Annotated in this window: 105 protein-coding genes, 1 other RNA gene and 1 other annotated feature (2 of these 107 only partly in view); of the genes, 95 read left to right on the top strand and 11 right to left on the bottom strand. The window is 46.9% G+C overall.

Annotated elements, in window-relative coordinates; translation table 11 throughout:
- The 15 genes from spoVAC to NLX82_RS04525 all read left to right on the top strand — a co-directional run.
- A protein-coding gene (gene spoVAC / locus NLX82_RS04595) for a stage V sporulation protein AC (protein ID WP_023989538.1) crosses the window boundary here: on the top strand, positions 1-439 show its 3' portion. 68 nt of this gene lie to the left of the window's left edge; 439 of the gene's 507 nt are visible here — the last part of the coding sequence; its start codon lies beyond the left edge, outside the window; it ends in the stop codon at positions 437-439.
- A complete protein-coding gene (gene spoVAD / locus NLX82_RS04590) occupies positions 436-1,458 on the top strand; it encodes a stage V sporulation protein AD (protein WP_254347514.1) in 1,023 nt (340 codons plus the stop codon). Before spoVAC ends, spoVAD begins: the two co-directional genes overlap by 4 nt.
- Complete coding sequence (gene spoVAE / locus NLX82_RS04585) at positions 1,455-1,811, top strand: stage V sporulation protein AE (protein ID WP_013311204.1); 357 nt, start codon at positions 1,455-1,457, stop codon at positions 1,809-1,811. The genes spoVAD and spoVAE overlap by 4 nt, the downstream gene beginning before the upstream one ends.
- A gap of 213 nt (positions 1,812-2,024) precedes the next feature.
- Entirely contained in the window at positions 2,025-2,984 is a 960-nt protein-coding gene (locus NLX82_RS04580; RefSeq protein WP_028540432.1) for an AAA family ATPase, read from the top strand.
- Positions 2,985-2,987: 3 nt separating this feature from the next.
- The gene (locus NLX82_RS04575; protein WP_023989535.1) at positions 2,988-4,235 is read left to right on the top strand and encodes a DUF58 domain-containing protein; all 1,248 of its coding nucleotides are present in this window, start codon (positions 2,988-2,990) and stop codon (positions 4,233-4,235) included.
- Positions 4,232-6,478, top strand: a complete 2,247-nt coding sequence (locus NLX82_RS04570) for a transglutaminase TgpA family protein (RefSeq protein WP_053325803.1) — start codon at positions 4,232-4,234, stop codon at positions 6,476-6,478. The genes NLX82_RS04575 and NLX82_RS04570 overlap by 4 nt, the downstream gene beginning before the upstream one ends.
- A 146-nt stretch (positions 6,479-6,624) precedes the next feature.
- Positions 6,625-7,155: a YqeG family HAD IIIA-type phosphatase gene (locus NLX82_RS04565; protein ID WP_013311200.1), complete on the top strand. Its 531-nt coding sequence runs from the start codon at positions 6,625-6,627 to the stop codon at positions 7,153-7,155.
- The gene (gene yqeH / locus NLX82_RS04560; RefSeq protein WP_028540435.1) at positions 7,148-8,275 is read left to right on the top strand and encodes a ribosome biogenesis GTPase YqeH; all 1,128 of its coding nucleotides are present in this window, start codon (positions 7,148-7,150) and stop codon (positions 8,273-8,275) included. The genes NLX82_RS04565 and yqeH overlap by 8 nt, the downstream gene beginning before the upstream one ends.
- 105 nt (positions 8,276-8,380) lie before the next feature.
- Positions 8,381-9,250, top strand: a complete 870-nt coding sequence (gene aroE / locus NLX82_RS04555; RefSeq protein WP_075154475.1) for a shikimate dehydrogenase — start codon at positions 8,381-8,383, stop codon at positions 9,248-9,250.
- Positions 9,251-9,318: 68 nt separating this feature from the next.
- Positions 9,319-9,615, top strand: coding sequence for a ribosome assembly RNA-binding protein YhbY (gene yhbY / locus NLX82_RS04550; protein ID WP_013311197.1), 297 nt, complete (start codon positions 9,319-9,321; stop codon positions 9,613-9,615).
- Between the two features lie 17 nt (positions 9,616-9,632).
- On the top strand, positions 9,633-10,223 hold the full coding sequence (gene nadD, locus NLX82_RS04545) for a nicotinate-nucleotide adenylyltransferase (RefSeq protein WP_023989531.1): 591 nt from the start codon (positions 9,633-9,635) through the stop codon (positions 10,221-10,223).
- Entirely contained in the window at positions 10,207-10,803 is a 597-nt protein-coding gene (gene yqeK, locus NLX82_RS04540; protein ID WP_069080371.1) for a bis(5'-nucleosyl)-tetraphosphatase (symmetrical) YqeK, read from the top strand. The genes nadD and yqeK overlap by 17 nt, the downstream gene beginning before the upstream one ends.
- Positions 10,800-11,147, top strand: coding sequence for a ribosome silencing factor (gene rsfS / locus NLX82_RS04535; protein WP_013311194.1), 348 nt, complete (start codon positions 10,800-10,802; stop codon positions 11,145-11,147). The genes yqeK and rsfS overlap by 4 nt, the downstream gene beginning before the upstream one ends.
- On the top strand, positions 11,144-12,052 hold the full coding sequence (locus tag NLX82_RS04530) for a CvfB family protein (RefSeq protein ID WP_053325801.1): 909 nt from the start codon (positions 11,144-11,146) through the stop codon (positions 12,050-12,052). The genes rsfS and NLX82_RS04530 overlap by 4 nt, the downstream gene beginning before the upstream one ends.
- 3 nt (positions 12,053-12,055) lie before the next feature.
- Complete coding sequence (locus NLX82_RS04525) at positions 12,056-12,829, top strand: class I SAM-dependent DNA methyltransferase (RefSeq protein ID WP_023989528.1); 774 nt, start codon at positions 12,056-12,058, stop codon at positions 12,827-12,829.
- Between the two features lie 72 nt (positions 12,830-12,901).
- On the opposite strand, the gene NLX82_RS04520 is transcribed toward NLX82_RS04525, so the two are convergent.
- A complete protein-coding gene (locus NLX82_RS04520) occupies positions 12,902-13,291 on the bottom strand; it encodes a tautomerase family protein (protein WP_028540439.1) in 390 nt (129 codons plus the stop codon).
- Between the two features lie 184 nt (positions 13,292-13,475).
- Positions 13,476-13,733, top strand: a binding site (T-box leader).
- 61 nt (positions 13,734-13,794) lie between these two features.
- Between NLX82_RS04520 and leuS the strand changes: the two genes are divergently transcribed.
- Entirely contained in the window at positions 13,795-16,233 is a 2,439-nt protein-coding gene (leuS, locus tag NLX82_RS04515) for a leucine--tRNA ligase (protein ID WP_023989526.1), read from the top strand.
- On the opposite strand, the gene comER is transcribed toward leuS, so the two are convergent.
- Positions 16,214-17,059, bottom strand: a complete 846-nt coding sequence (comER, locus tag NLX82_RS04510; protein WP_254347513.1) for a late competence protein ComER — start codon at positions 17,057-17,059, stop codon at positions 16,214-16,216. The genes leuS and comER overlap by 20 nt on opposite strands.
- A gap of 295 nt (positions 17,060-17,354) precedes the next feature.
- On the opposite strand from comER, the gene NLX82_RS04505 reads away from it, so the two are divergent.
- The 8 genes from NLX82_RS04505 (at position 17,355) to holA (ending at position 26,049) form a co-directional block, all read left to right on the top strand.
- Positions 17,355-18,002 (top strand): ComEA family DNA-binding protein, encoded by a 648-nt coding sequence (locus NLX82_RS04505; RefSeq protein ID WP_023989524.1) that lies wholly within the window; start codon positions 17,355-17,357, stop codon positions 18,000-18,002.
- Between the two features lie 88 nt (positions 18,003-18,090).
- Positions 18,091-18,609, top strand: a complete 519-nt coding sequence (locus tag NLX82_RS04500) for a deoxycytidylate deaminase (protein ID WP_023989523.1) — start codon at positions 18,091-18,093, stop codon at positions 18,607-18,609.
- Positions 18,610-18,788: 179 nt separating this feature from the next.
- Positions 18,789-18,941 (top strand): hypothetical protein, encoded by a 153-nt coding sequence (locus tag NLX82_RS27695; RefSeq protein ID WP_226887754.1) that lies wholly within the window; start codon positions 18,789-18,791, stop codon positions 18,939-18,941.
- Positions 18,871-21,408 carry a DNA internalization-related competence protein ComEC/Rec2 gene (locus tag NLX82_RS04490; RefSeq protein ID WP_254347639.1) on the top strand — a complete coding sequence of 846 codons (2,538 nt, stop codon included), beginning with the start codon at positions 18,871-18,873 and terminating at the stop codon, positions 21,406-21,408. Before NLX82_RS27695 ends, NLX82_RS04490 begins: the two co-directional genes overlap by 71 nt.
- A gap of 169 nt (positions 21,409-21,577) precedes the next feature.
- Entirely contained in the window at positions 21,578-22,567 is a 990-nt protein-coding gene (locus NLX82_RS04485; RefSeq protein WP_081391258.1) for an iron-hydroxamate ABC transporter substrate-binding protein, read from the top strand.
- A gap of 228 nt (positions 22,568-22,795) precedes the next feature.
- Complete coding sequence (locus tag NLX82_RS04480; protein ID WP_023989520.1) at positions 22,796-23,344, top strand: RNA polymerase sigma factor; 549 nt, start codon at positions 22,796-22,798, stop codon at positions 23,342-23,344.
- Entirely contained in the window at positions 23,341-24,804 is a 1,464-nt protein-coding gene (locus NLX82_RS04475; protein WP_254347512.1) for an anti-sigma factor family protein, read from the top strand. Before NLX82_RS04480 ends, NLX82_RS04475 begins: the two co-directional genes overlap by 4 nt.
- 213 nt (positions 24,805-25,017) lie before the next feature.
- Positions 25,018-26,049, top strand: a complete 1,032-nt coding sequence (holA, locus tag NLX82_RS04470) for a DNA polymerase III subunit delta (protein WP_013311182.1) — start codon at positions 25,018-25,020, stop codon at positions 26,047-26,049.
- Positions 26,050-26,189: 140 nt separating this feature from the next.
- On the opposite strand, the gene rpsT is transcribed toward holA, so the two are convergent.
- The gene (rpsT, locus tag NLX82_RS04465; protein WP_013311181.1) at positions 26,190-26,462 is read right to left on the bottom strand and encodes a 30S ribosomal protein S20; all 273 of its coding nucleotides are present in this window, start codon (positions 26,460-26,462) and stop codon (positions 26,190-26,192) included.
- A 198-nt stretch (positions 26,463-26,660) separates the two neighbouring features.
- Here rpsT and gpr point away from each other — a divergent pair, with 198 nt between their 5' ends.
- The 6 genes from gpr to NLX82_RS04435 all read left to right on the top strand — a co-directional run bounded on the left by gpr (position 26,661) and on the right by NLX82_RS04435 (position 33,802).
- Entirely contained in the window at positions 26,661-27,662 is a 1,002-nt protein-coding gene (gene gpr, locus NLX82_RS04460) for a GPR endopeptidase (protein ID WP_023989518.1), read from the top strand.
- A 223-nt stretch (positions 27,663-27,885) separates the two neighbouring features.
- Positions 27,886-29,145, top strand: coding sequence for a stage II sporulation protein P (locus NLX82_RS04455; protein ID WP_104497085.1), 1,260 nt, complete (start codon positions 27,886-27,888; stop codon positions 29,143-29,145).
- A gap of 27 nt (positions 29,146-29,172) precedes the next feature.
- Positions 29,173-29,685, top strand: coding sequence for a hypothetical protein (locus NLX82_RS04450; RefSeq protein WP_028540445.1), 513 nt, complete (start codon positions 29,173-29,175; stop codon positions 29,683-29,685).
- A 71-nt stretch (positions 29,686-29,756) separates the two neighbouring features.
- Positions 29,757-31,571, top strand: a complete 1,815-nt coding sequence (gene lepA / locus NLX82_RS04445; RefSeq protein WP_023989515.1) for a translation elongation factor 4 — start codon at positions 29,757-29,759, stop codon at positions 31,569-31,571.
- A gap of 409 nt (positions 31,572-31,980) precedes the next feature.
- On the top strand, positions 31,981-33,168 hold the full coding sequence (gene hemW, locus NLX82_RS04440; protein ID WP_025723343.1) for a radical SAM family heme chaperone HemW: 1,188 nt from the start codon (positions 31,981-31,983) through the stop codon (positions 33,166-33,168).
- Between the two features lie 157 nt (positions 33,169-33,325).
- Positions 33,326-33,802, top strand: coding sequence for an N-acetyltransferase (locus NLX82_RS04435; RefSeq protein WP_013311174.1), 477 nt, complete (start codon positions 33,326-33,328; stop codon positions 33,800-33,802).
- Positions 33,803-33,884: 82 nt separating this feature from the next.
- On the opposite strand, the gene NLX82_RS04430 is transcribed toward NLX82_RS04435, so the two are convergent.
- On the bottom strand, positions 33,885-34,451 hold the full coding sequence (locus tag NLX82_RS04430; RefSeq protein WP_254347511.1) for a hypothetical protein: 567 nt from the start codon (positions 34,449-34,451) through the stop codon (positions 33,885-33,887).
- Between the two features lie 330 nt (positions 34,452-34,781).
- Here NLX82_RS04430 and hrcA point away from each other — a divergent pair, with 330 nt between their 5' ends.
- From hrcA to NLX82_RS04380, 10 genes are all read left to right on the top strand, one after another.
- On the top strand, positions 34,782-35,813 hold the full coding sequence (gene hrcA, locus NLX82_RS04425) for a heat-inducible transcriptional repressor HrcA (RefSeq protein ID WP_013372178.1): 1,032 nt from the start codon (positions 34,782-34,784) through the stop codon (positions 35,811-35,813).
- A 121-nt stretch (positions 35,814-35,934) separates the two neighbouring features.
- Positions 35,935-36,507, top strand: a complete 573-nt coding sequence (grpE, locus tag NLX82_RS04420) for a nucleotide exchange factor GrpE (protein WP_013311172.1) — start codon at positions 35,935-35,937, stop codon at positions 36,505-36,507.
- 87 nt (positions 36,508-36,594) lie between these two features.
- On the top strand, positions 36,595-38,439 hold the full coding sequence (gene dnaK / locus NLX82_RS04415) for a molecular chaperone DnaK (RefSeq protein ID WP_023989512.1): 1,845 nt from the start codon (positions 36,595-36,597) through the stop codon (positions 38,437-38,439).
- 247 nt (positions 38,440-38,686) lie between these two features.
- Positions 38,687-39,817, top strand: a complete 1,131-nt coding sequence (gene dnaJ / locus NLX82_RS04410; RefSeq protein ID WP_023989511.1) for a molecular chaperone DnaJ — start codon at positions 38,687-38,689, stop codon at positions 39,815-39,817.
- A 155-nt stretch (positions 39,818-39,972) separates the two neighbouring features.
- Complete coding sequence (dcuS, locus tag NLX82_RS04405) at positions 39,973-41,628, top strand: DcuS/MalK family sensor histidine kinase (RefSeq protein WP_071558461.1); 1,656 nt, start codon at positions 39,973-39,975, stop codon at positions 41,626-41,628.
- Complete coding sequence (dcuR, locus tag NLX82_RS04400; protein WP_023989509.1) at positions 41,621-42,328, top strand: two-component system response regulator DcuR; 708 nt, start codon at positions 41,621-41,623, stop codon at positions 42,326-42,328. Before dcuS ends, dcuR begins: the two co-directional genes overlap by 8 nt.
- A gap of 121 nt (positions 42,329-42,449) precedes the next feature.
- On the top strand, positions 42,450-43,796 hold the full coding sequence (locus tag NLX82_RS04395) for a 2-hydroxycarboxylate transporter family protein (RefSeq protein ID WP_023989508.1): 1,347 nt from the start codon (positions 42,450-42,452) through the stop codon (positions 43,794-43,796).
- Positions 43,797-43,859: 63 nt separating this feature from the next.
- Positions 43,860-45,056, top strand: coding sequence for an NAD(P)-dependent malic enzyme (locus NLX82_RS04390; RefSeq protein ID WP_254347510.1), 1,197 nt, complete (start codon positions 43,860-43,862; stop codon positions 45,054-45,056).
- Between the two features lie 179 nt (positions 45,057-45,235).
- The gene (locus NLX82_RS04385; RefSeq protein WP_013311164.1) at positions 45,236-45,610 is read left to right on the top strand and encodes a hypothetical protein; all 375 of its coding nucleotides are present in this window, start codon (positions 45,236-45,238) and stop codon (positions 45,608-45,610) included.
- 24 nt (positions 45,611-45,634) lie between these two features.
- Positions 45,635-45,820 (top strand): YfhD family protein, encoded by a 186-nt coding sequence (locus tag NLX82_RS04380; RefSeq protein WP_023989507.1) that lies wholly within the window; start codon positions 45,635-45,637, stop codon positions 45,818-45,820.
- Between the two features lie 85 nt (positions 45,821-45,905).
- Here the strand turns inward: NLX82_RS04380 and NLX82_RS04375 are convergent, their stop codons facing one another.
- A complete protein-coding gene (locus NLX82_RS04375) occupies positions 45,906-46,325 on the bottom strand; it encodes a hypothetical protein (RefSeq protein WP_023989506.1) in 420 nt (139 codons plus the stop codon).
- Between the two features lie 195 nt (positions 46,326-46,520).
- On the opposite strand from NLX82_RS04375, the gene prmA reads away from it, so the two are divergent.
- From prmA to NLX82_RS04350, 5 genes are all read left to right on the top strand, one after another.
- Positions 46,521-47,486, top strand: coding sequence for a 50S ribosomal protein L11 methyltransferase (prmA, locus tag NLX82_RS04370; protein WP_023989505.1), 966 nt, complete (start codon positions 46,521-46,523; stop codon positions 47,484-47,486).
- A gap of 2 nt (positions 47,487-47,488) precedes the next feature.
- Positions 47,489-48,181 carry a site-2 protease family protein gene (locus NLX82_RS04365; RefSeq protein WP_023989504.1) on the top strand — a complete coding sequence of 231 codons (693 nt, stop codon included), beginning with the start codon at positions 47,489-47,491 and terminating at the stop codon, positions 48,179-48,181.
- Positions 48,182-48,369: 188 nt separating this feature from the next.
- Positions 48,370-49,134, top strand: a complete 765-nt coding sequence (locus NLX82_RS04360; protein ID WP_071558463.1) for a 16S rRNA (uracil(1498)-N(3))-methyltransferase — start codon at positions 48,370-48,372, stop codon at positions 49,132-49,134.
- 1 nt (position 49,135) lies between these two features.
- The gene (mtaB, locus tag NLX82_RS04355; RefSeq protein WP_023989502.1) at positions 49,136-50,479 is read left to right on the top strand and encodes a tRNA (N(6)-L-threonylcarbamoyladenosine(37)-C(2))-methylthiotransferase MtaB; all 1,344 of its coding nucleotides are present in this window, start codon (positions 49,136-49,138) and stop codon (positions 50,477-50,479) included.
- 104 nt (positions 50,480-50,583) lie between these two features.
- On the top strand, positions 50,584-51,018 hold the full coding sequence (locus NLX82_RS04350; protein WP_013311157.1) for an NUDIX hydrolase: 435 nt from the start codon (positions 50,584-50,586) through the stop codon (positions 51,016-51,018).
- Here NLX82_RS04350 and NLX82_RS04345 read toward each other — a convergent pair.
- Positions 51,008-52,030 carry a Na/Pi cotransporter family protein gene (locus tag NLX82_RS04345; protein WP_069080379.1) on the bottom strand — a complete coding sequence of 341 codons (1,023 nt, stop codon included), beginning with the start codon at positions 52,028-52,030 and terminating at the stop codon, positions 51,008-51,010. The genes NLX82_RS04350 and NLX82_RS04345 overlap by 11 nt on opposite strands.
- Positions 52,031-52,173: 143 nt before the next feature.
- Here NLX82_RS04345 and NLX82_RS04340 point away from each other — a divergent pair, with 143 nt between their 5' ends.
- The 21 genes from NLX82_RS04340 to era all read left to right on the top strand — a co-directional run bounded on the left by NLX82_RS04340 (position 52,174) and on the right by era (position 81,839).
- The gene (locus NLX82_RS04340) at positions 52,174-53,553 is read left to right on the top strand and encodes a class I SAM-dependent rRNA methyltransferase (protein WP_028540449.1); all 1,380 of its coding nucleotides are present in this window, start codon (positions 52,174-52,176) and stop codon (positions 53,551-53,553) included.
- Between the two features lie 237 nt (positions 53,554-53,790).
- A complete protein-coding gene (gene addB, locus NLX82_RS04335) occupies positions 53,791-57,357 on the top strand; it encodes a helicase-exonuclease AddAB subunit AddB (RefSeq protein ID WP_071558464.1) in 3,567 nt (1,188 codons plus the stop codon).
- Positions 57,354-61,373, top strand: coding sequence for a helicase-exonuclease AddAB subunit AddA (addA, locus tag NLX82_RS04330; RefSeq protein WP_028540451.1), 4,020 nt, complete (start codon positions 57,354-57,356; stop codon positions 61,371-61,373). Before addB ends, addA begins: the two co-directional genes overlap by 4 nt.
- Before the next feature lie 28 nt (positions 61,374-61,401).
- A complete protein-coding gene (locus NLX82_RS04325; protein WP_028540452.1) occupies positions 61,402-62,586 on the top strand; it encodes an exonuclease SbcCD subunit D in 1,185 nt (394 codons plus the stop codon).
- Positions 62,583-65,978: an AAA family ATPase gene (locus NLX82_RS04320; RefSeq protein WP_071558465.1), complete on the top strand. Its 3,396-nt coding sequence runs from the start codon at positions 62,583-62,585 to the stop codon at positions 65,976-65,978. Before NLX82_RS04325 ends, NLX82_RS04320 begins: the two co-directional genes overlap by 4 nt.
- A gap of 262 nt (positions 65,979-66,240) precedes the next feature.
- A complete protein-coding gene (locus NLX82_RS04315) occupies positions 66,241-66,633 on the top strand; it encodes a hypothetical protein (RefSeq protein WP_254347509.1) in 393 nt (130 codons plus the stop codon).
- Positions 66,634-66,961: 328 nt separating this feature from the next.
- Positions 66,962-68,305: an aminotransferase-like domain-containing protein gene (locus NLX82_RS04310; RefSeq protein ID WP_028540455.1), complete on the top strand. Its 1,344-nt coding sequence runs from the start codon at positions 66,962-66,964 to the stop codon at positions 68,303-68,305.
- Positions 68,306-68,467: 162 nt separating this feature from the next.
- Positions 68,468-68,827, top strand: coding sequence for a histidine triad nucleotide-binding protein (locus NLX82_RS04305; protein ID WP_025722131.1), 360 nt, complete (start codon positions 68,468-68,470; stop codon positions 68,825-68,827).
- 171 nt (positions 68,828-68,998) lie between these two features.
- The gene (gene rpsU / locus NLX82_RS04300; protein WP_005547957.1) at positions 68,999-69,172 is read left to right on the top strand and encodes a 30S ribosomal protein S21; all 174 of its coding nucleotides are present in this window, start codon (positions 68,999-69,001) and stop codon (positions 69,170-69,172) included.
- Between the two features lie 16 nt (positions 69,173-69,188).
- Positions 69,189-69,632, top strand: a complete 444-nt coding sequence (locus NLX82_RS04295) for a GatB/YqeY domain-containing protein (protein WP_013311146.1) — start codon at positions 69,189-69,191, stop codon at positions 69,630-69,632.
- Between the two features lie 280 nt (positions 69,633-69,912).
- Positions 69,913-71,280 (top strand): NfeD family protein, encoded by a 1,368-nt coding sequence (locus tag NLX82_RS04290; protein WP_071558467.1) that lies wholly within the window; start codon positions 69,913-69,915, stop codon positions 71,278-71,280.
- A gap of 37 nt (positions 71,281-71,317) precedes the next feature.
- Positions 71,318-72,325, top strand: coding sequence for a flotillin-like protein FloA (gene floA / locus NLX82_RS04285; protein WP_043922497.1), 1,008 nt, complete (start codon positions 71,318-71,320; stop codon positions 72,323-72,325).
- A gap of 44 nt (positions 72,326-72,369) precedes the next feature.
- Positions 72,370-72,948, top strand: a complete 579-nt coding sequence (locus NLX82_RS04280) for a hypothetical protein (RefSeq protein ID WP_028540457.1) — start codon at positions 72,370-72,372, stop codon at positions 72,946-72,948.
- 419 nt (positions 72,949-73,367) lie between these two features.
- Positions 73,368-74,777, top strand: a complete 1,410-nt coding sequence (bcaP, locus tag NLX82_RS04275; protein WP_028540458.1) for a branched-chain amino acid transporter BcaP — start codon at positions 73,368-73,370, stop codon at positions 74,775-74,777.
- Between the two features lie 379 nt (positions 74,778-75,156).
- Positions 75,157-75,450, top strand: a complete 294-nt coding sequence (yqfC, locus tag NLX82_RS04270; RefSeq protein ID WP_023989488.1) for a sporulation protein YqfC — start codon at positions 75,157-75,159, stop codon at positions 75,448-75,450.
- On the top strand, positions 75,447-76,640 hold the full coding sequence (yqfD, locus tag NLX82_RS04265; RefSeq protein ID WP_028540459.1) for a sporulation protein YqfD: 1,194 nt from the start codon (positions 75,447-75,449) through the stop codon (positions 76,638-76,640). The genes yqfC and yqfD overlap by 4 nt, the downstream gene beginning before the upstream one ends.
- A gap of 6 nt (positions 76,641-76,646) precedes the next feature.
- A complete protein-coding gene (locus NLX82_RS04260; RefSeq protein WP_013311138.1) occupies positions 76,647-77,618 on the top strand; it encodes a PhoH family protein in 972 nt (323 codons plus the stop codon).
- Positions 77,619-77,713: 95 nt separating this feature from the next.
- Positions 77,714-79,960, top strand: coding sequence for an HD family phosphohydrolase (locus NLX82_RS04255; RefSeq protein WP_028540460.1), 2,247 nt, complete (start codon positions 77,714-77,716; stop codon positions 79,958-79,960).
- Positions 79,961-80,015: 55 nt separating this feature from the next.
- The gene (gene ybeY, locus NLX82_RS04250; protein WP_023989485.1) at positions 80,016-80,513 is read left to right on the top strand and encodes an rRNA maturation RNase YbeY; all 498 of its coding nucleotides are present in this window, start codon (positions 80,016-80,018) and stop codon (positions 80,511-80,513) included.
- Entirely contained in the window at positions 80,513-80,887 is a 375-nt protein-coding gene (locus NLX82_RS04245; protein ID WP_023989484.1) for a diacylglycerol kinase family protein, read from the top strand. The genes ybeY and NLX82_RS04245 overlap by 1 nt, the downstream gene beginning before the upstream one ends.
- 49 nt (positions 80,888-80,936) lie before the next feature.
- On the top strand, positions 80,937-81,839 hold the full coding sequence (gene era, locus NLX82_RS04240; RefSeq protein ID WP_013311134.1) for a GTPase Era: 903 nt from the start codon (positions 80,937-80,939) through the stop codon (positions 81,837-81,839).
- A 174-nt stretch (positions 81,840-82,013) separates the two neighbouring features.
- Here era and NLX82_RS04235 read toward each other — a convergent pair whose 3' ends face one another.
- Complete coding sequence (locus NLX82_RS04235; RefSeq protein ID WP_023989483.1) at positions 82,014-82,160, bottom strand: hypothetical protein; 147 nt, start codon at positions 82,158-82,160, stop codon at positions 82,014-82,016.
- A gap of 75 nt (positions 82,161-82,235) precedes the next feature.
- Here NLX82_RS04235 and NLX82_RS04230 point away from each other — a divergent pair, with 75 nt between their 5' ends.
- The 12 genes from NLX82_RS04230 (at position 82,236) to rnpB (ending at position 93,443) form a co-directional block, all read left to right on the top strand.
- Positions 82,236-82,373: a YqzL family protein gene (locus tag NLX82_RS04230; protein ID WP_013372137.1), complete on the top strand. Its 138-nt coding sequence runs from the start codon at positions 82,236-82,238 to the stop codon at positions 82,371-82,373.
- A gap of 42 nt (positions 82,374-82,415) precedes the next feature.
- On the top strand, positions 82,416-83,168 hold the full coding sequence (gene recO / locus NLX82_RS04225; RefSeq protein WP_023989481.1) for a DNA repair protein RecO: 753 nt from the start codon (positions 82,416-82,418) through the stop codon (positions 83,166-83,168).
- A 136-nt stretch (positions 83,169-83,304) separates the two neighbouring features.
- Positions 83,305-83,451, top strand: a complete 147-nt coding sequence (locus NLX82_RS04220) for a hypothetical protein (protein ID WP_155613687.1) — start codon at positions 83,305-83,307, stop codon at positions 83,449-83,451.
- A 117-nt stretch (positions 83,452-83,568) separates the two neighbouring features.
- Positions 83,569-84,456 (top strand): glycine--tRNA ligase subunit alpha, encoded by an 888-nt coding sequence (gene glyQ / locus NLX82_RS04215; RefSeq protein WP_023989480.1) that lies wholly within the window; start codon positions 83,569-83,571, stop codon positions 84,454-84,456.
- The gene (glyS, locus tag NLX82_RS04210) at positions 84,449-86,524 is read left to right on the top strand and encodes a glycine--tRNA ligase subunit beta (RefSeq protein ID WP_071558468.1); all 2,076 of its coding nucleotides are present in this window, start codon (positions 84,449-84,451) and stop codon (positions 86,522-86,524) included. The genes glyQ and glyS overlap by 8 nt, the downstream gene beginning before the upstream one ends.
- A gap of 121 nt (positions 86,525-86,645) precedes the next feature.
- Entirely contained in the window at positions 86,646-87,122 is a 477-nt protein-coding gene (locus tag NLX82_RS04205) for a YaiI/YqxD family protein (protein ID WP_013311130.1), read from the top strand.
- Positions 87,115-88,989 carry a DNA primase gene (dnaG, locus tag NLX82_RS04200; protein WP_025722118.1) on the top strand — a complete coding sequence of 625 codons (1,875 nt, stop codon included), beginning with the start codon at positions 87,115-87,117 and terminating at the stop codon, positions 88,987-88,989. The genes NLX82_RS04205 and dnaG overlap by 8 nt, the downstream gene beginning before the upstream one ends.
- 43 nt (positions 88,990-89,032) lie before the next feature.
- Complete coding sequence (rpoD, locus tag NLX82_RS04195) at positions 89,033-90,166, top strand: RNA polymerase sigma factor RpoD (RefSeq protein WP_007431230.1); 1,134 nt, start codon at positions 89,033-89,035, stop codon at positions 90,164-90,166.
- 87 nt (positions 90,167-90,253) lie between these two features.
- A complete protein-coding gene (locus NLX82_RS04190; RefSeq protein WP_069080385.1) occupies positions 90,254-91,093 on the top strand; it encodes a hypothetical protein in 840 nt (279 codons plus the stop codon).
- The gene (locus NLX82_RS04185; protein WP_053325780.1) at positions 91,090-91,851 is read left to right on the top strand and encodes a tRNA (adenine(22)-N(1))-methyltransferase; all 762 of its coding nucleotides are present in this window, start codon (positions 91,090-91,092) and stop codon (positions 91,849-91,851) included. The genes NLX82_RS04190 and NLX82_RS04185 overlap by 4 nt, the downstream gene beginning before the upstream one ends.
- Entirely contained in the window at positions 91,827-92,942 is a 1,116-nt protein-coding gene (locus tag NLX82_RS04180; RefSeq protein WP_068942365.1) for a Nif3-like dinuclear metal center hexameric protein, read from the top strand. The genes NLX82_RS04185 and NLX82_RS04180 overlap by 25 nt, the downstream gene beginning before the upstream one ends.
- Positions 92,943-93,044: 102 nt before the next feature.
- Positions 93,045-93,443, top strand: an RNA gene (rnpB, locus tag NLX82_RS04175) — RNase P RNA component class A.
- A 419-nt stretch (positions 93,444-93,862) separates the two neighbouring features.
- On the opposite strand, the gene NLX82_RS04170 is transcribed toward rnpB, so the two are convergent.
- Positions 93,863-95,080 (bottom strand): aminotransferase-like domain-containing protein, encoded by a 1,218-nt coding sequence (locus NLX82_RS04170; RefSeq protein ID WP_023989474.1) that lies wholly within the window; start codon positions 95,078-95,080, stop codon positions 93,863-93,865.
- A gap of 116 nt (positions 95,081-95,196) precedes the next feature.
- On the opposite strand from NLX82_RS04170, the gene pdxR reads away from it, so the two are divergent.
- Positions 95,197-96,672 carry a MocR-like pyridoxine biosynthesis transcription factor PdxR gene (gene pdxR, locus NLX82_RS04165; RefSeq protein WP_068942363.1) on the top strand — a complete coding sequence of 492 codons (1,476 nt, stop codon included), beginning with the start codon at positions 95,197-95,199 and terminating at the stop codon, positions 96,670-96,672.
- Between the two features lie 88 nt (positions 96,673-96,760).
- A complete protein-coding gene (locus NLX82_RS04160) occupies positions 96,761-96,991 on the top strand; it encodes a hypothetical protein (protein ID WP_071558470.1) in 231 nt (76 codons plus the stop codon).
- A gap of 57 nt (positions 96,992-97,048) precedes the next feature.
- Here NLX82_RS04160 and NLX82_RS04155 read toward each other — a convergent pair whose 3' ends face one another.
- On the bottom strand, positions 97,049-98,929 hold the full coding sequence (locus tag NLX82_RS04155; protein ID WP_209942897.1) for a S8 family peptidase: 1,881 nt from the start codon (positions 98,927-98,929) through the stop codon (positions 97,049-97,051).
- A 186-nt stretch (positions 98,930-99,115) separates the two neighbouring features.
- Here NLX82_RS04155 and NLX82_RS04150 point away from each other — a divergent pair, with 186 nt between their 5' ends.
- From NLX82_RS04150 to thiI, 6 genes are all read left to right on the top strand, one after another.
- Positions 99,116-99,622 (top strand): YpuI family protein, encoded by a 507-nt coding sequence (locus tag NLX82_RS04150; RefSeq protein ID WP_023989471.1) that lies wholly within the window; start codon positions 99,116-99,118, stop codon positions 99,620-99,622.
- Positions 99,623-99,804: 182 nt separating this feature from the next.
- The gene (locus NLX82_RS04145; protein WP_013311120.1) at positions 99,805-100,032 is read left to right on the top strand and encodes a DUF1540 domain-containing protein; all 228 of its coding nucleotides are present in this window, start codon (positions 99,805-99,807) and stop codon (positions 100,030-100,032) included.
- A 44-nt stretch (positions 100,033-100,076) separates the two neighbouring features.
- Complete coding sequence (locus NLX82_RS04140) at positions 100,077-100,469, top strand: hypothetical protein (protein WP_254347508.1); 393 nt, start codon at positions 100,077-100,079, stop codon at positions 100,467-100,469.
- Between the two features lie 222 nt (positions 100,470-100,691).
- Positions 100,692-101,384, top strand: coding sequence for a lytic transglycosylase domain-containing protein (locus NLX82_RS04135; protein WP_254347507.1), 693 nt, complete (start codon positions 100,692-100,694; stop codon positions 101,382-101,384).
- A gap of 157 nt (positions 101,385-101,541) precedes the next feature.
- Complete coding sequence (locus tag NLX82_RS04130; protein WP_254347506.1) at positions 101,542-102,690, top strand: cysteine desulfurase family protein; 1,149 nt, start codon at positions 101,542-101,544, stop codon at positions 102,688-102,690.
- A 1-nt stretch (position 102,691) separates the two neighbouring features.
- Positions 102,692-103,918 carry a tRNA uracil 4-sulfurtransferase ThiI gene (gene thiI / locus NLX82_RS04125; RefSeq protein WP_068942357.1) on the top strand — a complete coding sequence of 409 codons (1,227 nt, stop codon included), beginning with the start codon at positions 102,692-102,694 and terminating at the stop codon, positions 103,916-103,918.
- 72 nt (positions 103,919-103,990) lie between these two features.
- Here the strand turns inward: thiI and NLX82_RS04120 are convergent, their stop codons facing one another.
- A complete protein-coding gene (locus tag NLX82_RS04120) occupies positions 103,991-104,686 on the bottom strand; it encodes a TerC family protein (protein ID WP_025722107.1) in 696 nt (231 codons plus the stop codon).
- A 217-nt stretch (positions 104,687-104,903) separates the two neighbouring features.
- Between NLX82_RS04120 and NLX82_RS04115 the strand changes: the two genes are divergently transcribed.
- The 5 genes from NLX82_RS04115 (at position 104,904) to NLX82_RS04095 (ending at position 111,099) form a co-directional block, all read left to right on the top strand.
- Complete coding sequence (locus tag NLX82_RS04115; protein ID WP_023989465.1) at positions 104,904-105,563, top strand: TerC family protein; 660 nt, start codon at positions 104,904-104,906, stop codon at positions 105,561-105,563.
- Between the two features lie 94 nt (positions 105,564-105,657).
- A complete protein-coding gene (locus NLX82_RS04110; protein ID WP_028540472.1) occupies positions 105,658-106,149 on the top strand; it encodes a LiaF transmembrane domain-containing protein in 492 nt (163 codons plus the stop codon).
- A gap of 290 nt (positions 106,150-106,439) precedes the next feature.
- Positions 106,440-108,281: a translational GTPase TypA gene (gene typA / locus NLX82_RS04105; RefSeq protein ID WP_013311112.1), complete on the top strand. Its 1,842-nt coding sequence runs from the start codon at positions 106,440-106,442 to the stop codon at positions 108,279-108,281.
- A gap of 125 nt (positions 108,282-108,406) precedes the next feature.
- Positions 108,407-109,468, top strand: a complete 1,062-nt coding sequence (locus tag NLX82_RS04100) for an LCP family protein (protein ID WP_023989463.1) — start codon at positions 108,407-108,409, stop codon at positions 109,466-109,468.
- A gap of 299 nt (positions 109,469-109,767) precedes the next feature.
- Positions 109,768-111,099 carry a PhoH family protein gene (locus NLX82_RS04095; protein ID WP_023989462.1) on the top strand — a complete coding sequence of 444 codons (1,332 nt, stop codon included), beginning with the start codon at positions 109,768-109,770 and terminating at the stop codon, positions 111,097-111,099.
- 100 nt (positions 111,100-111,199) lie between these two features.
- On the opposite strand, the gene NLX82_RS04090 is transcribed toward NLX82_RS04095, so the two are convergent.
- Positions 111,200-112,285 (bottom strand): hypothetical protein, encoded by a 1,086-nt coding sequence (locus NLX82_RS04090; RefSeq protein ID WP_254347505.1) that lies wholly within the window; start codon positions 112,283-112,285, stop codon positions 111,200-111,202.
- A 297-nt stretch (positions 112,286-112,582) separates the two neighbouring features.
- On the opposite strand from NLX82_RS04090, the gene NLX82_RS04085 reads away from it, so the two are divergent.
- The 4 genes from NLX82_RS04085 to NLX82_RS04070 form a co-directional block, all read left to right on the top strand.
- Positions 112,583-113,233 (top strand): RsfA family transcriptional regulator, encoded by a 651-nt coding sequence (locus NLX82_RS04085; RefSeq protein WP_013311108.1) that lies wholly within the window; start codon positions 112,583-112,585, stop codon positions 113,231-113,233.
- A gap of 126 nt (positions 113,234-113,359) precedes the next feature.
- A complete protein-coding gene (locus NLX82_RS04080; RefSeq protein WP_254347504.1) occupies positions 113,360-114,319 on the top strand; it encodes a ketopantoate reductase family protein in 960 nt (319 codons plus the stop codon).
- A gap of 4 nt (positions 114,320-114,323) precedes the next feature.
- Positions 114,324-114,713, top strand: a complete 390-nt coding sequence (locus NLX82_RS04075) for a DUF3397 domain-containing protein (protein ID WP_013311106.1) — start codon at positions 114,324-114,326, stop codon at positions 114,711-114,713.
- Between the two features lie 153 nt (positions 114,714-114,866).
- Positions 114,867-115,343, top strand: partial view of a peptide ABC transporter substrate-binding protein gene (locus NLX82_RS04070; RefSeq protein WP_254347503.1) — the start only. The gene runs 1,224 nt beyond the window's last position; only the first 477 of its 1,701 coding nucleotides appear in the window; it begins with the start codon at positions 114,867-114,869; its stop codon lies beyond the right edge, outside the window.

Raw genomic sequence — 115,343 nt, 5'->3', positions numbered from 1 at the left:
CTATCAGAATATTTCACAAAAGCATGAACCCTCGAGAAAAGTATTTGCCAATTGTGTGCGCGCTTTTCTGGTTGGAGGCGGGATCTGTGTGATTGGACAGGCGATTCAAGAGGCTTTTATGGCAGGAATGCACATATCAGCCAAGGAGGCCGCCCCGCCAACCTCATCCATGATGATCTTGCTGGCGGTCATATTAACCTGTATCGGGGTTTACGATAAGGTTGCCCAATGGGCGGGCGCGGGAACCGCTGTGCCAATTACAGGCTTTGCTAACTCCATGTGTTCGGCTGCATTGGAATATCGTTCTGAGGGACTGGTGCTCGGAGTGGGCGCGAATATGTTCAAGCTGGCAGGCTCAGTTATCGTATTCGGGGTGGTGGCCGCATTTATCGTAGGCGTTATATATGCCATCCTTGGTGTGGGAGGCAATCACTTATGAGAAGACAGGGAGGACAAACCTGGAAGTTTGAATCAAGACCGCGCATCATTGGAAGTGCCACCGTTGTGGGCCCGGATGAAGGAGAGGGACCGTTATCCACAGATTTTGATTATATTTATGACAATATAGAAATCAACGAGAAAACGTGGGAAAAAGCGGAACGTAGATTGATTGAGCATTCTACAGAGCTGGCGCTAATTAATGCCAATTTGAACAAAGAAGAAGTGCAGTTTTTTATTAGTGGTGATCTGATGAATCAGATTATCAGTAGCTCCTTCTCGGCTAGCAAGCTGGCCATTCCCTATTTGGGTGTTTTTGGAGCCTGCTCAACATCAATGGAAAGCTTAGCCTTAGCCGCACTTATTGTGGACTCAGAGGCCGGTGACTACGTGATGGCGGGTACGACCAGCCATAACTGTACTGTAGAAAAACAATTCCGCTATCCTAATGAATACGGATCACAGAAGCCCCCTACGGCTCAGTATACTGTTACCGGCTCAGGCGCCGCAATTGTAGGACATGCCAAGTCAGGGACGGTGGTGGATTGTGCTACCATTGGACGTGTAATGGACATGGGTATTAAAGATCCCTTTAATATGGGGGGAGCCATGGCTCCCGCGGCTGCGGATACGTTGTTGTCTCATTTTCGAGATACTGGCCGTGACCCTGGTTACTATGATCTCATTGTAATGGGCGATTTAGCCTCAGTGGGGCTACCGATTGCCAAGGAGCTGCTCAAAAAAGATGGATTCGATATGAATCAGACGGAATTTAATGATTGTGGTTTACTGATTTACGATATTAATAAGCAAAAGAAAGTCATTGCAGGAGGCAGTGGTTGTGGCTGCTCGGCTGTTGTAACCTACGGGCATTTGTTGAAGCGGATCGAAAAAGGAGAGCTGCAAAAGGTACTGGTCGTGGCGACCGGAGCGTTATTATCTCCTTTGACTACACAGCAGGGTGAAAGCATTCCTTGTGTTGCACATGCTGTAGCTTTTGAAGCGGGAGGAACGGTATGATATTTCTATGGGCTTTTTTAGTGGGTGGTGCCATTTGTGTCGTGGGCCAGTTGATGATGGATGTGTTCAAAATGACGCCGGCACATACGATGAGTACGTTGGTAGTTGCAGGTGCAATTGCTGATGCTGTTGGGATATACGATCCGCTTATTAAATTTGCAGGGGCGGGTGCGACCATTCCAATTACCAGTTTTGGTAACTCACTTGTACACGGCGCATTAACCGAATTGGAGAAGGACGGATGGTTGGGTGTCATTACAGGGATCTTTAGTCTGACAAGTGCAGGAATTTCCTCTGCGATTATTTTCTCTTTTCTGGCATGCTTGTTTGTTCGTCCAAAAGGAAGCATATAAAAGCAGCGTACTTTAGAAATGACATAAAAATAAATGATTATATACATGTGCCCTTCGGATCTAATGACCGAAGGGTTTTTAATTGTTCTGCACATGAAAGATCGAAAGAAGGATGGAGTTTGAATAATACGGGCAGGGGGTTAAGTGTACTCTGTGCCCGCCTTCATGTACAATAATAGGAAACATGTTGCTATCTAGGAGGTTTACAGAGCTATGCCCGTACGTCAAGAATCTGTGCAGATTGTATCTGCAATCCGTTCTAATCTGGAATCATGTATATTAGGTAAATCCTTTGAAATAAAATTACTGCTTACGGCTATGCTGGCGGGTGGACACATTCTGATCGAGGACGTTCCGGGTACGGGGAAAACGCAAATGATCAAGGCGCTTGCCAAATCCATGCGCGGTGATTACCGCCGTGTTCAATGTAATCCTGATATTCTCCCGAGTGATATTACAGGGGTATCCATATTTCATCCACGGGACGAGCGTTTTTATTTCCGTCCGGGTCCTGTGATGACTAATATTTTGCTGGCGGACGAAATTAACCGAGCGACGACGAAAACCCAGTCGGCTCTGCTGGAGGTTATGGAGGAACGCAGTGTGACAGTGGATGGGGACACTCATATGTTGCCTCATCCTTTTATGCTGTGTGCGACACAAAATCCGATTGATTTTGAAGGCACTTATATGCTGCCGGAAGCACAGTTAGATCGTTTTATGCTCAAAATCAGCTTGGGTTATCCTGACATGGAGACGGAGCGAAACATGCTGCTTCATCATCAGGCAGGCCAGCCAGCAGACCGTCTGGAGGCTGTAGCTCATATGGAGCAGGTTGCTGACATCCAGCAGGAAATTAGAGGAATTTATATGGACGAAGCAGTGACGTCCTATTTACTTGATATCGTGCGTGCGACAAGAGAACATCCATCCGTGCTGCTGGGAGCTAGCCCCCGGGCGGCGCTTGCTTTTGTAATGGCTGCGAAGGCATACGCTTTTCTGGACAACCGTGACTATGTGCTGCCTGATGATGTGAAGGCGCTGGCACCTTATGTGCTAACGCATCGTTTGTTGCTGCGTCCCGAGGCGCGTCTGGACAGTTCCAATGCCCAGTCCGTGCTCCAAGCTGTCCTTCGGCAGGTTCATGTACCCGTACGAATGGAGCGTCCTTAGGGAATGAATATGGTCAAAAGGAAGCGCAGGCTTCCCCGGCTGTCAGGCCGCATCTGGCTTCTGGTGGTCATATGGGTGGTGTGCCTGCTATATTTGTTGTTTCAGGGCGGCAAGACGTCGGTCATGCTGTTGTCTATGGTTACGCTGTTAATCGTTTATTTATGGATCGTTGGTCTGAGTGGAGTTCGCCGTGTGCAAGGCTCCCGGCAGCTTTCGCAAGGCTCGGAGTTTGGAGAACTGCTGCATGCGGGAGATCAGGTGCATGTAAAGCTGAGCCTCAGCATTCCTGGTTTTCTTCCGTTACCCTATGTCATTGTCCGTGAGGTCCTCAAGCGGCATACAGGTGAATCCTGGTCGTTTGAGGACAGTGTCATTCCTAGTCTAAAAGGGGGCGGTCAGCTTACATTTCAGACTCCCGCTTTAGAGCGAGGAAGCTACCACTTTGAGGAAACTGAATGTGTGAGTGAGGACATCTTCGGTCTGTTGGAGCACAAAGGCAGCTTGAACGCACGCGGTGAATTTCGGGTGCTGCCCCGAACGGTATTCATTCCGTATTGGCAGATGAATGACCGTCGCTCAAGGATGTCTGGACCGCAGACCGTTCAAACTCGAACGCGGCGTGAGACGACACAAATTAACGGTGTACGGGACTATGTATATGGAGATCGGTTTTCGCGCATCCATTGGAATGCGACGGCTCGTACAGGTAGCTGGAAATCCAAGGAATTCGAGCATGAGACCGTTCCAAAAACGATGCTTGTGCTGGACGTACACATGAAGCATTATGTAAACGCCGAACAGTTTGAGCTAGCTGTATCCTCTACCGCTTCATTGCTGGAATATGGTGGACGGGAGCGAATGGGGGTTGGATTGTGCACAGCTGGAGAAAAAGGCACTGTCTTTCAGCCAAGTGAGCAGACAATGGAACGACAACGAATGATGCATCACTTGGTAGACATACACACAACTTCACAAGGTAGCTTGAAATCCGCTGTAGAAAGCAGTGTGCGCCAGTTTCCGCAAGGCTGTTATTTTATACTGATTAGTCCGCTGAATGATTATCAGGCGATGGAGCTTCTTCGTTGGGCCGATACCCGAGGGATGACTCCGTGCCATGTCTATATCGGAGAAGGTTCTGCTGAGGGAGAAGCTGAAGAATGGATGAGCATGCTTCGTGCAAGGGGAATCAAGGGCTACGATGTTGAGAGCCTTGAAGAGCTCCCGGCTGTAATGGGGGGAGGGACACTATGAAGAGCTGGTTACAATCGTTAAAGGGTTCCTGGGCCCCCGCTTTTACATTTTTATGGATTATTATTATTGCCATGCAATGGGTTTCTTTTGCTTCCGAATTATGGCTGGAAGAGACGAGAGCACTTGTACTGATGACCATTACAATGCTGGCTCTGGTGAAGATTGTACTACCATTTCGTCCTTGGATTGAATTTATTGTTAAGGCGGCGGCGCTGTTTTTTATTTTGTATCGGACATTGGTGTCTTACTCCATCATTATCCCCTTCGGAGGGGTAGCCAATCGCCTGGACCAATTTATATCCAATATGTCTCCTTATATTTGGTTTTCCCTCATCGCTTGGCTAGTTATTGAAATGGTGCCGCTCATCGTTACAACGAAACAGCGGATTCTTGTTTTTGTGGGTATTAATATCGCCGCGCTGGCAGTGCTTGATTCCTTTACGCCAACTGTGTTGTGGGAGGAGGTTGCCTGGATCGTCTTTGCTGGTATGGGTTGGCTAGTGACACAGCATCTGCAGTATTTTCGGCAGCATTATCCTCAAGGGTGGAAGCATATTCGACGCTATCCATATAAAATAGCAGCCAATATTGCGGTCATTTTTGCGCTCATTATTATGGCTGGTGTCAATATGCCCGAGGTACAGCCAGCTTTGACGGATCCCTATACAGCGTGGACCCAGAGAAATAGCTCAACCACCGCCGGGATTAGCAATGGATCTGGGGCACTGAATCAGCGGATGAACACCGCATCAGGGTATAGTCGCCAGGATAATCGGTTGGGTGGAGGTTTTAATTTTGATTATTCTCCTGTCATGACCATCACGACCACTCAACGAAGCTATTGGCGGGGGGAAACGAAACGAACCTACTCCGGTACAGGCTGGAGTGACGGGGGAAACGATGATCAAACGCTAAATGATGTGCCGATGACCGCAGAGCTTGAAAACACACAAGAAACGCGGCATTCGACTGAGCAGGTCGTTCAGACCATTACGATGCAAAATGACCAGAGCTATCCTGTTCTGTTTGGCGCCTATTCGGTGCAGCGTGTTCAATCGGTGGACAGAGATTCACGGGCAGAGGGGTTACGTTGGAACCCGGAACAGGCGGAACTGCTTTGGAATCCATCCTCCCGAAGAACTGCTTATCCTAAAACGTATACTCTGGTATCACATGTCCCTGTGATCCCTGAGAAAGAGCTACGCACAAAAACTTTTAATGAGTTGTACAGAAAAAACAAACAGGAAGCCTATCTACAAATTCCAGATGAGTTACCACGGCGGGTTCGTGATTTGGCTCAGAACGTAACGTCAACGGCGAAAACGCCATATGAAAAAGTCGGATTACTACAGCAGTATTTGCAGCAAAATTATGCATATACGAACAATCCGGACCTCTCACGGAAAAGAAGCAGAGATTTTGTGGATGCCTTTCTGTTTGAGATTCGGGAGGGCTATTGCGATTATTATTCCACCTCATTAGTCATGATGGCTCGCTCTGTTGGGGTTCCAGCCCGTTGGGTTAAAGGGTATGCACCTGGTCAGCAGACGTTTTCAGATGATGCAACAACGGGCGAAGGTGACGAAAATATGTCCTCTTACTCCGTGACAAATGCGGATGCTCATTCCTGGGCGGAAGTATATTTAGGTGAATACGGTTGGGTTCCTGTAGAAGCTACGCCTGGCTTTGATATGCCGCTGCTTACGGAACAGGAGGATTCAAAGACTCCAGAAGCCCCAGAGGTTAAAGATCAGCCTGAACCAGAACAGCCTGAGCAGAACCCGCAGACTGATCCGGAGGAAGGTTCAAAGATTCATCCTGTAATTATAGGTTCTGCTGCTGCAATTCTGCTGCTGTGGGCTGCTTATATCGTCTGGCGTAATCGGGCAGACATTCACTTTTATCTGCTGCGTTTACGCAGAGGTAAGCCGCTGACCCCGGATGAAAAGGTGGTCGTCGAAACTGAGCACTGGTTAAGGTACATGCGAAGAAAGGGATTTGTCCGCGCCAGTCACGAGACGCTGAGGGAATCAGTTGATAGATGGTCGCTAGAAGTACCGGAACAAGCTTCTATTTTACATCAGTTGCTTGGACGATTTGAACAAGCGCGTTATAGTCCCTCATCCGTAACCGCAGAAGATTGGCATATGGTTCGCCAGCAAGCCTCTCTGTTACACAAAGAAGGATGGATAAAACGATGGGCTGGACGAAAAGCTGCGACGGATCAGAAGGATCAAGACTAGTCTATTTTTGATTTGGTTCAATTTGCCGTCTATTTTAATCTTTAGCTATATATTTAGTGAAAAAGCTGTCCGTTTGTTGCGGATAGCTTTTTACTAAGCCATAGTAATATGGTATAGTTTGTCGTATGAAACTGAGGTGACCGACGTTGTTTGAAATGCTGATGCCCAAATTACGGGTGAATACCGTCTTTGATATTGATCTTGAAGGCTTGTATGCTCAAGGATATCGCGGCATTATTACGGATCTGGATAACACGCTGGTCGGCGCAAAAGCGCCGAATGCGACTCCCGAGCTGGTGGCCTGGTTTGAGAAGGTCAAACAGGCGGGTTTTAAGCTTGTCATCGTGTCTAACAACAATATGGACCGTGTATCCGTGTTTGCTACGCCTTTGGACATTGAATTTATACATGCCGCACGGAAGCCTTCCAACTCGTCTTTTCGTAGAGCCATCCGTATGATGGGGCTGACTCCGGAAGAGACTATTATGGTCGGAGACCAAATGTTGACGGACGTATTGGGAGGTAACCGATTGGGATTGCATACGGTGTTGGTGCTACCGATATCCATTCATGATGAAGGAGTCATGACCCGATTTAATCGGAGGTTGGAGCGAATCGCGCTCACAAGGTTACGTAAGAAAGGCTTATGGCTTGAGGAGGAAAAGAAGAATGACTGAAAGACCTGACGGCGGCACTGCCGTCAAATGTAGTGGTTGCGGTATCACCGTGCAGACCACTAGCCCGGAGCTTCCGGGATATATTCCTGAAAAATTGCTTACTCGCGAACCTGTCATATGTCAGCGTTGCTTCCGGATCAAAAACTATAATGAGACGTCTTCAGTGACGGTGAATCAAGATGAGTTCTTGAAGCTGCTCAGCCAGATTGGGGACAAGGATGCGCTCGTCATCCACATTGTAGATATTTTTGATTTTGAAGGTAGCTTGATTTCCGGTCTGCAACGCTTTGTAGGCTCCAATCCGGTTATACTGGCTGTGAACAAGACCGATTTGCTGCCTAAGGTAACGAATTGGAACAAGGTGCGTAACTGGGTACAAAAGCAAGCGAAGGAGCAAGGACTACGCACAGAAGAAATCGTACTGTGCTCTGCTAAAAAAAATCAGGGCTTTGACCGTCTGTTGGATGTGGTATCTGAGCTCCGTGGTAACCGTGATGTATATGTAGTCGGAGCGACAAATGTGGGTAAATCGACGCTTATTAACCGCTTGATTCGTGATTATAGCGATATGGAGCAGGAACTCACAACGTCCCGTTACCCGGGGACTACACTCGATATGGTGAATATTCCGCTCGACGACGGCAAGCACATTATTGATACTCCGGGTATTGTATACCCTTGGCGATTCAGTGAGATTGTCTCCCGTCAGGACTTGAGTGCTATTATGCCGGACAAGCCGCTGAAGCCTGCTGCGTATCAGCTTGATGCCGGACAAACATTGTTTTTCGGCGGTATGGCCCGATTTGATTTTGTGGAGGGTCAGCACCAATCATTTACCTGCTATATTAACGGTGGTCTTAAAATACATCGCACGAAGCTGGAGCGGGCTGATCAGTTGTTCGCTGATCATGCCGGGGAATTGTTATCTCCGCCAACACGCGATCAATTGGCAGAAATGCCGGAATGGACAAGACATGAGTTCCGCGTTCCACGCAAATCTCCATCGGACATCTACATTTCCGGTTTGGGATGGATCAGAGTGAATAGCGAGAACGGAGCTCTGGTTGCGGTTCATGCTCCTCGGGGAGTCCGTGTGCTTTTGCGGCCTGCGTTGATATAACGTTGCTGTAACCATGTTATAGGGCGGCAAGGAACAGGTACTGGTTCCTGCCGCCATTCATGTATTTGTGCGGCCTAATATTTTGCAATATGGGGGAGAGCAACGATGAACAGCGGGGAGTCTGAAGCGACCGAACAAGGTCTTGTACTATTGGGCGTATTGGGTGATCCGATCAAGCACTCCAAATCGCCTCTTATGCATAAAATAGCTTTACAGGCAGCGGGGATTGAAGGAGATTTTGTACCTCTTCATGTCAAACCGGATCAGCTGGAAGATGCCATGAAGGGGATTCGCGCTATGCATTTCCGCGGAGTCAATGTGACGATTCCCCATAAAGTCGAGGTTATGAAATATCTGGATGAGATTGATGAAGGGGCCAGACTCATTGGCGCTGTCAATACGATAGTGAACGACAATGGACGGCTCAAGGGCTATAACACGGACGGAATTGGCTACGTACGTTCCCTCAAAGAAGAGACTTCTGTCGATTTGAAGGGCGCAAGAATTGCTGTTCTTGGAGCCGGAGGGGCTGCTCGTGGCGTAATTCATGCTCTATTGGAGGAGCAACCGGAATCGGTTATTATTTTGAACCGAACACGTGACAAAGCTGAGCAACTGGCATTAGAGTGGACGACGGAGGCGATCCCAGTGAGGGGTTATTCTAACGAGGATGCCAAGAGCGTGCTCGCCACAGTGAATGTGTTGATTAACACAACCTCGGTGGGAATGTCCCCTTTATCGGATGAACTTCCACTGGAAACGAGCTTGATTCCGGAGGGAATCATTGTGAGTGATTTGATCTACAATCCGCTGGAAACGAGACTTTTACGGGAAAGCCGTGAACAGCGCGGCTGCACTGTACATGGGGGCTTGGGCATGTTCGTGTACCAGGGGGCTGTGGCTTTTGAGTATTTTACAGGGGTTGTCCCTGCTGTAGAGCAAATGAGAGCGGCTGTGCTGAGTAGCCTGTCGTAAGTAAGATTGTACATTAAAATTATGGAAATGCTGCATTGCATATGTGGCGACGAAGGGGTTAAATATACATGTTAACAGGTAAACAAAAAAGATATTTGCGTTCAATGGCGCATCATTTGGACCCGGTTTTTCAAGTAGGCAAAAACGGTACGAATGAGCATCTTATGCGTCACATCAACGATGCGATTGAAAAGCGTGAGCTGATGAAAGTGCAAATTTTGAACAACTGTTTGGACGACAAACATGAAATTGCGGAAGAACTGGCCGCGGAGACAGGTTCTGAGCTTGTTCAGATCATCGGGAGCACTATTATTTTGTACAAAGAATCCCGTGATCATAAGGAAATCGAGTTGCCTAGAGGATAACACGCGGGGAGAAAATTATGAAAATCGGTATTATGGGTGGTACATTTGACCCAATTCATATTGGACATCTGCTGGCTGGAGAAGCGGCAAGAGATGCCTATGATCTGGATCAAGTATGGTTTATGCCTTCTCATATTCCTCCGCACAAGCATCAGGCGGGGGCGAGCGGTAAGGAGCGTCTGGAGATGACGAGTGAAGCGGTAGCGGGTCATCCTGCTTTTGAAGTGCTGGATATTGAAGTGCTTCGCGGGGGAGTATCCTATACCATTGACACGATCAAGGAGCTTCAGGAGTTGCACTCTGCTGTGGATTTTTATTTTATTATTGGTGCGGATATGGTGAACTACTTGCCTCATTGGCAGGGAATTGAGGAACTGGCGCAGCGAATTTATTTTATTGGTGTTCGGCGCCCAGGGTTCCAGCTTGCGTTGGATGAGTTGCCGCATTATTTGCAGGACAAGGTACTGCTGGCGGATATGCCAGTGGTGGACATTTCGTCGACGGATATTCGAGAGCGTGCTGCGGAAGGGCGTACCATCCGTTATCTTGTGCCTGATCGTGTGCATGACTATATTACAAGGGGCGGTTTGTATGAAGTACAGCCGTGAGCAATTAATGGAAGCCGTATCTGGTCAAATGCCTGAAAAGCGCTGGAAGCACACACTAGGTGTTATGCATACCTCAGTTGAGCTTGCGCAGCGATATGGAGCAGATCCGGATAAGGCCGAACTGGCGGCTATTTTGCATGATGTAGCGAAATATTGGCCTGTCCAGCAGATGGAAGAGGTGATTCGCAGTCATCCCGAATGTGATCAGGAGCTTTTGGAACATGACAAGCAGCTCTGGCATTCAGAGGTAGGATACTGCGTTGCAGCAAGAGATTACGGAGTGGATGATCCGGAAATAAGGAATGCGATCCGCTGGCATACGTCAGGACGCGTAGATATGAGCCTGCTGGATAAAGTCGTGTGTCTCGCTGATTACATCGAACCGGGACGGGATTTTCCGGGGGTTGAGCATATCCGTAAACAGGCAAAGAAAAGCTTGGAGCAGGGCCTTATCGCTGGATTTGACTCCACGATTACATTGCTGCTGGAAAAGAAAAAGGTTATTTTTCCACTGACAGTCTTGTCGCGCAATGACTTGATTCAACAACTAAAACAGAGAAAAACGGAGGTTCATGAATGACCCTAACTAATGAGCAATTAATGCAAACAGCGGTTGATGCTGCAAATGATAAAAAGGCAATGAATATTGTCGCACTGGATTTGCGGGGAATATCACTAGTAGCTGATTATTTTGTCATCTGCCACGGTAATTCGGATACACAGGTACAGGCGATTGCAACAGAAATTCGCAAACGCGCTCATGATGAAGGTGTAACCATCAAAGGAATCGAAGGAATGGATTCCGCCCGTTGGGTTCTAATGGATTTGGGGGATGTCGTAGTGCATGTCTTCCATCGCGACGAGCGCGAATACTATAACATTGAACGACTCTGGTCGGATGCTAAGGTTGTGGAAAAGGTATGAGTTTGATCGCCGGTACTTATGTCACCATTATGGTGGATCGTGAGGTATCTCCTTTCGGTTACTTTCTCACTGTTGGTGAGCAGGATGTGCTGCTGCATTATACGGAGCTGACACGTGAAATCGAAGTTGGTGAACGGTTGGAGGTATTTATTTTTCACGATACAGAGGACCGCTTGGCCGCAACTATGAAAAAGCCGTTCTTGTCGTTGGGCGAAATGGCAAAGCTTGAAGTGGCTGATGTGCATCCGCGTTTGGGTTGTTTCCTGGAGATGGGATTGGGTCGTCAGCTTTTGCTGCCGATTCGTGAGTTGCCAGAAAACCGAGATTTGCATCCTCGGGTGGGCGACTACGTGTATGCCATTATGGAGCATGACAAGCAAGGCAGATTGCGAGCTAAGCTGGCAGGGGAACAGGAGCTGGCTCCGTTGTGCTTCCACGCCCCTGATTCGTGGCTGAATACGTGGGTGCAGGCGACTGTGTACAAGCCGCTTCAGATGGGCACATTCGTCCTGGTGGACGGAGGTGTGCTTGGTTTTGGCGCGATTGGAATGATTCATTCCTCGGAGCGTAACCGGATGCTTCGCTTGGGCGAAGAGGTCAAGGTACGGGTCACGCTTGTTCGGGAAGACGGTCGGGTCAATCTGGCGATGTCACCACGCAAGGAAGTAGGCCGTGATGAGGATGCGGAGCGGTTGATTGCTTTTCTGAAAGAGCGTCCGGGCGGCGGCATGCCTTATTCCGACGCAACACCGCCGGATATTATCAAGCAACGGTTTGGTATCAGTAAATCCGCCTTCAAGCGTGCGATGGGCAAGCTGATGAAGGAAGGACTGGTTACACAAAAGGAAAACTGGACCTACCTGGTGGAGAATATACCTGAACCGAAGGACGGGAATGGGGAATAAAAAATGGCTTCTTACCGGAAGTTTGCCTATGTGTATGATGAGCTGATGCAGGACATGCCGTACCCGGACTGGTTGCGCTTTGCACGGCAGGCTTGGGATCAGTACGGTATGCCTCATACGGTGGCCGAGCTGGGCTGCGGAACGGGTTCAATTACGATCCCCCTGGTTAACTCGGGCTTCGAGGTGGCTGGAATCGACTTATCCTCTGACATGCTGGCAGTAGCCCGTCGCAAAATGGAAACCACTCCACAGGGACAGCGATTGTTTCGTGAGGGAAGCGTTCGCTGGATACAGCAGGATATGAGAGAATGGATTTTACCCGAGCCTGTGGATTCTGTAATTTCTTTTTGCGATTGTCTGAATTACTTGTTGGAGGAAGAAGATATAATTTCTACTTTTCGCAGAACGCATGCTGGTCTAAAGCCTGGCGGAACCTTCTTGTTCGATGTACATCATCCTCAGACGTTTTTACGTTATGATGAAGAGCAGCCTTTCGTACTGGATGAACGCTCTATCTCGTATATCTGGACATGTGCGTTGGACACTCCCCGTTGTGAAATTGAGCATCATCTTAGTATCTTTGCGAAAGCAGAACAAGAAGGACGCGATCTATACCAGCGTTTCGAGGAAATACATGTTCAACGTGCCTATGACCCAGACTGGATGAAGGCAGAATTGTCCAAAGCGGGTTTTCGTGATGTGAAGGTATATGCGGATTTTGAATGGGTAGAAGCAGAAGATGACGCGGCGAGACTGTTTTATGTTGCTGTAAAATAGCAAGGCTTCATTTAGCGAGTATGGGAAAAGAAAGACGCTTTTCATGATGACATGAAGGGCGTCTTTTTGCACTCATATATTCACTTTATAGCTCAGCTGAAGCTCATCACCCGGTACACCCCGAATGCCCCAGTTCTGTTTGGGTGTTTCAAATATAGTAATCTCAAGATCCTGTGGAGAAATACCCAAAAGATCGTTAATTCTTTGGAATAACAGGTTAATGAGTTGCTTCTTAGCTTCTGTCGTTCTGCCTTCAAAGATACTGATTTCAATAATGGTGTACGCCTCAGAGCGACCATCGGCATATATAAAGTCTTCCTGATCCATAGGAAAAAAACGTTGAAACCTCTTGTCAGGAGGATATTTGAACGCATCCACCACAGCAGAATGAATCACCTCTGAAAGTTGCTTTTTGATTGGATTTAGAGTTTCTTTTATTCCGTAAATTTTAATCTGTGCCATTTCTCAGCTCACCTTTCTTATCTCAACTCATCTCAACTTGAAGCGATTTAATTCGAAATCATTATAAAACATTCGTATGCATGTGTCATGAACAATTAGTATGAAGAGGGTCTTTAACACCAAAGGTAGTCCTTATTTGACTTTTTTCGCGGTTTTCAATATAATAGTGCCATTATTAACGGTTAAACAATCGCTGATGAGGAATAGTAGCTTTGTCTGGACATGTAGAGAGCTGGCGGGTGGTGCAAGCCGGTTGACAGTGCAAAGTGAACTCGCCTCGGAGATATGCGTCCAACGCAGGAACGCCCTATACAGGTGCTTGTATCCTGTTATTAACCCGCATCGGATCACCTCCGTTATCAGGTGCAAAGGGAGTAGAACGCGAAGAACGCTTTCTGCTAACTAGGGTGGTACCACGGGAATATAACCTCTCGTCCCTAGCGCTGACACGCTACGGGATGCAGAGGTTTTTTTGTTGCATACCGTTTGAGGAGGAAAAGACAATGACAGACACACAGCCGAAGCACGGCTATCAACCGCAAAGTATTGAACCAAAATGGCAGAAATATTGGGATGAGAACAAGACGTTCCGTACCGGGGAAGAGCCGGGCAAACCGAAGTTTTATGCTTTGGATATGTTTCCGTACCCATCTGGAGCCGGCCTACATGTAGGCCACCCAGAGGGCTACACAGCTACGGATATTGTTTCACGATATAAAAGAATGCGCGGCTACAACGTACTGCATCCGATGGGTTGGGACGCCTTCGGTCTGCCTGCCGAGCAGCATGCGCTGGATACAGGGGAGCACCCACGCGAAATTACGGTGAAAAATGTAAATAACTTCCGCCGTCAAATCAAATCGCTCGGCTTCTCCTACGACTGGGATCGTGAAATCAGCACGACGGATCCTGATTATTACAAATGGACACAGTGGATCTTCATCCAGCTGTACAAGCGCGGCCTTGCATATGTAGCTGAAGTACCTGTGAACTGGTGCCCGGCGCTGGGAACGGTGCTAGCGAATGAAGAAGTTATTGACGGTAAGAGTGAGCGTGGCGGTCATCCGGTCGTCCGTAAACCAATGCGTCAATGGATGCTGAAAATTACGGAATACGCGGATCGTCTGCTGGAGGATCTGGAGGAACTGGATTGGTCTGAGAGTATTAAGGATATGCAGCGGAACTGGATCGGTAAGTCTACCGGGGCAGAGGTTCGTTTTCCAATTGAAGGCTATGACGAGCAACTCACAGTATTTACAACCCGTCCAGATACACTGTTCGGCGCAAGCTACTGTGTGCTGGCACCAGAGCAGGAATTGGTGGATATTATCACTACGCCTGAGCAAAAGGATGCTGTGCAACAGTACCGTGAACAAGCTGCTCGTAAAAGCGATCTGGAGCGTACGGATCTGGCCAAGGATAAAACAGGCGTATTCACAGGAGCTTATGCAGTGAACCCGGTGAACGGCGAAAAGCTGCCGATCTGGATTGCTGACTATGTACTTGCAGGCTACGGAACTGGAGCGATTATGGCTGTACCTGCTCACGATGCGCGTGACTGGGAATTTGCCAAGCAATTCGGATTGAATATCATTGAGGTTGTCCAAGGTGGAGATGTGGCTAATGAGCCATATACTGAGGATGGACCGCACGTCAATTCCGGCCCGCTGAATGGACTTACCAACGAGGAAGCGATTCCGAAGATGATTGAATGGCTGGAAGCCGAGGGCAAAGGACACGGCAAAGTCACCTATCGCCTGCGTGACTGGCTGTTCAGCCGTCAACGCTATTGGGGCGAGCCGATTCCGGTAATTCATCTGGAGGATGGAACGATCAAAACGGTTCCTGAGGACCAACTTCCGCTCGTACTGCCGGAGATGGACAATATCAAGCCTTCAGGTACAGGTGAATCCCCGCTGGCGAACGCAACAGATTGGATCGAAACCATTGATCCTGAGACAGGTATGAAAGCACGCCGCGAGACAAATACAATGCCGCAATGGGCAGGCAGTTGCTGGTATTACCTGCGCTTTATTGATCCGAAAAATGACAAAGAGCTTGTATCCAAAGAGAAACAACGTGAATGGATGCCTGTTGATTTGTATATTGGCGGAGCGGAACATGCGGTTCTTCACTTGCTGTATGCCCGTTTCTGGCATAAGGTACTGTATGATATCGGCGTAGTGGAAACGAAAGAGCCTTTTTATAAGCTGGTCAACCAGGGTATGATTTTGGGCAATAACAATGAAAAAATGAGTAAATCACGCGGTAATGTCATTAATCCTGATGATATTGTCAATACGTTTGGCGCCGATACGCTGCGTATTTATGAGATGTTTATGGGGCCGCTGGAAGCGACCAAGCCATGGAATGAGAATGGGGTAGAGGGAGCACATCGTTTTCTGTCCCGCGTATGGCGCCTGTTTGTTTCCGAGGATGGTAGCCTGAACGATAAAATTACAAATGACGGCGGTAGCGATGAGTTCAATCGTACTTGGCACAAAACGCTGAAAAAAGTAACCGAAGATCTGGATGCACTGCGCTTCAATACAGCGATCAGCCAGCTGATGATCTTCACCAACGATGCATACAAAGCAGACCTTCTGCCGCGTGCAGCAATGGAAAACTTCGTGCAAATGCTGTCGCCGCTTGCACCCCATCTGGCCGAGGAATTGTGGCAGCTGCTGGGGCACAATGATAGCATTACCTACGCGGCCTGGCCTGCTTATGATGAAGCATGGACGGTGGACGCCGAAGTGGAAATTGTTGTGCAAGTGAATGGTAAAATTGTGCAGCGTGCAACGATTGCCAAGGATCTTGATGCTAAAGCGATGGAAGCATTCGCTGTGTCGTTGGACAATGTTCAGCAGGCACTGGCCGGCAAAACGATCCGCAAGGTAATTGCTGTACCAGGTAAGCTGGTTAATATTGTTGCCGGTTAATTGGCTTTAAGCCGAAGGAGACATCCACCTTTTGCATGTCTTCTTCATACTTGTTGTGCGTGGCCTGTATCAGCTCGGGAAAGACACTATGCAGGCTGATGTCCAACAGTGCGAGAGCTTCGGCAGTAATACCTCCGGGAACCGCTACTCTGGCCTGTAACTCGGCTGGTGTCATCCCGCCTTCCGTGAGCAGCTTTCCAGTGCCGATGATCATTTCACCGGCCAGGGCGCATAGCTCCGTACGGTCTATACCTGTAGCTTGAACTGCGGCTTGAATCCACTGGTCCATAAAAAAGGCCAAGAAAGCAGGACCGCAACTCGAAAAATCCGACGTGATTCGAGTATAAGATTCTTTAACCCGAATCGGCCTGCTGATGTGGGACATAAGCTCTTCCAGAAGGGTGCGGTCCTCCTCTGTAATCCGGCTTCCATGGATGCATAGTGAGGCTCCGCTGCCCACTTGGTGGGTGATACTGGGAATAATTTTGGACACTTTGGCTTTCAGTGCATGCTCCAAAATACGAATCTGCACCGGGCTTGTGATAGATACGACGATTTGCTCTTCTGTAATGACGTTGCGTATTTCATCCGTTACGGCTTTTGATTCCAGCGGCTTCACACAGATAAACAAAACATCGCTTTCCGCTGCCGTTTCACGGTTGCTTTGGGCTGCATGCAAACCTCGATAACGACGGGCTAGCTCGGTTACCTTGGAATGCGTTCGATTGCTTGCTGATATTTGCTGCGGCTTGAGTGCGTTAGAATTAATAAAAGACTCAATTAGCAGACTTCCCATGCTGCCAGTCCCGATAAATCCAACTTTCATTGTTCAACGTCCTCCTTTCATACTTTGCGGTATAGACGCTGTGCTGTCAGCTGTCATTCTTCTTAGTGTATGCGCCTGGTCTTGGCCGACATGACGAATTTTATGTCTGAGCATGTTAGATCGTGCCCGGGGTCGTACCACTTTTTTGTAAAAATGCTCACAGCGAGACCGTATGGAGGTTGTTTGCACCCTCCGGTTTAACGGGAATTGGACAGACTTGCTCTGTTTGATTGAGACGGTGTTTTCAGTCGGCTCAATTTCCCGAAATCCATGTGGAGTAGGGGACGATACGGAAATGAAACGCGTATGGACAGGAACAGCGATAACGCTTGCTGTAATCGGGAGTGGACTTATTTTATTTGCCGGAGGACAGCGCTCTGAGCCGCAAGAAGAGTGGACTTTACTTAACCATAAGGTGGAGCAGGCTGTGGCGATGGATTCAGAGCCAAATGAGTCGCAGCGCAGCAGTGACTATGCCCAGAAAAAGCCTGCTGTAAAAGAACCCTCAGACAAAGCTGAGCGCAGTAGGAATGCCGAAGCCGCTGACAATGTGAAACGTGATACTGTGCAGATTTCTACTGGTGTATCTGCTGCTGTGAGCGAAAACTCTATTGCGGGAAATTCAAGTACCGTAAAGCAGTCAGGTGTTGCGAATCCGAGCTCAGACACAGGTATTGTTAGTTCGAGTGGTGCAACGACGAGTAGGACCAATACGGTAAGTGATTCGGTTACTACACCCGTTTCCGGCGAAAAAAAGGTAAACATCAACACGGCGACTGCTGCCGAGTTAATGGAGCTACCAGGGGTTGGGGCTAAAAAAGCCGAGGCTATTTTGAACTACCGTAATCAGCATGGGGCGTTCAAACGTGTGAACGATTTGGATCATGTAAAGGGAATCGGAGCTAAAATGTTGGCGAAAATGAAGCCGTATGTCAGCTTGTAACTTATATAAGATTACAATGTACAGGCCCTGAGAACGGCGGTAGCGGATATGGTTTACGTTTTAACTTGTTTATACGGGAGAGATGGAAATGAGTGCAGATGTACGCAAGGACTGGGACACCTATTTCATGGATATCGCTTATATGGTATCCACCCGTTCGCGCTGTGCGCGGCGTCATGTTGGAGCCGTACTTGTACAAGGTAAAAAGCTCTTGGGGACGGCCTATAATGGAGCACCATCCGGGGTGCCTGACTGTTCTGAGGCAGGCTGTATGATCTCAGAGGAGTATGAGGTCGTTCAACGTGATGGGCGCGAGGAAATGGTTAAGAAGCAGCGTTGTATTCGCACTATTCATGCGGAGCAGAACCTGCTACTGTTTACTGACCGAATTGATCGTGAAGGCTCTTCAGTATATGTCACCGACCAGCCATGCTGGACGTGTGCCAATATGTTGGCGAACAGCGGTATTGTGGAGATTGTATACCACAGACCTTATCCCAAAGATGCCGACAAGGTTCGTGCTATGATGGAGGAAAAGGGAATCGCCTTTCGTATGCTGAAGACCTATCATCCACCGAAAGAAACGCTGATGGATGTAATGAATTAAAAAGTAAACGAGGAAGAACCTCTGACGAATGCTATTTTGTCAGAGGTTCTTTTTGTTTTGCTTATTTTGGACAAAAAGCAATGTTTGCTACCGGAAGGTGATTGTATTCAAGCTAAGCTTGTGTTAACTAGACCTATATTGACCCTTACTGTTTGTTGGATTACAGGAAGTGCGGGAGCATGTCTGTATTCTGGACGGATGCTTTTGTTGCTCTGGGCGGGGGTTACCCTGATCTTTCCGCTTATAGCTTTATGGATGAAAATCCCCATCCGGCATATGGTATTACTTTGGCTTGCAATCAGCGGGGGTGGATTTCATTGGTATTGGCATGATACGCATAATGTTAGCAGTATTCCCGATGCTCTCCATGTATCGTCTTCTATGGTGGAAGACATGTCTGTTCAAGCAGCAGGGCTTATCGCTTCTGAAGTACAGGTAGATGGTGATCGAACACAGTTTGAGATGAGAGTCACCTCAATCAATCACTACGGAAGTCATTCGAAAAAGGACGAGAATCGTGCACTAATTTCGGAACAGGTCATTGTTCATATCAAGTTGGCTGCCAAGCAGGAACAGCAACTTGCGGCAGCGTGGCAACGTGGAGATGCAATCCTACTGCGTGGCACCTTAAAGGCTCCTGCAAAAGCGGGGAACTTTGGTGGCTTTGATTACAGTGAATACCTGCACACACAGGAAATCCACTGGCTTTTCAAAGCCGATGGGGCAGCCTCGTTACAGAAGCAGGAGGCTTCACTGTGGAACCGCTACACTTTGTTCAGATGGAATGATCAGCTTAGGGAGCAGCTAGGGCAGAGAATGGAATCGGCATTTACATCACTTCATCACGCAGGATATATGAAAGGACTGGTACTTGGGGTAACAGATGAGTTGGACCCAGCAACGTATAACGAGTTTACGCAGCTTGGTTTAACGCATATTTTAGCAATATCGGGCATGCATGTGGCGGTATATGCAGCTACACTATTATATTTACTCAAGCTACTAAGAGTTAGCCGCGAGACATCTCTTACGGTCGTGATGATACTCATTCCGGCTTATGTCCTGCTGACAGGTGCCTCTCCCTCTGTTGTGAGGGCGGGAATTATGGCGATGATCGGCTTGTTTGCAGCCCGACGAGGTATGCTCAAAGACGGACTTAATATTCTAAGTATATCCGCGTTGCTCATGCTGATTTGGAATCCATATTATCTACTTAGCGTCAGCTTTCAGCTTTCCTTTTTGGTGACGGGTGGGTTGCTCATTTATATGCCGCTTATGAAGCCGTTTTTCGCCAAATGGCCTTTCCTAATCGGCGGTGAAGTTGCGATTACAATTACGGCACAGCTTGTTTCGTTTCCAATGACAGTATTCTACTTTAATCAATTTTCGTTGTTATCATTTGCGGCCAATTTTGTGCTTGTACCCCTTATTACATATATCGTGCTTCCATTAGGTACGGTGGCGATGGGGCTTTCCTTTTTGTGGGGGGATGGGGCTCGTATTCTTGCGTGGCCGGCAGAGCAATTGAACGATTTGACCTTTTTACTAGTGAAATGGCTGAATGTAGATGATGCTTATGTGAGTATTTGGCCGTCTTCTTCCATCCTGTGGGTCATGGCGTATTACGCAGCTCTGTACAGTGTTTTGTACTGGCTCAAAAGGTGGCTGACATCCCGCAGGCAAACGAACGACATTACCGTCTTGAATTCTACTGCCATTTCATCACCTATATATACAGGATTAGCAGCTTCTCCAGAATGGGCGGCTATATTGCATACGGCTCCTGAACCTGAGGGAGCAGGGAAATTTGCAAGTCGACAGTGGAATGGTTATCGTCATTTGGCACTGGCTCTAAGTGTTATTGCTTGGCTTGGAATATTGTATACAGGTTACCAATCTCCTGGTGAGGAAAATACGGGAATTGTTCAATATCTGGATGTGGGCCAAGGTGACAGCATTTTAATTACAACACCGGGCGGGAAACATATCTTGGTTGATGGTGGGGGTACAATGGATTTTGCGACAGGGAAAAATGCTTGGCGCAAGCGTGCAGATCCCTACGAGGTGGGTGAAGATACGATTGTACCCTTGCTAAAGCAACGAGGTGTGCATCGCCTGGACGCTGTCATTTTAACGCATGGAGATCATGATCATGCCGGAGGACTACAGGCTGTGCTTGACCAGATTCCCGTATCTACTTTGTTTTTTAACGGTACCCTGACAGATAAAACCCCATTCCGTAAGCTGTTGAACACGGCTTTAGACAAGCAGATCAAGCTGTATGGTGCACATCATAGTATGGAATGGGAACCAGACCAGGCTACGAAAATCCGCTTTCTCTATCCGTTTACACTACCGGAGAACGAATCTGAGCAGTTGCCTGTTATGAAGGAACAGAATCATTACTCTGTTGCCATGATATTGGAGATGGAGGGAGCCTCTTTTTTGTTCACAGGAGATATGGATGATGCAGCAGAGTCGTCGTTGCTCTCTGAATTAACTCGTTTTTCATCAAGTGTGAAAGATGAGGGAGCAACGGGGGCTGTAAGGAAAGCTATAGATGTCATGAAAATAGCACATCACGGCAGCAAGTACTCCACCTCGGAAGAGTGGTTATCCTACTGGCGCCCGAAAGTATCTGTTATTTCGGTCGGTGCGACCAATACTTACGGACATCCGAATGAAGCGGTATTGGAACGTTTATCGGCAGTTAATTCTGCTATATATCGAACAGATACGATGGGAGAGATACAGATTCGAGCGCAGCAAGGAAAACTGAGTGTGCGGTACCAACGCTAAATAGTTTTTTCGATCCTTTTTTATCAGTACAACAACACATTAAAATGGGTGCTCACTCTCAGGAGTGAGCTGTTTGCTTTGAATCCAATCTGCATGGACAGTAGCTGTAAGCTTTGATAGAATCATATGAGTAATGAAAATGAGAATCATTATTAATGGGAGGAATATTGTGAGTTATTTTAAATTCAGAGCATCAGCTTGTTTGTTCATCATTTCGTTAATGCTGGTATTGAACGCATGCGCTACAAGTGGGGGTGGGACTGTAACAGAAAGCGGTCAATCGACTGCTCTCAAGACCACATCAACTGGAGATGAAGCTGCCACACGTACATATGAAAGTGATAAAGGTACAATTACTCTTCCTGAGCATCCCCAGCGTGTCGTAGTGGCAGTCGATGATTATGTAGGTGATGTGCTAGCACTTGATATTACACCTGTAGGAGCTCCAGACACTGTATTTGATGCTCCATACTATAAAAAATATTTGAATGGTGTTGCAAATATCGGTGACAGTTCCGCATTGTCCCTTGAAAAGGTGATCACCCTGAAACCGGATTTGATCATTACCTATGATGAGAAAGCATATGAAAATCTGAAAAAAATAGCGCCTACAGTGTTTATTCCATATGGTAAATATCAATATAAGGACCGTCTGATGGAGCTGGGCAAAGTGTTAAACAAGGAGCAGGAAGCGAAGAATTGCCTGGCTGATTTTGCAACCAAGATTGCTGAGAAGAAACAGGCTTTGTCTGACGTCATTGATTCGGGCAAAAAAATCGCTATTTTTGAGATTACAGGAAAAGAATTATATCTATATGGAAAATCTTATGGACGTGGAGGAGCCGTACTTTATGATGAGCTGGGACTTCATGCTCCTGAGAAGGTAGAAAAGGCAGCGTTCGAGAAGGGATGGGCCAGCATTTCAATAGAGGCTTTACCGGAGATGCTGGGCGATGCCGATTATTTAATGTTGGGTATTAGAGGCGACGGAACAGACCAAGGAAAAGATATTTTATCTAAAAGTGTGTGGAATAACCTTTCTGCCGTTAAATCAGGTAAAGTATATCAATACTCAATCGACGATTTTTATTTTCAAGATCCGATTGCTCTGACTTATCAATTAGAACTCATATCTGATTTTTTGGTTTCCAAGAAGTAACAATATGATCTTGCAGCTCGATAGGCTAGCATTTAGATGTATGTAGGAGCTAGGGGAAGGTGACTACCTTCCCTTTTTCTGTTATTCTAAGGGAGGATACGCTGGGGAATCTGGGCTTTTTGGTATAATTTTTTTTGTTAAAAAAATAAAATTAGTGTCAGACGTCTATCCTGCAACAATTTGCAAAATGGATACGTCTGTAATATTGCAGGGAGAGGGGGATCCTTTGTGGTAGAGCAGGGACTCATTCGAGCCGCTCAATCGGGCGATCGCGACGCTCTCATTACCCTATTAAGAGAGATAGAACAGCATGTGTACCGTACGGCATATTACATTCTAAACAATGAGCAGGACGCCATGGATGCTTCACAAGAAGCCCTCATACGGATCTATTCCAAAATTAACTCTTATGAGGAAAAAGCGCAGTTTAAAACTTGGGTCCAACGCATTGTAACGAATATATGCATCGACAAATTCAGAAGAACGAAGCCCTCGGTTTCCATTGACGAGCACGACATGATATTCAACGATCCCCAAAACGTGGAGGTCGAGGTGTTGACCACTTACATGGCACAGGATGTTCGTGAGGCTATACAACAACTTCCGGAGCACCACCGGACGGTAATTGTCTTAAGATATTTGCAGGATTTCTCCTATAACGAGATTGCAGATTCTCTGGATTTGCCGCTAAATACGGTCAAGTCATACTTATATCGTGCAAGACAGCAATTGCAAGGGCTACTTCAGGAATATCAGAAAGGTGGTGTATCAGGATGAAGTGTGGGGAAGAGGTGATGGATTGGATGCAGCGTTATGTGGATCATGAGCTGGGCGAAGAAGAGACGTCCCAATTAATGAACCATATTGCGACTTGCCCGGACTGTGCGGAAAAATTTCTTATTCTTCAGACACTCTCTCGCGAGCTGGAGGAATTGCCTACGGTTTCCCCGGCGTTCAGCCTGGTGGATTCCATCATGCCTCAGCTTGATGCCATTGACCGCGCACGTGAAGAGCAGGGAAGTGCGCTTCAGGAAATGCAGCCTGTGGCTGTAAAACCTGGACCAGTGCCTAGACAAAGTACCCAGCCTACACCTTGGTGGAACCGAATGGCTGGACGCGCTGCCATGGGCGTGGCTGCCGCTGCTGTTGTACTGGGGATTGTAGTGTTTAACTTCGAGCCTAAAACAGTGCAGGATGCGGAAGGCATGCTTACAACCCAGACGCCCGAAGTGACGAATCCGCAGAATCAGACGGAAATTCTTCCAGGTACAGCCAATGGCAGTGGAGGCCGTGATGCAGCCATTGGTTCGGATTCTACACAGCAGCCGTCAGAGCAGGGGCAAGGAACGGATGCATCTCAGCTACCTGCGGATAAAGATCCTGACCTGAGCAAACAAGGTGCAACCAATGCAAACGATGAAAAGAACTCTTCCAAACGGGATGCTGGGAAACGTGACGATCAGCGAGCTGGGGAGGGAGATTCGACGAAGTCTGCACCAGCTGAACATTCTTCTCATCAGGATGAAGGGCAGGGACAGCTACGTACGGATCGTCAGGTGACAAAGGAAAATCCGTCTGCTGGAGATGCTCCTAAATCTGAGGACAAACAGTTAAGTCAGGAAAAATCTGATCGATCCACGATTGCTCCTGCTGAACAGGTGGAACCGAAAATGGAAAAAGCACCCCTAGCGGGTACGGGTACCGCTCAGGACGATAATAATGGTAACACAAGTACGAATGATTCTTCTTCGTCGCTTAGTCAGGATTTGAAGGTACAGGATCGAATTGCGTCAAATGAAACGTCGAAAGAAACGACTTCCAAAAGTATCACAAAGGATTCGGGCAATGCCTTGGGAACGGATAGCAGCAATGCAGCTTCTAATGATCAGCAATCATCCGTGTCGCAAGACCCGGTTCGTAAAGAAGGATTTGTATCTAATTCACTGGTCTCTCCGGACAACAATAATGCTTCCAGCTATAGTGCCCAATCTGCCTCTACAGATCAGCTCAACTCGCCAGATGGTAGCTATGCGGTGGCTATTGAGGGCAAAAAGCTGAAAGTGTATAAGCTTTCTGATAACGGTGTAGACCGAACAACACTGGAAGTCCGTACTCTAAAAGGTGCCTGGGTCAAAGGAAGCTGGTCAGAAGACAGCCAGACCTTTATGTATGAGACGGAGCAGGATGGGACAGCAAGTAAATATACGTACACCGTCCCGCGCAGCACTGGAAAATAGTTTCCGTAAGTTGGCACACTTTTAAAAACTGAGAATATACTATATGAACCGACGTCGTATCCCGACGGCCGAAAGTTTCTAGAGCTTTCTGCTGCCGTGTTGATATAGATGGTGGTGAAGGGATCCTGTCTATAGGCAGGGTCCCTTCGTTTGTATCATGACTTGCCTTCCGGTCGGATGTCGGGTACGATCAGTGGGTGGGGGGAACGGAAAATGGATGTAAAAACAGCCTCTAAGGCTATTCGCAAAGGCGACATTTCGCCAGTGTATTTGCTATACGGCAGTGAAAAATATCAAATGAAGCAGTTTGTTGAGATGCTTAAAGAGAAAGTGGTGGAAGAGGAGCATCGTGACTTCGCCATCATTCCTTATGATTTAACCGAAACGCCAATTGAGGTGGTCGTGGAGGAGGCGGAAACAGCGCCTTTTCTGGTGCCAAAGAAGCTGATTATTGTACGGGATACCAGTGTATTTGCAGCAGGCAAAGATAGCGGTAAGATAGAGCACCGGCTTGAGACGCTGTTGACTTATATGGATAACCCGACTGACTATAGCGTCATCGTTTTTACGGTTCAGGCTGAAAAGTTGGATGAACGGAAAAAGATTGTCAAAAAGCTGAAAAGTGATGCTTCGGTTATTGCTTTTGCTCCAATGGGTGGAGATGATCTTATAGCTTGGATCCATAAGCGTGCAGGAGAAAGAGAAGTGCAATTGGCTGCAGGAGCTGCTGAAAGCCTCATTCAATTCACAGGTACCGGGCTGCAATCCTTGGCTGCCGAGATAGACAAGCTCTGCTTGTACGCAGGAGCACAGGGAACGATCTCATCCGCTGATATAGAATCCCTGGTGCCTCGTAACACAGAGCAAAACGTATTTGCGATGGTTGAGGATCTGGCTAATTTGCGGCTGGATAAGGCGCTTAGTATTTTTTATGAGTTGCTTAAGCAAAAAGAGGAACCGATCAAGATTGCCGCTTTGATCACGCGACAGTTCCGTATTATGTTGCAGGTCAAAGAGCTGGCAGGTCAAAGCTATTCCCAGCAACAAATTGCCAGTCAGCTTAGTTTGCATCCTTATGGGGTGAAAGTTGCAGGGGACCAAGCGCGGAGGTTCCGCCCTGAGCAGCTGCGTCAGCTTCTCTACGAATTGGGCGAGTTGGATTATCATATGAAAACAGGTGTCGTTGACAAGGTACTGGGACTGGAGCTATTTTTGATGAAAATGGGTGCGGGGGCTTCAATCTAATCTCCCATGTGCTGTTGTAGAGTCAGCTCATGTAGCGTGGAAAGCTGACTCTATAAATTAATAAAAGTTATAAACTAAAAAAACCTGATCAGCCAAGGCTGGTCAGGTTTTTTTCATTAACGTATGAAAGTAGCTCTTGCTTACGCTTGAGCTGTAAGAGCGTTAAGTTTTTTCGCCAAGCGGGATTTCTTGCGAGCAGCTGCATTTTTGTGGATCAGACCTTTAGTTACAGCCTTGTCCAGCTTTTGGGAAGCTACTTTGAAAGCAGCAGCAGCAGTTTCAGCTTCGTTACCTACCAACGCTGTATCGGCAGCTTTTACTGCTGTACGAAGCGCGGATTTTTGGGAAGCGTTCAACGCACGGCGTTTGTCGCTAGTTTTAACGCGTTTGATAGCGGATTTGATGTTTGGCATTACATTCACCTCCTGTAAAGGCATTACTTATGAACACAAACGTTTCACAACTTAAAATATTTTAGCATGCCACACCTCAAATTGCAATAAGAAAACATTCTGAGGCGATGCGAATTACAGGATGAAAATGGATGTGCATAAACCTGTTGGGTGTCTCGCACACTATAGTCAAAGATGGTATCCAAGGAGGCTTAAAAGATGGATCTGGATTTGCAGAAGTATGCGGTACGCACGGATTTGGCATTAGAGGCAAGAGAACTGGCCGAACGGGATCAGCCTGTACCTCTGTCGGGCATAAGTGAGAACGTGGAGGAAGATAACGGAATCAAAATCACACGGCTGGACGTACTGAATGAAGAAGGAGCCAACCGTATTGGGCGGGTACAAGGGCATTACGTCACATTGGAAGTACCCGGCTTGCGTGAAGGCGACACGGGGCTCCAGCAACGTGTAGCTATTGCATTTGCAAAAGAAATGGAACATTTTATACAAAAAATAGGGATCTCTAATACGGCAAAGGTACTGGTGGTAGGTCTGGGCAACTGGAACGTCACTCCCGATTCGTTGGGTCCGCTTGTCGTTGAAAATTTGATGGTGACTCGTCAATTTTTTGAACTGACACCTGATCAAATCAACCCGGGCTATCGAGATGTGAGCGCAATTGCACCGGGTGTCCTGGGTATTACGGGGATCGAGTCCAGTGAAATCGTTCAAGGCATCGTGGATCGCACAAAGCCAGAACTGATTATTGCCATTGACGCTCTGGCGTCACGTTCACTGGAGCGCGTCAATACGACCATTCAGGTGGCCGATATCGGGATACATCCAGGTTCAGGTATTGGCAACAAGCGGCGCGGTATCACCAAGGATATTATGGGTGTTCCGTGTATCGCTATCGGCGTTCCGACGGTATGCTACGCTTCTACCATTGTCAATAACGTAATCGAACTGATGAAAACACATTTTACCAAAGAAAAGGCTTCTACAAAAGCAATCCTGGGGATGTTGGACGATATTTCAGAACCTGAGAGACTTGGGCTGGTGAGAGAGGTACTGCAGCCGCTGGGGCATGATCTGATTGTGACTCCTAAAGAGATCGATGAATTTATTGAAGATATCGCGAACATCATTGCTACTGGATTGAACGCTGCTCTGCACGAAGCTGTTGATCCTGGCAATGTCGCCGCCTATACGCATTAATCAAGGGTTGGTAAAATCGTATTTCATACCAAAAGTCTCTATTTAACAGGAATCTAATCTCTTTCAAAAAGGGAGGTGATAAACCTGTGGTAGAGATTTTTTGTGTTCTAGCAATTGTTCTCCGTTCATAGAGTTGAAGTATAAGAGATTTCCGCAGCAGATAGGAACCCTATGTTCCGAATATAAAGCGGGTTTCGACGGGACGAAGGAGGACAAGGCTCACATGAAAAAAATTCAGACCTGGAACGTCGGAAGATGGAGAAGAAAAGGTATCGAAATTTTGGCGATGGGACATACGCTTGTGCTGCTGATCATGGGCTCGGCGCTTTTATTTGTCGTTTTGGGGCTAGGGGGATTGGCAGAAAATCGTCTACAAACATCTCCTGTTTCTTCGATGAAAGGATTGGCAGGTTCGGTGTCTAGCGGTTTTTTTGCGGATATGCTAGGTATGGAAGTACCTCATTTGGCACAAAAGAAGCAGCAATCTTCATTGTCGGGTGAACAATGGTCGCCTTTTGTTTTTCAGATGCTTACAGGTATTAATCCGCAGGATCCCAAAAGTCTCATTTCTCGTGAGATTCCTGGCATGTCTGCGGGAGCGCCTGTCTTGCTGCGCAAGGGTTCGGGGAACACAAAGGTAGAGGGTCCTACGGATTATCAGCCCGATCAGGGAACGACGGATGCCCCTGGTGGCTCAGATGCATCTGAGAACCCACCGACTACTACGCCGGATATTCCGACAACACCGCAAACAGATCCGGCACGTGAGGATCATCCAGGTGATACGGCCAAAGGGGACAAGCGTATATTAATCTACCATTCTCATCCCAGAGAAGCATATAACCCACTACTCAGCAAAACCAGTCCCAACCCCAATTCAGGTTCTAAATCAGCCAATGTGTCAAGGGTAGGAGACTTCGTAAAAAAGAGGCTGGAAAAGCAAGGGATATCCACACTGCATGTAAACAAGGATTATGCCACTACAGTTCAAAATTATAACTGGAACTATTCCTATAAATATTCACGCGAAACAGTTAAGGAAGCTTTGGCTGGAAATAAAGGTTTAACTTATCTGCTTGATATTCATCGAGATTCTCAACGTCACGGAAAAACAACAGCAACCATTAATGGACTCTCTTATGCCAAGGTGTATTTTATTATTGGGCATGACAACAAAAATTGGCGCGAAAATGAAGCTTTTGCTGCTCGTATTCATGAAAAGCTGGAAAAATCGTATCATGGCGTATCACGTGGTGTATGGGGGAAAGATGGTGGCAAAGGCAACAACGGTGAATACAATCAAAGCTTATCTTCGCATAGCATCTTAATTGAAATAGGGGGTATTGACAACACCGAGGAGGAGTTGAAACGCACCTCAGACGTTTTGGCGGACATGATCGGCGAAGTGTATTGGGAAGATCAGAAAGCTCAGAAAGCGGGCACTAACGTATCGGATACAAAAAAGAGCAACAGCGGCAATTAAATGAGGTAGCGGTAAGGGGGAAAGGTAATGTCTGGACATTTTCGTAAGAAAGCACTTGGATTTGTATTGCTCATGGGGGCAGGTATTCTACTGGGTATGCAACTGGCAGGATCTGGCCTGCGTTCAGTGTATGGACCGGAATGGAACGGGGATACGATTCAATCGGCAAATCAACAGAAAGTCGGATATGAACAGACGGTTATTGAGGATACACCCGCAGCTAACGCTCGTGCATATAGCGGTACGTATAGCACAAGTGGAAATGTTAAGGTTGAGCCGAAAACGGGAGCGGGTATAAATGAAGCTAGTGGAAGGGAAGAAAATGAGGAGCAGACGGAACTCGGGGCATCCAGGTGGTATTCGACGACTGCGCAGCATGTCAATACTCAGGACCTGGAGACACCGCGTGAACTGTTATCCGTCAAGGGACAACAAGCTTCGGTGGATACCATGGCGGACAAAACGGCTGGGCTGCTGCAAAACCTATCAAGACAGGGGATTCGATGGGTTGTGTCTGTTTTTGACGGAGTGACAGAATAGAAATATTGCTGACCCCCTATACAACTGCTATAATAAGCTGATTGACACTAGGCATTGTGTGGGGGTAAGGCATGACTGACATATTGGCAAGACAACGTAAAATTCGGAACTTTAGTATCATTGCACATATAGACCACGGTAAATCCACGCTGGCTGACCGGATTTTGGAATACACCGGTGCACTCACATCCCGTGAAATGCAGGAGCAAGTGCTTGATCAGATGGATCTGGAACGGGAGCGCGGGATTACAATCAAGCTCCAGGCAGTGCGACTCACTTATAAGGCCGATGACGGCGAAGAGTACATTTTGAATCTGATTGATACACCGGGACACGTCGATTTTACGTATGAGGTTTCCCGAAGCTTGGCGGCCTGTGAAGGGGCCTTGCTAGTTGTAGACGCGGCACAGGGTATTGAAGCACAGACATTGGCTAACGTATATTTGGCGTTGGACAACAATCTGGAAATTCTGCCGGTGCTTAACAAAATTGATTTGCCAAGTGCCGATCCTGAACGGGTAAAGCAGGAAATCGAGGATGTTATCGGCTTGGATACGAGCGAGACTGTCCACGCATCGGCCAAAGCTGGAATCGGTATCAAGGAAATTTTGGAACAGGTGGTCAGAAGCGTACCTGCTCCGCAAGGGAATCCGAATAATCCGCTGAAGGCGCTTATTTTCGATTCGCATTATGATCCATATAAAGGCGTTATTGTGTATGTCCGCGTCGTAGATGGTAGCATCAAGGCAGGTTCCAAAATTAAAATGATGGCGACCGATAAAACGTTTGAGGTTATCGAGGTAGGAGCCTTCATGCCACGTATGAGCATCGTGGACGAGCTGAACATCGGTGATGTTGGTTTTATCGTTGCTGGTATCAAGCATGTGGGTGATACGCGTGTCGGGGATACGGTGACAGATGCAAAAAATCCAACATTAGAACCGATGCCAGGCTATCGGAAAATTAATCCGATGGTATATTGCGGTCTGTATCCAATCGAAACATCGGAGTATAACGATCTGCGTGAGGCGCTTGAAAAGCTACAACTGAACGATGCTTCGCTTAGTTTTGAGCCGGAAACATCAAGCGCGTTGGGTTTTGGCTTCCGTTGTGGATTCCTTGGTTTGCTTCATATGGACGTTATTCAGGAACGGATTGAACGTGAATTTAACATTCCACTGATTACAACGGCACCAAGCGTTATTTACCGCATAAAGTTGACGAATGGGGAAACGATCCAGATCGACAATCCATCGAATTATCCGGAAATCGGACGGATTGAACATGTGGAAGAGCCCTATGTAAGAGCAGGTATTATCGTCCCTAATGATTACGTAGGTACGGTGATGGAGCTTTGTCAAACCAAACGTGGTGAGTACGTAAATATGGAATACTTGGATACGACACGGGTAACCATTACGTATCAAATTCCGCTGTCTGAAATCGTATATGATTTCTTCGATCAGCTTAAATCAAGTACCAAAGGTTATGCTTCCTTTGATTATGAGATTTCAGGCTATCGCCAGTCCAACCTGGTGAAAATGGATATCTTGTTGAATGGCGAGCAGGTCGATGCGCTGTCGTTCATCGTGCATAGAGATCGGGCTTATCATCGCGGACGTATTATCTGTGAGAAGCTGCGCGAGCTAATCCCGCGTCAAATGTTCGAGGTGCCAATCCAGGCATCTGTGGGAACAAAGGTCGTGGCGCGTGAAACCGTTAAGGCGATGCGTAAAAACGTCTTGGCCAAATGCTACGGCGGCGATATTTCCCGTAAACGGAAGCTGCTTGAAAAGCAAAAAGAGGGCAAGAAGCGTATGAAGCAGGTCGGTAACGTAGAAGTACCACAGGAAGCATTTATGGCGGTACTGAAAATAGATGAGTAAAGCTGCTTGAAGTATTCGTCCATTCTTTCATGGGGCATTTGCCGTGCATGGAGAATGGACGTTATTTATTTGAGCAAGCTATCCAGAGATGGAGTATTTGTTATCTCAGTTGCAAAAATAGTATAACAACAGTATCTTTAGCGTATTTTTAAAGATACTTTACTCTTACTGCAACACCTACATCACAAAAAATGACCGATGGTGGTGGGCAGCAGCAGAGTGGATGGAATCGTTCTGAAGAAGCGTTAGCGTTCGCCTTTATCCCCGGATTTTACCCTATTAAGTTTATTTACAAAGAAAAAATCCGGGGGTAACAGCGATCGGAAGAATGATCCATCCACGGAGCGTTCTCCCCCCTCTTCGCCATTTTTTTCAATCACCACACACTGAATTGACAAGGAGGATCGGTATGACCGCATCCATACAAAAACATGAACATTCATCCGCGCCTCAAGCGGTTTACCTGCATATACCTTTTTGCACGAATAAATGCTTTTACTGTGATTTCAACTCTTATGTGCTCAAGGATCAACCTGTTATGGAATATCTGTATGCACTGGAACGGGAGATGGAACATACAGTCAAGCTTCACCCGCCAGGAGAGATTAAAACCATTTTTGTCGGGGGCGGAACACCAACTACCCTAAACCCGAAAGAAATGGAATATTTCCTGAAGAGCGTCCGAACCTATTTCCCAAATTGGGCGGAAGATATTGAGTTTTCCATGGAAGCCAATCCAGGCACCACTGATTTTGAAAAACTCTCTGTGATGAAAGAAGGCGGCGTCAATCGACTCAGCTTTGGTGTACAGGCTTTTCAGAATGAGCTACTCACAGGCATAGGTCGTATTCACAGTACAGATGACGTATATCGCAGTTTGGAAAACGCCCGTAAGGTTGGCTTGGACAACCTGTCGATTGACCTGATGTTCGGTTTGCCGAACCAAACGGTGGAGATGCTGCATGAAAGCGTCAGTAGAGCGCTAGAGCTGGAGCTTCCTCATTACTCTATCTACAGCTTGAAGGTTGAAGAAAACACACTCTTCCATACGCTGTACCAGAAAAATCAGCTGCCACTTCCACATGAGGATGACGAACTGGAAATGTATTTACTCCTCATGCGTCGCATGAAAGAAGCGGGGTATGAGCAGTATGAGATTAGTAATTTCGCAAAACCAGGCTTGGGGAGCAAGCACAACATGACCTATTGGCGAAATGAGGACTATTACGGTCTCGGCGCTGGGGCACATGGATATGTTGGCAGAGAGCGTCATATGAACATTAAAGGCATTAACCCTTATGTGGAGGCTAGTCGTAATGGTTTACCACGTCTGGATAGCTTTGAGGTGCCGGCGGCGGAAGCCATGGAGGATTTTCTTATGGTCGGTTTGAGAATGCTAGAGGGCGTATCCAAGTCCCGCTTTGAAGCTCAATTCGGTCAGGCATTGGAGGATACGTTTACTGCTCCTCTCGGGAAAATGCTCAATGCGGGGTTAATCGAATCAATTGAGGACGGTTATCGTTTGAGTGAACGCGGCATTTTATTCGGAAATGATGTATTTGCAGAGTTCATCGGTTCAATCACGGTAAATTCATAAGTCGTAGGCTTCAATACAGTACGTTTCAACTTCGTAAGCTGGGACAATCATTTTATAACAACATTCTGTCAAAGCAGGGTAAATGGAGTATTGCGATTCTATGCGCGATGTTGTATATTTATTCATTATATGCGGCAAGCGGCAGGAGGAGAGCAAGATGGCTTCAGTGTGTAAAGATGTATTGTGCAGAAGTGCGGTTCCTGAGGATGTGGAGCCTTTATATCAAATGATTAGCGGCTATGCAGAGCGGGGGATTATGCTGCCACGTTCGAGGGAAGTGCTTACGCGCCAACTGGAGCTATTTATTGTTGCAGAGGTGGACGGCGAAGTTGTTGGTTGTGGTTCTTTATGCAAATTGGGCGCTGATCTGGTAGAGATTCGCTCCCTTGGCATCTCTGAGGGACATAAAGGTATGGGTATTGGCTCCAAGCTCGTGGAGGGCCTTATTATAGAAGCACGGCGGCAACGTATTCCTAAAATTATGGCATTGACCTACGAGGTCTCCTTTTTTATAAAAAACGGTTTTGATGTAGTAAGTAAAGAGATTTTCCCTGAAAAGGTATGGACCGACTGCATTCACTGTAGTAAACAAAACAATTGTGATGAAATCGCAGTGTTGAAAGTACTGAACTGACCTGTCAATAATGAGGTCAGTTCTTTTTTCATCAGGCCATAATCGTGCGTTTGTTATACAGCCTACATTGTTTAATCCTGGTTCATTTCTCATATGCTTTGAGCAACCACCAAATGAATTGATGATGAGGCTCCAGTTCGGAAGGTATTCCATTAAGACTTCTTATGGGATGGTTCTTATGATAATCAGTATCATTATAAAAGTATGCAGTGCCGTCTAATGGAACTCGGTGTTTATATTTATACAAGGCTACAACATATCTTTCAGACGCTCCGGTTCTGTTTGGACTATATGTATATCCTTCCCAATCGCCTAGTGTTAAATCATCGTAATGTTGTATAGCCGATATACTGTATTTTATTTGCTTGGGAATACTTGGACTGAATTCTTGAGGGTAAAATAAAATGGTATTCCACATGCTTAAAAGTATTGTAGGAATCAAGACCAAGGCATAACATAGGGGTCTTAATTTACGAATTAAATGGATGACTGAAATAATAAGGGCTGCATTGAGGATGAAAACTAATGGCAAAGCAGCTATTCTTCCTAGCCCTGTATACGGAAACAACTTGATTAAAATGTGAAACATACAAATTGTAGGTAAAAGTGCGATCGATGCGTATAAAGGGTTGCGGCGATTAGTTCTCAAATTTAATTCCTCCTCAAGCACAAAGAAGATGTAACGGTATAAAGACATAGTCTCGAACGAATTTTCTGTTTTTTGAATCTCTATACATAAATACGGTATTAATACGATGAATAATGAGATTTTTCGCAAAAAAGTGTAAACGGTTTGCATTTGCTGCAGTAAACTAAACTGTTGTAATAAATCTTGTTTATTGAAAATACTGATCTGACTTGACAATGATCAGGTCGGTTTGGTATTTTTGTATTATCGGTTAGCACTCATCGCGAACGAGTGCTAATGATTCCATTTAACAATCATGCTATTATGGATAAACAACAAGGGGGGATTCGCTTGTTAACCGAACGTCAGAGGCTCATTCTGAATGCGATTATTGATGACTACATTCGTTCGGCTGAGCCAGTGGGTTCCCGCAGCATATCCAAAAGGCAGGATGTCGGATTCAGCCCGGCCACGATCCGTAATGAAATGTCGGATTTGGAGGAACAGGGCTATCTGGAGCAACCCCATACTTCTGCGGGACGCATCCCGTCTCATAAAGGCTATCGTTATTATGTGGACCATTTGGTGCCACTGAATACACTGAAGCCTATGGAAATGCGGGAACTGAAAGCCTTTTACGCCGAAAAGCTGAATGTAATGGAGCAAGTGATCCAGCATGCGTCAGGCATTTTGTCCCATATGACCAATTATACTTCCATCCTGCTTGGGCCGGAGGTTTTTCATACTTCATTGCGTCATTTTCAGCTGCTGCCGCTCAACGAAACGACGGCTGTGGCGATAATCGTGACCAATACCGGTCAGGTGGAGAATAAAACGGTAGATATTCCACCGGGAATTTCGATTTCCGAGATGGAGAAGGTTGTGAATTTACTGAACAGCAAGCTGGTCGGTGTGCCGATTTATCAGCTTAAATCGCGCCTTTACACCGCACTTGGTCAGGAGATGGAGAAGCATGTGTCTCATTTTGAGGACGCTATGAAGGTGCTGGATAAAGCACTGGATAATGAATCGGATCAGCGCTTGTATTTGAGCGGTGCGACGAACATGCTCAATCAACCTGAATTTAAAGATGTAGAAAAGGTTAAACATATTCTCGATCTGCTGGAGGAAACACCAACGCTGCTTAAACTAATGACACCTGTTGCCGGGGCACCTGAAATTCAAGTCCGCATCGGCACTGAAAATGATCATGAGGCGTTTGCCAATTGCAGCCTGATTACTGCTACGTATGCAGTAGACGGAGAAGCGTTGGGCACTATAGGCATACTGGGTCCGACACGGATGGAATATGCGAGAGTTATTAATATTTTGGGTATCCTGTCTAAGGATTTGACCGCAATGCTAACGCAACGGTTTAAATAGAACAAGACCGCATAGGTTGCGGTACTACATGTTCCGCGCCGGGATACGGTTTGTATCCTGCGCGGGTGCATTGTTGCGTGTTTTTGTAAAGGTAGTTATGACTTGAAGGAGGTGAAACATTTTGAAGGAAGAACAAGCGTTCCAAGAAGAAAAACAACAAAATGTAAGCACAGAGGAAGCCGCCGAAACGAGCCAGCAGGAAGAGCCGGTTAATGAAGCGGCAGCACTGGAAGACCAAGAAAGCGAAACAGAGCTGACTAAGCTTCGCGCACAGGCGGAAGAGCATCAACAGCGGTTTTTACGCGCTCAGGCGGATTTTGATAATTTTCGCCGTCGTACGCTGAAAGAAAAAGAAGACCTTGCCAAATATGCATCTATGAAGCTGGTTACCGAGTTGGTGCCTGTTTTGGATAACTTCGAGCGTGCGCTGGCAACAGCACCGCAAGGAGCGGAGTCTGAGTCATTCAGCAAAGGCGTGGAAATGATTTTCCGCCAGTTTGAGAGTGTGCTTCAGGCAGAGGGTGTAACGGCCATGAATTCGGTGGGACAACCGTTTAATCCGGATTTCCATCAGGCTATTATGCAGGTGGAGAGCGAAGAGCATGAGGAAGGCATCGTCGTTGAAGAGGTACAAAAAGGATACATGCTGAAGGACAAGGTGCTTCGTCCAGCGATGGTAAAAGTGAGCATGTAGCTTTTTCAATATACATTAGAAATACATCATTTTGATTCAACCATTCTGGCCTGCGGGCCTCGTATATACAGAAGGAGGAATTGTCCGATGAGCAAAGTAATCGGTATTGACTTAGGTACAACCAACTCTTGTGTGGCTGTTATGGAGGGCGGCGAAGCGGTCGTTATTCCAAATCCGGAAGGCGCACGCACAACCCCTTCCGTTGTTGGTTTCAAAAAAGATGGAGAACGTACTGTAGGGGAAACGGCAAAACGCCAAGCAATTACGAACCCGGATCGTACAATTATGTCCATCAAGCGTCACATGGGTACAAACCATAAAGAAAGCATTGACGGCAAGGAATATTCCGCACAGGAAATTTCCGCTATGATTTTGCAAAAGCTGAAATCCGATGCTGAAGCTTACCTGGGACAAACGGTTACTCAAGCTGTTATTACTGTTCCAGCTTACTTCAATGACGGTCAACGTCAAGCAACCAAGGATGCAGGTAAAATTGCTGGTCTGGAAGTTCTGCGGATTGTCAACGAGCCAACAGCAGCTGCATTGGCATACGGTATGGAAAAATCCGAAGACCAAACGATCCTCGTGTATGACTTGGGTGGCGGTACATTTGACGTATCCATTCTGGAACTGGGCGACGGTTTCTTCGAAGTTAAAGCAACAAGCGGCGATAACAAGCTGGGTGGCGATGACTTTGACCAAGTGATTATTGATTACCTCGTAAATGAGTTCAAAAAAGATCAAGGCATCGACCTGAGCAAAGATAAAGCTGCTGTACAACGTCTGAAAGATGCAGCGGAAAAAGCGAAAAAAGAACTGTCCGGCGTACTGACAACGACGATTTCTTTGCCGTTTATCACAGTAGCTGATGGCGTTCCACAGCATTTGGAGTTGAACCTGACTCGTGCGAAATTTGAAGAATTGTCTGAAGGTCTGGTAGAACGTACATTAGGACCTACTCGTCAAGCAATGAAAGATGCAGGCATGAGTGCCAGCGATATCGACAAAATCGTTCTGGTCGGCGGTTCCACACGTATTCCGGCTGTACAAGAAGCAATCAAAAAGCTGACAGGTAAAGAGCCACACAAAGGCGTAAACCCTGATGAAGTGGTAGCTTTGGGCGCGGCAGTTCAAGCGGGTGTACTGACTGGTGATGTGAAAGACGTCGTTCTCCTTGACGTAACTCCACTGTCCCTCGGTATTGAAACCGCAGGTGGCGTGTTTACTAAAATGATTGATCGTAACACGACGATCCCTACGAGCAAATCGCAGGTATTCTCGACATATGCCGACAATCAGCCTAGCGTAGAAATTCACGTGTTGCAAGGTGAACGTGAAATGGCAGCAGGCAACAAAACACTGGGTCGTTTCCAATTGGGAGATATCCCTCCAGCACCACGTGGTGTACCACAAATCGAAGTTACCTTTGATCTGGATGCGAACGGTATCGTGAACGTATCCGCTACAGATAAAGGCACAGGCAAAAGCCAAAAAATTACGATCACATCTTCCAGCGGCTTGAGCGACGAGGAAGTAGAACGTATGATGAAGGATGCCGAGTTGCATGCGGAAGAAGATAAAAAACGCAAAGATTTGGTAGAAGCGAAAAATGCTGCGGATCAACTGATCTACTCTGTAGACAAAACGATTAAAGATCTGGGCGAAAAAGCGGATGCAGGCGAAGTCGAAAAAGCAAATGCAGCTAAAGAAAATCTGCAAAAAACGCTGGAAACCGACAACCTGGAAGACATCAAAAAAGCTACTGAAGAACTGACTGAAATCGTTCAGCAATTGTCTGTGAAGCTATATGAGCAAGCTGCTCAAGAAGCACAGGCTCAACAAGCTCAAGATGGCGCAGCAGACAGCAAAGGCCGCGACAATGTGGTTGACGCGGACTATGAAGTTGTTGACGAAGACCAGAAGAAAGACTAAGCTACGGATCGGGTAGTGGTAGCTTTACGGTACACCGATGCGTTATGATATACTGAATAGTAATTGCAGCGTAGCTGCCTTGATAAATAACAATTAGCCGAAGGGTAACAGTTATTTCCAAGATAAATAAGCATATTACGGGTTGTACTGCCTTGAAATGATGGGAAGGTCAAAGCCGGGTCATCCCGTGCCTTTGGCTTTCCTTTTATATGTAGTGCAGACACGTTGTAGGCATGGGGGTGGAACATTGGCTGATAAGCGTGATTATTATGAGGTGCTAGGCGTCGCGAAGGGCGCTTCGGATGAAGAAGTCAAAAAGGCTTACCGTAAGCTTGCGCGTCAGTATCATCCGGACGTGAACAAGGCTGCGGACGCGGAAACTAAATTTAAAGAAGTGAAAGAAGCTTACGATGTTCTCAGCGATGGTCAGAAGCGGGCAAGATACGATCAGTATGGTCATGTAGACCCGAACCAGGGCATGGGAGGCGGCTTCGGTGGTGGCGCCGACTTCGGTGGCGGGTTTGGCGATATTTTTGATATGTTCTTTGGTGGCGGCGGCAATGGTCGACGTGATCCGAATGCACCGCAGCGTGGGAACGATCTTCAATATACGATGACGATTGAATTCAAGGAAGCGGTGTTCGGTAAAGAAACCGACATTCATATTGAACGTACGGAAACATGTGATACGTGTCACGGTACGGGAGCCAAAGCGGGTACTCAACCACAAACCTGCTCCGTCTGCCACGGCAGCGGACAGGAAGAAGTGGTGCAGAATACACCGTTTGGTCGCATGGTTAATCGACGCGCCTGCTCCAATTGCGGCGGTTCCGGTAAAATCATTAAAGAAAAATGTACGACTTGTAGCGGTTCGGGTCGGGTACGCAAGCAACGTAAAATTCATATCCGCATTCCAGCGGGTGTAGATGACGGCGCGCAAATGCGTATTAACGGTGAAGGCGAAGGCGGTGTCAACGGAGGACCGGCAGGTGACTTGTACGTCGTGTTCCGTGTGAAATCGCACGACTTCTTTGAGCGTGAGGGAGACGATATCTACTGTGAAATTCCGCTGACGTTCTCACAGGCAGCATTGGGAGATGAAGTCGAGATCCCAACGTTGACCGAGAAAGTGAAGCTGAAAGTTCCAGCAGGTACGCAAACAGGTACTTACTTCCGTCTTAAAGGAAAAGGTGTGCCAAAACTGCGTGGCGTAGGTCAGGGTGACCAGCATATTAAGGTCGTTGTGGTAACGCCTAGTAAGCTGAGTGAAGAACAAAAGGATTTGCTGCGTCAATTCTCTTCGCTTAGCGGAGAGCAGACACATGAGAATGAGCAGTCTTTTTTTGACCGTGTGAAGCGCGCCTTCCGAGGCGACTAAGCCCAATTAGGAATCGCGGAGCTTCAACCATGAATCAAAGGAAACTATTCCGCAATTGCGGGATAGTTCCTTTTTTTATACTCACGTAAACACATACATAACCATTTTTGTATAGGCATGTTGAACTGTTGAGACTTAATATCAAGTAGAAAGGGGTGAGTTCCATCGGAAATGTACAGCTCAAGCTACGTCGGGGTAAACCGCTATTAAAGCTCAGAGGCCTAATTACACTGCTAGTATGTCTAGTTATGGCACTTGTGCTTCTGCCTGTAACCCTGTTATTTGCTGAGAGAGTGGAACATGAAACTGAGAAGGGACTGGAAGAAAAGGCAATGTCCATCGCGCGTACACTCGCCCATACGCCGCTTATTGTCGAGCAATTGCAAGGGACGGGTTCGTCTCCTTCTATGCAGGAGTATGTGAAGAGGGTTTCAGCAGCAAATCACATCCAGTTTATCGTGGCTATGGATATGAAGGGAATTCGTAAAACGCACCCGGATGCTAGGATGATCGGCAAAGCCTTTGTCGGCGGAGACGAGTATACTGCACTTCATGGCCATGAGAGCGTGTCCGTTGCGAAGGGAACATTGGGCTTGTCCATGCGAGCCTTTTCCCCCGTGTTCAGTTTAACGGGGAAACAGGTAGGGGCGATTGTTGTTGGTATATCCATGCAAGATGTACAGATGGCTCAGGAAGGCAACAACCGTCTTATTGCTATCGCCATTGGCACTGGAATGTTGATTGGTACTGGAGGTGCGGTTGTGCTGGCTCGTAAAATCAAAAATATGCTAGTCGGACTGGAGCCGCCGGAAATCGCACGCTTGCTGGAGGAACGCAGCGCTATGTTGCAATCCATCAAGGAAGGGGTTATTGCAGTAGATGAATTCGGTCGCGTCATGCTGATGAATGCAGAAGCGATACGTCTGCTTAGGCAAGCGGGGATTGAAGATTTCTCATTCTCCGGACAGGAGATTACCGTTTATTTATCCGCTTTTCGATTGCAAGAGGTCTTGGAAGCGAGTACTCCACAGATGGATGAGGAAATGGAGCTGGGTGGAATAACCTTGCTGACCACCAGTGTTCCGATACGGGTCAAAGGGGAAATTGTGGGAGCAATTGTAACCTTTCGGGATAAAACGGAGATGAACCAGCTTGCGGAACGTTTGACAGGAGTGTCCCTGTACACGGAAGCACTACGTGCGCAGGCTCATGAATTTATGAACAAGCTGCATGTCATTATGGGGATGGTACACTTGCGAATGTACGATAAACTGGAGCATTACATTATGGATGCCGTCGAGCATCATCAAGTGGAGATTGGCTCCATCACCCGGCAGATCAGGGACCCAGTTATGGCAGGGTTTGTGTTGGGGAAATTAAGCCGGGCCAGAGAAGTAGGGGTGAATTTTGAACTGACTCCAGGTAGTTACTTGCCCGAATCCAGTCAAACTCAGACGACGCATGAACTGATTACTATTCTTGGCAATCTGTTTGATAATGCGGTGGAGGCGATGGAATCTTTGGAGCACAAACGGATTACCCTTTCACTTTATTTTGAGGAAAGCCAGAAGAACGGCTATCTGACCTGTATCATGTGCGATAATGGTCCGGGTATACCGGAAGGGCTTGTGAAGGCTATATTTGAAAAAGGTTTTTCGACCAAGGGAGAGTCACGAGGGATGGGTCTTTATCTGGTGACGCAAAGCGTGAAAAGATTACAGGGAAGTATAAAGTTGATCCCAGCCGAGCAAGGGTGCTGTTTTCAGATTACGATTCCATACATTATAGCGGGGAATGATGAACATGATTAATGTCCTGATTGTAGAAGATGATCCGATGGTTGCGGAATTTAACCGCAAATATATGGAGCAGGTGGAAGGTTTTCGATGTGGGGGTTGGGCTTCTTCTGTGGAAGAGGCTAAGAAATATATAGCTGAACAAGCCATTGATTTGATATTGCTAGATGTGTATATGCAGGAAAGCAATGGCCTCGATTTACTGTCATTCATACGGGAGACAGGTGTAAATATAGATGTCATTGTCATCTCGGCTGCAAGTGACATGAACAGTGTCAAAAAAGCGATGAACTTCGGCGCGGTGGATTACTTGATTAAGCCGTTCCACTTTAACCGTTTTTTGGAGGCCCTCACGGGGTACCGAGAGCACATTAGCATCGTGCGTGAGCGCAGCCTACTTTCGCAGGAAGAACTGGACCGACTGATTTATCATAAAAGCTTGACTAAAGAATTGGCACGTTTGCCCAAAGGCATAACTAAATCCACGCTGGCTATGATATGGAATTGTATCCAGCAGCATAATAAGGTGCTATTTTCCACCGAGGATATTGCGGAAAGTGCAGGAATATCCAGGGTGTCTATGCGCAAGTACCTGGCTTTTATGACAGAGATTGAGGCTCTTTCCATGGAAACCATATACGGTACCATAGGGCGTCCTGTTTACCAATACCGAATATTGCCACAGTCAGAAGGCATCATGAATAGTTTTATTTAAATCTTCTTTCTGATTACTTTAATTACAAAAGTGAATGATTAGTTTTAAAACCAAATAAAGCGTTTTCCAAGGTGTAGAATGGAAACATGATCATCATTCTTCACTTTATGGAGGGAGATTTATGGAAAATGCTACGAATCAGCCTGTCATTCAAAAGGGGCAAAGATGGAGTAAAAATTTTGTAGATGGCATCAGAATGCTGGGTAGGGTAAAGGTGGGGGTTATTCCTCTTCCACTCTATGCCGTGATCGCGCTAATTGTTTATGCAGCTGCAATTACTGAAAGACTTCCGAACGATCTGTTGGGCGGGTTTGCCGTCATCATGATTTTAGGTATACTTCTCAGTGATTTAGGGGCCAAACTTCCGTTGCTTAAGCATATTGGCGGGCCGGCCATTTTATCTCTTATGGTTCCATCGTTAATGGTATTTTGGAATATGTTCAGTCCATCTGCGATGGGTGCTGTACACACGCTTATGAAAACCTCGAATTTTCTTTACTTCTACATCGCATGTCTAGTAACGGGAAGTATTCTTGGCATGGATCGGAAAATGCTGATGAACGGAATTGTCAAAATTTTTGCCCCCATTATTATAGGATCTATTGCAGCTGTTGCCGTGGGGATGGTGGTGGGGATGGCTTTTGGCTATAGCGCCTATCATACATTTTTTTTCATCATCATTCCGATTATCTCCGGTGGGATTGGGGAAGGCATTTTACCGTTGTCCATTTCGTATGGATTGGTGCTGGGCAAGGATTCCGCAGTATTCGTATCCCAGTTTATCCCGGCTGCAATTATCGGGAACATTGTTGCAATCATAGGTGCTGGTGTTCTGAAGAGATTAGCAGAGAAAAATCCGAAAACTTCAGGTAACGGGAGATTATTAAAACTGGAGAAAGATGCAGATAAGTTAGCTCCGGCAAGTTTGGAGCAATCGATTTCTTTTCCATTGATGGGAGGAGGTCTGCTGTTAGCTTGCACTTTCTTTATTGTGGGTAAGTTGCTGGAACCGTATCTCCATATTCCAGGTCCGATCCTCATGATTCTGGCGGCGGCATTAATTAAGTGTATTCAGATCATGCCGAACACATTGGAGCAGGGAGCTTTTCACTTGTACAAATGTATAACGGCAAGTCTGACGTGGCCCTTGATGGTGGGATTGGGAATTTTGTATGTACCTTTGGATAGTGTAGTTGGGATTTTAACGGTTCCTTATGCCATCACCTGCGCATCTGTTGTAGTTGCATTGATTGTTACCGGATACTTCACAGGAAAATGGATTCACATGTATCCCGTAGAAGCTGCTTTGGTGACTAGCTGTCGCGGTGGATTAGGGGGCACGGGAGATGTAGCCATTCTGTCTGCGTCCAATCGGATGGAACTGATGCCTTTTGCGCAAATTGCAACACGTATTGGAGGGGCAGGCACGGTCATTTTAGCAACTTTGTTACTCCAATTATGGAGCTGATGAGTTTTATACACAGGACTGAGATTCATATCCAAATAGAGACATGGAAGGACGGAGAAAAATATGAGCAGTTTAATAGATGAAATTAGAGAATTACACGAAGGTGGCAAAATGGAGACCTTACCAAAGAAGCCAATTGAAACGATGGAGGGGCTGTCCAAAGTTTATACGCCGGGTGTAGCTGAAATCTGTATGGAAATCGCCAATGACCCAGCCAAAGCGTATCAATTAACGATCAAAAAGAATACAGTAGCAGTCGTATCAGACGGAACTGCGGTACTTGGATTAGGAGATATCGGACCGGAGGCGGCTATGCCTGTGATGGAGGGTAAAGCAGTGTTGTTCAAACAATTTGCAGGTGTTGACGCCTTCCCAATCTGTCTCAACACGAAGGACGCTGATGAAATTGTTCAAATTGTCAAAATGATTGCTCCTGCCTTTGGCGGCATTAATTTGGAAGATATATCTTCGCCACGCTGTTTTGAAATCGAGAGACGGTTGAAGCAGGAACTGGACATTCCAGTATTTCATGATGATCAGCATGGTACGGCAGTCGTTGTATTAGCGGGTCTGGTCAATGCATTAAAGGTATGTGGCAAAAAAATGGAGGATGTCAAAGTTGTATTTGCAGGGATCGGTGCGGCGGGTATGGCCTGCTCCCGTATGCTGCTTAAGGCAGGTGTACGCAATCTGATTGGCGTTGATCGACAGGGAGCTATTCATCGTGACGTGGAGTACAGTAACCCGCATTGGACAGAGTATGCGAACATGACTAATCCGCACAATTTAAGTGGAAGTTTATCCGATGTGATTGTGGGAGCTGATGTATTCATCGGTGTGTCAGGCCCGAATATACTGACTGTGGAGGATATACAGAGCATGGCAACTGATCCTATTGTGTTCGCCATGGCGAATCCGAAGCCGGAAATTGATCCGGCTGTAGCCGCACCTCATGTACGTGTGCTTGCTACTGGCCGCTCCGATTTTCCAAATCAAATTAACAATGTGCTGTGCTTCCCGGGAATTTTCCGGGGTGCTCTAGATTGCCATGCTACGACGATTAATGAGGAAATGAAACTGGCTGCCGGACTTGCCATCGCTGATGCGATCTGTCCTGAGGAGCTAAGTGAAACTTATATCATACCGAATGTTTTTAATCCGAAGGTGGTTCAAAAGGTACGGGATGCTGTCATTCGTGCTGCATGGGAGACAGGAGTGGCCAAGTCAGGTGAAGCTCCGGCTGCTACTTTACACCCGTAAAAGTTATATTCTTCACAAACTATGGTTCACAGTCTTGGCCTGCTGTTCTCGATACCGCCTGATCCGTCTAGCCTTCGTAGGGAATATAAAATCGCGCCAATGAGCAGGATATAACAAAGCGTAACGCTCTATGCTCTTGAAGAGCAGTTGCGCTCAATACTACACAGGGAGATTTTGAGATGGGCGAAAAAAATATTTTGGCGTATTTCAAAAGTCCTGAGGAAGCACAGGGAGCCGCTAGAAAACTGGAAGCTCTCCGGGTAGCCGATGTGTCGATAGACCGATTTAGCCGGTATCCGCGGCAGTCTACTGGCAACGCCGGATTGCCTGTATTTTCAGGACAGATTAGCAGCTTGTCCTCACTGACACAGGGCGTGGACTTTACAGATGCAACTCCAGCAATACTGGCTGCAGCTGATCCGTCCGCCAGTGGCATGAGTGATGGAGGACAGGGCGGACCGACGGGCCGTGATATTTTGTTGACTGCTGTGGTGGATGAATCCATTCATCATCAGGCGATGTCCATCGTGGAACAAGCGGGTGGAATGCTGTGAAAAGTTTGGAAGGAGTAGTGACCGATGTCCAAAAACAAACGGTTTGATAAAGTGCTGACCAAAACGGAGAAAATCAAACGCATGCAATCTGCTAAAAATGAAGATGTAGAGTTCTCGGCAGATCAGGCAGATGCTGAGGATCTAGAAGCGATCCGGCGTAGCGAAGTAGCTGACCGTCGTCAGCAGCGTATCATAATCGACAATGAGTAGAATTTAATAAGACGGGTTATCTCCATTAATAAGGATGATTTGTGGGATAGCCCGTCTTATTTGTGTTCTTTCCTTTTTCTATTCATTATCCGCTGTATGCTGTTGCACTAAAAACAAGAGGACCGGCGACGAAAGCAGTAGTCGCAGGCGTTTGATTTTCAATAATCAGTTGGTAGTTTTGTACGCCCAGAGGCGCAACGTCTACCGTTTCGACATTAAGAATAATATTGTTATCGAAGACATTGGATTCCAGTCCGTAATAAATTTCCTTGCCGGCTCTCCAAATCCGTACAAGCACTCTAATGTTGCCGGCACCGACAAAGCGTAGTCCAATCGAGGCTTTTAACTCTACTCGGTTGTTGACAGCTCCAGAAATAGCAGGATCAATAAATACAGACGTCGTAGCAATTCCAAGTCCGGCTGGAGAAATCGGAACAGGAAGATTTATACCATTAGTGATAGGTGTAATAACACTGGCATTATAATCTAACACCGTCTTTGCCATACTAAATCACTCCTTTTCTAGTATATTGTATTGTATGTACTAGAGTTAAGGGTGCTTGGACTAAAAGAGTGGACAATATATACAAGCTCTACAAAAAATATTTTGAACTTCGATAATATTAGCTTTTTTGAACTCCTGTGCATGTATATAGTACAATGTAATGTATGCATGTGAAATGAGGAGGAAATGAAAACCATGTTGTGGAATGAAATTACAATACATACAACCGAAGAAGCCATCGAAATGATTTCGAATTTTCTGCACGAAGCAGGTGCAGGAGGGGTTTCCATTGAAGAATCCGGTTCGCTCAACAAGCCGCGGGATACGTCCTATGGACAGTGGTATGATCGGCCTTTGAACGACATACCTGAAGGACAAGCGATCATCAAAGGCTATTTTGCCGAAGAAGTGGATATGGATCGTATTCGTTCGCAGATTGAGCCGCGCGTCGAAGAATTGAGAACTTTCGATATTGATCCGGGTGAGGTTCAGTATGAGCTGAAAACAGTTGATGAGGATGACTGGGCAAATGCTTGGAAGCAATATTTCAAGCCTTTGCGTGTGTCGGACCGTCTGACGATTAAACCCACTTGGGAAGACTATGAGCCTGCGAGTGAAGAGGAAAAAATCATTGAGCTGGACCCTGGTATGGCCTTTGGGACCGGAACGCATCCTACGACATCCCTTTGTCTGAGAACGCTGGAGTCTGTGATTAAGGGTGGAGAAGAAGTTATTGATGTCGGCACGGGTTCCGGTATTTTGGCCATTGGAGCTGTAAAGCTGGGAGCGAAGCATGTACTTGCCTTGGATTTGGACCCGGTGGCAGTATCCAGTGCGCGGGAAAATACGCGTTTGAACGGACTGGAGGAACGCATCACCATTAAAGAAAGTGATTTGCTATCTGTGCTTAATGCAAGCGATCCAACGCTGGGTATCCAGTTACCGGTCAAGCTAGTGGTAGCTAATATATTGGCAGAGATTATTCTGCTGTTCATTGATGATGTATATAAAGCCCTGGAACCAGGTGGTATTTATATTGCTTCAGGGATTTGGAAGAACAAAGAAGAGGTTGTCGAAACTGCTTTGAAAGCAGCTGGCTTTGAGATTGCCGAAATAAGCCGGGATGAAGATTGGCTGGCGTTTGTGGCGAGAAAGAGGTAAGTATGGATTTTCTACAAAATATCTTTCGTGTAAATTTAAATGTTCTTCCCTTTTATTTACTGGCTGTGATCATATCGTTCACGGTTCATGAGTTTGCACATGCGTATTATGCCAATAAATTTGGTGACCCTACGGCCAAGTTACTTGGGCGCGTGACTTTAAATCCGGCAGTGCATATTGACCTGCTGGGTACGCTGCTGCTGTTGATCGGAGGCTTTGGCTGGGCCAAGCCAGTTCCGGTTAATCGTGACAATTTTAGCCGTCCGCGCCTCATGGGCATTATCGTATCGGCTGCGGGTCCGCTGAGCAATCTGCTGCTTGCATTTGTTACTACTTTGATCTATGCCGTGCTCCTTCATTTTCAAGTATTGCCGGGGATGGAGAACCAACGGGTAGCTCAAGCAATCTATTTGTTTATCAATGCTCTGATCAATTTAAATCTATTTTTGTTTATCTTTAATTTGATCCCACTGCCTCCACTGGATGGATACCGGATTGTGGAAGATGTGGCCCCCACTCCTGTACGCCGTAAACTTCAGCAATTTGAACAGTGGTCGATCTTTATTTTTCTGCTTATCCTGGTCATTCCGCAGGTTCGAGCTGTAACAATTGAACCTCTTTACACGCTGGCCCAGATGATTTATATACAGTTTTTGCAGTTCTCTTTTTATATCACTGGATTGTTTGGAGCCTAAGGGCTCCTTTTTTTACGAGAATAGGTAGGTATAACCTGAATGGAAGAGGGAACAGACTGGTCATACAGGCGCAAAAGATGATATGATGTTGCTTGGTGATTTATTCGGATTTTGTACGGAACGTTAGTGGATAACAGTTATTTTTAGAATGAGGATTTTGCAAAATCCAGGAATAGGTGTGAGAGAGAATGCAGCGTTATTTTATTCCGGCAGAGCAATTTCTAGAAGATCACGTGATTGTTGCGGGTGAGGACGCGCGACATATCGCTAAAGTCATGCGGGGCCGTAGTGGTGACAAAATTATAGTTAGTGACGGGATATCTAGGGAAGCGCTGGTTGCATTGGATACGATTGAGCAGGATCATGTTACGGCGACGATTATTGAGCCGCTGAAGATGACCTCTGAATCGCATGTGCAGGTCACTATCGCTCAGAGTCTTCCTAAAGGAGACAAGATGGAGACGGTGATGCAAAAATGTACAGAAATCGGAGCAACCGGGTTTGTACCGTTTTTGTCCGAGCGTACGGTCGTGCAGTATGATGCCAAAAAAGAAGGCAAGCGACTGGAGCGTTGGCGCAAGATTGTGAAGGAAGCGGCTGAACAAAGCCACCGTAACCGGATTCCAGAAATTAGCGCGCCCATGACGTGGAAAGAACTTCTGGCTTCTTTTGCTGGGTATGATTTGATATGTTATTGTTATGAAAAAGAGCAGGGTAAACAGCTACGGGATGTAATCCAGCCTTTGGCAGGACAATGGGCGTCGACGGACATGCCGCGAGTTCTGCTGGTGGTAGGCCCGGAAGGCGGCTTTACTGAAGCGGAAAGCCTGGAGGCCGAGCAGGCCGGGGCACAGTCTACAGGACTGGGAAGACGTATTTTGCGTGCGGAGACCGCAGGAATGGCTGCATTGGCATGCATTTTATATGAGACAGGAGAAATGGGAGGGGTTTAATATGCCGTCAGTGGCATTTTACACATTGGGCTGTAAGGTAAACTTTTATGATACAGAAGCGATCTGGCAGCTGTTTAAAAATGAAGGTTATGAACAGGTGGACTTTGATGAGCAGACTGCTGATGTCTATCTTATCAATACATGTACCGTTACGAATACCGGTGATAAAAAGAGTCGTCAGATCATTCGCCGCGCGATTCGCCGGAATCCAGATGCCATTGTGGCAGTGACGGGCTGTTACGCCCAAACTTCTCCTGCCGAAATTATGGATATTCCTGGCGTAGATCTCGTTATCGGGACTCAGGATCGGGACAAAATCATTCCGTTCGTGCAGGAAATTCAAGAAACGCGTCAACCGGTGAACGCCGTGCGCAATATTATGAAAACGCGTGTATTTGAGGAAATGGATGTGCCTGATTTTGCTAATCATACTCGGGCCTTTTTGAAAATTCAGGATGGGTGCAATAACTTCTGTACCTTCTGCATCATTCCGTGGTCGCGGGGTCTATCCCGTAGTCGTGATGCTGCGAGTATTATTGCACAGGCGCGTCAACTGGTACACGCAGGCTACAAGGAAATTGTACTCACAGGTATCCACACTGGGGGTTATGGTGACGACATGGATAATTATGACCTATCTGATCTGTTGTGGGATCTGGAGAAGGTGGAAGGGCTGGAGCGTATCCGTATCAGTTCGATTGAAGCCAGCCAGATTGATGAAAAAATGCTTGATGTACTGAACCGTTCCACCAAGCTGGTTCGTCATTTTCACATACCGCTTCAGGCGGGGGACGACACCGTGTTGAAACGGATGCGTCGCAAGTACACGACAGAAGAGTTTTATAACAAAATGCTTATGATTCGCAAGGCAATGCCAGATGTAGCGATTACTACGGATGTGATTGTCGGCTTCCCTGGGGAGACGGATGAAATGTTCCGCAATGGCTATGAGCTGATGAAAAAAATCGATTTTTCAGAAATGCACGTGTTCCCGTACTCCAAGCGCAGTGGAACTCCTGCGGCGCGTATGGAGGATCAGGTGGACGAAGACGTGAAAAATGCACGAGTGCATGAGCTGATACAACTGTCAGAGCAAATGCAACTGGCGTATGCTGAGAAGTTTGTAGGTCAGGTGCTGGAGGTCATTCCGGAAGTTGCGCCGAAAGGGACCGAAGATAGCGGCATACTCCATGGATATAGTGACAATTATATCCAACTGGCGTTTGAAGGTACTGAGGATCTGGTTGGCAAGGTATGCCGCGTGAAGCTGACGAAGGCAGGTATTAATGAAAGTGAGGGCCAATTGGTCCGCGTACTAGAGAATGGGCTGCAAACAGCTCTGTAAGAACAAAAAAAGCCTGAACAGGCAATAGAGATGGCAGACAAGGATTTCGCCTTTCCTTACAGAGAGGACGGAATCCTTGTTGCGCAAGGAAGGGAGATTACAGGATGGCAGCAAAAAAGGAAATTTCCGCAGGCGGCGTTGTGTTTCGCAAACAGGGGGAGCAGCTTGAAATTCAGCTCATTACTGACCGATATGGTAAGGTATCCTTGGCTAAAGGGAAAATGGAGTTGGGAGAAACAATCGAACAGACGGCTTTACGTGAAATTCGCGAGGAAACAGGGTTGAACGGGCGGATTATCCAGCATGTAGATATGATTGCTTATACGTATCAGCATCCAGAATTTGGGGAAGTAGATAAAGAAGTACACTATTATCTCGTAGAGGCACTGGATGGGGATTTACAGGCACAGATCGAAGAAATTAAAGGAGTTGCGTGGCATACGCCTGAGGAAGCATGGCGTCTCCAGCGCCAGGGTGGATATGACAATAATGATGTCATTTTAAGCAAGGCGCTGTCCATGCTAGGAATTAACGTTTGATTCTGTCGGGAGATATACGATCCTCTAAACGCGTCCACACAGGTAGATAGCAGAGAGGCAAAACCAGCAGAGAGCTAATAACGTTAAACAGAGTTTGGGCATGGGCTACCTTGGCTCCGGGCTCGGTAGATATCCAGGCAGCGGCCATCTCCAGACTAGGGATCAACGGCATAAAGAGCAAGGCTCCGCCTACGTTCAGCAGCACGTGGGACCAGGCCACAAATTTGCCGGACACGCTGCCGCCAACAGCGGCAATCAGGGCGGTTACGCAGGTGCCTACATTGGAGCCGATGACGATGGCGATCCCCACATCGGCTGGCAAGGCTCCCGCAGCGGCAAGGCTAATCGCCATGCCAATGACGGCTGCGCTACTGTGAACCAGCGCGGTCAGACAGGCTCCAGCAGCGAAGGCCCACCACATGTTGGCCGCAGCGTGATCAAGAAACCAGCGGAATAGTCCGGCCTGCTCAATCCAGGGGCCGACTGTTTGCATTACGCGGATACCTGCCAGAATCAGCGAAAATCCAGCAAAGACGAGGCTGATATATTGTACAGCCTGCGGACGGCTAAGCCCATTGGAGCCGGGTGAAGCTCCAGCGGACGCATACTGGCGACTGGGGACAGCTTCACCCCACAGGACGGCAGTGCTCCAGCATAGCAGTGAGCCGCAGAGCAGCGGAACAGCCAGCATGCCAAGCTGGAGCCCCATCAGCTCAGTGGTCAGGCAGGTGCCGATATTGGTGCCGAGAATGATGCCGAGCGTGCGGCCGTAGGTCAACAGCCCGGCGTTGACCAGTCCGATCGTCAGCACCGTTACGGCGGTGCTGCTTTGCAGCAGGGCCGTAATGCCTGAGCTGAACAGCATGCCCCGCCAAGGTGAAACTGTGGCGCGGTTCAGCCAGCGGGTGAGGAAGGGACCGGCCAAATGCCGGAGGGCTGCTTCCATCAGCTTCATCCCGCCCAAAAAAATAAACAGCCCGCCGCACAGTGGGAGTATAACATGTATAAACACGGGCATAGCCCCCTTTTCTAGGTGAAAATACTTATGTAACAGCCTATGATCTGTCGGGGACAGCCATGACAAGCATGGCTGAGCTCTTTTTTACGGAACGATATTAAGGACTTTGAGTAATCCAAGAATGGGAGTGAAGGATTTTGCCTTCAGTAATATTAGAACGCAGCCGTAAAAAAAGGCTGGAGCACGCACACCCTTGGGTGTTTAAAAACGAAATAGCCAAGATCGAAGGGGACCCAGAGGCAGGCGATTTGGTCAGTATCGTTAACCATCAGGGGCGTTATTTGGCGACAGGTTACTATAATCCAGCTTCACAAATTACAGTGCGTGTGATGTCCTACGAGCCGCTGGAAGCAATGGATCAAAACTTTTTTGCCCAACGCTTTCGCAAATGTCTGGAGCACCGCGAACGTTTTGTGACCGGGGGAAACGCTTATCGGTTGGTGTACGGCGAGGCTGATTTTTTGCCTGGACTGATTGTAGATCGATTTGGTGATGTGTTAGTCGTGCAGTTGTTAACGCTTGGCATGGATCGGCGCAGGGAAGAAATCAGGGATGCGCTCGTTGAAGTAGTGGGTCCTGTTGGTATATATGAGCGAAGTGATGTATCCATCCGTGAGCTGGAAGGATTGGAACAAACGAAGGGTCCTTTGTACGGTGATTGTCCGCGTCATGTGGTAGTGACGGAAAATGGCCTGCAAATCAAGGTTGATATTGTAGAGGGCCAGAAGACGGGTTATTTCTTTGACCAGCGTGAAAATCGTGCGGCCATAGCACCGTTGATGACAGGTTGGGGAGCACGTAGTGGAATTACGCTACAAGAAGTAGCTGCAGACTCAGGGGATGCGGGCACAACGGTCATGAAGCCAGTGAATAAAAGTGGTAAGGTTGTTGAATTCCCATTCTGGGATGGCGCAACCGTATTGGAATGTTTTTCGCACACGGGAAGCTTTACGCTCAATGCATGTAAACATGGTGCTAAAAAAGTAACTTGTCTTGATATTTCTGAGCATGCGATTGAAAGTGCGCGGGATAATGTCAAGCTGAACGGTTTTGAGGAACGCGTCGAGTTTGTCGTCGACGATGCTTTTCAATATTTGCGCAATCAAGTGAAAGGTGTAGAGGAACGCAATGCACGAGCCGGGGGCAAAGGAGATACATCCAAGCCGCTGACAGCAGGTGGCGGACGCACCTTTGACGTGGTCATTCTTGATCCGCCAGCCTTTGCCAAAACGAAGAACGCTGTCAAAGGAGCTACACGTGGATATAAAGATATCAACCTGCACGGGATGAAGCTGGTCAATGAGGGCGGCTATCTGGTGACTGCGAGCTGCTCGTTCCATATGCGGCCAGAGTTGTTTTTAGATACCATTAAGGAAGCGGCGGCAGATGCCGGCAAAATCCTTCGTCTGGTAGACTGGAGAGCGGCTGGTAAAGACCATCCTCAAATTTTGGGTGTGGAGGAAGGCCATTACTTGAAATTCGCCATCTTTGAGGTGCGCAGCCGGACACAGCTGTAGGTTTCATACAAGGTCAAAGTCAATCGCCTTTTTGGTGATTAAATAGGTAAAATAGACTCGTTTAGGTATAAATCAGTCCTGTAGAGAAGGCATGCACCAAGCCAATCTGCGGGACTGATTTGTTTTTTTAGAGGGAGGAAGAATTGCTACAACATGGCAAACGTACGTTCTTTTCTCCCTTGCCTGATATGCTATACTGTTTAATAGAATGTTGTTCGTTGGAAAGGAGGCCGCATCATGTCGGTTCGCTTGTTGATTGGCCGCTCTGGGAGTGGTAAAAGTACGTTAATCCGCAATGAAATGACGTCTATGTTACGCGAGGAGCCGCTAGGTAAGCCTATGCTGTTACTTGTACCGGAGCAATCGTCATTTGCTTCTGAGCATGCGTTACTTACAGAAGCCGGAAACGGTATTCAGGGGTCGGTGCGCGCCCAAGTGATGGGATTTCATCGTCTTGCCTATTTAGTTATGCAGGAAACCGGGGGTTCAGCACTGGTGCCTGTAACGGAAGAAGGCAAGAAGATGCTTTTATATAAAATTATTCGTCGTCGCAAGGATGAACTGAGTTTGTTTAAGGATTCGGGAGACCAGCTCGGCTTTGTGGATCGGTTGAATACATTGTTTACGGAGCTAAAGCAGTATGGAAATGATACTCGGTCTGTACCGGAGCAACTGGAGCGAATGAACGCTGCTGGAGAGTCAACTCCGATTTTGCGCGGCAAGCTCAAAGATATCAGTCTAATCTATGAGGATTTTGAACGAGAGCTGACGCTTAAATATATTGACGGTGAAGATACGCTGCGCATGCTGGCAGAACAGATTGCTGAGTCTTCCCTTGTGCGTGGGGCAGATATTTGGATGGATGGCTACCGCAGGTTTACACCACATGAATACAAGGTGGTGGAGCAGCTTATGCTGCACGCTTCTTCGTTGACGGTGGCGCTGACTTGCAACCGCAGCTACGAGAGCGGACAGCTTCCGCATGAGCTGGATTTGTTTCATCCCTCAGCGGCTACGTATGTAAAGCTCAAAGGAATGGCAGACGAGCTGATGATAGAGACGCAGACACAATTACTGCGCCCTGATCCGCTGCCGAGATTTAAGGAGCGTCCGGCGTTGGCGTATTTGGAGGCTAACTTTGAACATCGTACAGGGTTACGGAATCAGGAACAATGGATGCGGCTGCAGCAGCTACGAGAGCAGTGGACAGAAGAACAGCCGGAAGGCATAAAACTGTACACTGCGGCTAATCGCCGTGCAGAGCTGGAAGGGGCTGTACGCGAAATGCGTCGTCTGGCCCGAGATGAGGGCGCTCGTTATCGGGAGATGGCCCTGTTTGTACGTCATATTGAAGATTATGAGCCATGGGTGGAACCGATATTCAAACAATATGAGGTTCCAGTATTTCTGGATCAGCGGAGAAGTGTTTTGCATCATCCCTTAGTGGAATTGATTCGGGCTTCGCTGGATATCGTGCAGCGTCGTTGGCGATATGAGGATGTATTCCGTGCGGTCAAAACAGACCTTCTCCTGCCGCTGGATGGTCGGGTAAGTCGTGAGGAGATGGACCGTTTGGAAAACTATGTACTAGCCTGCGGAATACAAGGCAGCCGTTGGACAGACGGTCGCCCGTGGCAGGCTGTGCCCAGCTTGTCACTGGAGCTGGAGGAGCAGGAACGGAGCCGTCAACGGGATGAAACGTTGGATTTGATGGAACTGTGCCGGGATGTGATCGTGACGCCTTTACGTGCGTTTGAGAAACGTGTCGGCAAGGCACGAACTGCACTTGAGAAGTGTGAAGCGGTATATCTGTTACTGGAGGATGCAGAAATCGGCCACAAGCTGGACGCCTTCATTCATCAGGCAGAGGAAGCAGGAAAACCTGAGCAGGCGAAGGAGCATCGTCAAGTATGGGATGCGGTGCTTGAACTACTGGATCAAATTGTCGAAATGATGGGTGATGAGAGGCTGGATACCTCTTTGTTTGCGGGTGTGCTGGAAACGGGATTGGCTGAGTTCCGTATGGGACTTGTTCCGCCAGCTCTGGATCAGGTTCTAGTCGGAAACACGGACCGTACACGTGTGTCCGGTATTCAACATGCCTTTGTACTAGGTATGAACGAAGGTGTGATGCCGGCTGTGTTCCATGAGGACGGTGTGCTGAATGAGCAGGAGCGTACGGCATTAAACGAACGAGGCGTAGAGCTGGCGCCGGATATGACAAGACGTCTGTTGGACGAACGTTTTCTCGCTTATACGGCCCTTACTTCAGCCGGTAAAAGCCTGTGGATGAGCTATGCAGTGACTGATGAAGAAGGGAAGTCGTTGCTGCCGTCTGAGTTAGTACGACATGTGCGGCACCTGTTTCCTAGTCTGGACGAGCGTCCACTGGCTGGATACCCTTTGCCTGGGGATGCTTGGACGACGCAATGGGAGTATGCTTCTCATCCGTCCGAGGCTTTACCGCAGCTCATTGCGCAATTACGGCATTGGCGGCGTGGCAGTGACATTTTATCCCCTTGGTGGGAGGTATATAACTGGTACGCAAGCCAGCAAGGGCGTGAGAAGGACAAGCTGCGTCAGCTGTTGACCTCACTTTTTTACGAGAACCATGCCGAAATGCAGAAGGAAACGAGCCGCCGTCTGTACGGCAGCAAGCTGCGTACCAGCGTATCTCGTATGGAACGTTTTGTGGCATGTCCATTTTCGCACTTTGCCTCTCACGGTCTTCGTTTGAAGGAACGTCAAATGTATCGCCTGAAGGCCCCGGATATCGGACAATTATTTCATGCAGCGCTTGGAGAGATGGCGATCAATTTGCGTAAACGCAATGTCAGCTGGGGCAGTCTCAGCACGGAGGAATGCCGCCAAGAGGCGGAAAGTACAGTGGAGCGTTTGGCTCCTCGTCTGCAAGGCGAGATTTTAATGAGCTCCAAGCGGTATGGCTACATTTTGCGTAAATTGAAAGACATCGTGAGCCGTGCCTCGTTGATTTTAGGTGAACATGCGCGAAGAGGTAGCTTTGAGCCGATTGGGCTGGAGTTAGACTTTGGGCCGGGTCAGCAGCTTCCTCCGTTAAGCTTCCGGTTAGATAACGGCGTTGTAATGGAAATTGTCGGACGGATTGACCGTGTAGATGTGGCAGAGGGAGAAAAGGGGTTACTTTTGCGTGTCATCGATTACAAATCTAGCCAAAAGGATCTCAAGCTGCATGAAGTGTACTATGGCCTGTCCTTGCAGATGCTCACCTACCTGGATGTGCTGCTGAATGCGGCGGAGGAATGGTTGGGCGAGACAGCTTATCCAGCGGGTACACTGTATTTTCACGTCCACAATCCGATGTTGCAGTCGCCTAACGGTCTTAGCGCAGAACAGGCCCGTCAGGAGCTTTTAAAACGTTTTAAGATGAAGGGATTATTGCTCGCGGATCGGGATGTAGTTGGGCAAATGGATACAGCATTGGACAAGGGATATTCCTCTATTTTACCTGTTGCGGTGAAAGCAGACGGCAGTTTTTATAGCAGTGCTTCGGTTGCTTCGCCGGAACAGTGGGACAGCCTGCTAGCTTCGGTACGTCATAATATCCGGACGATTGGCACACGGATGACAGAGGGCGATGTGGCCATTGAACCTTATCGTATCCAGCAAGAGACGGCTTGTACCTTCTGTTCTTTTAAGCCTGTTTGTCAATTTGACGACAGTCTGGACGGTAGTGGCTACAATCAATGGGGTAAACCCGGTAAGGATCAGATCTGGAATCTGCTGGGTCATACACAGGAAGGGAAAGGAGGAATGGACCAATGATAGGCACGTCAAACACTAAAGGCATGCCGAAGCCGGAAGGCAGTATGTGGAGTGATGACCAGTGGCGTGCAATTTCGGAATCTGGTAATAACATGCTGGTCGCGGCAGCGGCAGGGTCTGGTAAAACAGCGGTGCTCGTAGAGCGTATTATTCGTAAAATCGTCGATCCCCAGCTCGGCTTCAGTGTGGATCGGTTACTGGTAGCGACCTTTACGAAGGCTGCCGCCGCCGAAATGCGTCAACGGATACGCGAAGCGTTGGAACGTGTACTGGAGCAGGAACCGGAAAGTGAGCATGTACGCCGCCAGCTATCGTTGCTGAATCGGGCCTCGATTACGACGCTTCACTCATTTTGTATGGAGGTCATCCGCAGGCATTATCAGGCCATTCCCCTTGATCCCGGTTTTCGGATTATGAATGAGCATGAGACAGAATTGCTGCGTCAGGAGCTTCTAGAAGAACTGTTTGAGGAGAAATATGAGGCTCATGATGAAGGCAGTACATTCCGCAGACTGGTCGACTGGTTCAGTGGAGAACGCACCGATGATGCAATGTACGTGCTTGTTCAGCGGCTGTATGATTTTTCTCAAAGTCATCCTTGGCCAGAACATTGGCTGCGGGAGACAGCGGCAGCATTTCGTGTACAGGATGTAGCCGCTTTGGGAGAGACTCCCTGGGTTCGCAGTATTTTGGCGGATGCTGCACTTTCATTGCGTGGAGCAGCGAGCTTGCTGGAACAGGCGCATGAAACAGCTATGCAGCCTGGCGGTCCTGCACCTTATGCCGTGACGCTGCAAGAGGATGCGGCGATGGTGAAGGGATTGTTACAGGAGCTGGAGACACAGCCGTGGGCATCTCTATATGATCATTTTCAGACAGCTTCCTTCGGTAAGCTCAAGCCCGTCAAAAAAGATCAGACCGAGCCTGCATTGCAGGAACGGGTTAAAACGCTGCGTGAAGCAGCCAAAAAAATGATTACAGATATGAAGGCTTCCCTGTTTGGCAGGAGAGCAGAAGCCTATTGGGAGGAGCTGCACGCCGCGGCTCCGCTGATGGACGAATTGATAGAAACCGTGATTGTATTCGGGGAACGATTTCAACATCACAAGCAGTCAAAAGGGCTGGTGGACTTCGGGGATTTGGAACATTACTGTCTGAAAATATTACGACATCCCGATTCTACTCCGTACAAGCTACTACCTTCCGACGCTGCGCTCGAATACAAGGCGCAATTCGACGAGGTGCTGCTGGATGAGTATCAGGATACGAATACCGTACAGGAAGATATCGTCAGGCTGGTATCACGGGAGGAACCGGGTAACCGTTTTATGGTGGGCGACGTGAAACAGAGTATTTATCGGTTTCGGCTGGCGGAGCCGGGTCTGTTTTTGAATAAGTATCAACGGTACGGCATGCAGGAGCAGGAAGATGGCTTATTAATTGATCTGGCGCGTAATTTCCGCAGTCGGGAGGAAGTTGTCGATGCGGTCAATTTGGTGTTCCGCCAGATTATGAGTGTGGATGTGGCGGAAATTGAGTACGATGAACGAGCGTGGCTGGTACACGGCGCATCCTATCCCGACCAGTCGGATCAAGACGCCGCATCTGTATACGCACCTGAGCTGTTGTTAGTTGATAAGGGTGGACATGGTCTTTCCGAGGCTTCGGAGCTGTCCGAAACGGGGGACGAATCTGCTTTACAGGAAAGTGAGCTGGCTGAGCTTGTGGAGTTAGAAACGGCACAGTTAGAGGCTCGTGCGATCGCGCAACGGATTAAAGAACTGACCGGAGACACTGGACAACCACTGTTGATTTACGACAGAGGATTAAAAGCGATGCGTCCGGCAGTCTACGGTGATATCGTCATTTTGCTTCGTTCCGCAAGCGTGTGGGCCCCCCTAATTGTGGAGGAACTGCGGCTTGAGGGCATTCCGGCCTCCGGGGAGCAGACGACAGGCTTTTTTAAAGCAACGGAAGTTGAGGTAATGTTGTCTCTACTGCATATTATTGATAATCCGCAGCAGGACATCCCGCTTGCATCCGTGCTTCGTTCGCCGATTGTCGGCTTGACCGAAGATGAACTGGCACAAATTCGGTTGGAGAAGCCGGATGGATTGTTTTATGGCGCATTACTGGCGGCGGCTGAGGCTGACCTACTGGAAGAAAGCGAAGAAGGGATTTCAGCTGACATCATGGAGTTGGATATTTTCCCAGAGGACTCTTTATCTTCATCTGACTTTGGTAATAGAAATGACGGGAATACGTTGTCTGCCCGACTACGTTCATTTTTGCGTAATTTGGAAGCCTGGCGGCATGAAGCCAGACAAGGCAGCTTAAGTGCATTGATTTGGAATGTGCTGGAGGAAACAGGATATCTGGATTGGGTCGGTGGACTGCCTGGCGGCTCACAGCGCCAAAGCAATTTGCGGGCGCTATATGACCGAGCGAGACAGTATGAGACTTCTACGTCCAACCGAGGATTGTTCCGATTTCTGACCTTCATTTCCCGTCTACGGGAGCGAGGCGGTGATTTAGGATCAATTAGCGGAGGGACTGAACCCGATCAGGCTGTCCGCATTATGACCATTCATAAAAGTAAAGGACTTGAATTCCCTATCGTGTTTATTGCCGGGACAGCAAAAATGTTCAATCAACAGGATCTCAATGCGCCGTTTCTTATGCACAAGGAGTTGGGGTTTGGTCCTAAATATGTGGAGGAACAAAATCGTGTCAGCTACCCTACGCTGCCTAATTTAGCGATCCGCCGACGCTCACAGCTGGAGCTATTGGCTGAGGAAATGCGGGTGTTATACGTGGCGCTTACACGTCCGCGCGAAAAGCTGATTATGACCGGAACCGTGAAGGATCTCGCTTCGCGCGCAGCGGGTTGGGCACGTGCCAAAGAACATACGGAAATTGTCTTACCAGACTATATGCTGGCGGCAGGCCGCAGCTATCTGGACTGGGTAGGTCCCGCTTTGATTCGGCATCCTTCTGCTACTTTGTTGAGGGAAGCCGCAGGTGATCAGGATGGGTACTATCACAGGCTGGAACATATGCCGGGAACAGACTGGTTATTTAAAATCGTGGCCTCGGAAACACTTTCCGGCTCTCGTGTGAACTCAGATCATGAGGAAGAGGTGTCGGGAGAAGAGCGCCAAAAGAAGACAGAAGCACTGAGAAATGCGGAGCTAATCGACTTGAACGAAGAGAGTGAAACGGATATTGAAGCTGCTCTTTCCTGGATTTATCCGTATGAACGGGCTGGCAAGACGGCAGCCAATACATCGGTTACTGAGATGAAAAGATGGCTGGAAATGCAGGAGATGGGTTCGGACGATTGGCTGAATCTATCTACCTCCCTACTAGCAGAGTTACCGGAGGATCGGGAGGATTCTCACACTGGGGGAAGTCAATTACACTTGCGCAGACCTAAGTTTATGGGGAATCAGCGTCTGACTCCAACGGAACGAGGAACAGTCTATCATACGTTGATGCTGCATTTGCCACTAGATGGGGGGATGAGCGCCGAAGTTATTGAGGAAACCAAGGCTCGTTTGCTCAATCAGCGTATGTTACTGGATGTTCATGCAGAGGCGCTAGATACGGATAAAATATTACGCTTTTTCACTAGTGAGCTGGGTAGCAGAATGCTGGGAGCATCCCATGTTCAAAGAGAGCTTCCGTTTACTTATACCATGCGGGCAACCGATTACTGGAACCACAGCTTACCATCGATGTCACCAGGACAAGAAACAGATTCGGAAGGTAGACAGGACGGCGATAAGGTGCTGATGAACGGGATTATTGACTGTCTATTTGAAACTCCTGAAGGACTCGTACTGGTAGATTATAAAACAGATCGGATATCTGAATATCGTACACTGTCCCATTTAACAGACCAATATCGATTTCAATTGGAGCTGTATGCCCGTGTGATCGAAGAGATTACAGGCAAAAAGGTTGCTGAGAAGTGGCTGTATTTTTTAGAAGCTGGAGAGAGTGTACGGCTGTAGTTATATAGATAGGGAGAGGAGGAATAGCATGCGGATTTTGCATACAGGTGATTGGCATTTGGGCCGCACGTTGGAAGGACGCAGCCGTTTAAAGGAGCAGGAGGCGTTTTTGGAAGAATTGGCGAAAATGGCTGACGATCAGCAGGCCGATTTGATTATGATGGCTGGAGACGTATACGACTCAGTCAATCCATCGGCCGCAGCCGAGCAATTGTTTTATGAAACGTCTGCCCGTCTTACGGCTGGAGGAAGACCACTAGTCGTCATTGCGGGCAATCATGATCAGCCGGAAAGGGTATCCTCGGTCACACCGCTGGTGAGCGGGCGCGGAATTACATTGCTGGGACTGCCCCATGGGGAAGCGGTACGCGTTCATACACCGCGAACGGGTGAAATGGCATGCATTGCAGCCTTGCCATATCCCTCCGAGTCTCGTCTGAACGAGCTATTGTCTGAAGACGGAGATGAAACAGTATTGCGCGAGGCATACAGCCGCCGTGTGGGCTTGCTGATGTCACAGCTGGGTACAGCATTTCGGCCTGACACCGTTAATTTGTCGATGAGCCATATTTATGTGCTCGGCGGGCTGGAATCGGACTCGGAACGTCCGATTCAGGTCGGGGGGGCGTATACCGTAGATCCGTCTGCTTTGAGCATTGGGGCACAGTATACGGCTCTAGGACATTTGCATCGTCCCCAATATGTGAAGGGAGACGGGCTGATGCGTTACAGTGGCTCGCCGCTGGCTTATAGCTTTTCCGAAGCCGGACAAGCCAAATCGGTTACGTTAATTGACGTGGTTGCTGGCAAGCCTGCTCAGGTCGAGGAACTGTATATTACCAGTGGACGCCCATTAGTGAGGTGGCGTGCACGGGGAGGTCTGGAGGAAGTATATCGCTGGCTGGACGAAGGACTGGATGCCGATGCCTTTATTGATCTGGAAATTACGCTGGATGAAGCGATGTCGATGGGAGATATTCAGCGGCTGCGCAAAAGCCGTGAAGGCATCATTCATATTCGCCCAATGTATCCAGAAATGGCTGCCGCACAGCTGGAGCACCAACGATCAGAACTGCCAGTGCATGAGTTGTTCCGGGCATTCTATCAGCGGCAGACAGGTGGAGCAAAGCCGGATGACGGATTAGTGCAGTTGTTTCTGGAACTGGTGGAACAGGATGATGCAAGAGAGCACGCTGAGGAGGATGACGCATGAAACCAATCCTTCTAAAACTGGCGGGGTTGCAAAGCTACCGGGAGTCACAGGAAATTCGCTTTGACGATTTGACCGAAACTGGACTGTTTGGAATTTTTGGCCCAACGGGTAGTGGAAAATCAACGCTGCTGGATGCCATTACGTTGGCTATGTACGGTAAAGTGGAGCGGGCAGTGAATGGTACACAAGGCATTATGAATCATGCTGAGGATACGTTGTCTGTTGCATTTACGTTTGAATTAATGTCAGCTCAAGGGCCTCGTCGTTACCGTGTAGAACGACGTTTCAAACGTGCTGGAGGCGTATCGGTTAATAATACGCTTAGCCGTTTTATTGCGTTAACAGAGGATGGCGAGGAAGTGCTTGCTGATAAGGTGCAGGATGTGACGCGCTGTGTAGAGGAGTATATCGGCCTGAAAATGGACGATTTTACACGAGCTGTTGTATTGCCGCAGGGAAAGTTTGCGGAATTCTTGTCCTTAAAAGGCAGTGAACGTAGACAGATGCTACAGCGTTTATTCCATCTGGAGAAGTACGGAGATCAACTTGCACAGAAGCTAAGCCGTCGTGTGAAAGATAACGATAGCGCACTGAAAGCGTTAGAGGCGGAGCAGCAAGGGCTGGGGGATGCGAGTGCTGAAGCGCTTGAACATGTAGAGTTGCGTCTCAAAGAGGCGATTGCCAATGCAGAAGCTTCGCGTCGCGAGCTAGAGCGTGTCTCACGTGAATCGGAGGCGCTAAACAAAACCCGTGAGCTGGTCATCGAGCTCAGCCAAAGATCGAACGAGCTGGAGCAGTTGGCAGCACAGGAGCCGGGCATTGCTTTGCTGGAGCGCAAGCTTCGACAAGCAACTGCAGCCGAGGCATTGCTGCCTGCGCTGACGGATTGGAAGGAAGCCATTGCTGAAGCGGAAAAACGGCAAAAGACTGCCGAAGAAATGGAAGTCCTGGCCGCTACCGCGCAGGAGGCTGCGCTTGTGTCTGCGCAAGCAGATGAGCAGGCCCGGCAAGCACTCAGTGCCGAAGAACCGAAGCTATTGCTTCGGATCGACCAACTAGAGCAGGCGCTTCAACTGGAGCGTGATACGGAAGCGTTGCGGACCGAACGGGAACGTCTGGCGGCCGAGCTTGTGCAAAGCGAACAAACCCTTGCTGAACATGCAGAAGGACTCGCAAAGGAACAAGAGCTACAGACGCGAGGCTTGAAGCGACAGCAAGAGCTTCAACAGGAGCTAAAGCAAAATGAAGTGCGGGCAGATGAGCGGCGTATGCTGCAAGAGGCTGTGCAACGGCTGCAACAGCTGGAAGTCGCGAATGAGCAATTGCGTGAAGCTGAACTGGAGTACACCGCTCAGGAGAATCGGCTTGTGCAAGCTGACGAACGTTTACAGCTGACGGACCAGGAGACACAGGAGACAGAGGCACGGCGTTCTGCCCTTGCTGCACAGGCAGCTGATGGCATTGAGGCATTGCTGACGTTGGAGGCAGAGATCACCGTCGATATGTCGTCACTGGCCTCCGAGGAAGAGCAACTGCGCCACGAGCTCCGTGCCGAGGAGCTGGGCCGTCTTGCTCAGCATCTCGCTGCCGAGTTGCGCGAAGGCGAGCCGTGCGCAGTGTGCGGCTCGTTGCATCACCCCGCGCCTGCCGTCGTCGCGGCGCATAGCGCGGATGCCGCTGCGCCAGATGAGCTGCACCGCCTGCGGCTTGGTTTGCAGGAGCTGCGCCTCACACTGCGCCAGCAGCTGCACGAGCAGCGCAGCTTGCTGGCACTGCCCGCCACCGCAGACAGCGGCGCTGCCGCCACAGGCGAGCCTTTCACGCCTGCGGCAGCGCCAGCAGAGCCGCGCGGTGCCGCCGCTTGGGCGGAGAGCTGCACGGCGCTGGAGCGTGCTGCGGCAGAGCTAGCCGCACGTGCGCATATGCTGCCTGCCGAGGCACAGGCGCTGCGCGAGGCAGACGCCGCCGGACAGCAGCGGCGTATCCGTGCTGCCGCCGAGCAGGAGGCAGCAGCTGCAGCGCTGACGCAGGCACGCAGCAAGCGCGAGGCATGCACCACGCGCAGCGAGGGGCTGCGCGCCGAATGGGCGGCGCAGCTGCCGGATGTCGCTCCGGGCGAAGCCGCGGAGCGTTACCGCGCCATGCAGGAGCGCGACGGGCGTGCGGAAGAGCTGCGGTCCCGGCTGGAGACGAGTGTGACCTTCCTCGAAGGAAAGGCGGCGCGTGTTCAACAGATACAGCAGAGTATCATCGAGGAGGATAAAATCATTATTGCCCGCCGTACAGGGCTCCAAAGCAAAGATGATTCGCTTCGTGAAAAGCTAGCACAGCTCCGAAAGTGGGTTGGAGATGGCCAAGCGGCTTCATTGCTGGAAGAAGCGACCTCGCGACTGTTGGGACTTAAAAACGGAGCCGAAGCCGCGGCACGCCGCCGTACCGAAGCGGAAGAACGCAAGCAGCAAGCCGTTCATGCTTCACTGATTGCCCGGCAGGCCTCCGACTCGGCAGAAGAAAGACGTCAGATGGCAGAGTCCCGTTGGGGCAGCCGTCTGGAAGCATCCTCCTTCGCTACGGAAGCAGAGGTCATGGAATGCTGCCTGGGACCGGAAGAAGCCGCACGCTATGAGCGTGAAGTGAGTTTGCATCGAGAATGGGAAAAAGAGCTGTCTTCCCGCTTAAAACATGTCAAAGAGCAGCTGAATGGAGCAACGGTATCAGAGGAACAGTGGGAAACGGCCACTGCACAGCTACGTGATTGCCGTGCACGCGATGAAGAGGCGCTTCAGAATCGCGCCAAGGCTGAGCGTGATTTAGAGGACTTGCAGCATCGGCACGTCCGCTGGATGGAGCTGGAGTCCAATCGTATACATTTGCGTAGCGAAGCGGAAAAAATGTCCAAGCTCCAGTCTGTTTTTCGCGGCAATGCCTTTGTTGAATATATTGCCGAGGAGCAGCTCATGCAGGTCAGTCAGTCGGCTTCACGCCGCCTGCGTTTTCTGACCAAGCAGCGTTACGCGCTAGAGGTAGATTCCAGCGGTGGATTTGTCATTAGTGACGATGCCAACGGTGGGGTCAAACGTCCGGTATCGACCTTGTCCGGTGGCGAAACGTTCCTGACCTCCTTGTCGCTTGCGCTTGCGCTGTCGGCTCAAATTCAATTGCGGGGCCAATACCCTCTGCAATTTTTCTTTCTGGATGAAGGCTTTGGAACGTTGGACCCTGAGCTGCTTGACACAGTGATCACCTCACTGGAAAAGCTGCACCACGATCAATTGTCTGTTGGTGTGATTAGTCATGTGCCTGAACTACGGGCCCGTCTTCCGCGCAAGCTAGTTGTTCTGCCAGCAGAGCAGGCTGGAGGCGGCTCACGTGTGGTTATGGAAACTTTTTGAAGCAATGTGATACAGGTCACAGATACAGTTTCAAACTATTGTTATAATACAGCCAAGCCGACAAGTTAATCATACAGCACCCCGGCGGACGTATGCTGCGGAAGAAATCTTCCCATCATACGTCCGTTCAGAGGGGCTCTGCCAAGAGCTCCCGGGGTGCTTCTTTTTTTTTGCAAGCCGGAATTCGCCCAATTTGATGTAGCAAATAGCCCGTTTTTGAATAACATACGGTATACATGCAAGAGCCTAGGAGGAAACAACCATGGAAAAAAGCATGACAACCGAAAAAGTTACAGCACCGGAACAGACGGATGCTAAAACACTATGTCAAAAGCATATGCATCGTTATGTATGCGTATGGGTGAAGGACGGGACAATGTATGACGGCATTGTAGAGCATGTGGATGATGAAAAGATATACTTAGCCGTTCCTATGGGTGGAGACGAGATGGAGAATGTCAATGTTAATCTCCCATATCCGCCTAATAATTGTGGCTGCGGCTCCCGTGCTTATGGTGGCTATGCGTCTTATCCTCCGTACCCGTATCCAGCACCCGCTTATGCATATGGGTTCCCATACGGACGCCGTCGCTTTAATCGTTTGATTCTGCCACTTGCAGCGTTGACAGCAATTAGCTTGCTGCCTTATTACTAATCCTATTTTCTTAGTCGTCAGACATAGTGAATTCCTGCTCTCTCCCGCCTACAGTTCTTGTGCAGTACAAGTGACTTTAAGGCGCATCCATACATTATCACCATGCAAGGCTGCTTCTTCCATTATGAAGAAACAGCCTCTTTTTCACGTAAAACATCCCGAATATGATCCAATGATTGAAACTGTATTAGTACAGTTCAATGAAATGAGGTATCCTGTTTATTCATAAACCATGGTAACATCTAGCGTGTAAAGAAACATAAGACGGAATAAGCATGTAATGAAATGAGCATGTAATGAGTATGTAAAGAGCAGGTGGGAGGATATTGTGAAAAAATACGTTTCAATTTTATTGGATATAGAACTTAAAATTCGCGAGGGACAATATAAATCAGGTTACAAGTTGCCGTCGGTCCGTGAGGCTTCTGAATTATACAGGTGCAGCAAAAGCACGATTCTGCGGGCATATGCTGAACTTGAAAAGAAACACGCCATCTATTCCATACCGCAAAGTGGATACTATGTAGTGGAAAATTCGGGCGATTTACACCATAGCCATATTCAAGACTCCGTTGATTTTGCTTCGGCCTCCCCGGATTTGAATGTATTCCCTTATCTGGATTTCCAACATTGTTTGAATCAGGCTATTGACACCTACAAATATCATCTGTTCACTTATGGCGATTCGCAAGGGCTGGAAACACTGCGTCATACGTTGGTTTCCCATTTGGCTGATACTCAGGTGTTTGCAAAAATGGATCGGATTATCGTTACTTCGGGTGTTCAGCAGGCATTGGAGATACTCGCTAAAATGCCGTTTCCCAATGGCAAAGAAAAGGTTTTGGTCGAGCAGCCAAGTTACGATATATATTTGCGTTTTCTGGAGGAAGAGAACATTCCCGTCAGTACCATCGTCCGGACAGCGGAAGGTATGGATTTTCAGGAATTGGAGAATCAATTTAAGAACGAGAGCATCAAGTTTTTTTATACCATGTCAAGATATCATAATCCATTAGGAGTCTCTTACAACACAGAGGAGCGAAAAGCGATAGCTGCCTTAGCCGCCAAATATGATGTGTACATCGTAGAAGATGACTATATGGCAGATTTGGGGGCCGATCATCTTTTTGATCCCATTTATGCATACGACCAGACGGACCATGTTATTTATTTGAAAAGCTTCTCGAAAATCATTTTCCCCGGCTTGCGATTAGGAGTTGCGGTATTGCCAGAAGTCCTATTGAAGACGTTTAACACTTATAAAAGATATGTCGACACATCTATTTTGTCTCAGGCGGCGCTTGATATTTATATTAAAAATGGAATGTATGAACGCCACAAGCACACGATATATAAACTGTATTCGGAGCGCGTTCGTGCTCTTAACAAGGCTGTGGAACGATACAATCAGGCCGGATACGTTCAGACTTCAGCTGTAACTTCAGGAGTTTATATGCAGTTTAAACTGCCTCGGACGGTGAATTTGGAACGCTTGGTACAGTGTCTTTCCGCGAGGAACATCCAGGTTGTAGCTGGCAAAGGCTTTTATTTATCAGGCTATAGGGAACAAGAGAAATTTTTGCGCATAAGTATTTCGCGCGCACAGTTGGATCAAATTGATGCAGGGGTGAAAGCTATTATAGAGGAAGTTAGTAAGGGAAACTGGTATTAAGACCCTTTTTCCGTTATGATACATAAAGAAACATAAGTATAACCAAACATGGCTGTATATGTTTCTATTCAGTGTGGGAAATACATAACTTTGAATGCCGAGAGCAAGGGCTGTTTTTGTCTATTTGCTTATGATCGGCTCACTGCCAAAGGAGGGTTTTGAATGGACGATCTGTTTTTGAAAATTGTGGATGGAACCATCCCCAGTAAGAAGGTGTTGGAAACCGACAATGTGCTCGCATTTCATGACATCCAGCCTGCGGCGCCAGTACACGTGCTCATTATTCCAAAAAAATATATTCCTTCGATGAACGCTGTGACAGAGGAGGATCTTCCTCTTATCGCGGAGATTCATCGTGTTGCGGTTGAGGTTGCGAAAAAGTTAGGAATTGCCGAGTCTGGCTATCGGTTGATTAACAACTGTGGCCCAGATAGTGGACAAGCGGTGGGGCATCTGCATTATCACTTACTGGGCGGCGCCAAATTGGGTGCCTTGACAGGTATTTCGGACTCACATTCTTAAAAAATGACAGAGCTTGTCTTTTCAGTAATACGGATGTGAATGGAGAAAAATGGCCCTTTATGTATTCATTTTTTCTTATAGGTTGACACCTGGTTTCCGTTTCACCTATAATAAAATTTGATGAACCGTGTTATTGCTCTTGGACGGTCTGGTCGGAGGGAGGGAAAACTGGTGTCTGAAACTAAAGTTCGCAAAAACGAGACAATTGATGCTGCACTTCGTCGCTTTAAACGCTCCATTGCTAAGGATGGCGTATTGGCTGAGGTGAAGAAACGCAAGCATTATGAAAAGCCAAGCGTAAAGCGCAAGAAAAAGTCCGAGGCTGCTCGTAAGAGAAAGTTCTAGGAGGATCTAAGCAATCATGAATTTGAGCGAACGATTGAACGAAGATATGAAGCAAGCAATGAAGAGTAAGGACAAGTTCAAACTCTCCACCATTCGAATGGTTCGTTCTACGATTAAAAATCTTGAAATAGATTTGAAACGGGATTTGGACGACAACGAAGTGCTTGATATTCTGAGTCGTGAGATCAAACAGCGAAAAGATGCCCTCCATGAATTTGAAAAAGCCGGTCGTGATGAACTTGCGACAAGCACTAAAGCAGAAATAGAGATCATCGCTCAGTACCTTCCCGAACAACTTTCTGAGGAAGAAATTAAAGTTATTGTACAGCAGACCATCCAGGAAACCGGTGCTTCTTCGAAAGCCGAGATGGGGAAAGTAATGACGGCCTTGATGCCTAAGGTAAAAGGCCGCGCTGACGGTAAGCTCGTGAACCAAGCGGTTCAGCAATTTCTGCAATAAACCTGCGACAAACAGGAAAACACAACACCCTCTGTTTACAGAGGGTGTTATTTCTATATATGCGATGCCTACCATAGAATGTAATGGTGAGAAGATTCTTATATGTAAGCGCTATCGTTAATTGTATGAAACGTGATGTCCGTTGGGTGCGTAAAGTATCTGACAGCCGTCAGGATTAGCAATATACCCAATAATTTCACATTAAATCCTGAAAACTGTATAGTTTGTCTAACAAAGTTTGGTATGCTGTAACATAGAAAGGTCGAAAGGGGGGAGAGAAATGCATAGAGAACATCACCACTCCAGTCGCAAATTGATCTTTTTAACGTTGTGGATTATGGTATCCGTTTTGCTGTTACCCTTAGTTCATTCTGAATCAGCGGCGGCCCAAACTAAAGGTGGAGCTGTGTTTGTTATACCAGTTGATCAGGAAATTGAGCAAGGTCTAGGCAAATTTATGGAACGTGGATTTGCAGAAGCAGCAGATTCCAAAGCAGGTCTGATTTTACTGGATATTAACACTCCCGGTGGACGGGTAGATACAGCGGAGAAGCTGGGTAAACTGATTAAAGACAGTCCAATTCCGACCGTAGCCTATATAAGGGGCGAAGCGGCCTCAGCGGGTAGCTATATTGCGTTGAGCGCAAACAAGATTGTTATGAAACCGGGGAGTATTATCGGAGCAGCAGCGTTAGTAGACGGTAGGGGGCAGGCTATCACAGATCCAAAAACGGTAGCTTGGTGGAAGAGTAGCATGGCATCTGCCGCAGAAGCTGGCGGACGTAATCCGGATATTGCCAGAGGTATGGTTGACTCCAAAACGACCGTATCTATTCCAGAGATGAACTTTAATAAGGAAAATGGTCAGATCATTTCTTTAACCAGTGAGGAAGCGCTGAAGTTGGGTTATGCGGATCACATCGCGTCTTCCGAACAAGAAGTTATCCAGTGGATGGGTTACAGCACGGATGATGTAATTCATGTGGAGCGAACATGGGCTGAAAAAGCAGCCGAGATATTGACCAACCCAATTGTGCAGACGTTACTTTTATTTATCGGTATCGCGGGTGTCGTTATTGAGCTGCTCGTACCCGGTTTTGGTGTACCGGGAATTTTGGGCATACTCGGATTTGGTTTGTATTTTTTCGGCAATTATATCGCTGGTTTTGCAGGTTCGGAGACGTGGTTGTTGTTTATTATCGGTCTGGCTCTGCTTATACTTGAAATGTTCATCCCAAGCTTTGGTATTTTGGGCATTTTGGGTTCAGTCAGCCTTGTCGCCGGAGTTGTTCGGGCAGCATACAACATGCAGCATGCGTTTATATCTTTGGGCATTGCCTTTGCAGCTGCGGTTGCTGTTGTGGCGATTATCGCAGTTGTATTCAAGGACCGAGGGATATGGAACCGTTTTATACTTAAAGAAAGTTTAACGGCTGAACAAGGCTTTTCTTCAGTTGTGAACCGGGAAATGCTATTAGGTCAACGGGGTGTCAGTCTGACACCACTTCGTCCAGCCGGAACGGTGCTGATTGCTGATGAGCGAGTCGATGTTGTAACGAACGGCGAGTTTATTGCTACAGATATGCCGATTATAGTATCCAAAGTAGAAGGTGGGCGAATTGTGGTCAAGGCTGACACTAGCGTCTAAACAAGTAAATAACAAAGAATTAGATTAATGGAGGATGATGCGAGTGTTCGAATCGGGTATTGTCAGCGTTTTGCTGATTGCCGTTGTAGTGATTATTGTATTGAGCGTATTTTTCAGTTTCTTCCCGGTGATGCTGTGGATTTCAGCATTGGCATCGGGTGTGCGTATTGGCATCATTACGCTGGTAGCTATGCGGTTACGGCGCGTCACGCCAAGCCGAATTGTCAATCCGCTCATTAAGGCAACCAAGGCGGGTCTGGGATTGAACATCAACCAGCTGGAAAGCCATTTTCTCGCAGGAGGGAATGTAGACCGAGTGATCAATGCGTTGATTGCTGCCCAGCGTGCTAACATTCCGCTTGAATTTGAACGTGCGGCTGCGATTGACCTGGCAGGACGGGATGTTCTGCAAGCGGTCCAAATGAGCGTTAATCCGCGTGTTATTGAGACACCTACTGTTGCAGCGGTCGCCAAGGATGGTATCGAAGTGAAGGTTAAAGCTCGTGTTACCGTGCGTGCCAACATTGATCGACTCGTCGGGGGTGCCGGAGAAGAAACGATTATTGCACGGGTCGGTGAAGGTATCGTTACAACCGTAGGTTCCAGTAATTCGCATAAGGACGTGCTGGAGAATCCGGATTCAATTTCGAGAACTGTATTGTCCAAAGGTTTGGATGCTGGGACAGCATTTGAAATCCTGTCCATTGATATTGCGGACGTTGATGTAGGTAAAAACATCGGTGCTTTTCTGCAAACAGAGCAGGCGGAAGCCGACAAACGTATTGCGCAGGCAAAAGCAGAAGAGCGGCGTGCGATGGCTGTAGCGCAGGAACAGGAAATGAAGGCACGTGTCGTAGAAATGAGAGCACGCGTGGTGGAATCCGAATCCGAAGTGCCGCTGGCAATGGCTGAAGCACTGCGTGGCGGGAAACTTGGCGTCATGGACTATATGAATTTGAAAAATATTGAGGCGGATACGCAAATGCGTGGCTCCTTAGGCAAACCGAATGAGAACTCGGGGAATGATAACAAGAACCGGGATTAATAACGGGACATAGCCGATGAATTACGGCAGCTAGGTGGTGAGTAATGAACTTTATCAGCTGGATCTTTGAGCATTTGTATATCCTGATCGTGATTGGCTTTGCTTTGGTGTCCTTTTTGGGGAAAAGCATCCAAGGCACAGGGCGGAAATCTCCGCCACGAAAAGGTATGCCCACCTTTGGTGGTGATCATGGTTCTCGTGGGCCCTCGACGTCATCCAGACCCTTCACAACGGAACATGGACAAGAGCAGCGCCAACAGGATGTTACTGGGGAGTTGCAACGTCAATTTCCTAATGAACGACGGGTGGTTATGGAAGCTCGTCGTATAGAAGAAGTGGGCGATCGGTCAGAAACGGAAGAACGGATGGACCGGGATTCATTAGATAACGGTTCGACTCTAGAGGATCGGATCCGTGCTATGGAAGAAGAACGCAGATTGGTTTTAGCCCGTCTCGATCGTATATCCAACGCGAGGGAGTCAGGGGAAATTACAGATGCGCCAGAGATAGCTTCGCAAGACCGTAATACGGTGGATACGGCTGATCTGCGTAGAGGTGTGATTTGGGCAGAAATATTAGGTCCTCCGCGTTCCAAGCGCTATATGGGTGGAGGAAGACGTTAAAATGATAGTGGATCCGTCACGGCTTTGGCTGTGGCGGATCTTTTTTTGTGAGCTTTAGGAATACATAAGCATGCTCAGAATAAAAAATGAATTAACGACAAATGCTCTAATTACCTGACAACGAATGTGATAATCCCTTGTGCGCCCTAGGTTTCTCACATTTGTTGTCATCTAAAATGGTGGCATTTTGTCTAATTTAGGGTCTCGTTTATGAAAATATATTCGTGAAAAATGATCAAATGTAACAATATGAATGGAGCTTTCCAAAAGCAGTTTTCATTTTTTCTTTTTTATATATAATGTTCTCAATGATAGATACTTATGAAATTTACTCCAAATTTAGCTAAAATTTGATTTATATCGAGGTGATAAAACAAGATTATAAAAATGGAAAATTAATTTCTAGGAGGATGGGATAGATGGGAAATAGCTTGTTCAGAAAGAAGAGCATTGATCAGTTGATTGCCGCTACGCGGGGGGAAAAAGCACTCAAAAGGGAACTGGGTGCGTTTGATTTAACGATGCTTGGGATTGGAGCCATTATCGGAACGGGGATATTTGTGTTGACAGGTACGGGAGCAGTTACGGCTGGTCCAGGCTTGGTACTTTCTTTTGTGATTGCGGGACTCGCCTGTTTATTCGCGGCATTGGCTTATGCGGAGTTTGCATCCACCGTTCCAGTATCCGGTTCTGTTTACACTTTTACATATGCTACGATGGGGGAGCTATTGGCCTTTATTATTGGATGGGATTTAATTTTGGAATACATGCTGGCAGCCAGCGCCGTTTCCGCAGGTTGGTCGGGTTACTTTGTATCATTTTTGAATGGAATTGGCCTTCACATTCCGCTTGAATTCACTGCCGCACCGGGGACTTTAAAAGACCAAACTACTTATTTTAATCTCCCAGCTTTTTTAATTTTGATGGGTATCACGTTCTTGCTTTATTTTGGGATAAAAGAATCAAAACGGATAAACAACTTCATGGTAATTGTAAAGATTATTGTTATTTTATTATTTATCATCGTTGCTTTTAAATATGTGAAGCCAGATAATTGGACACCATTTATGCCGTTTGGGTTCAGTGGGGTGTTTGGAGCCGCAGCACTTGTGTTTTTTGCTTTTATTGGTTTTGATGCTGTTTCATCAGCGGCTGAAGAAACCAAAAATCCCGCTCGTGATCTACCGCGAGGCATTATTTTCTCACTCGTTATTTGTACGTTTTTGTATGTTATTGTTAGCGCGATTATGACAGGTATTGTGCCGTTTATGCAATTTGAAGGTATCTCTCACCCAGTGTCATTGGTATTGCAGGTTGCGGGCCAGAACTGGGTTGCAGGTATTGTAGATATAGGAGCCATCTTAGGGATGACAACGGTCATGCTGGTTATGCTCTATGGTCAAACTCGTATTATGTTTGCCATGTCACGTGACGGTTTAGTCCCTAAAATATTATCCAAGGTTCATTCCAAATATAAAACTCCCTACATTAACACGTTGTTTTTTGGTACTTTATCTGCATTAATGGGTGGGCTGATCCCGCTGGATGAGTTAGCTAGTTTGGTGAACATTGGAACCTTGTCAGCATTTATTCTGATTTCGGTCGCCGTCATCGTTATGAGAAAAACACAACCTGATTTGCCCAGGGCCTTCCGATGTCCTGGAGTTCCGTATATTCCGATCCTGGCTATCGTTTCATGTGGGGTGCTCATTCTTAATCTGAATGGCCAGACATTTATTCGCTTTATTATTTGGCTTGTCATTGGTATGGCTGTTTACTTCTTATACTCTAGAAAAAACTCTCTTTTGAATCGAAATACCGAAAAATAACTGTGTCATCTGATGAAAATAAAAAAAAGACAACCTTGTTTTCGATATGAAAATGAGGCTGTCTTTTTTGTTGTAAATTTTGAAAGGACACATCTTTTTCCTCTGCAATATAGCAGCTGCTGCGAATTGTAAGTTTAGCCTCATAAATGCGGGGACTGGATCATAAAATGTACAGTACAGATATCTGTGGCGCTGGTGTAATGGCGTTCACTGATAATAAGAATATAAGATGAAAAGCCAGCAGCGTAGCTGCCATGAAACATCTATGGGTACCGAATGGCAATAACAGAAGATGAAAAAATAGCAGCGTGCTGTCATCAAAACAACATTAGCCGTTGGATAACAGATGTTTTGATGACAGGAAAGGAGATTTCGCCGTATGAGCCGGATGAGCCGCAAACTGCGAAAGTGGGCCAGCGAGACGCTGGAGCTTCCGCAGGACATTCTATTTGACCTGCCGCGGTTAACCCTCATCGGCAGCCGCCAGCTTTATGTGGAGAATCACCGGGGCGTGGTGGATTTCACACCGAATCAGCTCGTACTTGCACTTGAGAAAGGCAGGCTGAGGGTGTCCGGCCATGATTTAGTCATTACGTCTATTCTGCCAGAGCAGGTAAGTGTGGAGGGACATATAACAGATATCCAAATGGAAGGAACGGAGGAAGGCTCGTGAAACATCCTGCTTTAGCAATGCTGCGTGGCACGGTTACCCTTGCTGTCAAGGGCGAAAGTGTGGAAGCTTTCATTAATTTACTCACCGATCACCATATACCTGTTTGGAACGTGCGGCCGATGGGTACTAGACATGCAGAAATGAACCTTCTGCTGCCGCACGTCTTCCTCCTACGCCCGCTTTTGAGAAGGACAGGCTGTAAAATGCATGTTCTGAAGCGGCAAGGGCTTCCCTTTACTGTTATACGGCTTGCCAAACGTAAATTTTTTATGGCTGGATTGGCTTTGTTCTGGATAGGTCTCCTGCTGATGTCTTCGCTTATCTGGGACATTGAAGTGAAGGGGAATGATAAGCTCTCGACGGACTCCGTTCTCAAAGCCGCCCGACAGGAGGGGCTGTATCCGTTTCAATGGAGCTTTCGTCTTTCCAGTCAAGACAAGCTTTCCCGTGCGCTCATGCAGAAGCTTCCAGAGGCATCCTGGATCGGTGTGGAAAAGCAGGGTACTTTGGTAACGATTCAGGTTGTTGAAGCTTCACAGCCTACCCCTGCGCCGCTCTACAGCCCACGTCATATCATCAGTAAGGCAGACGCGGTAGTCACTGAGATTTTTGCCGAGCAGGGTCGTCCTGTCGTGCATAAAAATACACGTGTCAAAAAAGGAGCCATCCTCATCTCGGGAACGCTTGGAGATGAGGAGAATCAGCAGCAGGTCGTAGCCAAAGGAGAGGTTAAGGGTCTTGTATGGCATGAATACGAAATTAGCAGTCCTACGGTGCAACGCAGCAGCACGTATACAGGTAACAGTCACGACCGCTTGTATCTGGTGTTAGGCAATCGTGCGATACAATTGTGGGGATATGGGAAAATACCTTATTCTACACATAAAACAACAGTTGAACATGATCCGCTAACTTGGCGTTCCTTCAAACTTCCGATGGGTTGGATGACTGAAAGTGTGAGGGAGACAAAGATACAAGAGCAGAAGCTTACGGAAGCAGAAGCGAAAATGTCAGGAATAGAAGGCGCGCGAGCTGATATTTTAGCTAAATACGGCAAAGGAACGAAAATAATGAGCCAAAAAATTTTGCATGAGAAGAGAGAGAATGGTAAAGTTTATATGAAAGTGCTTTTTGAAGTGGAGCAGGATATTGCGGAAGAACTTCCGTTAGTTCATAACCAAGGAGAATGAGGCTATTTGGCAGAACAACAACGCAGCATACAAATTGCATTGAACAATGCGGGAGAAGGACAGGCGTTATTTGGCCCGCAGGATTCCTTTTTAAAATTAATCGAAGCCGCTATTCCAGCAAAAATAGCATCTCGTGAGGCAGAAGTTAATGTTTTTGGTAATGCTCACGAGGTGGAAGTGCTCGAACAATTGTTCGATGTATTACTCCAGTTAATTCGCAATGGGTATATACTGACCGAAAGGGACGTCCATTATGCGATTGAATTGGCAAAAGATTTGCGTGCTGATCAGCTGCTCGATTTGTTCAAGGGTGAAATTACGACGACGTTCCGGGGGAAACCGATTCGCGTCAAAACGATTGGACAAAAGCACTATGTAACCACGATTAAGAAACGCGATATTGTATTTGGAATTGGCCCGGCGGGTACGGGTAAAACCTATCTGGCTGTAGTGCTGGCTGTAGCTGCCCTGAAGGAAGGTTCAGTCAAGCGCATTGTACTGACTCGTCCTGCGGTCGAAGCAGGGGAGAATTTAGGTTTTTTACCAGGGGATTTGCAGGAAAAGGTTGATCCGTATTTACGCCCATTGTATGATGCCCTATACGATGTGATGGGCCCAGAGCAGACTGCAAAGGCACTGGAGCGCGGGTTAATAGAAATTGCTCCTTTGGCTTATATGCGGGGACGTACGCTGGATGATTCATTTATTATTTTGGACGAAGCGCAAAACACCACACCCGAGCAAATGAAAATGTTTTTGACTCGACTTGGTTTCGGCTCCAAAATGGTCATTACCGGCGATGTTACGCAAATTGATTTGCCTCGTGGCAAAAAATCCGGTCTGATTGAAGCGAATGCGATTTTACAAGGGATTGAAGAAATAGGCTTTGTCCAGTTTGCAGAAGAGGATGTTGTCCGTCATTCCCTAGTTCAAAAAATCATTGTTGCTTATGACCGTATTGCCGAAAATCATGGATAGCCATTCAATCACGAGTATGGTGTGTACGATCAGAAAAAGTATAAAATGAGCAGTGTAGCTGCCTTGAAAAAGATGATGGAGAGGGATTGTTTTAGATGACCTCGAAGGAATTATCTAAAGGGAAAACGTTCCAGCATAGAATGAATGGATGGAAGTATAGCGTGGCGACACGCTATCTTCTGTTTTTATTTTTGGTGGTTCTTTTTTATGTAGGCTTTGCGTCCAAGCTGCTTCCCGAGCGTTATGACATTCGGGTAAATCAACCGAGTGAAAAGGAAATTGTCGCCCCGATGCAGCTTCCTAACAGTAAGGCGACTTTGAAGGCTCAAGAGGAATCAGCTGAACGTGTGCAGCCCATGTATACCATTGTGCCAGTTCGCAACGATAACCTGATTACTGGTATTTTGGATCGAATTGAACGGCTCAATCAGGATGATCAGGTTTCCAGAGCAGATAAGATTTCGATTTATAAGGATGAGATTCCGCAACGTGCACGGGAATTTGTGCAAAATTTTGTGAATAACAGCCGTAATGCGGATGCCTACCCAGATAAGTTGCTGGATGAAGTGCTGGAAAAAACGAAAGAGCAAACGTACCGAATTCCAGAGGAGACATTCATTAAAATTCCGCGCCTTACATCTGAGGATATTGCTGAAATGCGGCCTGTTGCCCGTGAGATTGTGACAGGGTTGATGAATGATCAAATTACGGATGCCCAGACAGCCCGAGCGAAGGTAGCGGAGCGGGTTAGTACAAGCTCGCTTACTAAGCGTACTTCACGGGAGGTTGTTCAGGAACTTGCAAGGCTTGTGATTACCGCCAACAAGTTTTATGATGATACAGCTACGAAGGACGCCAAGGTACAGGCTCGTGAAGATACACCGACAGTTTACATTAAACAGGGTGAAGTACTCGTCAAGAAGGGTGAGATTATTACCCAGGAAATCTACACACTGCTTGATGAAAATGAATTGCTCAAGGATAAAATCAATTATTGGCCACAATTTGGCCTACTGATGCTGTCTATGATGCTTGCGTTGGGCCTGTTTATGTATATTCGTCAATTCCAATCACGAACACGAAACTTCAAGTATAATAATGCGCAGTTGCTCATGCTAGTATTAATCTTTGTGATTACAGTGGGGGCAATGATGTTAATTTCCATACTGCAGAACAGTGAACGTTCCTATCTCGGCTATCTGGCGCCTATCGCGCTTGGAGCTATGCTTGTAACGCTGTTGCTTGATATGTCGCTGGCTTTCGTATGTGCCGTTATATTCAGTATATTGGCTAGTGTTATTTTGAATGTCCGTCAGGGACAAATTTTTGACTTTAATTTTGGGTTTTTTGCTCTTGTGGTCTGTCTGGCGGCGATTTTCTCTACCCATCGAGCCAGCCAGCGTTCAACACTGTTCAAAGGGGCGATCATGGTATGCCTGTTCGGGGCCCTGTCTGTTTTTTCTCTGGCACTGATTGACCAAGGGAATTGGACTCAAACGACGACGCTCTATGGGGTAGCTTTTGCTTTTGCAGGCGGTCTGATAACAGCAATACTTGTTATTGGGCTAATGCCATTTTTTGAGTCTACCTTTGGTATCTTGTCGGCACTGAAGCTTGTTGAGCTGTCGAATCCCAACCATCCCTTGCTCCGCAAGCTGCTTACGGAGACACCGGGAACGTATCATCATAGTGTAATGGTGGGCAATCTGTCAGAGGCCGCAGCGGAGGCTATAGGAGCAAACGGCTTGTTGTGCCGGGTTGGTTCGTATTATCATGATATTGGTAAAACCAAGAGGCCTTCGTACTTCATTGAAAATCAAAATGGGTTGGAAAATCCACATGATACAATAGAGCCCAAGCTGAGCAAATCCATCATTATCGCCCATGCTCGTGACGGGGTGGAAATGCAATTGGATTACAAGCTACCCAAGCCAATTCGCGATATTGCCGAGCAGCACCACGGAACGACATTCTTACACTATTTTTATCACAAGGCGTTGCGTGAGGCTGAAGAGCGAGGGGTAGAGCCTGACTTCACGGAGGATGATTTCCGTTATCCGGGACCGAAGGCTCAGTCTAAAGAGTCTGCTGTGGTGGGAATTGCTGATAGTGTGGAGGCAGCAGTTCGTTCCTTACGGAAGCCGACGGTGGAACAGGTAGAATCCATGATTGAGAAAATTATTAAGAGCCGTCTTGATGATCACCAATTTAACGACTGTGAGCTGACCATGCGGGAGCTTGATATCGTGGCTCAAACCCTCAAGGAAACAGTAATGGGGATTTTCCATTCCCGTATTGAGTATCCAGAGGAAAGGCCCAAGTCTGAAAACGGAAAAGCTTAATATAACTTGTGCACGAAGCACGGTTAGAGCACTAGAATTAAAAGGAGCGGTTGGCATGGGCCTTCAATTAGCTTGGAATAATGAACAAAACGATATGGTAATTAACGAATCCTTGATTACGTTGCTGAACACCTTATTGGAGGAGGCAGGCAAAGTGGAAGGAGTCACAGACGGTGAGGTAGCCCTTACCTTCGTTAATGATGAGCAAATTCATGAGTTGAACAGGGACTATCGGGGAATTGATCGTCCCACCGACGTGTTGTCTTTTGCTATGAAGGAGACACTGGATGAAGAGCTTGAAATTATTTACGAACCGAATGAAGAAACTTCAATGAATGATGTACCGGATGTTCTGGGGGATATTATAATCTCTGTACAGACAGCGCAAGCTCAGAGCGAAGAATACGGACATTCGATTGAGCGTGAAATCGGTTTTTTGTTTGTTCACGGCTTTCTGCATCTGTTAGGCTATGATCATCAGGATGATGTGAGTGAAGCTGAAATGATGGGCAAACAGGAAGCTGTACTGGCTCAAGCGGGGTTGACAAGGTAATGAGACGTCAGCCTTGGAGAATGACCTTTCGCTATGCGGCAGAAGGCGTGATGTACGCTCTGCGTACGCAAGTAAATATGCGGATACATGTGGCCATGGCGCTCTTTGTCATTGTAGCAGGCTTAACTCTGCACATCTCCCGGCTCGACTGGTTATTCGTCTGCGTGGCTATCGCTATAGTCATTGTAGCCGAACTGTTCAACACCGCTGTTGAAGCAGCGGTGGATCTCATCTCACCTGATATTCATCCGCTGGCCAAAGCGGCTAAAGACACCGCCGCCGGAGCCGTGCTCCTGGCAGCGGTTTTTGCTGTAATTATTGGTATATTTGTGTTTTATAGGCCTATGTTAACGTTAATTAGTTCGCTGTTTTAATGGAAAAACCAAAATAAAATAGGTGCTTAATCGCGCTGGAGGAAATGAAATGGCTAAGAAACACTTTAAATCAGGCTTTGTCGCAATTGTTGGCAGACCCAATGTCGGAAAATCAACACTGATGAACCACGTCATTGGGCAGAAGATCGCCATTATGTCAGACAAGCCACAAACTACACGCAACAAAATTCACGGCGTATTTACTACAGAGGACACACAAATTGTATTTTTGGATACACCCGGGATTCATAAGCGCCAGTCAAAATTAGGGGATTACATGAATCAGACTGCTTTTAATACGTTGGGTGAAGTAGAAGCGGTACTTTTTCTTATTGACGCTGCTGAGGGTCTAGGCGGTGGCGACCGTTTTATTGCGGAACAGCTTAAACAAGTAAAAACGCCAGTTATCTTGGTGCTGAATAAAATTGATCGCATTGAGCCGGAAGCGTTGTTGCCCCTGATTGAGCAGTATCGCAAGTTGTACGACTTTGCAGAAATCATACCGATCTCGGCCAAAATGGGCAACAATGTAAACACCCTGCTGGAGCAGGTGCAAAAATACTTGCCAGAAGGTCCGCAATATTATCCGGATGATCAAATTACCGACCATCCAGAACAGTTTGTCATCTCCGAACTGGTTCGGGAAAAAATTCTGCATATGACACGTGAGGAAGTCCCCCATTCTATTGCGGTTATGATTGAAGACATGAAAGTGCAGGATAATGGGGTAGTGCATATTATGGCTGTTATTTTTGTAGAGCGTGACTCCCAGAAGGGGATCATTATCGGCAAACAGGGAGCCATGCTCAAAGAAGTGGGCAAACAGGCCCGCCAGGATATCCAAAACCTGCTAGGCTCCAAGATTTTCCTGGAACTTTGGGTTAAGGTCAAAAAAGACTGGCGCAACCAGGAACGCGTCCTTCGTGACCTTGGCTTCCATCGCGACGCTTAAAAACAGAACTTGATTCTACGTCACTTTAGTTCAAGGGTTTATTGAGGCTAAAAAAATTGATATTAAATAAATATGTATAGTTGTTGTAAGCATCATAAAAAGGCCGTCCCGATCTCTATGACTGAGATAAGTAACAGTTTTTTGGTCATTCAAAGCGCCGCGCATATGCGGCGCTTAACTCTTGCTCTTTTTACCCCTTTCTTCCAGTGATGAAATAAGGAGTGCTTTTAAAAGAGTTATTGTAACTGTGTGCACATTGTAGCGGAGCGGTGTTATAACCCTCATACAGTAGCCTTTTTCAACGTAATCCATTAATTTCATCGCATACTTCTCCCCTCTTCGCATCATCCTATTTTTGAGATGCAAACGTCATTTCCGAAGAAAGGATGAATACGATTGCGAGATTTTTCGTGGAAGTATTTTGCGATGACTGGAGATGTCGGTGCGTATCTGTTATATCGGGAGAGCGCCGTGACAAGGGAGCAAGACACGGATGAGGGAGAGTCGGACGAGCATGAAGAAGCCCGTGAATAGTACAAGCCACTGGCTTCTTCGCGAATGTTTGGGGGAAGAGGCATGCTTTACAGGGTGGAAGGAATCGTCATCCGCAGCATGGATTACGGTGAGGGGAACAAAATTATTACGCTTTGCACCGAAAGCGGAGGCAAAGCAGGCGTGCTGGTCAGAGGTGCAAAAAAGTCCAAAAGCCGTCACGCTGCTTTAACGCAGCCGTTTACGTACGGTGAATTCGTTTTTTTTCGAAACACAGGCTTAGGCACGTTGAATGCCGGTGAAATCATCCAATCCCACCATACATTACGCGAGGATATTACTAAAGCTGCTTACGCTTCTTATGCTTGTGAATTACTCGATCGGGTGTTACAGGATGAGGAAACAGGCGCGTTCTGGTTTAAGCAGCTTAAAGCATGTTTGGAGGCGCTGGAGAGTGGCAAAGATCCGCTGATCGTCATGAGTATTTATGAATTTAAAATATTGCAGGCGGCCGGATATGCTCCTCAGCTTGATGCATGTATTTCAAGTGGTCAACAATGTGCTGATGAAGATATGTTTGTCAGTCCGAGGCTGGGCGGAGTTTTGTGTCGGAGCTACAAGCATTATGATCCAGCTGCATTGAGCGTGACTCCACGTACATTGAAGTTGCTGCGCTTGTTCGCCAGAATGGATTTGAATCGGCTCGGCAACATTGACGTAAAGGACTCCACAAAGCTGGAGATCAAACATGTCATGCGTCAGTTCATGGATATGCAGTTGGAGGTCAAGCTGAAATCCCGCAATTTCTTGGATCAGCTCGACAAGTACGATATGTGAAACGCCCTATTCTCTTGACTGTATTGCTGAAAACGTGTAATATCCTACTATATCTCCTTCGGGAGCAGATGCATTGAACGAGAAAGTAGCGGGATGTATTCTCTGTAATTAGCGAGTTGGGGACGGTGTAAGCCCAGTGGGAATTCTTCGTGAACAAGGCACTCGGGAGCGTCTGAATGGACACGGAAAAGAGGATTACGATCTGATTGGTGATGTAGGATCGCAATCAAGTAGGGTGGAACCGCGGGAGTCAGCTCTCGTCCCTACGTCTGTACAGGCGTAGAGGCGGGGGCTTTTTGCTGTCTCTAGCAAGGCTTTTGGGATAAAATAGTCCTGTACATACGAGCTTATGAGAAGAAATCACCAACATTTGAGGGAATTGGAAAGGGAGCGTGTACCAATGAATTTTCAGCAGATGATTTTAACGCTGCAACAATTTTGGGCTGAACACAACTGTATTATTGTACAGCCGTATGACACGGAAAAAGGGGCAGGCACGATGAACCCGATGACGTATTTACGTTCGATCGGACCTGAGCCGTGGAACGTAGCTTATGTTGAGCCTTCTCGTCGTCCGTCAGACGGACGTTATGGTGAGAACCCGAATCGCCTGTATCAGCATCATCAGTTTCAAGTAGTTTTGAAGCCTTCACCGGATAACATTCAGGAATTGTATTTGGAGAGTTTGAGCCGTTTGGGCATTAACCCTTTGGAGCATGATATTCGTTTCGTTGAAGACAACTGGGAAGCACCAACGCTGGGAGCGTGGGGCTTAGGTTGGGAAGTATGGCTGGACGGTATGGAAATTACTCAATTCACGTATTTCCAGCAAGTGGGCGGTATTGATGCCAGTCCGGTTGCTGTAGAAATCACGTACGGTATGGAGCGTCTTGCTTCCTACATCCAGGACAAGGAGAATGTGTTCGATTTGGAGTGGGTCAATGGAATTACGTACGGTGATGTCTTCCACCAGCCTGAATTTGAGCATTCCAAGTATACGTTCGAAGTATCTGACGTCAAAATGCTCTTTACTCTTTTTAATATGTACGAAGAAGAGGCAAATAAAGCGATGGCGCAGCATCTTGTATTTCCAGCCTATGATTATGTGCTGAAATGTTCTCATGCGTTCAACTTGCTGGACGCTCGCGGAGCGATCAGTGTGACGGAACGGACTGGGTTTATTATACGAGTGCGTAATTTGGCGCGTCAGGTGGCTGCGACCTATCTGGAGGAGCGCGAGAAGCTGGGCTTCCCGCTGTTGAAGAAAGGAGGTGCGGCAAATGTCTAAGGATTTATTGTTTGAGATCGGGTTGGAAGAAGTCCCTGCACGTTTTATCCCGAATGCAATTCAGCAGTTGAAGCAGCGTATGACGGCGTGGCTTGACAGTTCGCGTATTGCTTATGGTGCTGTAGAGGTTTATGCTACACCTCGCCGTTTGGCGGTACTTGTCAAGGAAGTAGCGGAGAAGCAAGAAGATATTAACGAAGAAGTTAAAGGTCCTTCCCGCAAAATCGCACTCGACGAGGCTGGTAACTGGAGCAAGGCTGCACTAGGCTTTGCTCGCAGCCAAGGTGTTGATCCTGAACAGTTCACGTTCAAGGAGCTTGGAGGCGTGGAATATATTTACGCAACTAAGAGCAGCATAGGTGTACCAACAGCGGATGTACTGTCCGAAGGTTTATTGCACATTTTACATGCCATGACATTCCCTAAATTCATGCGCTGGGCAAGTTATGACTTTAAATTTGTTCGTCCGATCCGCTGGTTGATTGCCTTGTTTGGTAGCGATATTGTTAATTTGGAGATTGCCGGCGTGCAGTCAGGAAATGTGACAAGAGGGCATCGTTTCCTGGGACAGGATGCCGTAGTAGAAAGTCCAGCTGACTATGTTGAAGTGCTTCGCAAGCAGCATGTCATTGTGGACATTGAGGAACGTCAATCGCTTATTGTAAAGCAGATTGAAGCGCTGGCTGCCGAAAAAGATTGGACGATTGCGGTCAAGGATGATTTGCTGGAAGAAGTGCTGTATTTGGTGGAAACCCCAACAGTACTGTTCGGAGGTTTTGATCCTGCGTTCCTGAACATTCCGAAGGATGTACTCATTACTTCCATGCGCGAACATCAACGCTATTTCCCAGTGCTGGATCACACAGGAGAGCTATTGCCATACTTTGTTACGGTACGTAACGGAGGAAGTCAATCGCTGGAAGTCATTGCTAAAGGGAATGAAAAAGTATTGCGTGCGCGGCTGTCTGATGCCAAATTCTTTTATGAAGAAGATCAGAAGCTGGAAATTAAGGATGCACTCTCCAAATTGGAAAGTATCGTTTTCCACGAAGAGCTGGGAACGGTTGGAGACAAAGTGCGCCGGATTCGCCGTATTGCTGATGCTCTGGCAGAGAAGCTTCGCGTTTCCCCAGATACACAGGAATCGGTTAGTCGTGCAGCGGATATTTGTAAATTTGACCTGGTAACACAAATGGTATATGAGTTCCCGGAACTGCAAGGTGTGATGGGTGAGGATTATGCTCGTAAGGCTGGAGAGAAGGAAGAAGTGGCAAGAGCGGTGTTTGAGCATTACCAGCCGCGTTTTGCAGGAGAAACAGTTCCTTCAACGAATGCTGGAGCGATTGTAAGTATCGCAGACAAGATAGATACCATTACAGGCTGCTTCTCCATCGGTATTATTCCAACAGGTTCACAGGACCCTTACGCGCTTCGTCGCCAGGCAGCAGGTATTGTGCAGATATTGTTGGATCGCAAGCTTTCGGCTACGTTGTCTGATGTGTTCAATATCGCGCTCGATGTGCACGGCAACCTTGGAAATATGAAACGTTCCGCGGATGAAATACGTAAAGAATTACATGAGTTTTTCGGATTACGCGTGAAGAAACTATTGTCTGAGACACTTCGTTATGACGTTGTGGATGCAGTGCTTGCAGCTGGATATGACGACGTCGCTTCCGTTGTTAACCGCGGAACTGCGTTAATGACTGCCGTTCAAACAGGTGAGGTATTCAAAGCAACAGTTGAGTCCTTTAATCGTGTAGGTAATCTGGCTGCTAAAGCAGTTCATAAGTCAGTTAATACGGGTGAGTTTACGGAGCAAGGCGAAAAAACGCTTTACGAAGCATGGTATAGCGCTTATGAATCTTATAGCGTAGCTTTACAGGAAGGTGATGCGACACGGGCGTTAGCGCTTGCTTCATCCATTACCCCTGCGGTGACGGCATTCTTTGATTCCGTTATGGTTATGGCTGAGGATGATGCTGTTCGTAATAATCGTTTGGCATTGCTGGCTGCTATTGACTCAGAACTGAAGCGTTTTGCCGATTTTTCCAAGCTTGTAGTTTAAACGTCAGTTGTGGTAGTATGAACAACTTGAAAAAATGGGTATAAATATACGGAACGGTGTAAGAGTAATCTTGCAGCCGTTCCGTATTTTACTCGAATGCGGATGGAGATGGGGGATGCTCATGGAGGGAACCGGAACTTTACTGGATGTGCGGATCGTTGTTGACGGGGACGCTTGTCCTGTTAAAAGTGAAATTGCGGAGATAGCTTCCCGTTTTCATATTGAGGTTATTATGGTATCTTCATATGATCATCTCATTCAGGGCAGCAAAGGCGTAAGCATCGTTAAAGTAGACCGAAGCGACCAAAGTGCCGATCTCTATATTGCCAATCATATCCGCCGCGGCGATATTGTAACCACCAATGATTATGGTCTTGCTGCACTTGCCTTGGCAAAAGGTTGTGAAGTGATGTCTTTTCGCGGAGCTATGTATCGAAACGATTCGATAGATTTCATGCTTGACCGACGTCATACTTCTGCCAAAGAACGGAAAAAAGGACGTTATGGAAAAGGTCCTAAACCGTTTACATTAGAGGATCGTGAAGTTTTTCAACATAAACTGACAAAACTTTTACTTCGCTTGCAGGAGAATGAGTAACGGTATCGAATTATATTTACGTGCTAAAGAGATGAAGGTGGTTAATATGAGTGCCGGACAAGGTAACATACCGGACGATATCATTGAGTCGGTTTTACAACATCATGATATTGTAGATACGGTAAGCAAGTACGTGCATTTGACCAAGCAGGGGAAGTATATGAAAGGCCTCTGTCCTTTTCATTCCGAAAAAACCCCTTCATTCACCGTGACACCGGATCGTCAGATTTTTTACTGCTACGGCTGCGGCGCGGGAGGCAATGCCATCAAGTTTATGATGGAAATCGAAGGACTATCCTTTCCCGAAGCTGTCAGGACAATGGCAGAAGAAAGTCATATCCCGCTCGGCGAATGGCAGGGACGTGATTCATCGCATCAGCATCCTGAGTTGGACAGGCTGTTGCAAGCGTATGAGTTAACTTCTAAGATGTACCATTTTTTGCTTAAAAATACGGAGCACGGCAAACCAGCGATGGAGTACTTGCGTTCACGGGGATTCAGTGACAAGATCATTGATCAATTTCAAATTGGCTATGCACCCAACCGATGGGATACGATCGTTCAGTTTCTGGAGAAGCGTTCTTTTGATCCCGTGGAGATGGAAAAGGGAGGGCTTATTTCTCCCCGGCATGAGGGTGATGGATATGTGGATCGGTTCAGAGATCGTATCATGTTTCCCATTTGGAATCGCAACGGAAAAGTTATTGCCTTTGCAGGCCGTATACTTGGTGAGGGACAGCCGAAGTATTTGAATTCACCGGAGACCAAGCTATTCAACAAGAGCCGAACGCTGTACAATCTTCATCATGCTAAAACCTCAATTCGCAAGCTCCGCCAGAGTGTTCTTTTTGAAGGCTACGGTGATGTCATCTCGGCATGGGAAGCGGGCGTACAAAATGGGGTGGCCGCCATGGGCACTGCTCTAACGGAGCACCATGCTACGATGTTAAAAGGACTGTGCGATGAGGTCATTATTTGTTATGATGGTGACCGGGCAGGACAAGCTGCTGCGCTTAAAAATTTTCCGCTGTTGGAAAATGCGGGACTTCACGTGAAAGTAGCGCTGGTCAGTGACGGTATGGACCCGGATGATTTTATCCGGCAATACGGCGGCGAACGATTCCAGCGTCAAATTATTGAAAGTGCTGTTTCAACGGTGAAATTTAAGCTTATATATCTGAAAAAAAACCATATACTGCAAGAGGAAGAAGGAAGAATCGCGTATTCCCGCGAAGCATTAAATGTCATTGCACCTCTGTCATCCCCGACTGAGCGGGAAGTGTATCTGCGCGAAGTATCAGCCGAAGTCAAGGTGGATTTTGAAACCTTGAAGCAAGAATGCAATTTACTGCGTCAATCCCTGCAAAAAAAACAGAACTTTGGGGATAATAACGAAAATGGGTGGAATAATGGTAGGCATAAAAAAGGGCAGGTCTCCACACCTAATCTGTTGCCGGCTTACCATGTGGCTGAGCGCAGGCTGCTTCACTGGATGATGCAGGATTTAGAAGCTGCAGAGTATGTAGAAAAGCATCTGGGCGACGCCTTTAATATTGAGGATCATGCAGCAATTGCTGCTTATCTATATGCCTATTACGCGCAAGGGAAGTTACCAGATACAAGCCGTTTTATTTCATCTTTGCAAGACGACCGGCTGGAGAAGAACGTAAGTTCGATCATGATGATGGATGCTCCAGGCGTATGGGCACCGCACATTTTGGATGATTATATTCATCAGGTGCGAAAATTTCCATTGCAGGAGCAACTGGATTTGAAAAGGGAAGAAATGAGAGCCGCTGAGCGCTTGGGTGACTTTTTGCGCGCAGCACAAATTGCAAGTGAGATTATAGCCCTAGAGAGACAATGAACACACAGAGGTCGGATGTTTCTAGGGAGGAGGGAGTCGAAAGATGGCGAATGATCAGCATACTGAACTGGAGACGGAACTAACACTGGATCAGGTCAAAGATCAACTGATTGAGTTGGGTAAAAAAAGTTCTTCTCTGAACTACAAAGATATCATGGAAAAACTGTCGCCGTTTGATCAGGACCCCGAGCAAATGGATGAGTTTTATGAGCAACTGGGTGACTTGGGGATTGAAGTTGTGAATGACAACGACGAAGAAGTTACCAGATTGCGTCAAAATGACGACCCGGAAAACAATGATGGGGATGATTTTAATTTCGATGACGATCTGAGCCTGCCTCCCGGTATTAAAATTAATGACCCGGTCCGGATGTACTTGAAGGAAATCGGTCGTGTACCGTTGCTTTCTGCTGATGATGAGGTGGAGCTTGCCAAACGGATCAATAACGGCGATGAAGAAGCTAAGCGTCGGTTGGCAGAAGCGAACTTGCGTCTGGTTGTAAGTATTGCCAAACGTTATGTTGGTCGCGGAATGCTTTTCCTGGATCTGATTCAGGAAGGTAATATGGGTTTGATTAAGGCAGTAGAAAAATTTGATTACGAAAAAGGCTTTAAATTCAGTACGTATGCAACCTGGTGGATTCGTCAGGCCATTACGCGCGCAATAGCCGATCAGGCGAGAACAATCCGTATTCCGGTGCATATGGTGGAAACGATCAACAAGCTGATTCGCGTATCGCGTCAACTGTTGCAAGAGTTGGGGCGCGAACCTACGCCGGAGGAAGTGGCTGCCGAGATGGAGCTGAGCGTGGAAAAAGTACGGGAAATTATGAAAATTGCCCAAGAACCTGTTTCATTGGAAACACCAATTGGTGAAGAGGATGACTCACATCTGGGGGATTTCATTGAGGATCAAGAAGCATTGGCGCCTGCAGATGCGGCTGCCTATGAACTTCTGAAGGAACAGCTCGAGGATGTACTGGATACGTTAACCGAACGGGAAGAGAATGTTTTGCGTCTCCGCTTTGGTTTGGACGACGGAAGAACCAGAACCCTTGAAGAAGTGGGTAAAGTGTTCGGTGTTACACGTGAACGTATTCGTCAGATTGAGGCCAAAGCGCTGCGTAAGTTGCGCCATCCAAGCCGCAGTAAGCGACTGAAGGATTTCCTCGAATAGAAGCGTAACATTGCGGACCTTCTGCGGCTTGAAGCGCGCAGGAGGTCTTTTTTTATCTCATGGCAGCCTTGGTGGAGGGGAAGAAGCTTGGACCAGGAGAAAAAACGGGCAATACTGTTACATGAAATTGAGCATTGGCGGCGAAGTCGGCTGCTCCCTGAGCAATATTGCGATTTTTTGTCTAACCTGTATCGGGAGGACGAAGATCCGTCGCAGAGCCAGAACCGTAACAACACCGGGCTGCTTACATATCTTAGACACGGGCATGGGATCGCCTGGCTTCTTGGTTTTGTCATTATTTCCTGCATTTGTTTGATCGGTTTTTATTTTACCGCTTTTCCGTTGGCAATGCAAATATTCTCGGCAAGTGCAGTTACTGCGATTTGCTATGGAGTGGCCGCATTTTGGCGGTCTTCCGAAAAGAGTATGAGTGCGATGTTGAGCACTTTAGGCAGTGCGATTATGTTGGGTTCGGGTGTGTGGATCATTCAGCTCCATCAAGGTGAAGCTAGGGTTTGGTTTCTTTTGCTCGTAGGCCTATGCGGTGTAGTATGGTGTCTTGTGGGATTAACTTTGCGGATCAGCTTACTTCATTACTGTGGTCTTGCTGGGCTGCTTTTAGTGTACGCGGTCCTTATAGGCCGCTACTGGCCTACAGCAACTTTAGTGATGCTTGAGGCATTTTGGATTTTGCACGCAGTATTGTTGATCTGGCTAAGCTGGTGGGTACATCGCCGCTTTCCGCGTCTCGCTTTGATTTATTTCGCTATAGGCATGACACTAGCATTCATGGCTGAAGCAGACATGATTATCCTGCGCCATCAAGCGGCGGGTGATGTGGTATTTTACAGCATACTGAAGTTGGCATTTGTTGTAGGAATTTTATTTTGGACTCGAAAAAAATGGATTACGTGGGTGACGTCATGAAACTTTCTCAACGATTACAATATATTATGGAACAAATTCCTGCCGGGAGCAGACTTGCGGATATTGGCTCGGATCATGGACTACTCCCTGTGGCTGCAGTGCGTAGTGGCAGAGTACCGCAAGCCGTGGCGGGTGAGGTTAACGATGGTCCGTTACGTGCGGCTCAAAAGCAGGTGGCCGAAGCAGGTCTTACTGATCGCATTGCGGTTAGAAAGGGAGATGGCTTGGCTGTAATTAAGGCCAATGAGGTTGATGTTATTACGATAGCCGGCATGGGTGGTGCCTTGATCGCTTCCATTTTAGAGCAAGGGAAAGACAAGCTTGTTTCAGTGAAACAGCTTGTTCTACAGCCTAACGTAGGCGAGGATATCTTACGCCGTTGGCTCATCGAACATCAATGGGTACTAACAAGTGAACATATTATGGAAGAAGACGGAAAAATATATGAAATTCTGACGGCCGTACCTGATTCGATAAGCCCACTGAAACAGGATGAGCTGTATCAACCATGGAAACTTCCCGATAGTTCGCTGGTACTGACACAGGATTTGTTAATGCAACTTGGACCGCTATTGGTCAAAGCACCGAATGAAATCTTTTTTTATAAATGGAAATTGGAGATTCGCAAGCTTGAGGATGTGCTGGCACAAGTGGCACGATCAGATCAGGAATCCGCACAGCATAAGCGGGAGCAATTGCGCAAGCAAATTGAACAGCTAGAGGAGGTACTTGCATGTTTGCCAAAGGACAGACAGTGATTAGCTACATGGAGCAGCTGGCTCCGAAATACTTGGCAGTTCCGGACGATAGAATCGGGCTTCAGCTGGGTAGTCTGCAAAAGGAAATCAAAAACATATTAGTAGCCCTGGATGTTAATGATGAGGTTGTCGAAGAGGCAATCCGCATAAAAGCTGATCTCATTATTGCACATCATGCGATTATATTCCGCCCACTTAAAGCATTGAACACGGATCAGCCTGCGGGCAGATTGTATGAAAAGCTGATCAAGAATGATATTGCTGTCTACATCAGTCATACGAATCTGGATACGGCTGAGGACGGCATGAATGACTGGATGGCGGAAGCTCTGGGTATTCAAAGTGAAGGTACGCTGGAGGATGTTCACACCGAGCAATTATTCAAGCTTGTTGTTTTCGTACCCAAAACACATCATCAACGGGTACTTGATGCCGTATTAGGGGCGGGAGCTGGACATATCGGCAACTACAGCCATTGCAGCTTTAACATTGACGGCTACGGAACTTTTGTGCCGGGTGAAGGCACACAGCCGTTTTTGGGTGAGCCGGGTAAAATGGAACGTAGTGAAGAGGTTCGTATCGAGACCATTGTACCGCAGGGTGTACGAAGTAAAGTTGTTCAAGCGATGCTGAAGGCTCATCCTTATGAAGAGGTGGCTTATGACCTGTACCATATGGATTTGCAAGGCCGTAGCTTTGGTTTGGGGCGGGTCGGCAAGCTCAAGGAAACCTGCACGTTACGGGAGTTTGTCGATGTTGTAAAAAACGGTCTCAACGTCGAGCATGTACGTGTGGTGGGCGACTTAGATCGTACGATCAAAAAGGCAGCCGTGCTTGGGGGCTCTGGTAGCCGTTATGTGAACAAGTCGCTCTTTAAGGGAGCTGACGTATTAGTCACGGGGGATATTGACTATCACACGGCTCAGGATGCCCTTATGGCGGGGATTGCTATTATTGACCCTGGACATAACGCTGAAAAGATTATGAAGCCTAAAACCGTAGAATGGATGCGCAAACGCTTGGCAGAAGGTCGTTATTCAACGGAAGTACATGTATCTCAGGTAGAAACCGAGCCTTTTCAATTTTTGTAAAATCAACGCCTATGAGAAAATAAAGGGAGCTTTCTACTTTTTACAATATTTTCAGGGTTGTATCATACGCGCGTTCCCTGTATACTATGTAATGTTGTTCGGAAAGTTTGACAGACAATCGCTGGCGGCGTGAGCCGCGAGAGGAAAGTCCGGGCTCCATAGGGCAGGATGCTGGATAACGTCCAGTCAGCGCGAGTTGAAGGATAGTGCCACAGAAATGGACCGCCGATGGCCGCTTGCGGCACAGGCAAGGATGGAACCGAGGTGTAAGAGACCCCGAGGAACGCTGGTGACTTCGTTCCTGGTAAACCCCATCTGGAGCAAGACCTAATGGGACACAGCTTCTTCGCGAAGCAGCCTTAGCCCGAGGCGTGTCTAGGTTGGTCGCTGGAGCTGGATAGCAATGTTCGGCCTAGATAGATGATTGTCGCTTGTAGTGGGAGGGTAGTTCCCGTCTGTACCACGAATAGCACAGAACCCGGCTTACGGAAAACTTTCCCCACTGCAACACCTTAAAATGCATAAATTTAACTTTTGTAAATGACCTGTTTGCATGAAAGCTTTTAATCCAAATGTATTTATTGAATTAAAAAGGGTGTGTCATATTCCAACGGGAATCATGGCAGACCCTTTTTAACATACCGTATTTACGCAGAAATAGTGCCTTCTTAGAATGAAGCCCCCAGCATAATTACTGGGGGCTTTCATTTTAATTTTTACTTCCTCTACCGTAAAACCGTTCGAGGATGAGGCACGTAGTTAGCGTAGCAACGCATTTGAATCTGTAGAAGCGAGGCCTGCACCTTTGTCCCAGATTCCACTATACTATTCAAATTCCAAACGAATCAGGGGGTAACAGCGATCGTAAAATCAAATGATTCGTGAAGCGGCCTTACGTACATATCCTGCCAACTCCATCATCACACGCTTTTTACCACACTTTCCTCTGTGTACATCTTCAGTGCTCGATCCAATCGGTCAACCGCTTTAGGAAGCAGGGAAGGATCCGTATGCGTGAAGTTGATTCGCATGTGGTTGCTGCCACTTAGGTCAGCATAGAAGACTTGTCCGGGGACAAATGCGACTCCTTCCTGAATTGCGAGTTGCAGCAACCGATCAGAACGGAAGCCCTCGGGTAGGGTAACCCACATAAACATACCGCCAAGTGCATCATTCCAGGTGATTCCTTCCCATTGACGTTCTTTCATCAGCGATGTGAGACGTAGCATACGAGTGTAGTACTCGGCGGACACGGTACGAATATGTCCGTCCAAATCAAAAAAGTCCAATAACTCATTCAAAGCACGTTGATCAATACTGCTGGAGTGCAGATCGGCAGATTGTTTGGCATTGGCGACCTTAACGACAATTGCTTGATTAGCTACCAGCCAACCAGAGCGAACACCAGGAGCAACGGTTTTAGAGAATGTAGAAGTGTACATCACATGACCGTCTCCACCTAGCTGTTGATCAATTGAGAAAAGGGATGGAAAGTTAAGGTTTTCGTCAAATTTAAGACGTCCGTAAGGATCATCTTCAAAAATCAAAGTGCCGTATTTACGGCATAGTTCAACAACGCCCGTTCTGCGTTCCATACTCCAAACACTTCCTGCCGGGTTGGAGAAGGTGGGGATGACATACACGAATTTAGGCTGATGTTTTTTGATCTTGGCTTCAAGATCTTCTAATCGCATACCGTTAGAGTCTGTATCTACACTTACAATGTTGGCACCATAGGAATTAAATACCTGAAGAGCTGCCAAATAAGTAGGGGACTCCACCAATACAGTATCCTGCGGATCGAGCAACACACGCGAAACCAGATCAATGGTCTGCTGTGAGCCCGTCGTCATGATGATATTATCTCTGGTGACGGAGATGCCTTGGGATGACATGATTGCTGCAAGACGTTCCCGTAGAGGAATGTAGCCCTCGGTTAGGCCGTATTGAAGAGCGGTAGTACCGCCGAGACGAAATACCCGCTCATAGGCTTTAGCAACAGCTTCGATGGGGAAAAAGGCATCGGCCGGAAGGCCGCCTGCCAGAGATAACACATCTGTTCCCTGTGTCAGCTTTAAAATGTCCCTTACCATGGACGAGCCCTGAGTACGAGCCATACCCGAAAATTTGTGTTCCAATCCAATCATCTCCTGTGTTCTATACTGTACTATGAAATTTGTTGTATTATATCGATAATGAAGTATAACAGTAAACGTCTAAATGTAACAGTTGATTTTTGGAGGGGACGGTTCCGATGCATATTGATCTCAGCCGCAATAGCAGTGTCAAATTATATTTACAGATTGCCAAAACATTAGCAGATCGCATCCAGTCTGGATTGCTGCCTCAGGGCACAAAGCTTCCCTCTGTCCGTCATCTGTCCAGTCTGCTTGCGGTAAGTCCCGTAACTGTAAGCAAGGCGTATGCTGAGCTGGAGTCTATTCATTTGGTTACCTGTACACAGGGAAAAGGTTGCTATGTAGCGGAGCCTTCGGTAGCTGTTCAACGTGAGGGAGCGCAGGATTTGTCATGGCAAATGTCGCTGATCGATTATTTGCCGCGCGCACAGTTATGGAGAAACTTTAACCATAGCAGACAGTTTCCTTATTCTTTTCATATAGCAGCAATTCAACCGGAGCTTCTTCCTACACGCGAAATCATCGCTGATACTCAACGTCTATCCTCTGGAAATCCCGATGCAATGGCAGCATACGGGACTTTTGAAGGTGATTTAGCGCTGAGGGAAGTGTTTGCAGATCACCTGAACGAACGCGGTATATGCACAGTGGCAGAACAGCTGCTCGTGACCAGTGGTGCCCAACAGGGCATTGACTTGGTGGCACGGACCTTTGTTGGTTCTGGTGATGTTGTCTACATGGAGGCTCCTACATATACGGGGGCCATTGATGTGTTTACCAGTCGTGGTGCCAAAGTAATTATGATTCCGATGGATGAGCAGGGCATGAGGATCGATATCCTCACGCGTCTCTGTGACACTCATCCCCCAAAACTGATCTACACGATACCCACCTTTCATAATCCTACCGGAGTAACTTTAACGATGGCCAGACGCACACAATTACTGGATCTAGCTCAAAGTTATCATTGCCTCATTGTTGAGGATGATCCATTTTCCGACCTATACTATAAAACAAAGCCGCCACTCTCTATCAAGGCGCATGATCAGTCCGGACATGTGATATATATCAAAAGCTTTAGCAAAACCGTTGCTCCCGGCTGCCGTATAGCTTGTGTAGCGGCCACTGGCAGTGTAATGGATCGTTTGGTGGCTGCCAAGTCTACTACGGATTTGGGGAGCCCTCTATTAACGCAAAAAGCGCTACTGCCCTTTATCAGGAATCGACTTGATCAGCATCTTGTTTGGTTGCGGGAACAAATGCGGGATCGGTTGACAGTCGCGTTGCATACGCTCCAGCGCTATGCTCCGCCAGAGGTCAGCTGGTATGCTCCCGAAGGCGGCTTAAATGTGTGGATTAAGCTTCCACCTAATGTTGATATTCCAGAATTGGAGCGGCTGGCTGACCGAGAAGGAGTTTCCTTTTTACCTGGTGCAGTATGCTATGCAGGTGGTATGGACAGTAATCATATCCGTATTTCTTTTTCGTATGCGGACAAGGAAACACTTAAAACAGGTCTTCACAAACTGTGCCGTTTGTTGGGCGAACTGCTTGATCATTCGGTCATTGTTGAACGGAAGCCTATTTTATAAGGGATATTTGTATTAGGGGGTAAACATCCAAGCACAGCACCCGCCTTCATAATATGCTGTACTAATTCACCGAAAGGAGTTGCACATTATGAGTCATTGCCCTTACGACCCGATCGTGTGCCCGCCGATCCAATTTGTAAATCATCAATTTTTCCCACAAGTCGTGCCTGTGGTTCATCCGATTGAAATTGTTAATCAGACGCACATTGTACCTGTACCTCATCACGTATTTCCGGTGAGTATAAAGGACCCTGGAGAACCTTGCTGTCATACTCGCAGCCATGGCAAGCGTCCTGTTCGAAGCAGTTCCAAGCGTTAATAAAGCCCAAAAAAGCAGCCATGGAGCAACATGGCTGCTTTTTTCCAATAAGGAATCTTACGTTTCCAGTTTCTTTAATATTGATTTTAACTTGTCACTTAAATGCTGTGGATAGAATTGCAAAGGAACATATGGACGTTGTGCTGCTTTCAACGCTTTATACACGTCAATTTGACCATATCCGAAATATTTGTCATGCCCGGGTGTGCCCAAGTCAATTACGCTGCTTCTCATTAAATCCATAACCTCTTTGTTGGTCAGATCGGGGTTAATGGATCGAATCAGTGCAGCAAGCGCTGATACATGGGGACTGGCCATTGAAGTACCCGACAGTGCAGCATATTGGTTCCCTGGGTACGTACTGGCAATACTTGCACCTGGAGCCATGACGTCTACATAATCTCCATAGTTAGAAAAGGATGCACGGTGCATAGAAGAATCTGTAGCGGAAACGGCAAATACTTCAGGATACGCTGCTGGATAGCCAGGTCGTTCCGTATTGTCATTACCTGTAGCTGCAACTAATACGACATCTTTATCATAGGCGTATTTGATCGCATCATGCAAAAATTCAGCTTGTGCGTAATTGCCCAGACTCAAATTGATGACCTTGGCCCCATGATCAGCTGCCCATATAATACCTTCTGCAACCGAGTAAGTCGTACCGGAGCCGGATTGGTCAAGTACCTTAATCGGCATGACTTTGTTGTACCATGTCATGCCAGCGACCCCCTCACCATTATTCACGAGGGCAGAAATGATGCCAGCGACGTGCGTTCCGTGACCGACGTCATCATAAGGCTTTTCAGACGGATTTACCACGTTATGACCTGAAAGGATTTGACCTTTTAGGTCGGGGTGATCCAAATCTACTCCCGTATCTACGACAGCGACAATTACGTCCTTGCTGCCTTTGCTTAATTTCCAACCCCGGTTGGTTTCAGTAGCCGGCAGATTCCATTGATAGCGGGAAAAGAGCAAATCATTGGGGATAGAGCTGTCCGCTTTGATAGGTGTTTTCTCATTGGTTAGATACATATAGTGAGGCTCAGTATAAAGCGGGTTCCACTTTCTTGAAAAATATTGCTTTAGTTCCTTGAAGTTCATCTTATCCGAATGAAATACATAGGTATAACCAAGCTTGCGGCCTGGCGCACAGTGTAAATCTGCTGCAATTTCCTGCAACTGTCGTGAATCAGGATTGTGACGGAAGCGAACGACAATTTCGTTTTCGAAATAATGGCTTGCATTTTCGTTGTCATGGCCCGTCTTGACAGTAATATCGTGCAATGTGTCGGGATGTACGGATTCGATTTTGTAGCTGCCTTCTTTTGGATAGGGAATCAAACGTAAATTCTTCCGCTGATGCTTCTCCACGTCACGCAATACTTGCTGACTGACCAGGGCAGCAACGCCGCATGTTCCGTCAGCCGATGGTTCTGCCATGACAAAATATTTACCGCCTTCAGCCTGAAATGCAGCAGATTCGTAGGATTTATTTTGCATGACGGAACGGCGAGCCGCAGCCAAGCTGCTGTTGATTTGAGGATGACTGAGCAGACGAGTTTGTGCTTTGCTGCCCGTGTAGGTGCTCGTGTTCCCGTCGCGTGTGTGAATCCACAGTAACGTATGAAGATGACTGTGCGATTGCTGTAGCGTGCGAGTAAACTGTCTTTTCTGATCAGCAGTTTTACCATCAAGCTCCCGCATCACGTATTGAATATCCTGCCTTGCATCCATGCGTGTGAGGGTATCCGTAGCGGACAGGTCCAAAGCCAACATTCCTTTTTTGAGCTGCTTCTCTTGCTGTGGCACCATCTTGGCCGTATATTCGGGTTGCGGTGTAGGGCGATGATCACGGGAAGGCAGCATCAGTGTGATGAGAAGCACCCCGGCAGCTGCTCCTAGCAGGGGTTTTAACCATTTTCGCCGAGACATGGGACCGTCCTCCTTGAGTATTTATAAATTTATGGTTTAGCGTGAGGAGGTTGGCATGTTTTTATACCTTTCAATGCTCATTTGTGGTAGGATAAATACTGAAAATTACAGCTCTTTCGGTTAGAAGGGACTATTTTCGGGTAACCAAATTGATGAACAAGCAACAAATAAGGGGGAGCTGCCTTGATGTCAGCAGTCAACGTACAAAAATTATGTGAGTCGGCGCAGGAGAGACTGAAAACTGCCGTGAAACGGGTGGAAACATTCCTCAATGAGCATGCTCTGCCGCAACTGGCTACAGATGGCAATGAGGAGTCCGTACTTTTTTACAAAGGCTTTTTGTCGGATCTCCGTCATGTCCTTGTTTTTTCCGAAGTATCTTATGAAAAGCTGGGTGTGGCTTTACGCCGTGCCAATTTTGACGTCGATTTTGCGGAAAAGGCATTGTATAACGTTTACCATGACTGCGTGAACAGCTTTTTTTATCCCAAAAATGAATCTTACGCAGAGGATGGACGCTATGCGTATACGGGACAAGATGCTATCCGCTTCCGTAAAACGCCAGTGCCAGCCGCTCGCGAAGTGATCATGGACATCACGAAAAATTTTGAAGAATTGCGTGATGATCTGACTTACTATGAAAGTGACTATTTGACTCAGCGCCGGATGCAGACTCGACGTACTCATGCCTAAAGCATTCAACGGGGAAGATCATTTCTAATCAAAAACTAAGACAAGCAAGCCGTTTTCTACTTGCTTCCTGCCATTTTGGAGGAGGTGAAGGAAGCGGCTTTTTTCGTATGTCACCAACTGCCATATACCATGAACGCATAGGTGCAGGGTAGCGGGGGGACAATGAATCCGAGGTGATGATCATGAGCCAAGAGGCCAAGCCAATCGTTAAGTGTAGCGTAGCCAATTGCCATTATTGGGGAGAAAATAACTTGTGCAAGGCAGATTTGATCATGATTGAAGTTGATGGTCATGCCGGAAAGAAATTTAAAGAAGAATATGCGGGGGAAAGCTTCAGTTCAGAAGAACGTGATAAGGCTGCCACGTCAGCCGCAACCTGTTGCCACACTTTTAAGCCGAAGTCCGTGTGAATTTTATTACGCGATTCATTTCGCATTTGGAGGTGCAGTTTATTATGGAAGATCATGAAAACGACAAGCATCAGAATGAAGAGCATGTTAGCCGCAAACGTGTAGATTACCCCCGTCACATTCATGAACGATCTGCCAAGCGCCGTAATGATCGTGAAGAATATGCAGCAGAGGTTGCTCCCGGCTCAGTTGTGACTCGACATGAGATCAAAGGTGAAGAGCAGATTATAAACAATAGTGGTCGTATTTCTGGCTATATTGGTCTGGCTGCAGGAATTGCCTCATTGTTTATGTGGTCAATTGTGCTGGGGCCTATTGCTGCAGTTTTAGGTTTTTTTGCTTATGTGAATGGCAGCAAAACGACCGGCATTTGGTCGATTGGTCTTGGGGCGCTGGCAACATTGAGTTATTTTGCTTTTATCCCGTTCGTTCGTTGACCCTACTGGAGGAAAAAGCTCAGTTTTCTTTTGTATATCCGAGAAAAATCATCTTAGTGATATAATTACATTAAAGCTGATCTATAAAGCTCCGCTGTCTTTTCGACAGAAACGGAGCTTTTTTTCATTAAAAGGTATGGAAGTACATAGTAAAAAGTTGTATCATAGCAGTAATGACAAGCTATTTGGGATATAACAACTATAGAAAGTTGGGAACACCACATGCAAATTGATCCGCGCGTGTCCAAGTCCATGTTAGACATGCAGCTGTTAAATAATATGAGTGCTACAACCCAGACGGGTACAACGGACGCTTTTTCCGGATTACTGGAACAAGTAGGTCAGTTGGAAACAGATGGTGCTGTGACTCGAGAAAATTCAAGTGATGTTACCAGAGACGATAACGGTTTACTATGGCTTCAATTGGGACCTTCCAGGGGAACGGCTTCGTCACTGTATCCCGCTCCTTCCAGTACAGCAACAGACGGACCCACAACACCTACAGCATATGATGATTTGATTAACGAGGCTAGTCAGAAATACGGCATTCCAGTAGCGTTGATTAAAGCAGTTATTGATACGGAATCTTCATTTAATCCGTCGGTCACTTCTTCGGCCGGAGCCAAAGGGCTTATGCAGCTTATGGATGCTACGGCTCAAGGTCTGGGAGTCAGTGACCCATATGATCCTGTTCAAAATATTGATGCAGGTGTTCGTTATTTGTCTTACCAGATTAAACGGTTTAACGGACAAGAAAATATGGCGCTGGCTGCATATAATGCAGGTCCCGGGCGGGTGCAGCGGCTTGGTGTAAATAGTGATGAACAGTTAATGGCTGTACTGGACAAGCTTCCGCTGGAAACGCAAAGATATATTACCAAAATTCAAAATGCACGTGAAAAATATACGATCTAAGCCCTATAGCTTATAACGAAAAAAAGTGCGTAATTTCATTTAGATTAGGTCCGCAGATAGGATCAATATGGGGAAAGGGTGTCGCTATAATGTAGCGGCCTTTCCCTGTTTTGGTCTTTTTTTGTTGTAGCAGTTATAGGAGAGAAAGGGGAGTGTAATGAAATATTTTGATTATGCGGCGACAACTCCACCTTTTGAAGAGGTGATTACAACAGTTGCCGAGGTCATGAGACGCCACTATGGGAATCCATCTTCGATGCATCGGTATGGAGAGGATGCGGATAAGTTGCTTAAGCGTTCGCGCGAAGTATGTGCTGCGGCTTTGGGAGTGTATCCATCAGAGATTGTCTTCACATCCGGAGCAACGGAAAGCAACAATCTTGCTATTAAGGGAGCAGCTTTGCAGTATCAGACCAGAGGCAAGCATATTGTTACTGTATCGACAGAGCACCCGTCTGTGTACGAAGCTTGCAGACAACTGACAAATCTGGGCTTCGAGGTTACATTTTTACCTGTCGATGCGGAGGGGCATGTGAGCACCGAACAGGTTTGTGCCGCTGTCCGTAAAGATACGATTTTAGTCAGTATTATGCATGTCAATAATGAGACGGGAAGGGTGCAACCGTTGCATGATATCGGAGCTGTGTTGAAGAAACAGTTCCCCCGTGTGCTATTTCATATTGACGGTGTACAGGGGTTTGGAAAGCTACCGGTTGATATCCGGGGCTGGCAGGCTGATCTGTACAGCCTCTCTGCGCATAAGCTACGTGGACCCAAAGGTGCTGGATTACTATTCGTTCGGGAAGGTGTGGAGCTTTTCCCACTGCATAGTGGCGGCTCTCAGGAGCAGGGTTTTCGTGCAGGTACGGAAAATGTACCGCTGCTAGTCGGTATGTCTAAGGCGGTACGGTTGGCGGGCGAACGGCAAGTAGAGACAGCACGCCGTATGACCGAGTGGAGAGAACGGGTGGTCTCAGAAGTGAAGACAATCCGTCAACTGCGGCTGAACAGCGGGGAAGAAGCGCCGCATATTGTCCACTTTTCGTATCCGGGCATGAAGGCCGAGGTAATGCTGCATACGCTGGAGCAATTGGGTGTGGTAGTATCCACCAAATCGGCTTGCTCTTCGAAATTGGCTGAACCCAGTCGGGTGCTGCTGGCGATGGGATGCAATGAGGCGGAAGCGTCTGGCGGCATTCGTATCAGCTTCGGTGATGAGCATACGGAACAGGATATCGATGAGCTTATACTTGCACTGCGACAGGCTGTAGCCAAGCTGGAATCCCTTGAAAGGTGGAAACGTTAAAATGCACTATGATATGTTGTTACTTCGCTTCGGTGAATTTACATTAAAAGGGAAGAATCGGACTCGTTTTGAAAAGGCAGTACTGAATCACGTGAAGCTGCTACTCAAACCGTTTCCTGGTGCTTCTTTGCGGAAGGAATTTGGACGGATTTATGTGGTTCTCGGAGGAGAGCCTTATGAACAGATCATTCAAGTGTTACAAAAAGTGTTTGGCATCACGACAATAAGTCCTGTCAAAATGGCTCCTGTCGAGCTTGGTGCTATAATTGAGACCGCTGTAGCTTTGATGCGTGAGCTGAATGTGGACGAGGGAACGACATTCAAGGTAAATGCCCGCAGAGTGTGGAAGGAATTTGCTCATTCTTCACAAGAGATGAACCATTTAATTGGTTCTCCTATTTTGCGAGAGTTTCAAGCGTTGAGGGTCGATGTACATCAACCAGATATTGAGTTACGTGTGGAGGTTAGAGAGCAGGCGGCCTATATATTCAGCGATGTTATTATGGCTGTAGGGGGCTTTCCGTTAGGAACGAACGGTAAAGCTATGCTGCTGCTGTCTGGTGGAATTGACAGCCCGGTAGCAGGGTGGTCTTCCATGCGTAGAGGATTGGAAATTGAATGTGTGCATTTTTATAGCTATCCGTTTACAAGTGAGCGTGCGAAAGAAAAGGTCATTGAATTGGCAAGGGTCTTAGCAGGCTATGCGGGTCGGATTAAAATCCACCTTGTGCCGTTTACAGAGGTGCAGACGGCCTTTACGCGTACTGGACAGGATAATCTGATTATTACGCTAATGAGACGGTCTATGTTACGAATTGCAACGATGCTGGCTGAGCGTGAAGGAGCACTGGCACTCGTGACGGGCGACAGTCTGGGGCAAGTCGCTAGTCAAACGTTATCCAGCATGAATGTGATTGGCCGTTCGACAGAATTACCATTGCTGCGACCTCTCGTAATGATGGATAAGCAGGAAATCACGGAAATCGCAAAGCAAATTGGCACCTACGATCTATCCATCCTTCCATATGAGGATTGCTGCACATTGTTTGTTCCCAAATCCCCAACCACCAATCCGAATTTGTGGGTTGTTCAAAAGATTGAAGCCTCTATTCGGGATTTAAATGCCTTGATTGAACAGGCTGTGGCTGCAACGGAGACACTTGTCCTGGAGGCAGGTGGAGCTATAGAGGGGCGTAAAGAGGAAGTTATACAGGAAGATTGGTTTTAATTTAAAAAGGCAGACCCACCAGCTAATTTGGGTCTGCCTTTTTATTTTAGTTAAAACAGTTTTTGAATCATTTTAGACGGCTTTTTCTCGACTGGATACTGCTCTGCGATTTTGAAGATATCCTGTGAGCAAAATACCAGCCATAACTGCGGCAATAAACAAGATACGCAGCGCAGGGTGCTCGGTAAAATAGGGTTCCAGCTTACGTTCTTCAGTAATCATATTAGAGGCTGTATAACCAAGAACAGCCGATCCCAAATAGATAATCCAGGGAAATTTATTGATCAGTTTGATAAAAAGAGTGCTACCCCATACAACGATCGGTACGCTAATTAACAGGCCAAGCACTACAAGTAGCAAATGCTGCTGGGCCGCGCCAGCAACCGCAATCACGTTGTCCAGACCCATAGCCGCATCGGCTACAACAATCGTGCGGATAGCACCCCATAACGTTGTTCCCGCTTTGACTTCGGTATGGTCCTCCTGGTCTACGAGTAACTTATACGCGATCCAGACTAACATGACACCCCCGATGAGTAACAACCACGGTACTTGAAGCAACCAGAGTACCACAATGGTGGCTGCTATGCGAATGAGCAGGGCACCACCGGTACCGTACAGTATCGCTTTTTTTTGCGTGGCAGGAGGCAGCTTTCTGGCGGCAAGTCCAATTACAATCGCATTATCTCCTGCGAGCAGAAGATCAATAAATATCACATTAAGCAGTAGCCAAAAGAACTGAAGTCCGGACATATCAATCGTTCTCATCTCCCTGATTAAACATCCTAAAATCATTGTATGTTGTTTATTTTAATACCCGTTTTTCGGAAATACGATTCATTATATTGCTGTTTGTTATTGATTTCAAGGTCTTTACTCAACAAATTTGACATCAATTTTTAATAAATGATGACTTATTTGACAAGGCTTATAAGCATAGCCTCGTCCTATTTCGCATACAAGTAGGATGGGGGTGTTTGTACACATGGAGCATATCATTTTGCTGTTGAAAATATTAATGATTAATTTGGTATTAAGCGGTGATAATGCAGTTGTTATAGCCATGGCGAGCAAAAACTTGCCTGCAAGGCAGCGGAGTCAAGCTATATGGTGGGGGGCAGTCGGTGCAGTCCTCCTGCGCTGTGTTTTGACTTTTGTAGCTGTCATTTTGCTGGGCATACCCTTTATTCAGGCGGCAGGCGGTCTACTTCTGTTATGGATTGCGTTTAAGCTGCTTTATGAGAATGAGGATCATGTGGGAGTCAGAGCAGAAACAACCATATGGAAGGCTATACAGGTGATTCTGGTAGCGGACTTTGTGATGAGTCTAGATAACGTATTAGCTATTGCAGCCCTAGCAGATGGGGATATCGCCATTATCGTCATTGGTATTGCAATTAGCATTCCGATTGTCGTCTGGGGCAGCAACGTGATTGCGATCTGGCTTCATCGGTTCCCTGTACTTGTTTTGCTTGGATCTGCAATCCTGGCTTTTACGGCAGGAGAAATGCTACTCCGTGATCCCCGATTGGGTGTGTGGTTAGCAGGTGCGGGGGAGCTAATACATGCATGGTTACCGGGACTTTTGGCCGCAGCAGTTGTCATTGTAGGAATATATCGTCAGTTACGAGCTCGCCATATTTGAACGTAGTTTTTTTGGAAAACATCGGCTAAAATATACTTAAAAACAATCACATTAAAAGACCTAAAAACAAATTCAGCAAACAAAGGAGACCACGATGAATTCCGGAAAAGAGCGTATGATCGGAGTGGGCATTGTTGCCGTAGGACTGATTATTTTGTTGGGGAAACTGGGGACGTTCTCCTTCTTGGGACGAAACTTTTGGCCTTTGCTGTTTTTAATACCTGGAATCGTACTGCATGCAATGTACATGAAGCGTAAAGTTTCACCCTTTATGTTGCTGCCGGCAGGGATTTTGTCGGTTTATGGCTTCTTATTTTTGCTCTGCAATATTTGGGGCTGGAATTTAATGGCCTATTTATGGCCTTTGCTACTTCTAGGTGTGGCGATTGGATTATGGCAGTACGCCATTAATGATATTTCGCTTTCTCGTAATGTTTATACAGGGGGCGTGATATTGGGGTTGATATCGGTGTTTTTATTGGTCATTACCCTGCTAAGAACGGGCATCATATATGTTATTGCAGTTTTACTGATCGGAGCTGGAATCTGGTTGGTCCTAAACAACCGTGGCAAACGCAAAAGGTAAAACGACAAGCTGTGAGATTTTATGGCGGTAAATTACGGAACAGGCAATAATGTCTTGCTTTATGACATATTTCAACTATAATATAATGGATATGATAAGAGCGTCGGAGATTTCTGACGCTTATTTTAAGGTTTTCACGCGAATCGGAGAGAGAAGCTGTCTGTACAAAGCCTGAAACATATAGAAGGCTGGCAGGGAGTGGGCCTAAAGAACGATTGTTAGCCTTGAATCAGCACTGCTTCAGGATAGAGACACTATTTTGATATACGGAAAGGATATGGATACAAACCATGCATGCAAGAGAAAACATTCGCAATATTGCGATTATTGCCCACGTCGACCACGGAAAAACGACGCTTGTCGACAAGCTGCTTCAACAGTCCGGAACATTTAGAGAACACGAGGCTGTTCAGGAGCGCGCCATGGACTCCAACGATCTGGAGCGTGAACGCGGTATTACGATTTTGGCTAAAAATACAGCAATCACTTACAAAGATTACCTGATTAACATTGTAGATACACCGGGACACGCCGACTTTGGTGGCGAAGTGGAACGGATTATGAAAATGGTTGACGGTGTTTTGCTCGTCGTTGATGCTTACGAAGGTTGCATGCCGCAAACGAAATTCGTACTGCGTAAAGCGCTGGAACAAAATCTGACGCCTATCGTTGTAGTGAACAAAATTGACCGTCCGGCAGCTCGTCCGGCAGAAGTCATTGACGAAGTACTGGATCTGTTCATCGAGCTGGGTGCGAATGATGAGCAACTGGAATTCCCTGTTGTGTACGCTTCGGCGCTGAACGGAACATCCAGCATGGATGCTGAAAAGCAAGACGACAACATGCAAGCATTGTACGAAACAGTTGTAGAGCACATTCCGGCTCCAACTGAGAAAGTAGATGAGCCTCTTCAATTCCTCGTAACACTGATGGACTATAACGAATACCTTGGCCGAATTGCAGTAGGTCGTGTAAACCGCGGTATCATTAAACAGGGGCAAGCAGTCACAGTTATGCAGCGTGATGGTAGCAGTAAATCAGCGCGTATTGAGAAGCTGTTCGGCTTCCAAGGTCTGAAACGTATTGAAACTGACCAAGCGGGCGCTGGTGACATTGTGGCGATTGCGGGAATTAAAGATATCAACATCGGTGAAACCATTGCCGATCCAAATCATCCTGAAGCATTGCCTGTACTGAAGATTGATGAGCCAACGCTGCAAATGACCTTCCTGGTTAACAACAGCCCATTCGCAGGTCGCGATGGTAAGTGGGTAACATCCCGTAAATTGCGTGAGCGTCTTCTGAAAGAACTCGAAACGGATGTCAGCTTACGTGTTGATGAAACAGATAGCCCGGACGCCTTTATTGTATCCGGACGTGGTGAGTTGCATCTGGGTATCCTGATTGAAAACATGCGTCGTGAAGGTTACGAACTGCAAGTGTCCAAACCGGAAGTTATCGTCAAGGAAATTGACGGTAAGAAAATGGAGCCAATCGAACGTCTCCTCATTGATATTCCGGAAGAAAGCATGGGCGCGGTTATGGAAAGTTTGGGCTCCCGTAAAGCCGAAATGGTTAACATGATTAATAACGGCACCGGACAGGTTCGCTTGGAATTCCTGATCCCTGCACGTGGTCTGATCGGTTACACTACAAACTTCCTGACTTTGACTCGTGGTTACGGCGTAATGAACCATGCGTTTGACAGCTATGGACCATTTGTTGGCGGTCAAGTAGGTGGACGTCATCAGGGTGTTCTCGTGTCAACGGAAAACGGCAGCTCTACATTTTATGGTATGCTGGGCGTAGAAGATCGCGGTATTTTGTTCCTGGAGCCAGGTACTGAAATCTATGAGGGCATGATCGTTGGGGAGCACACACGTGATAACGACATCGTCGTTAACATTTGTAAAGAAAAACAATTGACAAACGTTCGTTCAGCAACAAAAGACGATACAGTTAAACTGAAAACACCTGTTATCTTCTCTCTGGAGCAGGCGCTCGAATATCTGAATGATGATGAGTATTGCGAAATTACGCCTAATGCCATCCGTTTGCGTAAAAAGATCTTGAACAAAGGTGAACGCGAGCGTGCGGAGAAACAACGTAAAACAGCACAAGCAAATACGTAATTGATTGGATTGGTCTTTGGCCACAGCGGCGACGCCCGGGAACGGGATGCGCCGCTGTATGTGTTTTAGGATTGTAAACTTGGAGAAAGCGATATTTCTCAAAACGCAGGAAAAGGTGTTGAAGCATGAGTAATCTTTCGAACGGATTGCCTCCCCGGACACAAAGCGGGAAAAAATCCGCCAAACCGAAAAAAACGAAAAAGAAAAAAAGCTTTTTCAGATCGTTTATGAAGTTTGTCTTGTTTTTGCTCATTATAGGTATTTTGGCAGTAGGTGGTTATACCTACTATATTTACAATCAGGTAGAGGAAGTTTTGGATACGGGGATCAACAAGGAAGTACCCAAAACACAATTGGCTGAAGCTAAGCCTTTGACTATCTTATTGCTGGGAACCGATTACCGCCCTGATCATCCGACTTATTTGTCAGACGTTATTATGGTAGCTACATTAAACCCCAATACCAAATCGTCTACCATCGTGTCTTTACCGCGCGATACGCGTCTAGAAATGGATGGATATAAACCACGCAAGTTGAATGAGTATTATCCAGTGTTTAAGGCTAGAGAGAAAGAATCTGGTGAAGTTGCTGAAGAGCAAATGAAGAAGATGATCGGCAAATATTTAAACATTGATATCGATTATGTGACGGTTATTAACTTCCAGGGCTTTAGAGATGTAGTAGATAATTTGGGTGGCGTAGATGTGACGGTTGATAAAAACATGTGTTATCGTGACCGTGCAGATGGTACCGATATTAACCTGACAGCTGGAGCCAAGCATTTGAACGGTGATCAGGCTCTTGATTTTGTTCGCTACCGCAAATCGAATTGTCGTCCAAGAACAGCTGAATCTGACGATTTTGATCGCAATCGTCGACAAAATCAGGTGCTTCATTCCCTAATTGACCAAATGCAATCCTTTAACGCTTTGACCAAGTTTAGCGCAATTATTAAATCGGTTGATAAGAATATGATGACAGATATCGAGTCACAGCAAATGAAAAATATCGTACAAACCTATTGGAATATTTCCAAGCAAAATGTGAAATACAATCCGGTGGCAGGAACGTGGCGTAGCCCGTATGTGTACATTGATGAGCAACAGCTCGATTTGGCCAAACAAGCGCTACAAGAGGAATTAGCTAAAAAAGCAAGCGACACTACTGCAGCTTCTTCCAATTCCTGAGTATGTATCTTTCTCCTCTCTTATGTTATACTCGCAGCGAGTAAAGCTCTTATATAACATAAGGGGGTTGAGGTATGTCTAAAGTTATAGTGAACCAAGTCTAGGTCCAGTGAGCAATCACTGGGCCTTTTGTGTCTAATTTTAAAAATGTACAGGCTCAGAGCTATCTTCACTACAACTTTTCGTTGCTTTATCTGCTTTGGGGTTCTTTTTTCAGGGAATCAGCAAGTATTGGGTACCCGGTGAATAGGTATAGGTATGAAACACGAGATTGTCCACGCCGCTTTGGAGGGGATTTAATGAAGAAAATTTTTGTGCTGGATACGAATGTGCTGCTGCATGATCCGAAAGCCATTTTTACCTTCAAAGAACATGAAGTTGTCATTCCAGCTGTTGTTCTGGAAGAAATCGACTCCAAAAAACGCAACGCGGATGAGATTGGACGGAATGCCCGCAATGTATCGCGATTGTTGGACGGGTTAAGAGAAGTAGGTCATCTGCACAGTGGCGTTCCACTTCCCCAGGGTGGGAGGCTTAAGGTTGAGTTAAACCACCGAAGTTTTTTGAAAGTTCAGGAGATGTTCGGGGAGGTTTCGAACGATAACCGGATTTTGGCGGTCGCCTTGAATTATCATCTGGAAGAGCAGGAGCAGCCTGAACCACGTTCGGTCGTTTTGGTCAGTAAAGACGTGCTGGTCAGGATCAAGGCAGATGTACTGGGACTGCTGACCGAAGACTACCTATCCGATAGAACAGGCGATCTAAGTGAGCTATATCCCGGATACTCGGCAATACAGGTGCACCCGTCCATCATAGATGAATTTTACTCTAACCGTTTTTTACCAATCAAGCCACTGGAACTACCTTATACGCTGTATCCGCATGAATTTGTTATTCTGAAAGATGAAATGGGAACTGGAAAATCAGCTTTGCTGAAAGTGAATCAGGAGGCAGAGCGATTAGAGCCGCTGTACTTAAGTAACGAATCGGTGTGGGGAATCAGCGCGCGTAATGCTCAACAGCGGATGGCATTGGAGCTTTTGCTTAATGACGATATCCCTCTCGTGACCATTACAGGAAAAGCGGGTACGGGCAAAACGCTGCTGGCGCTGGCGGCAGGTTTGCTTAAGGTAGAGGATGAACATCGCTTCAAGAAACTGCTGATTGCTCGGCCTGTTGTTCCTATGGGTAAGGATATTGGTTATTTACCGGGAGAAAAGGATGAAAAACTTCGCCCGTGGATGCAACCCATCTACGATAATCTAGAGTATCTGTTTGATGCCAAAAAATCAGGTGATATCGACAAAATTTTGATGGGCTTGGGCAGTATTCAGGTGGAGGCACTTACTTATATTCGTGGGCGTTCGATACCTGGGCAATTTATTATAGTCGATGAGGCGCAAAACTTATCCCGACATGAGATCAAAACGATTGTGTCCCGGGTGGGTGAGGGGAGCAAGATCATTTTGATGGGAGATCCGGAGCAGATTGATCACCCTTATCTGGATGCAGCCAGTAACGGTCTAACCTATGTGGTGGAGCGGTTTAAGCAAGAAGGGATTAGTGGGCATATCATGTTGGAAAAAGGAGAACGCTCCAAGCTTGCGCAGTTGGCAGCCGATCTACTATAAAATCCCTACCGTTATTACAATAATAAAGACCTCGGGAATCTCCCGGGGTCTCTTGTTTTATACACGTAAAAATTCAGAACAATGAAAGGTGAGCAAAATTTTACTTAAAGTTTAATTCGAGCTTAACTTCAAGCATTCCTGCTAAAGTGCGTACTTCTGTGGCTTTGACATAGGAAATAAGCTGCTGTGGGTAGAAACCCAGATCAAAATCCTTTTCCAGCTTGTTGCGGGTCGTATCAGGTAGCTCCAGACCATTAAATACCAATCGATCCACATGAAATAAAATTGCATTTTTCGGCTCATTCTCTAGCGTGTAGTGACCTTCTACCCTTAATTTCATCGTTCCCTGCTGACCTTCTACCACAATTCGATCCTGCGCAAATGTAAAGTTGAAGTGATTAAACAATTCATTTTCTGACTTTAAAAAACGGTTAAAGTCCTCTTCACGAATGCTTATCGTAATGACTTTTCCATTTGTAACCATGGCACCTTGTTGTTGTTGAATGAATTGTGGTAAATTCTGCATAGCTTGAGCTAATGCTTTAAAGTGCTTATTTACCTCGTAGACACCTACATTCTCCCAATAAGCTGTCATTTCGCCAATTAGCTTGCGTAGGGTATCCGGGTCATTACTGGCGTTAACGCCGTCATTTACACGCGACTGAAGCAGGGCAATGCGTTTACGTTGTGCCAGTAAGTTTGTTTTGACAGTCTCCAGTTCCATTGAGGCTTGGGTGACTTGTTGTTCTGTTTTTCGCATAGATTGATAATTGGATTCGTATTCTTGAAGCACATCCTGATCGTGACTAATCAATAATAAGTAGTAATCGTACAGAGAGAGAAGTTGCCTTATACTTTTCGCCCCTAGCACCACACTCAACAGTTTGTCCCTTTCCCCCATATAATAAGATCGCAGCACAGAACCTGCACGCTTCCGTTGTATGGTCATTTGCTCTTGCTGAACGGTGAGATTACTTCGCAGTTCCTGCTGACGCTGCAAAAGGGTATGCTGCTCCTGACTGATTCGCTCAATTGCATGGTCTATCTCTACAATCGACAGGCTATCTTGTAAAATCTGACTTTCTTCATGGGAGGGAGCGGCCAGGGTAGGACGTACATATATGAAAGTTAGCAACATAATGGTGGTCAGCAGGGTGCTGATTGTGATTTTTATTCGTTTGTTCATTTGGTTTCCCCTTTTATGTATTCCCGAAAAAAACTAATGGTAATGTATATGATCCTTTCTGTTTCTTTAACCATTCATTTTATTGTACAGCAGTCTGAGCATGCTTGAAACCCGAAACTGTTTACGTTCACGTATGAGTTCTTGCAGAAATGGAAATACAATTTAGTATCAAATAGATTCTATGAACTCTACGAGAGGCATAGGAATGAATAAACAGCTTTTATACCCTATTCAAATACCGGCAAGATCGGTTCATGAAGACGGTTATTTCAGGATGTTGTTAGGAGGGCTAGAGGCATGACTGCAATAAGACAAGATGCATGGAGTGTGGAAGATGACTTGATATTGGCGGAGGTGACATTGCGGCATATCCGTGAAGGTGGAACGCAGCTCGCTGCGTTTGAGGAGGTTGGACAAAAAATAGGAAGAACCTCTGCAGCATGTGGCTTTCGTTGGAATAGCTGCGTGCGCAAACGTTACGATGAAGCGATTAGTATTGCCAAAGCACAGCGCCAGAAGCGCAGTTATATCCGTAAGCAGAACCCGGTGGGTGTATCACAGGTTGCGGCTTTTGCCTCGCTTGATACAGTCGAAGGTGGATACAGAACGGATGGTGCGAGTGAGGATACATTATCTATTGATGCAGTAATTCGCTTCTTGCGCCAATGGAAGGGATCCGTCCAGGAAACGAATCGGCAGATTAAGATGCTGGAGAAAGATTTACGGGAAAAGGAAGAAGAATTGAATCAGCTTCGCTCTATTAATGACCGGCTGTCCAAAGAAGTGAATGATGTACAAACCGACTATCGTGTTGTGAATGATGATTATAAAGCTCTGATTCAGATTATGGACCGAGCTCGGCGCTTGGCTTTAATCACTGAAGATGAGGAAGAGCTTAAATCCAGATTCAAAATGGACGCCAATGGGAATCTGGAGCGCATTGAGTAACAAGATTACTTCTGCAATATTGAAATAAAACGTCAACTAGCGCTTTGCCGTAGTTGGCGTTTTTTGTATTTCTTTAGAGTGCATATGATATAGTAGAAAAAAAGATGGAAGCGAGACGATACAAAGGTGATTGATATTATTGGAGCGGGTTCGCTGGGATTGTTGTTTGCCGGGAGGTTGTCTGCTTCGGGTACAAAAGTAAGGCTGTGGACGCGTACACTTGAGCAGGCACGCGTCATTGCTCGTGAAGGGATTACTGTGTTTGATAAGGAGGGACAGACGGCAGTACATGTTTCCGGGGATAAATTGAAGGTAGCGCCATTGGCAGATTGGCAACGGTTAAATTCACAGGCTCCAGCACGATGGATAATGCTTATGACCAAACAGGGGGCGATTGAGGAAGTATTAGAACAGATCCAGCCTGCAGCTCAAATGGATAGAGATACAGGAATTGTTTGCTTGCAGAATGGAATCGGCCATATAGAACGCATTAGACAGGCTTGGCCTGAAGCTGTGGTATACCCTGCTGTGACGACTGAAGGAGCCAAGAGGCAGGGAGTAGCATCTATTGTACATGCAGGATCGGGTGTTACTGAAATTGGTAGTTCCGAGGAAGGGGAGGAGGCGAAGAACAATAATTTTAATCAATGTGTGCTAAATCGGCTGCTTGCAGCAGGATTTAACGTTTGCTTGTCGAAAGAAATCGAGAACGGTATGTATCGCAAGTTGTTGATCAATGCTGTGATCAATCCGCTGACAGCGGTATGGCGAGTTCGTAATGGCGAGCTGCTTTCGGACCCTATTCGAATACATATGATGCGCAGGCTGTACGATGAAGGCATTCAAGTGTATGAAGCTCATGGTATCCACTGGGAAAACGCATGGTGGGAGCAAATTATGAATGTATGCCGGGCAACGGCAGAAAATCACTCGTCCATGCTAGCTGATGTACTTGCACAGTCCATGACGGAAGTTGCTTCAATTAACGGACAACTGGTGCAGATGGCAGATCGGGCTGGAGTTACTGCACCAACTCATGAGGTATTGTGGCAATTAATTGAAGGCATGCGGCTAAAAGAGGGGTGATCAGTTGAGTCTTATACAAGGTACTATTATCACTTTCAGTATTCTTCCCTTTTTTCCGTTTTTGATCGTGTTTGCGGTTTGTCGCTACATTCTTAAAATGGAAAAAAAAAAATCGTTACTTACTTCTATGGATATTACCACGTTTTTTCTGATATTTTCCGTCGCAGCACTCTTTAACGTCATTTTTACATCTCGATTCGGTTTTTATTTGATTCTACTGCTCCTATTACTGGCCTTGGGTTTAATTGGAGGAGCTCAAAATCGAATAAAAGGGAAGGTTGATGGTAAAAGATTATGTAGAGCGGTCTGGAGATTAACTTTTATAGCGATGACATTGGCGTATATTTTGTTGACTGTTGTTGGTATATTTAAGAATATATTCAACATCATGTGATATAAGATGACATGAAAAGGTGAAAAAATATGAATTAATCATGTTTTTTTGAAAAAAAAGCTCAATTTGAAGAAATGTAATGTAGATTTTTTTGACCGCTGGTTGTATAATCTATAAACATATACCACTTTAGAACTAGGGGGAAAACGCTAGATGAAAAGGAAAAGCTTTTTAGTCCTTTTGACACTCATTCTTGCAGTTGGTGCACTGCTCGCAGGTTGTGGCTCCAGCAAGAACGATAATGGTAAGGGCGCACAAGAAAACACCTCGACTACGCCGGCTCCGGCCGACAAGCAAATTTTGCGCATTAACCTTGCTTCCGAGCCGCCAACCTTCGATCCGGCACAAGCTCAGGATAGTCAAACTAACACGGTTCTGAAAACTTTGTATGAAGGTCTCGTACGTATGGGTCCTGACGGCAAAGAAATCCCTGGCGTAGCTGAATCTTGGAAAATTTCCGATGACGGCAAAACCTATACGTTCAAGCTTCGTGATACTGCAAAATGGAGTAATGGCGACCCAGTCAAAGCAAGCGATTTCGTATTTGCTTGGCAACGGGTATTGGATCCTTCCACGGCTCCTGCACCTCCATATGCTTACCAATTGTACTATATCAAAAATGCTGAGGGT

This window comes from Paenibacillus sp. A3M_27_13, from assembly GCF_024213315.1.
Taxonomy (GTDB): domain Bacteria; phylum Bacillota; class Bacilli; order Paenibacillales; family Paenibacillaceae; genus Paenibacillus; species Paenibacillus polymyxa_B.
Note: the sequence above shows the minus strand (reverse complement) of the source record. Positions and strands in the feature narration are given on the sequence as shown.

What these genes read in the sequence shown, in the direction of transcription:
- prmA (WP_023989505.1), top strand. Translation starts at nt 46,521, where the DNA reads ATGTTGTGGAATGAAATTACAATACATACAACCGAAGAAGCCATCGAA.
- NLX82_RS04245 (WP_023989484.1), top strand. Translation starts at nt 80,513, where the DNA reads ATGAGACGTCAGCCTTGGAGAATGACCTTTCGCTATGCGGCAGAAGGC.
- NLX82_RS04475 (WP_254347512.1), top strand. Translation starts at nt 23,341, where the DNA reads ATGAAGTGTGGGGAAGAGGTGATGGATTGGATGCAGCGTTATGTGGAT.
- NLX82_RS04525 (WP_023989528.1), top strand. Translation starts at nt 12,056, where the DNA reads ATGGCTTCTTACCGGAAGTTTGCCTATGTGTATGATGAGCTGATGCAG.
- NLX82_RS04505 (WP_023989524.1), top strand. Translation starts at nt 17,355, where the DNA reads ATGAAACGCGTATGGACAGGAACAGCGATAACGCTTGCTGTAATCGGG.
- NLX82_RS04160 (WP_071558470.1), top strand. Translation starts at nt 96,761, where the DNA reads ATGAGTCATTGCCCTTACGACCCGATCGTGTGCCCGCCGATCCAATTT.
- NLX82_RS04180 (WP_068942365.1), top strand. Translation starts at nt 91,827, where the DNA reads ATGTTTGCCAAAGGACAGACAGTGATTAGCTACATGGAGCAGCTGGCT.
- comER (WP_254347513.1), bottom strand. Translation starts at nt 17,059, where the DNA reads ATGAAAGTTGGATTTATCGGGACTGGCAGCATGGGAAGTCTGCTAATT.
- NLX82_RS04085 (WP_013311108.1), top strand. Translation starts at nt 112,583, where the DNA reads ATGACTGCAATAAGACAAGATGCATGGAGTGTGGAAGATGACTTGATA.
- rpoD (WP_007431230.1), top strand. Translation starts at nt 89,033, where the DNA reads ATGGCGAATGATCAGCATACTGAACTGGAGACGGAACTAACACTGGAT.
- NLX82_RS04325 (WP_028540452.1), top strand. Translation starts at nt 61,402, where the DNA reads ATGCGGATTTTGCATACAGGTGATTGGCATTTGGGCCGCACGTTGGAA.
- NLX82_RS04155 (WP_209942897.1), bottom strand. Translation starts at nt 98,929, where the DNA reads ATGTCTCGGCGAAAATGGTTAAAACCCCTGCTAGGAGCAGCTGCCGGG.
- NLX82_RS04095 (WP_023989462.1), top strand. Translation starts at nt 109,768, where the DNA reads ATGAAGAAAATTTTTGTGCTGGATACGAATGTGCTGCTGCATGATCCG.
- NLX82_RS04575 (WP_023989535.1), top strand. Translation starts at nt 2,988, where the DNA reads ATGAATATGGTCAAAAGGAAGCGCAGGCTTCCCCGGCTGTCAGGCCGC.
- addB (WP_071558464.1), top strand. Translation starts at nt 53,791, where the DNA reads ATGTCGGTTCGCTTGTTGATTGGCCGCTCTGGGAGTGGTAAAAGTACG.
- ybeY (WP_023989485.1), top strand. Translation starts at nt 80,016, where the DNA reads ATGGGCCTTCAATTAGCTTGGAATAATGAACAAAACGATATGGTAATT.
- NLX82_RS04130 (WP_254347506.1), top strand. Translation starts at nt 101,542, where the DNA reads ATGAAATATTTTGATTATGCGGCGACAACTCCACCTTTTGAAGAGGTG.
- NLX82_RS04145 (WP_013311120.1), top strand. Translation starts at nt 99,805, where the DNA reads ATGAGCCAAGAGGCCAAGCCAATCGTTAAGTGTAGCGTAGCCAATTGC.
- mtaB (WP_023989502.1), top strand. Translation starts at nt 49,136, where the DNA reads ATGCCGTCAGTGGCATTTTACACATTGGGCTGTAAGGTAAACTTTTAT.
- dcuR (WP_023989509.1), top strand. Translation starts at nt 41,621, where the DNA reads ATGATTAATGTCCTGATTGTAGAAGATGATCCGATGGTTGCGGAATTT.
- NLX82_RS04315 (WP_254347509.1), top strand. Translation starts at nt 66,241, where the DNA reads ATGGAAAAAAGCATGACAACCGAAAAAGTTACAGCACCGGAACAGACG.
- NLX82_RS27695 (WP_226887754.1), top strand. Translation starts at nt 18,789, where the DNA reads ATGTCTGTATTCTGGACGGATGCTTTTGTTGCTCTGGGCGGGGGTTAC.
- NLX82_RS04185 (WP_053325780.1), top strand. Translation starts at nt 91,090, where the DNA reads ATGAAACTTTCTCAACGATTACAATATATTATGGAACAAATTCCTGCC.
- leuS (WP_023989526.1), top strand. Translation starts at nt 13,795, where the DNA reads ATGACAGACACACAGCCGAAGCACGGCTATCAACCGCAAAGTATTGAA.
- dnaK (WP_023989512.1), top strand. Translation starts at nt 36,595, where the DNA reads ATGAGCAAAGTAATCGGTATTGACTTAGGTACAACCAACTCTTGTGTG.
- NLX82_RS04520 (WP_028540439.1), bottom strand. Translation starts at nt 13,291, where the DNA reads ATGGCACAGATTAAAATTTACGGAATAAAAGAAACTCTAAATCCAATC.
- NLX82_RS04140 (WP_254347508.1), top strand. Translation starts at nt 100,077, where the DNA reads ATGGAAGATCATGAAAACGACAAGCATCAGAATGAAGAGCATGTTAGC.
- rsfS (WP_013311194.1), top strand. Translation starts at nt 10,800, where the DNA reads ATGACCCTAACTAATGAGCAATTAATGCAAACAGCGGTTGATGCTGCA.
- NLX82_RS04455 (WP_104497085.1), top strand. Translation starts at nt 27,886, where the DNA reads ATGAAAAAAATTCAGACCTGGAACGTCGGAAGATGGAGAAGAAAAGGT.
- NLX82_RS04255 (WP_028540460.1), top strand. Translation starts at nt 77,714, where the DNA reads ATGACCTCGAAGGAATTATCTAAAGGGAAAACGTTCCAGCATAGAATG.
- NLX82_RS04110 (WP_028540472.1), top strand. Translation starts at nt 105,658, where the DNA reads ATGAATTCCGGAAAAGAGCGTATGATCGGAGTGGGCATTGTTGCCGTA.
- nadD (WP_023989531.1), top strand. Translation starts at nt 9,633, where the DNA reads ATGAAAATCGGTATTATGGGTGGTACATTTGACCCAATTCATATTGGA.
- rpsT (WP_013311181.1), bottom strand. Translation starts at nt 26,462, where the DNA reads ATGCCAAACATCAAATCCGCTATCAAACGCGTTAAAACTAGCGACAAA.
- NLX82_RS04360 (WP_071558463.1), top strand. Translation starts at nt 48,370, where the DNA reads ATGCAGCGTTATTTTATTCCGGCAGAGCAATTTCTAGAAGATCACGTG.
- NLX82_RS04135 (WP_254347507.1), top strand. Translation starts at nt 100,692, where the DNA reads ATGCAAATTGATCCGCGCGTGTCCAAGTCCATGTTAGACATGCAGCTG.
- NLX82_RS04435 (WP_013311174.1), top strand. Translation starts at nt 33,326, where the DNA reads ATGGCTTCAGTGTGTAAAGATGTATTGTGCAGAAGTGCGGTTCCTGAG.
- aroE (WP_075154475.1), top strand. Translation starts at nt 8,381, where the DNA reads ATGAACAGCGGGGAGTCTGAAGCGACCGAACAAGGTCTTGTACTATTG.
- NLX82_RS04150 (WP_023989471.1), top strand. Translation starts at nt 99,116, where the DNA reads ATGTCAGCAGTCAACGTACAAAAATTATGTGAGTCGGCGCAGGAGAGA.
- NLX82_RS04320 (WP_071558465.1), top strand. Translation starts at nt 62,583, where the DNA reads ATGAAACCAATCCTTCTAAAACTGGCGGGGTTGCAAAGCTACCGGGAG.
- era (WP_013311134.1), top strand. Translation starts at nt 80,937, where the DNA reads ATGGCTAAGAAACACTTTAAATCAGGCTTTGTCGCAATTGTTGGCAGA.
- NLX82_RS04580 (WP_028540432.1), top strand. Translation starts at nt 2,025, where the DNA reads ATGCCCGTACGTCAAGAATCTGTGCAGATTGTATCTGCAATCCGTTCT.
- hemW (WP_025723343.1), top strand. Translation starts at nt 31,981, where the DNA reads ATGACCGCATCCATACAAAAACATGAACATTCATCCGCGCCTCAAGCG.
- glyS (WP_071558468.1), top strand. Translation starts at nt 84,449, where the DNA reads ATGTCTAAGGATTTATTGTTTGAGATCGGGTTGGAAGAAGTCCCTGCA.
- NLX82_RS04350 (WP_013311157.1), top strand. Translation starts at nt 50,584, where the DNA reads ATGGCAGCAAAAAAGGAAATTTCCGCAGGCGGCGTTGTGTTTCGCAAA.
- spoVAE (WP_013311204.1), top strand. Translation starts at nt 1,455, where the DNA reads ATGATATTTCTATGGGCTTTTTTAGTGGGTGGTGCCATTTGTGTCGTG.
- floA (WP_043922497.1), top strand. Translation starts at nt 71,318, where the DNA reads ATGCGAGTGTTCGAATCGGGTATTGTCAGCGTTTTGCTGATTGCCGTT.
- yqeK (WP_069080371.1), top strand. Translation starts at nt 10,207, where the DNA reads ATGAAGTACAGCCGTGAGCAATTAATGGAAGCCGTATCTGGTCAAATG.
- NLX82_RS04205 (WP_013311130.1), top strand. Translation starts at nt 86,646, where the DNA reads ATGGAGGGAACCGGAACTTTACTGGATGTGCGGATCGTTGTTGACGGG.
- NLX82_RS04305 (WP_025722131.1), top strand. Translation starts at nt 68,468, where the DNA reads ATGGACGATCTGTTTTTGAAAATTGTGGATGGAACCATCCCCAGTAAG.
- dnaG (WP_025722118.1), top strand. Translation starts at nt 87,115, where the DNA reads ATGAGTAACGGTATCGAATTATATTTACGTGCTAAAGAGATGAAGGTG.
- glyQ (WP_023989480.1), top strand. Translation starts at nt 83,569, where the DNA reads ATGAATTTTCAGCAGATGATTTTAACGCTGCAACAATTTTGGGCTGAA.
- bcaP (WP_028540458.1), top strand. Translation starts at nt 73,368, where the DNA reads ATGGGAAATAGCTTGTTCAGAAAGAAGAGCATTGATCAGTTGATTGCC.
- NLX82_RS04115 (WP_023989465.1), top strand. Translation starts at nt 104,904, where the DNA reads ATGGAGCATATCATTTTGCTGTTGAAAATATTAATGATTAATTTGGTA.
- spoVAD (WP_254347514.1), top strand. Translation starts at nt 436, where the DNA reads ATGAGAAGACAGGGAGGACAAACCTGGAAGTTTGAATCAAGACCGCGC.
- NLX82_RS04295 (WP_013311146.1), top strand. Translation starts at nt 69,189, where the DNA reads ATGAATTTGAGCGAACGATTGAACGAAGATATGAAGCAAGCAATGAAG.
- NLX82_RS04385 (WP_013311164.1), top strand. Translation starts at nt 45,236, where the DNA reads ATGGGCGAAAAAAATATTTTGGCGTATTTCAAAAGTCCTGAGGAAGCA.
- NLX82_RS04450 (WP_028540445.1), top strand. Translation starts at nt 29,173, where the DNA reads ATGTCTGGACATTTTCGTAAGAAAGCACTTGGATTTGTATTGCTCATG.
- NLX82_RS04530 (WP_053325801.1), top strand. Translation starts at nt 11,144, where the DNA reads ATGAGTTTGATCGCCGGTACTTATGTCACCATTATGGTGGATCGTGAG.
- NLX82_RS04280 (WP_028540457.1), top strand. Translation starts at nt 72,370, where the DNA reads ATGAACTTTATCAGCTGGATCTTTGAGCATTTGTATATCCTGATCGTG.
- NLX82_RS04390 (WP_254347510.1), top strand. Translation starts at nt 43,860, where the DNA reads ATGAGCAGTTTAATAGATGAAATTAGAGAATTACACGAAGGTGGCAAA.
- NLX82_RS04375 (WP_023989506.1), bottom strand. Translation starts at nt 46,325, where the DNA reads ATGGCAAAGACGGTGTTAGATTATAATGCCAGTGTTATTACACCTATC.
- yqeH (WP_028540435.1), top strand. Translation starts at nt 7,148, where the DNA reads ATGACTGAAAGACCTGACGGCGGCACTGCCGTCAAATGTAGTGGTTGC.
- NLX82_RS04290 (WP_071558467.1), top strand. Translation starts at nt 69,913, where the DNA reads ATGCATAGAGAACATCACCACTCCAGTCGCAAATTGATCTTTTTAACG.
- thiI (WP_068942357.1), top strand. Translation starts at nt 102,692, where the DNA reads ATGCACTATGATATGTTGTTACTTCGCTTCGGTGAATTTACATTAAAA.
- holA (WP_013311182.1), top strand. Translation starts at nt 25,018, where the DNA reads ATGGATGTAAAAACAGCCTCTAAGGCTATTCGCAAAGGCGACATTTCG.
- yqfC (WP_023989488.1), top strand. Translation starts at nt 75,157, where the DNA reads ATGAGCCGGATGAGCCGCAAACTGCGAAAGTGGGCCAGCGAGACGCTG.
- gpr (WP_023989518.1), top strand. Translation starts at nt 26,661, where the DNA reads ATGGATCTGGATTTGCAGAAGTATGCGGTACGCACGGATTTGGCATTA.
- yhbY (WP_013311197.1), top strand. Translation starts at nt 9,319, where the DNA reads ATGTTAACAGGTAAACAAAAAAGATATTTGCGTTCAATGGCGCATCAT.
- NLX82_RS04090 (WP_254347505.1), bottom strand. Translation starts at nt 112,285, where the DNA reads ATGAACAAACGAATAAAAATCACAATCAGCACCCTGCTGACCACCATT.
- lepA (WP_023989515.1), top strand. Translation starts at nt 29,757, where the DNA reads ATGACTGACATATTGGCAAGACAACGTAAAATTCGGAACTTTAGTATC.
- NLX82_RS04235 (WP_023989483.1), bottom strand. Translation starts at nt 82,160, where the DNA reads ATGAAATTAATGGATTACGTTGAAAAAGGCTACTGTATGAGGGTTATA.
- recO (WP_023989481.1), top strand. Translation starts at nt 82,416, where the DNA reads ATGCTTTACAGGGTGGAAGGAATCGTCATCCGCAGCATGGATTACGGT.
- NLX82_RS04100 (WP_023989463.1), top strand. Translation starts at nt 108,407, where the DNA reads ATGAGTAATCTTTCGAACGGATTGCCTCCCCGGACACAAAGCGGGAAA.
- NLX82_RS04380 (WP_023989507.1), top strand. Translation starts at nt 45,635, where the DNA reads ATGTCCAAAAACAAACGGTTTGATAAAGTGCTGACCAAAACGGAGAAA.
- NLX82_RS04500 (WP_023989523.1), top strand. Translation starts at nt 18,091, where the DNA reads ATGAGTGCAGATGTACGCAAGGACTGGGACACCTATTTCATGGATATC.
- NLX82_RS04120 (WP_025722107.1), bottom strand. Translation starts at nt 104,686, where the DNA reads ATGAGAACGATTGATATGTCCGGACTTCAGTTCTTTTGGCTACTGCTT.
- NLX82_RS04365 (WP_023989504.1), top strand. Translation starts at nt 47,489, where the DNA reads ATGGATTTTCTACAAAATATCTTTCGTGTAAATTTAAATGTTCTTCCC.
- NLX82_RS04395 (WP_023989508.1), top strand. Translation starts at nt 42,450, where the DNA reads ATGGAAAATGCTACGAATCAGCCTGTCATTCAAAAGGGGCAAAGATGG.
- pdxR (WP_068942363.1), top strand. Translation starts at nt 95,197, where the DNA reads ATGCATATTGATCTCAGCCGCAATAGCAGTGTCAAATTATATTTACAG.
- NLX82_RS04570 (WP_053325803.1), top strand. Translation starts at nt 4,232, where the DNA reads ATGAAGAGCTGGTTACAATCGTTAAAGGGTTCCTGGGCCCCCGCTTTT.
- typA (WP_013311112.1), top strand. Translation starts at nt 106,440, where the DNA reads ATGCATGCAAGAGAAAACATTCGCAATATTGCGATTATTGCCCACGTC.
- addA (WP_028540451.1), top strand. Translation starts at nt 57,354, where the DNA reads ATGATAGGCACGTCAAACACTAAAGGCATGCCGAAGCCGGAAGGCAGT.